Source organism: Enterocloster sp. 210928-DFI.2.20 (genome assembly GCF_020554465.1).
GTDB lineage: Bacteria > Bacillota > Clostridia > Lachnospirales > Lachnospiraceae > Enterocloster > Enterocloster bolteae.
Window position 1 is genome coordinate 1 of sequence record NZ_JAJCHK010000026.1, and the last position, 80761, is coordinate 80761.

Below are 80761 nucleotides of genomic sequence, written 5' to 3' on the forward strand. Positions count from 1 at the left end.
AAAGTTCAATGCCAGAGTTTTGCTGGCATGATCACTCAAGATTCCGAGAGATCATCTGATGCAATCCTTTACCTGAAGACATTCAAGGAGCAGAATTATGTTCCTAAGATGCTGTTGGGACAGCGCGGCGGATTTGTGCAGACAGACTTCCTGGATGCAATGGGCAAGGATACGGAATTTATTTATACCACAGGCGGATGGTCGGCCGACATTGATACAGATACAAGCAAACAGCTGATTGAACTGTATAAGCAGTACACGCCAGACGGCGCGGATTTAAGCGAGGGCCACTGTAAGGACATGATTAACGTACTTCTCATTGCCCTGGGCATCAACCAGGCCGGAACCACAGAGCCTGAGGCGCTGAATGAGGCCCTGAGGAACCTGGAAGTGGATACATCCACACTGCCTATTCCGTGGAATGCAATCACCATGGATGAATACGGCCAGAACACCTCTGCCAATGCATTTGTACTGCAGATGCGGGACGGAAAGTATCAGACCGTGTATCCTTCAGACTATGCTGCCATTGAACCGGTTCTTCCTATGCCTGCTTGGAATGAAAGATAAGGGGTAACAGACTATGCTGAAGACGTTAGACGAAGTATTACCCAAGTATATAAATGCCGATGCAGCGGTAGGCGCCTTTAATCTTGCCCTTTTTCCGGATACAAAGGTCCTGATAGAGGCGGCCGAGGAGATGAATGCCCCCGTCATTCTGCAGATTAGTCCTGTGGTGGCAGAATTCATGGGATATGATTATTGGGGTATGATTGCCGGGGAAATGGCCCGCAGGTCAACGGCAGAGGTGGTCCTGCATCTGGACCATGCCAATATGGTAGAGCCTATCTGGAAAGCCCTGGATGCCGGTTTTTCTTCAGTTATGTTTGACGGATCCCAGCTCCCTTTTGAGGATAATGTGCGTATTACCAATGAAGTGGTAAAGCGGGCAGAGCGTTACGGCGCGTCCGTGGAAGCAGAAATCGGATCCGTAGCCTATCTGGGAAGGGACAGCCATAAGGACCAGCTGACAGACCCCAAAGAAGCCGCTGCTTTCGCAGACGCTTCGGGATGCGGCTGTCTGGCCGTGTCAGTGGGAACCACCCATATGATGCGCACACAGACCGCCAATATACAGTATGACCTTTTGGAGAGCATTCAGAATGAAGTAAAGGTGCCTCTTGTGATTCACGGTTCTACCGGACTTCCGGACAGCCAGCTGGTTAAGATGCGCGGCTACCATGTGTGCAAGGTCAATATTGGAACAGCGCTCAGGGTGGCGTTTGACAAGGGGCTGAGAGCAGAACTGGAAGAACGGCCCAATGATTATATTTATATAGACCTTCTGAAGCGGCCGCTGGAGGACGAAAAACAGGTGGTCAGAAGAAAGATGGAACTTTTAGGATTTTAATATGTATTTATGGTATCCGGCATTCGGGATATCCTGGTACAGCGCTGCAGGAACTCATGCAGCGCTGTACTGGCAGCCGGATATTCATAATGAAAGGTGTGTATGACAATGGTGTTAAAAGACAGGCTGGACCACCTGAGAGGGATTGTCAAGAGTGAGAAAAAGGTAAAGGTGACTGAGCTGAGCCAGAGATTTGACGTGACGGAAGAAACCATACGCCGTGATTTGGAGAGGCTGGAGCTGGAAGGTCTTATTACGCGGACCCATGGAGGGGCGGTGCTGAAGGTGGAGAATATGTTTGACAGATTGGGGTATACACACAGAAGCAGGACAAACGTGGAAGAGAAGAAAAAGATTGCGCAGATTGTGGCATCCATCATCCCCATGCAGGCAACGCTTTTTGCCGATGCCAGCTCCACTGTGATGGAGGCACTTACCCTGATGGCGGACCGGGATGATATTACGGTGCTCACCAATTCCATCCCGGTCTTAAGCTCCCTGAATCAGTCAGGCCTTAACATTATGTCTACCGGAGGCGCCAACAACAGGGTATCCTGCTCCCTGCAGGGAATTATAGCCAGAACCACTATCATGAACTATCATGTGGATTTTGTCCTGACCAGCTGCAAGGGATTGAAGCTGGACGAGGGCGCGTATGACTCCAGGGAAGGGGAGACGGAAATAAAGCAGCTTATGATTTCAAGAGGGCAGAAAACCATTATGATGGCAGACCATACGAAGTTTGACAGGACGTCATTTGTGAAGTATTGCAGTTTCCAGCAGATTGACATACTGGTCACGGACCGGCGGCCGGCGGATGAGTGGATGGAGCTGTTGGAGGAGTACCAAATCCGCATTCTGTATCCTGAGGCCGAGGACGCATATATAAAGGAAACAGGAAACAGCTGATGTCCCCGCTGTCCCTGTTCCGTTTGTTTTTATTTGCTGCGTAGTTTTTCCACGGCAGCCTTAATGCGCGCGCAGGCTTCTGCCAGATTTTCATAGCTGCTTGCATAGGACAGGCGCAGATACCCCTCCCCGGCTGCTCCGAAGGCAGTTCCGGGAACCATGGCCACTTTTGCCTCCTCCAGGAAGTACTCTGCCATTTCCATGGCGCTCTTACCTAACTCTTTGATGTTGATAAAGAGATAAAATGCTCCTTTGGGTTTATTGCAGCTTAACCCGTCAATCTGGTTGATGGCTTCCACCACATAGTCCCGCCGTCTCTGATACTCGGCCAGCATTTTCTGTACGTCAGGCCCGGCCTGCTTAAGGGCAGTGATGCCTGCTTCCTGCACAAAGGAGGACGCACAGGTATTGATGTGCTGGTGAAGCCGGACAGATGCAGAGATGATATCCTTTGGAGCTGCCATATAACCCAGGCGCCATCCTGTCATGGAGTATGCTTTGGAAAAGCCGTTCAGGGTTATGGTACGTTCCTTCATTCCCGGAAGAGATGCAATGCTTATGTGTTTTTCACCGTCAAATATCAGCTTCTCGTATATCTCATCGGATATGACATACAGATCGTGGCGGATGGCGATGTTGGCCAGTTTCTCCAGTGTTTCCCTTTCCAGTACGCCTCCGGTGGGATTATTGGGGGAGATAATCACAACCATTTTTGTCCGGTCTGTGATTTTGCTCTCCAGTTCTTCCATGTCAATCTGATAGTCATTTTCCTGCTTCAGAGTATAGGGAACTGCCTTGGCGCCAAAGTATTCAGGCACATGGATGTAATTTAACCATACAGGGTCAGGAATCAGGACCTCGTCTCCTTCTTCCAGGTAAGCCCCGAAGGCATTAAAGGTTCCCTCGCCTACGCCCACGGTAATCAGGATTTCTGAGGGATCATAATGAATGTTGTTTTCTACCCTGAGCTTTTCGGCAACAGCGGTACGCAGTTCCATGGAGCCGTAATTTGAGGTGTAAAATACATTTCCCTTTTCCAGGCTCTTATAGGCGGCTTCCTTGATTACCTGAGGCGTGTCAAAATCAGGACGTCCCAGTTCCAGATGGATGACATGTTCCCCGCGGGCGTCCATCTGAGTTGCTTTTTCCATCACCACTCTTATTCCGGAAAACGGCATGTGTTCCATACGTTCGGCAGTTGTAAGCATATATAAACCCTCCAATCATCTGTGAATCGTTTGCTGATAATTGGATTATATACGGAAATTAAATATATTTCTAATGAATTATTTAAATGTATAATATAGAAAAAGTTTATATATCAGTGCCCCATATCTCTCCAATGCGGAGAGAGGATTTGACCTGGCATAGGTAGTTTCCCAGGGCCTGCTCAAAGTATGCGACGGCTGTCTGGGTGGCGGAGCTGGGGAAGCGGTGCTTGATTTTGTAACACACCCTGTCCGGAGGCGGATTTTTCAGTTCGCTGACATAGAGGCGTCTGTAATGATACAGTTCGTTAATCACGGATTCCGGGGCGATCATCCAGCTTTTCTTATCCGTCCACACATGATTGAGGAGGGTGATGGTATCTACGATAATCCGCGGCCTGGAGTATCCGGTCAGCCATTGGTCGTGCCAGATCTGGAAGTTGGCATCCCAGTTCAGAAATAATTCCAGGGATGGGTCCAGTTCCTCGGTGTGGATCAGTGATTTGCATATGGCGGGTTCGTCTGACTGCACCAGATACAGGCGTTCCTGATAGATGCGCTCTGAAAGGATGTTCTTATAGTGCAGGTGGTAATATACAAAACCAATGTCGATGTCGTGGCGGTCCAGTATGCTGTAGAGCTCCGAGGACTGGTGGGTATGGATGTCCAGATCAATGGGACAGCCGGAGGCCTCCATCTGCCGGTAGAAGCCTGCAAACAGGGCGATGTTCAGACTGTCCGTGCATCCGATGGACAAAAGAGTGCTGTCTCTGTCCTGGGCCAGTACCTGGGTTTCCTTCCACAGGGATATGTACCGCTCGGCGATGGATACAAACTCGCTGCCTTTGGAGGTGAGCTCAACGTTTTTAAACCCCTTTTTCCGGACAATCAGCGGGAAGCCCAGCTCCTTTTCAAGGGCCTTTAGCCTGTGGCTTACGGTGGGCTGGCTTAGAAACAGGATATCCGCTGTTTTTGTGATGCTTTTTGTATTCACAATGGTGAGGAAGGTTTCGATTTCAGAAAGGTCCATAAGCAGCTCCTTAAATATAAATTTAGTTAATATTATATACTAATATTATTCATTTTTCAATTATTATTATGTGTGCTATCCTATGGTCAGAAACAAGTTTAAGATCTACAAAATGATGGAGAGAAGGAGAATGTATATGGCAAATGTAGGGTGCAGGATCAGAAAAGAATTCGAGAGGCCGGACAGGAAATTGGTTGAGGCCTTTAAGGACATTCCGGTGGCTAATATTGACGACTGCATGAACCGGACAGCAGCTGTGGATTCCCAGCTGAAGCCCATGAATAAAGCCAGGCTTCTGGGCACTGCGTTTACGGTGAAGGCTCCGGCGGGGGATAACCTGATGTTTCATAAGGCACTGGATATGGCAAAGCCGGGAGATGTGCTGGTGATAGCCACATTTGGCAGCCAGAGCAGGTCTCTGTGCGGTGAAATTATGACGCGGTACGCTATGTCCAAGGGGCTGGCAGGTTTTGTGGTGGATGGGTGTATCCGGGACAGCGTGGAAATCGGACAGATAACGGATTTCCCGGTGTATGCAAAAGGCGTGACCCCCAATGGACCCTATAAGAACGGGCCGGGTGAAATCAATTTTCCGGTATCCTGCGGAAACCAGGTCATCTGTCCCGGGGATATTCTGGTAGGCGACGGGGACGGCCTGCTGGTCATAAAGCCTGAGGAAGCTGCCGAGCTGGCGGAAAGAGCAAAGAAAGTGAGCCGGGATGAGACAAAGCAGTTTGCGGGCATTGCAGCCGGAACCGGATTAAACCGCGACTGGGTGGACGCGAAACTTGAAAGCATAGGTGTGGAGTACGTGGACTGATTTGAGGCTGTGCAGGCTAGAACAGCTGCATTGATTTAGAAATAGGAGCAGTGAGGCTATGAGTGGTGCTGTGTTGCGGTTATGCGGTGACTGTGCGGTTACAGTTGAATTTGAGAATGAAATATCTATTGAGACGAACAGAAAAGTCATTGCGCTTAAGTACCGGATTGAGGGGGAACATGTCCCCGGCATAAGAGAACTGGTTCCGTCATACCGTTCCCTGCTGATTCACTACGACCCCTTAAAGATACCATACAATGAGCTGGAGCGCCTTGTGGAGGAATGGACCGGCGATGCGGGGGAAATTGCCCTGCCCAAGCCGGTCATAACAGAAATACCGGTTCTCTATGAAGGGGAGGATATCGGGGAGATAGCCAGGATTGAGAAAAAGACAGTGGATGAAATCATAAAGATTCACAGTCAGAGCGATTACTTTGTGTATATGCTGGGATTTGCTCCGGGTCATCCCTATACAGCCAGGTTTGAGCACCCTTTTTCCTTCAGGCGGAGGGAGAGTCCAAGGGTACGCATAGCAGGGGGAAGCGTGGTGGTACAGCAGGGGCTCAGCGATATTATACCCTTTGACCAGCCCTGCGGCTGGAATATCATAGGCATGACCCCCATAAAGGTGTGCGACTACAGGAAGGAGAATCCTTTCCTGCTCAGAGCAGGGCAATGGATTCGCCATATTCCCGTGAGCAGGGCCCAATATGAGGATATCAAGTCCCAGGCTGACGCCGGAATCTATGTCTGCCGGACCTATGAAAAGGAGGCATAGCTTATGGGTATGGTGATTGTGAATCCGGGTATCTACACAACGGTGCAGGACGAGGGAAGATTTGGATATGAACAGTTTGGAGTATCACCGGCCGGCCCCATGGATAGGAGATCATTTCATATAGCCAATCTCCTGGTTGGCAACGATATAGGCGAGGCAGAACTGGAAATGACGATTATAGGGACGGAAATACGGTTTACCGGGCCGGCTGTCATAGCGCTTACCGGGGCGGACATGTCCCCTCTGCTGAATGAGGCTCCTGTATGTATGTACCGGGCGTTTCCGGTAGGAGCTGGAGATGTGCTCAGGATGCAGTCTGTTTCCGGCGGCTGCCGGACCTACCTGGCGGCAGCCGGGGGACTGGATATTCCTGTGGTGATGGGAAGCAGATCCACCCTTGTGAAGAATGGTATCGGCGGTTACCAGGGCAGACCCCTGAAAAAAGGAGATGCAATCGGACTCCGTCAGAACATGAGTACCATAGAGAACCTGCCCGCAAGATGGATGCTGGCAGAACACAGTGAACCGGGGTGCCGCCAGATTCGGGTGATTGCAGGGCCTCAGGATGACTGTTTCACCGGTAAAGGCCTGGAGGATTTCTTCCATGGGACATATAAGGTAACCGGGGATTCGGACCGCATGGGTTACAGGCTTACAGGTCCCTGTCCGGAGCATGTGGCAGATGGTAATATCATTTCAGACGGTATTGTTATGGGATCCATCCAGGTACCCACATCGGGACAGCCCATTGTGATGATGGCAGACTGCCAGTCTATTGGCGGCTATACAAAGATTGCCACGGTTATAACTGCGGATCTGCCTGCAATCGGGCAGTGCAAAGCCGGCGACGAGATACGGTTCATACCGGTAGACATCATGCAGGCACAGCAGGCTTATGCGGATTATTACCGGGAAATGGAAATGCTTAAGGCAAAGTTTGAGACACCTGTGGCATATCGTCCGCCCAGATTGTTTCAGGTAAAGGTGGGAGGGACTTCCTTTCAGGTGAAGGTGGAGGAACACAGTTAGGCTCCCATGGTCAGTTGGAACGCAGTCAGGGGAAAACCGTCATGGAAAACAGCCCGGAAATACAGTAAGGGCAGAGTCATTGAGGAGGCGGAACATGTATCAGATTGATTTAAACAGTGATATGGGGGAGAGCTTTGGGGCATATTCCATTGGAAATGATGACGAAATCATAAAGTATGTCACAACGGCTAATGTTGCCTGCGGCTGGCATGGAGGGGATCCCATGGTCATGGATAAGGTGGTCAAAAAAGCCGCGGAGAGAAAGGTGGCTGTGGGTGCCCATCCGGGTTATCCGGATCTTATGGGATTCGGCAGACGCAAGATGGTTCTGAAGCCTTCTGAAGTTAAGAACTATATAAAATATCAGGTGGGCGCGCTTATGGCCTTCACTGCCAGCTATGGCATGAAGCTCCAGCATGTGGCTCCCCACGGTGCGCTGGGAAATCTGTGCCAGTATGACAGGGACGTATCCAGGGCCATATGCGAAGCAGTATATGAGATAGACCCGTCCATACGTATTTTTTACTGTGCAGGAGCAGTTTTGGGGGACGAGGCTGAAAAAATGGGGCTGGAAGCACTGTCGGAAATATTTGCGGACCGGGCCTACATGGATGATTTGTCTCTGGTTCCCAGAGGGATGGATGGAGCCATGATTACAGATGAGGATGAGGCCATCAGGCGGTGTGTCAAAATGATAAAAGAGGGAAAGGTCACATCCGTCAGCGGAAAAGAACTGGATATAAAAGGAGATACGCTCTGCGTCCACGGTGACGGGGCAAAGGCATTGGCCTTTGTCAGCAGAATCAGAGACGCGTTTGAAGCAGAAGGTATACAAATAAACAATTTTATGGGAGGCAGGTCATGAATAAGAACAAGTATAATCCATACGAAAATATGCTGGCTGTACTGGATGAGGCGGCATCCAGGCTTGGATTAAAGGAGGCAGATTATATAACCCTGCGCTATCCGGAGCGTGAGATGATTGTATCCATTCCTGTAAGGATGGACAATGGTGAGATGAAGGTATTTGAAGGCTACCGGGTACAGCACAACAGCGCAAGAGGACCTTATAAAGGGGGAATCCGTTTCCATCAGAACTCGGATTTGGACGAGGTAAAGGCGCTGGCGGCCTGGATGTCATTTAAATGTGCTATAGTCAATATCCCCTACGGCGGGGCCAAGGGCGGAATCAAGGTGAACCCTTCCAAGCTGTCCAGGGATGAGCTGATTCGTCTTACCAGGAGATATACCACCAGGATACTGCCTATTATAGGGCCTGACCAGGACATACCTGCTCCGGATGTGAATACCAACGGCGAGGTGATGGGCTGGATTATGGATACATACAGCATGTTCAAAGGCCACAGCGTTCCTGGTGTGGTCACAGGAAAACCCATTGAGATCGGCGGATCCATCGGGAGGACAGAGGCAACAGGAAGAGGTGTGACCATCATTACCCGCCAGTGCCTGGAGCATCTGGGCATGAGCTATGAAAACTCCGCCTATGCCATCCAGGGTATGGGAAATGTAGGAGGTACCGCAGCCCAGATTCTATATGATAAGGGGTGTAAGATTGTGGCGGTCAGCGATTACTCCGGCGGTGTGTATAATGAAAACGGTCTGGATATTCCTGCAATCAGGACATACCTGTCCGACAAGACAAAGGCGCTGATTGATTACGTATCAGATGATGTAAAGCACATATCCAATGATGAGGTCATTACCTGCTGCTGTGACGTGCTGATTCCTGCTGCGCTGGAGAACCAGATTACCGGGGAAAACGCAGCAGGGGTCCAGGCAAAGGTGATTATAGAAGCTGCCAACGGCCCTACTACAGTGGAAGCAGATAAGATACTGGAGGAGAAGGGCATAGTGGTTGTACCGGATATCCTGGCCAATGCAGGGGGAGTGGTTGTATCCTATTTTGAGTGGGTACAGAACATCCAAAGCATGGCCTGGGATTTGGATGAAGTGAACAGGACACTGAAGAAAATCATGAACAAAGCCTATGATGAAGTGGATGCCATGTCCAGGGATAACAAGGTGACCATGCGCATGGGAGCCTATATGGTGGCAATCAACCGCATCTGTACGGCGGGCAAGATGAGAGGCGGGCCTATCTCGATGGCGTAGGCTGCCGCAGAAATAAGAAGGGATACTACACTTGAGTGGTATCCCTTTTTACAATCTATGGATGTGCTAAAGAAGACAGCAACATAAATTAACCTTCATATCAAAAATCAATGTTGTCAGGATCAGGACCAGTCCTTCCTGTTTCTCCAAGTCCTGTTATCCGCAGGCATTCCTCCTGTGTCAGGTTAAAATCGAATATATCTGCGTTCTGGGCCATTCTTTCCGGATTCAGAGACTTGGGAATCGGCAGGATATCCTGCTGGAGCTCCCACCGCAGAGCTGTCTGCGCGGCAGTCTTATGATACCTCAGTCCGATTTCCTTTATAACAGGATTATCCAGGATGGTTCCATGGCCCAGAGGGCTCCATGCCTGAACCTGTATACCTTTTCTGCGGCAGTAGGCAGCGGTTTCTTTCTGCGTGAAGAAAGGATGGATTTCCAGCTGGTCCACACTTGGCTTTATATGGGCTGAAACCTCAATATTGTCTATATGGTGGGGCAGGAAATTACTCAGCCCGATGGAACGGACCAATCCTTCCCCATACAGGCGTTCAAAGGCCCGCCATGTGTCCCTGCTGACCTGTTTCCAGTCATCCTTAAAGACAGCCGGTACAGGCCAGTGGATTAAATATAGATCAAGGTAATCCAATCCCAGGCGCTTCATGCTTCCCTCGAATGCCCTGAGGGTACTGTCGTAGCCCTGGTCCGTATTCTTCAGCTTCGTGGTGACAAACAGCTCGCTTCTGTTAAGACCGGATTCCTTAATACCCTTTCCGACGCTTTCTTCATTTCCATAAAGCTGGGCTGTATCAATATGCCGGTATCCGCAGCCAATTGCTTCCCTGACAGCCTGAACCGTATCAATGCCATCCGGGGTTCTCCATGTGCCGTAGCCCACACAAGGAATCTTAACCCCATTGTTTAAAACAAAACAATCCCTTATATTTTTCATGCAAATACATTCCTTTCTGTTTTAAACCATTTTAATACAACAGGCGAGGCAGAAATAAAACAACATCCGGCAAAAATGCAAGCAACCCAATGGCTAAAAGAATTGCAGCCAGGAATGGAATCATGGATTTAGTATACTCCTGCAGGGAACAATCCAGGATTGTATTAACCGTATACATACTCATACCCACAGGCGGTGTGTTTACTCCCATGGTTACAATGACACACATGAGAAGTCCAAGGTGCACCGGGTCAATTCCCACAGACTGGCACATAGGAAGAAGGATTGGTGTCAGAAGCAGTATCACCACGGAACCTTCCATAAACATCCCCACAAATACCAGAAGGATAATAATAAGGATTAGCACCAGGGAGGGATTGGTGGTGATGCCGGTAATAAATGTGGTCATTTTCTGAGGTATCTTATCAATGGGTATGCCGTAGCCAAACAATGCTGTCAGAGAAACAATCATCATAATAGAACCGATATCCGCGATGCTGTCTCTTAAAGCGGTTATAAAGGATTTGATGGTCAGCTCCTTATAGATAAAGGCGCCTACAAATACAGAATAGAAGCAGGCAAAGGCCCCAACTTCAGATGGGGAAAAGAATCCCATCCTGATACCAACTAAAAGGATGACCGGAAACATGACAGCCCAAACCGTTTCCTTTAGATTGATACCGATTTCCTTCCATGTGGCCCGGTTCTGCCTTACCGGTTTATAACCACGCATCCGGGCAATGACTGCCACAGATACCATAAGAACAATCATCATATATAAGCCCACAAAGATACCTGCTGAAAAAAGTTTTCCGATGGAGACACTGCCTGTAGTGCCGTATATGATAAGACCCACCCCCGGAGGAATCGTGGCAGTAATCAGTGAGGTGAATGTAAGGACATTTGCAGAGAACCCCTTGGAATATCCGCTTTTAATCATGTCAGGCCCCAGAAGCCGGGCTTCCATGGCTGCATCTGCCGTAGCGGAACCAGACACACCGCCCATCAGAGTGCTTAAGACCACGCTGGTCTGAGCAAGCCCGCCCCTCATATGTCCGGTTAAAAGGGTGGCAAGACTGACAAGGCGTTTTGTAACCCCTCCGTTATTCATAAGGTTGCCGGCCAGGATGAACAGGGGGATGGCAAGCATGGAAATGCTCTGGACCTGGGTTAAAGGCAGCTGCGCAATGTGTGTCAGCGGAAAATGGGTGTTTAACAGGAAGAATACCATACCGGACGCACCGATTGCAAATGCAACCGGTACACCCATTACCAGGAAAATAAGGAATACTATAAAAACATATATCATATTGTCGTTCTCCTTACATTTTTGAAATGACGGTTGTATCTGATGACATCATCAGGTCATACAGACGTTTGACAGCCGTTATAAACATCAGGGAGAAACCTACCGGAATAGAGGCGGCAACCCACACGTAACTGAGAAAGGGAATGCCCTCCAGCGTTCTTTTGCCCACATTCACACAAAGCAGGGCACCTTGTTTTACCATCATGAACATCATTACCAATAAAACAGCATATACCATGACGGCAACGGCCTTTTGGAACCTGACCGGCAGTTTGGCAATCAATATATCCACATTCACCATTCTGCCTGCCCGGAAGGCCACGTCACCGCCCAGAAAGGTGGTCCAGGCCAACATGAGCAGTGCCACATCATTACACCAGTTCAGCGGATGTCCCAGCAGGCGTACCGCAGCTCCCAGCATCAGCACGGATGTGAACCCCACAACACAGGTCATGGTAATTGCAAGCTCCGCTTTATTCAGAATCTCAAAAAACTTTTTCATTCCCAGTTCTACCTTTCATTAAGCTGCATTTCAGGATGATTATTTACCAAGTGCACTCATAATTTCATTGTAGGTATCGGTCAGGCCAAGCTGTTCGTAAGACGCCTTGGCAGCCTCGCGGAATGCGTCTGTGTCGATTTCAGAATGGTCAATTACAGTCATACCCTCATCAATACACTTCTGCTTTGCCTCCTCGGTGAATTCGCCCAGCATTTTGTCGGAACAGGAATTGCATGCCTGGTCACATGTCTCAATCAGGGCATCCTGATATTCCTTTGGAAGGCTGTTGAACCAGCCGGCGTCAACTACCACAGGATTTAACAGAAGAATATTATGTGTTTCGGAGATTGTGTTCACATTCTTTATCTCATAATAACTTTCAGAAACAATACATGGATAAACATCCTCATAGCCGTCGATTACCTTATTCACAAGGTTGTTATAGATGTCGCCGCGGCCCATTCCCTGTACACTGCAGCCCAGTGAGCTGACAGCAGCCCGCCAGATTTCCGTGTTGGGGCAGCGTAAGGTGAGTCCTTTTAAGTCGTCGGGTTTCAGGACTGGCTTGCCTGCCACTACATTTCGGTAACCCTGTACCAGGTTAAGGGATACCACCTTTATATCGTTCTCTGTTTCCAGTTTATTAATCCATTCTTTTACCATGTCCAGTTCCTTTACTGCATTAATATCGTCCATGGTCTCAACAAAATAAGGAAGGTTAAACATAGCCAGCTCAGGCACATAGGTACCCAGCCTGGCAAAGTCTGTGTTGTAACCCCAGTTTGTGTCTGAATCCTTAAATGAATTAATAATATCCTCCTCGGATCCAAGGGTATTGCTGGGATAAAGGTCAATCACAAGACCGCCGTTTGTTTTCTCCGCCACCGCATCAGCCCATTCCTGGAAACATGTCTGATATGGATGGGTTTCTGTCTGGGCATGTCCGAACATCAGAGTGTAGGTTTCTTCCGGTGCAGCGGCTGGGTCCTCTTTCTTTTCTTCAGCGGCAGATTGAACGGCCGTGGTCTCTTTATTCTCCGGAGCTGCCGTGGTACTTCCGGTGCCGGAGGAGCAAGCGGTTGATGTCATTACAATTGCCATTCCTATTGTTGCTGCTGCAATACGTTTCATCATTTTTCTCATTTGGAAAGCCTCCCGAATTATATGTTTTGTTGGTTTTTAGAGTAGTCTCTATGGTGTTATTGTAATAAATGCCTATATTTTTATCAATGGTAATTGTGCACAAAAAATGAATCCATTTTTTGTATTCATTTTTTGTATACAAATTTTGTATTCTGCTTTAAACTATAGATAAACTAAAATGAATTATGATTATTTTGTGTGGAAAGGAATCGACTAGGTATGGAACATTCATTATTTCCCTTTCGGACCGGCTTTCAATGTGTCCTGGAATCAAAGGAGCAGCTTCCCCAACTGAGAAGACTATTTGGCCTTTTGCACCGGGAAGGCTTTTATGGGGTTGAGTTAAACTTACCTGATTTGGATTTAATAAAACCAGAGGAACTAAAGTCATTATTAAATGAATATCAGATGAAAATGAACATGCTGGCAACGGGAGTGTATGCGAAAACACATGGTCTGTCACTCAGTTCAGGTATTCCTGAGGAAAGGATGAGGGCTGTTAACGGTTGTAAGAGGAACATTGATTATGCTGCATCCATGGGTTGCGGAATTATAATCGGTTTCTTAAAAGGAGGCCCCGGCAGTGACCGTGAAGTTTCAGAACGGCTTTTTCTGGAATCCATGCTGGAATTAAAGCCATATATAGAAGAAAAGAAAGTGCAGGTCCTTATTGAGGCAACCAATCACAAGGAGGCATCTATTATAAGGACTCTGAAGGAAGGGGCACACGTGATTAATTTTCTGGACTGTCCGTTCATACAGCTTCTGGCAGATACATACCATATGAATATTGAAGAACCATCGCTGGTAGATTCCCTTTCAGAGTATATGAATTATTATCCCCATCTGCATATTTCGGATGATAACCGGGCGTATCCGGGTCTGGGCAGCCTTGATTTTACCGCCATATACAGGAAACTGATGGAGTGCGGATACAAGGGAACCGTGGCTGTGGAGGGGAATATACAGCATGGTCTGCTGGAGGATACACAAATATGCGCGGCATACCTGCATAAAATGTGCAGCGGTTTGCACACCCCCTCCCGTGTTCCTTCCCACGCGGTTTAATAACTTTACTTTTTAAGAAAAATGGATTAGAATGGTTTTAATACGTAGTTGTCACAGGAGGATATGATGGAAAAAGACAACAGCTTGACAAATAAAGCCTATGAAACCATACGGCAGCAGATTTTTGATTTCGATCTGTTTCCGGGGCAAATCGTATCCGACTATCTTCTCAGCAAGGAGCTGAATATGAGCCGTACCCCCATCAGACAGGCACTCATGCGCCTTAAAAATGAGGGACTGCTGGAAGAACAAATCGGTAAGAAGAACTACCGTGTTTCTACCATTACAAAAGAAGATATACAGGATCTCTTTGATTTTCGGGAAGGGATTGAGACTACCGCCTTCATGCTTTCCTGGCGAAATGGGATTACCCCTGAGCAGCTGGAAAACCTTCAGGAAATCACCGATAAGATGAAAGAAACAAAGGATGCCGGACAGGCCAAAGAACATTTTTTTTATGATCAGCAGTTTCATAATGAATTGGTTGCACTGTCCAACAATAAGCGGCTTATAAAAGCCCATGATGAGATACTGCTTCAGCTGACCAGAATGCGGTTTCTCTCTTTTTTGGAAAATTCACTGCAGAGTAAAGCATGTATGAAGCATCAGGCCATCATAGACGCCATTAAGGACCAGGATTATGAGCGCGGGCGCCAGGCCGTCATTGATCATGTGCGTTCATCACGGGATGATTATATTAATCTGTTCGGCAACGGGCTGTCGGCTAATTCCCTTTGTCTGCTGCGTTATTTTACAAGAAGTCCTGAAACGGATTCAAAAGAGGATGAATAAGAAAAGGCCATGAAACTATGAAGGTGGGGCGGAGAATGCCTTCATGGTTTCATGGCTCTTTTTTTATTTCAGACACACGCTAGGACAGCTTCAGCGCCCATTCCTTACAATCCCACACATCGGTTGCCAGTCCCTCATAAAACTCTGGTTCATGGCAGATTAAAAGGATACTGCCTCTATATTCCTTAAGGGCCCGTTTCAGTTCATCCTTTGCATCCACATCCAGGTGGTTGGTTGGCTCGTCAAGCAGAAGCACGTTGGATTCCCGGTTAATCAGTTTACAGAGCCGGACCTTGGCCTGCTCGCCTCCGCTGAGCACCCTGACCTGGCTTTCGATGTGTTCCGTGGTCAGGCCGCATTTTGCCAGGGCGGAGCGGACCTGGTACTGTGTATAGGCGGGAAATTCGGTCCATATTTCCTGAAGGCAGGTGGTTGTATTGCCGGGCGCCATTTCCTGCTCAAAGTAACCGATGGACAGGTAGTCGCCCAGCTCCACACTGCCGCTCAGGGCAGGTGTAAGGCCCAGAATGCTCTTAAGCAGAGTTGTCTTGCCGATGCCGTTGGCGCCTACCAGCACGATTTTCTGGCCCCTCTCCATCACCAGATTGAGAGGACGGGACAGAGGCTCGTCATAACCGATGATTAAATCCTTTGTCTCAAAAATATATTTACCGGGCGTGCGGGCTTCCAGGAAATGGAATTCCGGCTTGGGCTTTTCCCTGGCAAGTTCAATGACATCCATCTTATCCAGCTTTTTCTGGCGGGACATGGCCATGTTCCTGGTGGCCACCCTGGCCTTGTTCCTGGCCACGAAATCCTCCAGCTCCGCAATTTCCTGCTGCTGGCGCTTATAGGCGGCCTCCAGCTGGGACTTCTTTACCGCGTATACTTCCTGGAACTTGTCATAATCGCCCACATAGCGGTCCAGTCGCTGGTTTTCCATATGGTAAATCAGGTTGATGACACTGTTGAGGAAGGGAATGTCATGGGAGATAAGGATGAAGGCATTTTCATACTCCTGCAGGTAGCGTTTCAGCCAGTCAATATGCTGTACATCCAGGTAGTTGGTAGGCTCGTCCAATAGCAGAATGTCCGGCTTCTCTAACAGAAGCTTGCCTAAGAGTACCTTGGTGCGCTGGCCTCCGGAGAGCTCCGTCACATCCTTGTCCAGTCCTATGTCGGCCAGGCCAAGGGCCCGTCCTACCTCCTCCACCTTGGAATCAATGATATAGAAATCATGGGCCATGAGAAGGTCCTGTATGGTTCCCAGCTCATCCATCATGGCGGCCATCTCTTCCTCGCCGGCCTCCCCCATCTTATCGCAAATCTGGTTCATATGCTCTTCCATCTCAAAAAGGAAAGCGAAGGCGTTCTTTAACACATCACGGATGGTCATGCCCTTTTCCAGCACAGCATGCTGGTCCAGATAACCGACCCTCACGTTTTTGGCCCACTCCACCTTGCCCTCGTCAGGCATGAGTTTGCCGGTAATGATGTTCATAAAGGTGGACTTTCCTTCGCCGTTAGCCCCAATCAGGCCGATGTGCTCACCCTTTAACAGGCGGAAGGAGACATCCTGGAAAATAGCACGGTCCCCGAAACCGTGGCTTAAATGCTCTACGTTTAAAATGCTCATATTATTACAAACTCCTTTTGTGAAAACTCCTTTATTTACAGGTGCTGCCATTCTTTTATTTCAGCAGTATTATTCTACATGACATAATCTGTTCTGACAAGCACAAACCTTACTTTTATGGGGGTTTGTTGGGATATGGAGTAAAAACAGAGCAAATGTAAAAAATAATTACAAATAAAATGAACCGTCTGCCCGCCTCCCTCCTCTATATAGCAGGTGCACCGATTAACAACACCTTCTGGCAGTTAAGCCAAAAGGGATATATAATGGTTCCATATATAAGTGGTTCCAAATAAGAGAGACGATGGAAGGAGTGGATGGACATGGAGCAGGAGACGGCAGGTCTGGTACGCCGCATGGCGGAAGGAGACAGCCAGGCATTTGACCGGTTGATGGAATTTTATTATCCCAAAATACTGCGCATGGCATATCTCATATCCGGAAGTCATGCAGACAGTGAGGATATTGTACAGGAAACTTTTGTGCTGTGCTGGATGAACCGAAAGAAAATCAAAGAACCGGAATATTTTGGGAACTGGCTTTATAAGACCCTTACCAGGGAAGCCTGGCGGTATTGCAGGAAGAACAGGAAAGAACAGCCGGTGGAGGAAGTGTTTGGGAAGGAAGAGCCTGAAACAGCCTCAGTGCTGGAGGAAGTCATGATGCGCTCCCAGGAAAAGGAGCTTTATAAGGCAATAAGGAATCTTCCGGTCAAACAGAGGACGGCCGTTGTCCTGTACTATTTTAACCAGATGTCCACCAGGGAGATAGCCGGCATCATGGGCTGTCTGGAAGGAACCGTTAAGTCCAGGCTGTATACGGCCCGGGCGAATCTGAAACAGGAATTGATGGAAGAACGCAAGAGGGTAGGAAGGGAGGTAACCTTATGAACAGACGGAGTAAACCGGTGGCGCAGAAGGAACTGGAAGAGCAGATAGGCCGTGCCCTATGCAGCCGGGCAGAGTCCATACAGGTGACTTCCGCAGATACAGAGAGAATGCGGCGCTCTGTTCACCGGAAAATAGAGGAGGAATCAGGAATGAAGAAATGGAATATGAAGCGTGTATTCGTGGTGGCTGCGGCCATCTGCGTACTGGGTACCATAACAGCGGTTGCAGCAGGGAAGGTTGCTTATACAAGCGCCGGAGGCAGCCATCTGGATGATTTTACCTATGATAAACTGGGAGAAATGGAGACAAAGCTGGGCTATACCACCAATGCCCCCGAAGTATTCAGCAACGGATACCGGTTTGACATGGGAATGCCCACCCATCAGGACGCCATGGATGAGGATGGAAATGTGATAAAGTCCGCGGAAAGCTTTTCTCTGCATTACAAAAAGGACGGAAGCCCGGATATATTCGTTACAGTCCAGGGCACAAGCCTGTTTGAGGAGGAAGGACAGCCGGACCAGGTATTTGAACATAATGGGATTACTCTAAACTACACCAGGGACCAGTACCGTTTTGTTCCCCCGGATTATCAGGCCTCCGAAGAGGAGAAGGCAAAGGAAGCAGCAGGAGAACTCTATATCTCTTATGGAAGCGATACGGTAACGGACCAGGTTGCCCAGAGTATGCTCTGGAAGGATGGGGAGAAGGTTTACATCATAACAGCCATGGATAATCCCATGACAGCCCAGGATATGGCCCAGATGGCTGGTGAATTGATAGATAATAAGCAGTAGGCAGATAAGGACAGAAGATAAGGACAGGAGATAAGTACAGGAGATAAGTGAGACGGCCCTGTATGATTCAGGCATATATTTGCAGCGTGAATCATATAGGGCCTTTCTGCAGCCGTTTTTCTGTAGCCGTTTTTCTGCAGCCGGCCTTTCCAGCTGTCCGCTCTTCCAGCTATCCCCTGCAGGCCTCCACAAAGCTTTTAAATATATTGGCGGACACAGTATCTGTCTTCCACATATACTCCGGATGCCACTGAAGGGCCAGAAGATAGGGATAATCCGGCATCTCCAGGGCCTCGATGATGCCGTCGGGCGCATGGCCGCTGGCAATGAGGCAGGGTGCAATCCTGCGTACGGCCTGATGATGGGAACTGTTTACTTCGATTTGCGTTTTCCCATCAGCAATCCCGCACAGCAGTGTATCCCTTTGTACATCCACATGGTGTGAGGGCAGGCAGCATGAATAGGGCTGCTTATGGGCAATGGGAAAGCCGGTTTCTGCCTGGCTGGTAATATCCTGATAGATGTCGCCTCCCAGGCCTACATTGATGACCTGGGCTCCGCGGCAGATTCCCAGGACCGGTTTTTTGGCTTCCATGGCCAGCTTCAGAAGAGACAGCTCCATGGTATCCCGCGCCACGGACACATTGCCGCAATGCATATGTGTTTCCTCCCTCAGCAGGAACGGATGAATGTCCGGACCGCCGGAGAAGAGAAAACCGTCGCACAGCCCGGAAAGCTGCTTTAAATCTTCCGCTGATACTTCCAGGGGAAGAAGGATGGACAGGCCTCCTGCCGCTTCAATGGCTCTCAGGTAGGTGGGGCGTACGCTTATTTCGTCATTATCTGTATTATGGGAAGGGGTTATGCCGATTACTGGTTTTTTCATGGTATTTGGATTCCTCCATGTATTCTGTGAATAATATATGCTGAATATATGAAAAAGAGCCCCTTCCCTCTGGAAGAGACCCTTATGTAATACTTAATTAGCCTTCGGAAATAGCTCCGGTTGGGCAGGTAGCTGCACAGGTTCCGCAGTCGATGCAGGTATCAGCATCAATAACGTACTGGCTGTCTCCCTCGGAAATTGCACTTACTGGACATTCAGCTGCACAGCTGCCGCAGCTTACACAAGCATCACTGATTACATATGCCATGATAAAATACCTCCTTAAGATTTGTCTACATTGTTATTTTATTTTATACTATAACGTCTAATTATTCAAGAGGAAAATCGTTCCTAAACCAGCGAATATTGTATAAATTTAGGAGCAATGGACCCTTTCATCGCGCATTCCCTGAAGAATAATTTTGCGGGACTCTGCCGCCTTTGCAGGAGGCAAGGGGGCTGTGTCTTCTAACGGGTAGGGGATTCCAAGCTGGCCGTACTTAGCTTTTCCCATGTCATGATATGGCAGAACATCCAGCGCCTTTACGTTTTTAAGGGTGCCCAGATAGCGTCCAAGGCGGTACAGATATTCCTCCCGGTCCGTTATGCCCGGCACCACCACGTGACGGATCCATACGGGTATCTGCTTCTTTTCCAGGTATGCGGCGAAAGCCAGTATATTATCCTGGGGCTGGGCACAGAGTTTCACATGTTCCTTTGGATCAATATGCTTGATATCCAGCAGTATCAGATCTGTGGAAGCCAAAAGCCGGTCAAAATGGGCCATGACCGCCTGGGAGCCCGGGTTAAAGGTGATGCCGGAGGTGTCCAGGCAGGTGTGGATACCGCTTTTTTTTGCCTTCTCAAAGAGCTCTGTCACAAAACCTATCTGCATCAGCGGTTCGCCGCCGCTGACCGTGATGCCGCCTTTTTTGTAAAAAGGGCGGGCCTGCTCATACTGGTCCAGTATTTCCTCCGCTGTCATGGGAGAACCGCCCTTGGGATCCCATGTATCCGGATTATGGCAATAGAGACATCTCATGGGACATCCGCTTAAAAAGATAACCATGCGGATACCGGGGCCATCCACGGTACCAAAGCTTTCTATGGAATGTACGCGTCCTATCATAAGGCTGTGCTCCTTTCTGAGAAACATGGATGCCGCCTGAGGCGGAACATCTTCCTGTCAGGCGGCATCCAAAGCAGTTTGCAGACAGGATTTAAATGGATCCGTGGAAGGTTCTTGAAATGACCTCATCCTGCTGCGCCTTTGTCAGCTTATTAAAATTTACTGCATAGCCGGAAACCCTGACCGTGAGCTGGGGATATTTTTCAGGGTGGGCCTGTGCGTCCAAAAGGGTTTCCTTGCTGAATACATTTACATTCAGATGGTGTCCGCCTTCCTGGGCATAGCCGTCTAACAGAGCCACCAGGTTATCAATCTGTGATTCGCTTGCTTTTACCATAATATGAATCCTCTCTTTCTCAAGTAAATGGTTTATATGCTGCTTATCAGGATTCCTCGATATCGGCCTCGGAATCCAGCCCTTCAAAAAGGGTAGGTGCTTCACAGCCGCCTCCGCAGCCGTTCAGCTCCACTTCCAGGTCTCCCATGAAAATCTGGTCATCCTTGCCCAGAGCGCCCGGTATGATGGAGAAGGTATTGGAGATACCGTCCTGGGCGTCCCTGAACGGAAGCTTTGCCACGGAAGCCAGGGATGCCACTGCGCCTCTGCTGTCTCTGTGGTGCATGGGGTTTGCGCCCGGCGCAAAGGGCTGTCCGGCCTTTCTGCCGTCCGGGGTAGCGCCCGTATTATTTCCGTACACCACGTTGGAGGTGATGGTGAGGATGGAAGTGGTGGGGATACCGCCGCGGTAGGTGTGGTTGCCCTTTATATAGCTCATGAAGGTGTGCACCAGGTCTGCTGCCAGCTGGTCTACCCGGTCGTCGTTATTTCCATATTTAGGGAAGTCGCCTTCCACAATATAATCAGTCACAATGCCCTTATCGTTGCGCACCGCCTTGACCCTGGCATATTTGATGGCGGACAGGGAGTCTGCAACAACGGAGAGGCCTGCAATGCCGGTTGCGAACCAGCGGGTCACCTTTTTGTCGTGGAGCGCCATCTGCAGTCTTTCATAGCTGTATTTGTCGTGATTGTAATGTATGATGTTCAGGGCGTTGACATATACCTTGGCCAGCCATTTCATCATATCCTTGTACTTGTCCATCACGTCGTCAAAATCCAGATACTCGGTGGTCACAGGACGGTATTTAGGACCTACCTGCTTTCCGCTGATTTCATCCACACCGCCGTTGATGGCGTAGAGCAGGCACTTGGCCAGATTCGCCCTGGCGCCAAAGAACTGCATTTCCTTGCCGATGCGCATGCTGGATACGCAGCAGGCAATGGCATAATCATCGCCGTGGGTCACCCTCATTAAATCGTCGTTCTCATACTGGATGGAGGAGGACTCAATGGAGGTCTTGGCACAGAATCTTTTAAAATTCTCAGGAAGCTTTGTGGACCACAGTACGGTCAGGTTTGGCTCAGGGGCAGTGCCCAGGTTCTGAAGGGTGTGCAGATAACGGAAGGACATCTTGGTCACCATGTGGCGGCCGTCAATGCCGATTCCTCCGATGGATTCCGTAACCCATGTGGGGTCTCCGGAGAACAGCTCGTTGTATTCCGGCGTTCTGGCAAACTTTACAAGACGCAGCTTCATGATGAAGTGGTCCACGAATTCCTGAATCTCTTTCTCTGTATAGCGTCCTTCCTTTAAATCGCGCTCAGCATAAATATCCAGGAAGGTGGAGGTGCGTCCCAGCGACATGGCTGCGCCGTTCTGCTCTTTGACAGCGGCCAGGTAGCCCAGGTAGGTCCACTGGATGGCTTCCCTGACATCGCAAGCCGGCTTTGAGATATCAAACCCATAGATATTTCCGAGCTCCTTTAAATCCTCCAGCGCCCGGATCTGCTCAGACAGTTCCTCGCGCTCTCTGATAACATCGGAGTACATAATGGTGCGTGTGGAATCCTTTTCTTCCTTTTTCTCCTGAATCAGGGCATCCACACCGTAAAGGGCGATTCTGCGGTAATCACCGATGATGCGTCCGCGTCCATAGGCATCCGGCAGGCCTGTGATGATATGGCTGGAACGGCATGCCCTCATCTCAGGGGTGTAGGCGTCGAATACACCTGCATTATGGGTTTTTCTGTGCTTGGTAAAGAATTCCACAATTTCAGGATCAACCTCATATCCATTGTCCTGGCAGGCCTTCATAGCCATGCGGATACCACCGTAAGGCTGGAGGGAACGCTTAAATGGTTTGTCGGTCTGAAAGCCTACGATAGTTTCCTTGTCCTTATTTAAATATCCTGGGCCGTGGGACGTGATGGTGGAAATGATTTTGGTATCCATATCCAGGACTCCGCCGGCTTCCTGTTCCTTCTTTGACAGCTCCATGACCTGGTTCCAGAGCTCCGTTGTATTCCGGGTAGGACCTTCCAGAAACTCGTCGCTGCCGTCATAGGGGGTGTAGTTTTTCTGAATGAAGTCGCGGACATTGATTTCCCGCTGCCATACACCGCCTTTAAATGTGTTCCACTCTGTTCTCATAGACTTTTCCTCCTGTGAAATGCGTGAACCTATATATAAAAACTATTGTTAACCAAATGTTTCACAGCCATACCGGTTTTACCGGACATCCATAGTCTACTAAAAAAACCCGATATATGCTGTTGCTTTTGCAACACTTATTATATTATGCACATTGTATACACGTCAAGAGGGCATAGTGATAATATTTTTTAACAAGCCTTGATAATTATGGTTAATATGAAAAATATGTAAGTCCATGTTGGACTTGTAAAATGTCGAAAAACGTATTATGATGGTAGAAGCGTGGTAAACCGAATAATTGGGTATACTGATAGCAGAAATAGAAGGAGGACACGATAATGGAAATTAGTAAAGACATGCTCATCGGACAGTTGATCCAGGTAGATGACAGCATTGCACCAATCCTGATGCGTGCCGGAATGCATTGCCTTGGCTGACCGGCATCCCAAGGAGAGTCTCTGGAAGAGGCCTGTATGGTACACGGTATAGACTGTGATACACTTGTTTCTCAGATTAATGAAATTTTGTCAGCCAAAGCCTGATGATAATCTGAAACAGTGATTGGAGGAACCTGGCTCAGGGGATATATGACTGGGCCGGGTTTTTTTGTGTTTGCCGGTATTGACAGAGTGTTATCGAGAGAGTAATATATTAGTATATTAAAATATTTATTTCCGGAAAACCGGAGAAGCACAAAGTACTGTATATATTTCAAGGAGGAAATTAGTTATGGATATGACATTGCGTTGGTTCGGGGAGGGTGTGGATTCTGTATCTCTGGAGCAAATCAGGCAGATACCGGGCGTGAAAGGCGTGATTACCACCCTGTATGACATTCCGGCCGGGGAGGTCTGGCCTATGGAGCGTATCCTTCAGATGAAGGAACAGGTGGAAGCCAGCGGATTAAAGGTCCTGGGAATTGAGAGTGTGAATATACACGATGCTATTAAGGTGGGAACTCCTGACAGGGAGCAGTATATTGCCAACTACATAACGACTCTGGAGCGTCTGGGTCAGGCCGGAATTACAGTGGTGTGCTATAATTTCATGCCGGTCTTTGACTGGACACGTTCCGATCTGGCTAAGGAGCGTCCGGACGGTTCCACGGTGCTGGCTTACAACCAGAAGGAGATTGATAAGATTAACCCTGAAAATATGTTCCAGTCCATGGGAGAAAAGTCCAACGGGTTTGAACTTCCCGGCTGGGAGCCTGAGCGTATGGCGCGCATAAAAGAGCTGTTTGACATGTATAAGGATGTGGATGAGGACCGCCTCTTTGACAACCTGGTGTATTTCCTTAAGGCAATCCAGCCCGTATGCGAAACGTATGATATTAAGATGGCCATACATCCGGATGACCCGGCCTGGCCCGTATTCGGGTTGGCCCGGATTATCACCGGCAAAGAGCGGCTTCTCAAACTGATGAAAGCCGTGGACTCGCCCTTTAACGGCGTTACCCTGTGCACCGGTTCCCTGGGAAGCAATCCGGAAAATGACATCCCGGATATTATCCGGTCCTTAAAAGGAAGGATTCCCTTTGCACATGTGCGCAATCTGCAGTATAATGCTCCTGGAGATTTCCAGGAAGCTGCCCATCTCTCAGCAGACGGCAGCATGGATATGTATGAGATAATGAAAGCGCTGTACGACATTGGCTTTGACGGAATCATGCGCCCTGACCACGGAAGGGCTGTCTGGGGAGAGGTGTCCATGCCGGGATACGGTCTTTATGACAGAGCCATGGGGGCATGCTACTTAAATGGTCTGTGGGAGGCTATCTGTAAGCAGAACCGATAGGCGCATACAGAAGGAAAGGATGGGTGCCATGAGATTAACCTTTGATGAAATTAAGAGTGAGATTAAGAGGGTGCTGGTTAAATACGGGATGTCTGAGGAAAAGGCGGAGACCTGCGCCCGTATTCACACGGAGACTACCTACGACGGGGTATATTCTCACGGCACCAACCGGGTGGCCAGGTTTGTAAATTACATTCAGAAAGGCTGGGTGGACGTAAATGCTGAGCCTTCCCTGGAGCGGGAGTTTGGCGCCCTTCGGGTTTATAATGGAAACATGGGGCCCGGCGTCCTGAACGCCCTGTACTGCGCGGACCGGGCCATGGAGCTGGCGGATCAGTACGGCATCGGCATGGTGGGAATCAGGAATACCACCCACTGGATGCGGGGCGGCACCTACGGGCTGTACGCTGCAAGAAAGGGGTATGCGGCAATTATGTGGACCAATACAGAGTCCTGTATGCCGCCATGGGGAGGCAGGGAATGCCGTCTGGGCAACAACCCCTTTGTCATGGCTGTGCCGTCTGCGGACGGAGGAGAACCTCTCCAGCTGGACATGGCCATGTCCCAGTATTCCTACGGAAAGCTGCAGGTTACCCGGCTGGCCGGGGAGAAACTGCCCTATCCCGGCGGATTTGATGATGAGGGCAATCTGACGGACGATCCGGGCACCATCGAGCAGTCCCGCCGTGTGCTGCCTGTGGGTTATTGGAAGGGATCGGCCTTTTCGTTTATGTTGGATATCCTGGGGTCCGTGCTCACGGACGGTATAGGGGCAGCCGGCATGGACCAGAAGGGATACGGCAGCTGCGGAGGCTGTTCCCAGGTCATGATTGTGGTGGATCCCGGCAGGACCACCACGGATGCCCATATGAAAGAAATCGTGGATACAGCTGTCCGGTATGTAAAGAGCTCGGCCCCGTCGGAGGAAGGCGTCAGCGTCAGGGCGCCGGGCCAGGGAAGCGCCCGGTTCCATGAGGAGCATGACAGGCTGGGGATTTACATGGATGATGATGTCTGGAAGGAGATACAGTCCCTGTAGGCCCTGGGAACTGGTATTAGGAGGTTTTACCCATGAAGATAGAGGAAAAGAGACATGGAGAGACTGCCAGACAGTATGCGTACCGGACCTTGCGGGAGAACATCATATCTCTGGATTTGGAACCGGGAGCGCCCTTTAACGATGTGGAAATGTCGCAGATGATTGGCATTAGCCGCACACCCGTGCGGGAGGCAGTCATACAGCTCAGCGAGGAATCCAGAATCATTGAGATATTCCCCCAGAGAGGGATGCGCATTGCGTTGATTGATGTGGATCTGGTGGAGGAGGCGCGCTTTCTGCGTCTGGTCCTGGAAAAGGCGGCTGTTGAGCTGGTCTGCGGACAGGCGGATGAAGAGGACCTGCAGTGGCTGGATGAGAATATCAGGCTCCAGGAGTTTTATCTGGAGGGAGGTTCATCCCGGAAGCTTTTGGAGCTGGACAATGAGATGCACCGGAAGCTGTTTTTCATCTGCCGCAAGGAGCTTACCTATGAGATGAGCCAGAGGCTGGCGATTCACTATGACAGGATCCGCAGCCTGTCCGTGGCAGCGGTTAAGGACCATAAGATAATTGAGGACCATAAAAAACTGCTGGAGGCAATACGGAGCCGCGATAAAAAGCTGGCCGCAGAGACAATGGATCTCCATCTGAACAGGTGGATGTTGAACGAGCAGATGTTCAGAGACCAGTACCCGGCATATTTTAAGTAACTGTTCCGGGCTTTCAGGGAATCTAATTCCAATCAGCATGAAATCGTTTAAGGCAAAATAATACCCCTGGGTCGATACGGCCTCAGGGGTGTTTTCAATCGTTCAATATGTTTAGCTCCTAAATCCTGGCAAGATTCTGAAGGGCGTTATCCTGAATGATGACCTCGTAGTGCTCCTTAAAATATGCCTCGCTGGCAGATTCCCCTGACAGCTTGGTGGCATACTCTGCCAATATGTTGCACACGCGGGAGAAATCCAGGTCCCCGCAGTCCAGGCGTTTTACAATGAGATAATACTGTCTGGTTCCGGGCTTCTTATACAGCGTGTTAACGCCGTCATAGATTCCGGATACGGCCCGGGAAGCCTCGCTTATGCGGTCCAGGCTATTGAAGCGGAAAATGCGGCTGCTGGCTACGGAGCCTGTATTCTTCTTGGCAGGAGCTTCAGAGGCACCGTCCGTACCGCTCTCATCCCCAACCTGTTCCACGGAACCTGGCTCCAGGTAGTTCAGGGAATCCGGAGCACCCTCCAGGAACTCGCTGGCCAGCTGCGACACAAGGGAATTCTGGTTGTCGTCCGTGAAAGGTGAGAACTTGGCAAAACGGGTATCCAGTTCTTCCGGATCTTCGATTTTAGTGATGACCAGCATAATGCTCTCGCTGGACAGCGGAATCGCCTCAACCATCAGAGGAATGTCCTCCGCCTCAAAGCCCACTTCATTGGATGCTTTCTGAATCATCTCCCGGAACAGCTTCCTGGCTTTTTCTGTTCCATAAGCCAGCTCTACCAGGTTTATGTTGCGCGCACTTAAATCAAAGCTGGTCAATGTACAGCGAATCTGGTTTTCATTGATACGTTCTATCTTCATTAGGATCACTTCCTGTTCTGTGTCAAATGTGGTGACATCTGCTTAGGGCCAGGACATTTTTGGAAACTTCAGGCCGAAAGTAGACTTCTACACTTTAAATATACTACATTACAGGTGGAAATATCAATCATTTCATAAAAATTTAAAAAATATCGTGCCGCAGGATGTTTTCAGGTTGTATAAATAGCATATGAAAAGCCATGGAAGATATAACGACCATAGACAGGTGACAAAGAAAAGGGTAAAATTGGGATATGAGATGATATTGTAACGAAGGAGGGGTGAATAAGGAATACCATTTTATTTGGCAAATACCGTCTGCTGCACAAATTGGGAACAGGCCGGGCAGGAACCGTATGGCTGGCAGTGCACATTGGCCTGGAGGAATACAGGGCCATAAAGCGCATTTCTAAGAGGGATGCCGACTATGACACTTTCCGAAGGGAAGCATTGGTGCTAAAAGAACTGCGCCATCCTGGGATTCCCATGATCTATGATTTAGAAGAAGATTCTGAATTTTTTTATTTAATCGAGGAATATCTTGAAGGATATTCTCTATATGCCCTGATTGCGAATCAGGGGCCTATTCAAGAGGCAGAGGCAGTCCGTTACGGGATGCAGGTCTGCGGGCTTGTGGCTTACATGCATTCTGCGTGTGAATTACCCATATTACATTTAGATTTACAACCAAATAACCTGATTATCTGCAACGGCACCGTAAAGCTGATTGATTTTGATCATGCCGCAGGCTGCCGGTGGGCAAACATTGCCCCAAAGCGATTCGGTACAGTGGGCTGCGCGGCTCCTGAACAGTATGCTTCTGACCGTATGTTGGATCAAAGGACCGACATTTATGCCATTGGTGCAGTCCTCCGTTTTATGACAGCCGGAACCCTGAGAGAGGAGGCCGGACAGTCTGCCGCCCTGTCGGAGGTCTTTGAGCGGATTATCAGAAAATGCATGGACTCCAATATGGAGAAACGGTACGCTTCCGCCGATGAGGTGGAGGATGCGCTTCAGGCGCTGTGTACCAGGAAGCTGACAGAAGAAAAGGAACAAAAGACAATACCATCTCATATTTTGCTTGTGACCGGAATGAAGGCTGGGACGGGCACTACACATTTGGCCTTTGGACTGGTATGTTTTCTGAACAAAAACGGATACCGGGCGCTGTATGAGGAACATAACGCCTCCCGGGCAGTGGACACCATGGCCCGCAGGGCAGGTATGCGTCCGGACCGTTTTGGAATCTATACCATGAACGGCTGCTGCTTGAAGCCGTGGTATGGGCCTGCCGTAAAGCTGGATGAGGGGACAGGATTTGATATCATAGTAAAAGACTATGGGACAGACTGGCAGCAGGCGGAGCTGGAATTAAAGGCAGGGAAGGCAGATTTATTAGGGACAGGCAGCGCCAGCGCCTGGGACGGCCGGTACATCAGGCAGTACATATCCTGGATGAATCAGGCATGGGCGGGCCGGTGTGATGGGAACCGTGTGCTTGTATTCCGGGGGACACGGACCATATGCCAAAAGGAACTTAAGGCCATGACAAGCTCAGACAAGGCCTTAAAGGGAATAAAGCTGTTTGTTTCGCCGGAGTATGAAAATCCTTTCAGACAGAAAAGAGAAGAAGCCTTTTTTCAGTCGCTGTGGTCTGCCATAGCCGTCAGCGGCAGGAGATGGAACCGAAAAAGAGGCTTATTAAAATCATGGGGTTTTCTAAGAGAAATCATTTTAAACACAGCCGGCAGCCTGCGAAAGGGTGCAGGGTTGTCGGAATCACAGGAACAGGACGGGGAACAGGGGTGACTCATCTCAGCGTCCTGGCGGCCAATTATATGGCCAGTGCCCTGCAGCGCAGGACTGCGGTAATTGAGTGGAACGACCATGGCGCGTGGAAAACCATGAAGGATATATGCCAGGCCGGTTCCGTAAAGCAGGCGGATTCTGCGGATTACAGATACAAAATCTTCGGGGTTACATATTATATGCAGGGGGACCCCAGCATACTGGCGTCCTGTCTGGGTGGAATATATGACGAAATCATAATTGATTTTGGAGAATTGAGACCATCCATCAGGGCGGAGTGGCTCAGGTGTGAAGTGAAGATTGTCATGGCGGCACTGAGCGAATGGAAGCTGGAGGCATTTTTGGAGCTTTTATCAGAGGAGGAAGGACGCAGAGCAGGGTGGATATATACAGCTGCCTTTGGCAGCGAGGACACCAGAAAACAGATAGAGAGGCAGTTTGGGATTTCTCTGGTCAGGGTTCCTCTTTCAGTAGATGCTTTTTCAGTGGATTATAAAACCATGCAGTGGTTTGAGAGGATTTTGTGAAGAAAAAAGAGACAGAAGGGAATGGCGCACAAAAGTATGTCACGGAAACAACTCCTTGGTGCTGCCGTCCGGCTGTCCCGCGGTAATAGGGGAGGGCTTATCGGTATGATAAGAAATGTCGAGTATGGAGACCGGAAGAAACACCAGAGAACCTATCTGGACGGATTGAAGAGATACAAGAACAAAGGGGTCCGGATTACCATTGACGGAGTCGAGTGCCCGGAAAAGGAATGGGAAAAGATATTCGAGATGGGAGAAGACGGAGGCTTTTATATGGGAGACTATGTCGGCGCCGAACAGGGCTGTCTGAAGGAAATCAGATTTGACAAAGTGTATCTCAGCGACCCTCCCAAAGAGAAAAAAGATAAGGATTCATAAACAGGCAATAAAATCAGATAACAAAAGCCCGGATTATGCCGCCGCCATGAGTACCGTCTCAGCCTGTGCAGCCAAAGCAAGGCGGCGCATACCGGGCTTTTGTGCCTGTTGCCTCCATAATGACTGTAAATTGTAAGCAAATAATTGGTACATACACTCTGTTTTGTGGTAGAATAAAAACAATCATTAGGAAACTGGAGGACAGGATGAGCAGAAGAAGACAAGGTCACGGCTGCGGAATCACGGTGCTGGTTCTGCTGTTCATATTTATCCTGGCAGGCAGTGGTCTGGGAGTGTTTTTTGCCAAGAAATACATGCCCAGCAATGAGCTGGCGGATAAGAGCAGGGTATTTGGTATTAAGGGCGGCCAGGTGGCCCTTATTTTGGATAACCAGGTGCAGGAGGAGAAGGGAATCTACGAGGATGGCCAGGTATACCTGCCTGTGGACTGGGTAAATGAACATCTGAACGAGCGCTTTTACTGGGATGAGGGCGAAAAACTGCTTGTGTATGCACTGCCTGAATCCATTGTGTATGCGGACGAAAGTACCCAGGGCGAGAAGGGACCTCTCTTTAAGGTCACACAGGATGGAATGTACCTGTCTCTTGGAGTTGTGGTAAATTATACGGATATCCGCACGCAGGCCTTTGCCACAAGCCAGATTAAGCGGGTGTTTATTGACACATCCTGGCAGCCCTATGACACGGCAGTGCTGAAAAAGACAGGCCAGGTCAGAGTGAAGGGCGGTGTGAAGAGCCAGATTATCACGGAGGCAGCGGCAGGAGAGACTGTGGATGTGCTGGAGACCATGGACAAGTGGTCCAGGGTCAGGACCGCGGACGGTTACATCGGATATGTGGAGAACCGGAAGCTGGAGGCAGGAGAGCAGATTGCACCTGTCAGCACCTTTGAGGCGCCTGTATATACCAGCATTTCCATGGACGGGAAAGTAAGGCTGGGATTTCATCAGGTCACACGGCAGGAGGGAAATAATACTCTTGAGGACTATGCGTCCAATGCCAGGGGGATGAATGTGATAGTGCCCACCTGGTTTAATGTGGTGTCCAGCGATGGAACCTACACATCACTGGCCAGTAAGGATTACGTGGATAAGGCCCATGACATGGGACTGAAGGTGTGGGCCATGGTGGAGAATGTGAGCACCCAGGAAAGTATCAAGAACCTTAATACAAAGACTTTGATGTCCTCCACCAGTACCAGGAAAAAGCTCATTGAAAAACTGATGAATGAGGCGGATACCTATGGCTTTGACGGATTCAACCTGGATTTTGAGAGCCTTAAGGCGGAGGCAGGACCACATTATGTGCAGTTCATCAGGGAAATGTCGGTTGCCTGCCGCAATAAGGGACTTGTGCTGTCCGTGGATAACTATGTACCGTCCTCCTATACTGCGTTTTACAACAGGAAGGAGCAGGGAATTGTGGCTGACTACGTGATTGTTATGGGATATGACGAACACTATGCGGGAGGAGAAGCCGGCTCCGTATCCTCTATTCCCTATGTGAGGGAGGGCATTGAGAATACCCTGAAAGAGGTTCCCAAGGAAAAGGTCATCAATGCGGTCCCCTTCTATACCAGAGTGTGGACTGTAAATGAGGGCAAGACGTCTTCCAAGGCATATGGCATATCAGATGCCAGGCAGTGGGTGGAGGAAAACCAGGTGGAGCTTACCTGGGATAAGCTGCTGGGGCAGTATTACGGCGAGACTGTGAGCGGAAGCGGACAGCAGTATATATGGATGGAAGAGGAGGATTCCATGAAGCTTAAGATTGACCTGATTAAGGAGTTTGACCTGGCAGGAGTTGCCTGCTGGAAGCTGGGATTTGAGCCAGCGGATATATGGGATATTGTGTCAGGGGTTAAATAGACAATATGGGTGACGCCGGAGGAAGGAAATGAGACGAAGAACAAGGGTAACGGGAATCATGACAGCAATCTTAATGGCTGGAGTCATGGCAGGGTGCAGCGTACAGGCTGGAAAGCAGGTGGAGCCCACCACTGGAAAACAGCAGACAAAGGAAACGGTTCAGGAGACAGTTCAGGAAACAGAGCTGCAAAAGCCCACCCATCCTGCGCCTTCGCAGATACAGCCTTTTCCTGATGTAGAAAAGGAGACAAAGGCAGAGCCTCTGATTGGAGGAAAACGCATTATCCTTATGACGGATATACATTATCTGGCAGAATCCCTGACGGACCGGGGGGATATGTTTCAGTCTATGGTAGAGCACGGCGATGGAAAACTGACCAATTATGTATGGGAGATCACAGACGCCGCACTGGAGGAAATTAAGCTGCTGAGTCCGGATGCCCTGATTATCAGCGGAGACTTAAGTCTTCAGGGGGAAAAGAAGAGCCATGAAGAACTGGCGAAAAAGCTGGATGAGGTGGAGAAAGCCGGTATCACGGTTTTGGTTATACCGGGCAACCATGATATTAACAACCCAAGCGCCTCCGTGTATTCCGGGGGAGACCGGTACCCGGCGGAACCTACCGCACCGGAGGATTTTGAGCGCATATATAAGGAATTCGGATACTCGGAGGCCAGCAGCAGGGATGCCAATTCCCTCAGTTACACCTATGACCTGGGACCGTCTATGCGCCTGCTCATGCTGGATACCTGCCAGTATGAACCCCGCAACAAGGTAGGGGGAATGATAAAGACAGAGACCTATGAGTGGATAAAGGAACAGCTTAAGCAGGCGGCCCGTGACAGCGTGATTCTTCTTCCGGTTGCCCATCACAACCTGCTGGAGGAGAGCAAGGTATATGCGGATGATTGTACCATCGAGCACAGTGAGGAGCTTATTCAGATGCTGGAAGGGGAGAATATCCCGCTGTTTCTCAGCGGACACCTGCATGTGCAGCACTTCATGAGAAATAATGACATCGGTATCTATGAGGTGGTCACCAGCTCCCTGTCCACGCCTCCCTGCCAGTACGGCGTGCTGGATTACATGGAAGATGAGACATTTTATTACTATTCACGCAAGGTGGATATGGAGAAATGGGCCAGGAAAAACAAGAGCACGGATGAGAACCTGCTGAACTTCGACACATACAGTCCGCCTGTTTTAAAGAGGATATTCTATAATCAGGCCTATGACGCCATGAAGAACTCTGCGGAGGAGGAGACGGGCAGCGTATTTGTGAAGCTGACAGAATCAGAGAAACAGCAGATGGCAAAGGTATACGGCGACATCAATGCCGCGTGTTACGCAGGCAGGGCATATGAGGTGGTGAAGGAGGCAGTAAAGCAGCCCGGATACGCCATGTGGAAGGAGTACTGCTATCCCGCCATCCTGTATGAATACCTGGAATACATCATAGAAGATGCGGTACGGGATTATAACGTTCTGAGCATGGAGTAAAAACAGGTTCATTTTCATCAGGCGGGTGAATATACTGGAATAAAGGTTATCAGGGAGCGCCCATTGATGAAGCATTCAGCATGGCAGACAGTGATGGGGATTCTGCTGCTTTGTATCGTGGCATTGATATCATGGCAGGCAGGAACATTGGTGGCTGTCCATAATCAGGCAGCGGAGGCAGACAAGGCAAGGCCGGTGGTGGTCATAGACGCCGGACACGGAGGCAGCGATCCGGGTAAGGTAGGGATAAATGGTCAGCTGGAAAAGGATATTAATCTGAAGATAACAGAGCAGCTGAAAGCATATCTTGAGGCCTCCGATGTAGAGGTGATCCTTACCAGGGATTCGGACCAGGGGCTTTACAGCTCCGGAGACAGTCATAAAAAGATGGCAGATATGAGAAAACGGTGCGAAATCATAAATGAGGCAGTGCCGGATTTGGTGGTCAGCATCCACCAGAACAGTTACCATGAGGAGTATGTATCCGGAGGCCAGGTTTTTTATTATAAGACATCAGAGAAGGGAAAGTATCTGGCGGAAATTTTGCAGAAGCGCTTTGATTATGTGCTGGGCGAGGCCAACAAGAGGATGGCCAAGGCCAATGACAACTATTATCTCCTGCTTCATGTGAAGGAGCCTATTGTCATAGTGGAATGCGGATTCCTGAGTAATGGAAAGGAAGCCAAACGCCTGGAAGATGAGGAATATCAGGACAGAATGGCCTGGACCATACACATGGGAATCATGGAATACCTTAATACGGTCAAACAGAAGAGGTAGAAGCCGGGGGCTGGCCCGGCAATCAGAAATAAGATATGAAAATGGGAAGGCTGACCCGCGTGAGGGCGCCTTCCCATTGTTGTATTTAGGCTTTAAATGTGAAGAAAACAAAAGGCCGGAGAACTGGCAGAGCAGTCCTCCGGCTGGAAATAAAAAAAGCGCGAGACGGGATTCGAACCCGCGGCCCCCACCTTGGCAAGGTGGTGCTCCACCCCTGAGCCACTCGCGCATGAGAATATGTTATTACTTTGACGTGGTATAGTCTATCATATTTTCTCTGATAAATCAAGAGGTTTTTTATCTGTTGGATTAAATTTGTTGGTTTAAAATGTTTCTGAAATATTTTTGAGATATTTCCCCAAACCATCCGGAAAAGCACATTGTACAGCCTTTGCTTTTTCGGATGGTTTCCCGGCATAAGTTTTTATTTCTGGGCTGTTTCGATCCTGCTGCAGGTGGCTCCTTCTATGAAGGAGGCTTCAATGATTTTGGATACAGGATTTTCCGGCGGGTTGACCACCAGCTCAAACAATTCAAGGGATATTTCACGCAGATTCTGCTGGACAGTGGTTATCTGGGGCTGATGGAGATTGCTGATCACATTATCAAATCCCACAATGGACATGTCTGCGGGAATCTTTAATCCCAGGGAATATGCGGCGTTCAAAGCTCCTAAGGCAATGATGTCGTTGCAGCAGATGATTGCCGTAGGGGCGGCTGGAAGGGAGAGGAAGTAATTAAGAGCCTGGCTTCCGGCCTGAAGAGTCAGCTGGGGATTTTTGTCGTAAATATATTCCTGGATAATGGGGAGTCCCTTTCCTGTCATTGTTTCTATGTAGCCATTCTGTCTGGAAATAACAGAATCCATGGGTGTTTTACAGCCGACAAAGGCAATTTTTCTGTGCCCAAGGTTGTAGAGGTAGTCCACAATTGGCTGCATCATCTGTCTGTTATTAGAACGTACGCTGGAGAACTTGCCGTGGGTTTTTCGGTCCAGGAATGCAATTGGAATATGAATCTTGCAGGCTTCGAAGATATCGGAATCAACACCCTCTGTCAGGATGATGCCGGCACATCGGTTAGCCAGGCAGAAGTAAAGATACTTCTTTTCAAGCTCCGGGCTGCTTCCTGTATCACAAATAAGGAGCATATAGTTGTGTTCCAGACATATCTGGTTCAGTTCTTTAATCAGGCTGATGAAAAAAGGGTTCTCCATGTCATATATAAACACGGCAATGGTATTGCTTGTCTTGGAAAAGATTTTCTTGACAGGCTGGTTTGGGATATAGTTATATTCCTCAATTACTTTTTGTACTTTCTTTCTGACCTTTTCAGATGTCATTTCTGGATTATTGATAACCCGGGATACAGTTGCAGTAGAGACTCCCGCCAGTTTGGCAATATCCCTGATTCCGATGTATCCGCTATTTTCCGGACGCCCTTCCTTGTTCATACGATTTCTCCTCCTGGTCCTGAAAGGATGAAACTTGTTTCATGAAAAGAAAAAATAAGTTTCATCCGACCATATCATATTATAGTTTAAATAAAATTAAATGTAAATACGTAAAAATGTAACAGTTTTACTTTGCGCATCAAACGATTGTAGTGTGCAGCATGGATGGACAAGGAAAAATCGCTAAAAAAAGAGAAAAAACAATGAATTAATATGAAAAATGCACAAATATATTATTGACAAGAATGAGGTAAAGTGCTATATTGAAAATGTAACAAGTTACATACACGAAGTGAATGTGAGGGGCGGAACATGAATACAAGAACGGAAAGGTTGAGAAAACGGTTATTTGATACAGACCCGCGTATTTGTCCGGAGCGGTGTATCTATTTTACGGAGTCCATGAAGGAGACAGAGGGAAAACCAAATGCTTTGAGGCGGTCCCAGGCATTTTATGATGTGCTGAGCCGTATGACGGTCTATGTGAATGCAGATGAGCTGATTGTGGGAAACCAGGCACAGTGGCCTAAAGCCTCCCCGATCTATCCGGAGTACTCCACAGACTGGCTGGAAGCGGAGTTAAATGGTTCACCTTTTTTCCCGGATAAAAGACCGGGTGATAAATTTTACTATACCCAGGAAGATAAAGACAAAATATTAGAATGTGTGGATTACTGGAAGGGAAAGTCCTTATATGAAAATCTGAGAAAGACCCTTCCCGAGAAAATCAACCAGGCCTGGGATGCCAATGTGATAGATGATACATGGGTGTCTGCAGCGGGCCTGGGCAATGTAATTGTAGATTATAAAGGCGTGGTAGATAAAGGTTTATCCGATGTCATGAGACGGATAGAGAATAAGCTTAAGAGGCTGGACCCCAGAGAGCCGGGCAATACACGAAAAAGATGGTTTCTTGAAGCGGCCCTTCAGGGCAATCAGGCCGTGGTGATGTTTTCGGGCCGTATTGCTGACTGCTGCAAAGAGCAGGCAGAGCAGGAAAAGGATGAGACACGCAGAAGGGAACTTCTTAAGCTGGAGGACATATGCAGGAATGTTCCGCTGAATCCGGCCAGGACCTTCCATGAGGCGGTTCAGTCCATCTACATGATTCTGCTGGCAGTCCATCTGGAATCCAATGGGCATGCCATCTCACTGGGGCGTTTTGACCAGTATGTGTATCCTTATTATAAGAGGGATTTGGAGGAAGGCAGAATCACAAGAGAAGAGGCCCTGGAGATAGTCGAGTGCTTCTTCATCAAATGCAATGAACTTAATAAGCTCAGGAGCTGGCCGGATACAGAATTTTTCCTGGGATACCAGATGTTCATTAATCTTGCCATTGCGGGCCAGACAGTGGATGGGAAGGATGCAACCAATGAAGTTTCCCATCTGTGTGTGGAAGCATGTGAAAATGTCAGACTCTTTACCCCGTCCGTATCCATTAAGTGGTTCGAGGGAACCAGTGATGGGTTCATGATGAAGGCGTTAAAGGCTGCGCAAAGGCATCAGGGCGGGCAGCCGGCATTTTACAATGATAAGGCATTTATCAGGACGCTTAAGAATATGGGAATTGCCGAGGAAGACCGGGTGGACTGGGTACCGGACGGATGTATCGAGGCATCCATTCCTGGAAAATGGGATTTTGCGGCCAAAGGCCCATGGCTGAATGTGGAAAAGGTACTTGAAATCACACTCCACGACGGCACGGATCCTAAGACCGGATACCATTTTGTGGATTTGGAGAAACGTGCAGAGGACTGCGGCAGTGTAAGGGAGCTGATGGAATTATATAAACAGACCCTGGATTATTTTATGGGACTGCAGGTGGAAACGGAACATATCAATGATGAAATTCATATACAGCAGGACATCAACGCATTCCGTTCATCCCTGGTATATGACTGTATAGAGAGGGCCATGGACCTTGTAGAGGGCGGTTCCGTGTACTCAGCAGACGGCGGGCCTACTGCGGGTACCATCAGCGCAGGGGATTCCCTGGCAGCATTGGACGAAATTGTATTTAATCAGAAGCTTCTGACCATGGAGCAGGTGCTTCATGCCATGAGCACCAATTATGAGGATATGGAGACAGTGCCTGCCGGACCGGAAATCAGGGCCATACTGTTAAACAAGGCACCTAAGTTTGGAAATGATGACGAGAGAGCTGACAAGTGGGTAGTTGAACTGGAGGACTATATTGGCTCCAGCTACAGGTATAAATACAGAAGTTCCAAGTATGGAAAAGGGCCGGTGCCCTGCTGTTACTCCTACAGCCAGAGTCCTGTGACAGGTAACATTGCTTTTGGGAAGAGCATTGGAGCCACGCCGGACGGACGCAAGGCCGGACAGCCGGTGAATAATGGAATTTCCCCTGCCAATGGCTCGGAGAAAAAAGGCGCCACGGCCGCCTGCAATTCAGTCATGAAACTGCCCAGCATATGGTTCCAGAAAGGGGCGATATTCAACATGCGCCTGTCCAAAGGAGCGCTGGATACGGATGAGAATAAAGAGAAGGTAATTGCCATGATTAAGGTGCTGTTTGAAAACTACGGACAGCAGATCCAGTTTAATGTGGTGGATAACAAGGTGTTCAAGAAGGCAATGGAGCATCCGGATGAATATAAGGATTTGATGGTCAGAGTTTCGGGTTATAGTGCACTGTTTACATCGCTGTCCCCGGAGTGCCAGATGGATGTAATAAACAGGGCGGAGCTGGAATTATAGCTAAAGTACCGCAATGCGGTGTATGAGCCGGCGGATGACGAACAGGGGGAATCATAGACATGGGGGTTTGCAATGTATTTAATATAGAACGGTTCGCAACAGAGGATGGCCGCGGTATCCGCACCGTTATATTTTTAAAGGGCTGTTCCCTGCGCTGCAGATGGTGTGCAAACCCCGAATCCCAGAGAGCGGGGACCGAGGTTCTGGTTAAGACAAATGTCTGCATCAACTGTGCAAGATGCAGCGCTCTGTGTCCGGAAAAAGCCATAAGCTACATGGAAGGTTATGGCTTTATTACGGACCAGAGCAAGTGCAGGCAATGCGGTGTGTGCATCAGGGAGTGTTATGCGGACGCCAGGGAGATGATGGGGAGAAAATACAACGAGGAAGAGCTTCTGACTGAGATACTGAAGGACCGTCAATATTATGGGATGTCCGGCGGCGGCGTTACGTTCAGCGGAGGAGAACCGCTGTATTACAGTGAAATCATAGGAGCTGTCGGAGAGCAGATGCACCGGAGAGGTTATAATACCCTGGTTGAAACATGCGGGCATGTCCCCCAAAAGGCATTGGAAGACATAAACGGGCATGTTGACTATATATATTATGACTTCAAACAGATCGATCCTGATAAGCATAAGGAGCTTACGGGCGTGGGCAATACCTTGATACTCAGCAATCTGGAATGGCTGTGCGGTCATTACAGCGGGGAACTGTCGGTCAGATATCCTTATATTCCGGGATGCAATGATGATGAGGCGTCCATCAATGGTTTTTTTGAGTACATAAAGAGTTTGGATCATATCTCTGAGATTGTATTTCTACCCTATCACAGGCTGGGGCTGCCGAAGTATCAGGGGTTAGGACGTGCATATGAGATGGGGAATATGCCGTCCCTTAAGAAAGCAGACTTGTTATTCCTGGTACAGCGGGCAGAAAAATACGGTCTGAAAATAAAAATTCAATAAGAGAGGGGCAGGGGTGTTGATGAAGCGGAATATGGTAGCGTTTGACTGCGGTAATTCATCATGCAGGGTTATTCTGGGGGTGTATGACGGAGAACAGATAACCACGGAGGTCATTTCCCAGATACCAAATTACATGGTCAGGGTACATCAGTATTTTTACTGGGATATACTGATGATTTACCAAAAACTGTTAGAGGGATTGAAAGAGGCGGTAAAGCGGGCCGGAACCATCCATTCAATCGGGATCTGTACATGGGGCGTGGATTTTGCGCTGTTTGACAATCAGGGACTTATGATTCAGAATCCATTGTCATACAGGAACAGCATAGGGGCAGAGGTTCTGGAACAGATGTCAGATGAGCAGAGGACATATCTGTTCAGGCAGACGGGTATCCTTTGCGATAAAATTAATTCGGTTAATATGATTAAGGGAATGATGGAAAAAATGCAGTCCATGTTTTCCCATGGACATAAGCTTCTCATGATTCCGGATATCTTAAACTATCTCTTTACAGGCTGTATGGTGAATGAGCCCAGCGAATTGTCAACGACCCAGCTGATGGATGCCAGAAAAAGGGAACTCAGTGAAGAAGCATTGAAAACAATGGAAATACCATCCGGCCTGTTTGCGCCTATTGGGAGACACGGTACTGCCATTGGCATGCTTCACTCCAATGTAAAGGAAATTCTGGGCATATCGTATGATGTACCGGTTATTTGCGTGCCGTCCCATGATACGGCTGCCGCGGTCCTGGCCATTCCGGCAGAGGAGGAAGAATTTTTGTTTGTCAGCACAGGGACCTGGGCGCTTATCGGAATGGAGTTAGAGGAGCCAATCGTGAACGAAGAGGTGAGAAAAAGATGCCTGACCAACGAGATAGGGGCATTTGATAAAATCACCCTGCTGCGCAACAGTGCGGGTATGTTCATTATCCAACGCATTAAGGAGGAATATGAAGGGGAACATGGGGCCATAGGCTGGGAGGAGCTTAACAGCCTTGGAGACTGCCATGAGGGGGCGGCTCCGCTGTTTCCTGTCAACGATTCCAGATTTTTCAATCCCGTACATATGTCTGATGAGATATGGAATTATCTTGTTAAGACCGGTCAGGCTTCCGGAGAAAAAGACTGGGGTACAATCATATGCAGCTTTCAAAACTCCATGGCGCTGAGCTTTGCCTCGGTGATACAGGGTCTGGAGGAAATCAGCGGAAAGAAAAAAGACACTGTCTATATGGTAGGCGGCGGCTCGCGGAATGTGAGGCTGTGTCAGATGACAGCAGATGCAACAGGCAAGAAGGTAGTGACAGGGGGCAAGGAGAGTACGTCCCTGGGAAATCTGGGCGCACAGCTTAAGTACTTTAAGCCTGAGATGACAGTGGGGGAAATCAGGCGCCTATTGGGAACAGGCATTGAGAGTGCGGCTTATTGCTGTGGCAAAGATTCCGGCGAGGCATTGAAACGGTATCAAAAACTAGAAGGGTAAGGGGGCCTGTCCATGGACGGATGTATATTGAGGATGTGCGGGATTAACAAAAGTTTTTTTGGTGTTCCTGTACTGAAAAATGCGCAGCTTGAGGTGCTTCCCGGTGAGGTTCACGTTCTTTTGGGAGAAAATGGAGCGGGTAAATCCACGTTAATTAAAATTCTGTCCGGTGCATACGGACGGGAAGGCGGGGACATACAGCTTGACGGCAGGGAGCTGGCGCCTATGACGCCGAAGGAGGCTTTGGACGCCGGTATCAGCGTGATTTACCAGGAATTTAATCTTGTACCGGATTTGCCTGTATATGAAAATATATTCATTGGAAAGGAATACGGCCAGGGGCTTCTTGTGGACCATAAGCGTGCCATAAAAGAGGCAGAGGGGTACATGAAGCGGGTCGGTCTGGAGGTAAGTCCCAAGACACTGGTCCGTGAGCTGAGTGTGGCCCAGAAACAGCTGGTTGAGATAGCCAAGGCCATATCCAATCATGTAAAGGTCCTGGTTCTGGATGAACCCACAGCGGCCATTACGGATAAAGAGACAAACATGCTTTTTGGAATTATCCGTGAACTTCAAAAAGAAAAAATCGGAATTGTATACATTTCCCACCGCATGAGCGAGTTGTTCGAGATTGGAGACAGGTGCACGGTCATGCGTGACGGTGAGTATATAGGAACCGTAAAATTATCCGAAACCACAGAGGACCAGCTGACAAAGATGATGGTGGGACGCACAGTCAGCTTTGAAAAGATTGCCAATGAAGCAGTTGACATGAATCAGGTTGTATTAAAGGTTGAGAAGCTGAGATACAAGGAGTTTTTAAAGGACATATCATTTGAGCTGCACAAGGGCGAAATACTGGGATTTGCCGGATTAGTGGGAGCGGGCAGGACAGAAGTGGCAAAATGCATGATAGGAGCTTACAGAAAAGATGGGGGAACTGTTACGTATAAGGGTGAAACATTGTCCAACAGCCTGTCCAGGAATATTGAAAAGGGAATCGTCTATCTGAGCGAGGACAGGAAGGATGAGGGACTTGTGCTCATGCACTCTGTCATGGATAATATAGCGTTGCCTAACTTAAAACAGCTTGCCAAACCGTTTATCCGCAAAAAGGAGATGGCGGATCGCGCAAAGGATTACATCAAAAGCCTGCGGATTAAAACCCATACACATCTTACGGAAGCCAAGAACCTGTCCGGAGGAAACCAGCAGAAGGTGGTTATTGCAAAGTGGCTGTATTCCAATGCGGATGTATATATATTTGACGAACCCACAAGGGGAATTGATGTAGGGGCGCGTGACGAAATATACAATATTATGTATGACCTGGTCAATCAGGGGGCCTCTATCATAATGATATCCTCCGACCTTGTGGAAGTACTTAAGATGTGCGACCGGGTTGCGGTTATGAGGGAAGGCGTCCTGGAGGCTATATTGGACAACAGCCCGGATTTGACGCAGGAAACCATATTAAAATATGCGATGCAGGGAGGATTATAGGTATGGAGAGCTACAAAGAGGGTGTTAAGGCAAAACTGCCGGCCTTGACTTTATATCTGGGACTGGTTGTTATTTTTATTGTATTTGCTGTAATCTGCAGCATGATGGGAAAGAATTTTCTGACCCTTAATAACATGTTCAATATCATTACCCAGGCCAGCATTATTTCCATCATTGCAATCGGCGCCTCCCTTGTCATTGTCACAGGCGGTATTGATTTGAGCGTTGGGTCTATTGTGGGATTTGTGGGTATATTTGGAGGACTGATTCTGAAGGCTGGTATGCCCTTGATTGCCATGGGGATTTTGTGTATCGCGGCCGGCGCTGCCTTTGGCCTGGTCAATGGCTGTCTGGTCAGCTACGGAAAGGTACCGCCCTTCATTGTGACGCTGGGAGCCATGCAGATCGCCAGGGGATTGGCGCTTCTGATTAACGGAGGACAGCCCATATCCAGCTTTCCTAAGGGGCTGGGCAGTCTGATGGCTTCAAAGGTGCTGGGGACGGTTCCTGTCTCCGTCATTTATGTATTTGTGTTCTACGCAGTGATTATTTTTGTCATGGCATATACAAAGTTCGGCAGGCACGTCTATGCCGCAGGCGGCAATATCTGCGCCGCCAGGCTTTCAGGAATCAATGTAAACAAAACCGTGCTTATGGTATATGTTTTAAGCGGCATATTTGCAGCCATTGGAGGCATCATGCTTTTGTCACGCCTTACATATGCAGACCCGAATGCCGGATCTGGTTATGAGATGAATGCCATCGCTTCCGCGGTTATCGGAGGAATCTCTTTATCAGGCGGAAAGGGGAAGATCGGAAATACACTGGTGGGAGCCATTATTCTCAGTACTCTGACCTGCGGACTCCAGATCATGAATGTTGCCACTTATTACCAGACCATTGTCACAGGCATTGTCATTATAGCCGCGGTGTTTGCGGATAAGAAGAAAGAACGCCAGAGTGAGTAGGAAAGCTAAATACATTAAGTATTTGCAAATAAAGGAGGAAATTGATTATGAAGCGAAACATGACGGCAGCAGTGATGGCATTGGCAATGAGCACGGTTATGTCGGCGGCGGTACTTAGCGGATGCGGAAGTACCCCGAAGGAGACTGTGCCGGAGACGGCCAAGGAACAGCAGACAGATGCCCAGACCGCGGATACAACTGGGGAAAGCGGGAAGGACGAAGAAAGCAGCGCAGAAGCGGCATCGGGTAACTATGGAGATAAGACCATTGGATTTGTGGGGATGACTTTAAACAACGAATACCATATTACCCTGGCTAACGGCGCTAAAGTAGAAGCAGAGGCAAAGGGGGTCAAGATTGAGGTCCAGGCCGGAGACCAGCATGCCAGCGCTGATGCGCAGCTTGGCATTATTGAGAATATGATTGCCAACAAGGTGGACGGAATCCTGCTGGTTCCCAGTTCTTCCGACGGTTTGGAATCCGCCCTTACAAAATGTAAGGAAGCAGGCATTCCTATCATCAATCTGGATACAAAGCTGACGGATGAGAGCCTTGCCAATGTAGGCCTGGATATTCCGTTTTACGGAACCAACAATTATGAAGGCGCCAAACTGGCAGGCGAATATGTGGCGAAAAACTTTGAGAAGGGAACAAAGACAGCCATACTCAAAGGGATTGAAGGACAGACCAATGCAGCGGACCGTTACAATGGATTCATAGAAGGCGCCGGGGACACGGTAACTGTTGTGGCTGAACAGACGGCAAACTGGGAAGTGGACCAGGGATATACAGCTGCCCAGAACATCATAAGCGCTAATCCGGATGTTGAACTTTTCTTCTGCTGCAACGACAATATGGGTATCGGAGCCTTAAGAGCCATCAAGGAAGCCAATATGCAGGAACAGATTCAGATTATCGGATTTGATGCGGTAAGCGAAGCCCTGAACCTGGTGGAAAACGGAGAGTTTCTGGCAACTGTGGCACAGTATCCGGCTGAAATGGGAAAATTGGGCGTGGACAATATGCTGAAAATATTTGACGGCGGTGAGGCGGAATCCTATATTGACACCGGAACGGAAGTTATTACAAAGGACAATGTAGGAGAGTTCAAGGATTACTTAAAGACTTTTGAGTAGGAACAGGGCTGGAGTTTTGAGACGGATTTTTCATATGGGATTCAAACATACTTCAGGCCATAAAAAATTAGGGCTGCCTGCCGGCAGCAGAATGAGAGGCAGAAATGGACTTTAAAAAATGCATTGTAGAGAGCGGTAAAAAGCTGGAGAATTCAGGTCTTACTGTAGAAACGTGGGGAAATATCAGTATCCGCGATCCTGAGACCGGACTGGTATACTTAACGCCCAGCGCCATGAAATACAGTACCATTGTGGAAGACGATGTAGTGGTCTGCAGGCTGGATGGAACAATCGTGGAGGGTCACAGAAAACCAACTATTGAGACAGGGCTGCACCTGGCTATATATAGAAACAGAGAAGAGGTAAACGCAGTCATCCATACCCATCCTATGTATTCCATGGTATACGCTACGCAGGGAAAGGATATTCCCCTGATAATAGATGAGGCGGCCCAGGCCATGGGAGATACCTGTAAATGTACACAGTATGCACTGCCTGGTTCTGAGGAACTGGCAGACCAATGTGAAAAGGCGTTGGGAAAGGAAGCCAACTCCTGCCTTCTGCATTCCCACGGAGCAGTCTGTGTGGGTGAGAATATGGACGCAGCGTTTAAGGTAGCAACAGTCCTGGAAGCAACAGCCAGAATTCTTTACATGATTGAAGCCACGGGCGGAAAACCGGCAGGGATATCACCTGAAAATGTAGCGGTGATGAAGGATTTTGCCAAAAATCATTATGGTCAGGGGAAATAGCGGGTTATAAGAGAGAATCAGAACATAAAAGGCAGCAGTGTATTGCGCTGCTGCCTTTTGTTTTGCCGTGGATATAAGGTAAACAAAACAAAAAAGCCTCTTCAAGGCTTTTTCTCATTTTACAGAGCAGGTGATGGGAATCGAACCCACGTATCTAGCTTGGAAGGCTAGTGTTCTACCATTGAACTACACCTGCGTAATGACCGCTTCGTCATACGGTCAGTGCCCAAAGTCGGAATCGAACCAACGACACGAGGATTTTCAGTCCTCTGCTCTACCAACTGAGCTATCTGGGCATTTGTCTATGGGAACAATCAGGAATCATCAGTAATTATCCTTACAAGCTCTGTTCCATCAGCGACATCAACAATTTTACAAGATTTCTCCAATATTGTCAAGATGAAATTTGAGTAAAATAACCTTAATTCGCCGTAATTTGTTTTTGTCATACCCACAGATATAAAAATCCGCCTTCATCCCTGCGTATTTGAGTAAACAAAAAGACATGGACAGTCTGCCATGTCTTTAAGAATATCCTGTTACACATACTCCTTACGCCCGCTGGCATCCGCAATGCCTTCCTCTTCCCTGTATTTGGCAACGGTCCGGCGGGAGATGGATATGCCGCGTTCTGCCAGCTTTTCACCCAGAAGGCGGTCGCTGTAAGGCTTCTTTTTGTTTTCTTCCTCTATGATTTCCCGAAGCACACGCTTGATGTCTGCGGCAGTCACGGACTGGGTACCGCTTTCGCTGCTGCTGCTTTCCTGGACAGCCACACTGCGCGAGAAGAAAAAGTTCATGGGGTATACACCCCAGGAGCACTGAAGGTATTTCTTGCTGACAGCTCTGCTGACTGTGGATTCGTGGATGTCCAGTTCCTGGGCGATATCTGCCAGCCTTAAGGGATTCAGGTGGGCAGGTCCGAAGGTGAAGAACTCCTCCTGGTGTTCAAGAATGGCCCGAGATACCTGCATCAGCGTCTTTCCGCGCTGGGTTACACACTGTTTGACCCACTCGGCCTGCCGGATTTTATTGCCCAGATACTCCTTGAGTTCAGAGGATTCAGGATTCTGGTTCATCTGGCGGTAGTAGCTGTTAAGCTCAATGGTGGGATACATGGATTCGTTCAGCAGGATGTCAAAATGGTCCTTGAACTTTACAATGGTCACATCCGGTATGATGTAGCGGAGCTGGTCCCTGCTGCTGAAGGATACACCCGGTTTGGGATTCAGGGATTTGATAATCTGACAGTAACCCGCAGTTTCAGTGGGAGAGAGGCGCAGCTTCCTGGCAATGGCCGGAATCTGGTTTTTGGCAACCATTTCCAGGCAGTTGTCAATGATGGATTCCAGTACCGGGGTCAGTATGTCCCTGCGTTCCAGCTGCAGTTTCAGGCATTCCTCCAGTGTACGTGCGCAGACACCGGATGGGTCCAGGGCCTGGAGATCGGACAGGAGATCTTCCACTATCTCAGTATCGGTCCCAAAGTAGGAGGCAATTGTCTCTGTGCTCTCTTCCAGGTAGCCCTTGTTGTCAAGACATTCCAGCATGAACTTGATGATTTCCGTTTCCTGGTCCGTGAAGTTTTCCGTGATGAGCTGGGACCACAGATAGTCCTGAAGAGTCTCGCCGTCGTCCGTGTTAATGTTCCAGCTGGATTTAAAGTCGTAGTCATCATCATTATTCTGGCGCTGGTACAGATAGTAATTCTCCTCATTGAAAGAATTAAGCCATTCCTGCTGTTCAATGGACTCGCGCTGCTCTTCAGCAGTGGGGGGCTCCACAATGTCGATTACCGGGTTTTCCAATGCCAGTTCATTGATATAAGTATTCAGCTCCTGGGAGGTCATCTGAAGAATCTCAGCTGACTGAATCATCCGCTGTGACAAAGTCTGGGTTTGCTTTACCTGTAATTTTAGGTCCATAACACTTCCTTCTTTCGTGATATCTCATAATGCATCAGAGCGTGTTTAAAAATTGTGTTCCGCCAGATGGCGGGCAGGCGGTTTCAAACAGGCTCCGGAGAGGTGATGATTGCGCCGGGCAGTATGAGGCAGAAACATGTTTCCGGTCTGCCCTGGAAAATTTTAATGAAATAATTATAACACAGATGGCCTTTTGGTACAATGATGCACTTGGACATTTAAAGAGGCGGAAAGAAAGCTTCTGCGTGTAATCAGAAGCTAAGTGCACCCGTGCAGCTGGCTCCGCAAATCAGCCTTTAAAATCCTGTGGAGGCATGTTATAATATCGCCATGGTCCGGACCGCAGGGAAATGGCTGGGATCAGGCAGATGCCGGCGTCCTGTAATGCATTTTCAGGCACCCTGCGGACGGAAGAATGAATTCAGGAAGGAAAATATTTCATGTTATTTAGTTCCATGATATTTTTATGGCTGTTTCTGCCCTTTGTGCTGGTCGTGAATCTGGTGCTGCCCATCTGGCTAAGCAACTTCTTTCTGCTGGCAATGAGTTTTATTTTCTATGCATGGGGAGAGCAGGAGTATATATGGCTTCTCCTTTTGTCCCTGGCTGTGAATTATGCAGGTGCTTTGGGCATAGAGGCTGTGCGGGGCAGCAGGCCGGCGGCTGGGGAAGCTGCTGGAGCGGCAGGGGTTACGGCAGGGACTGCCGTCAGTACAGACAGCCAGACGGCTTCCGGTGCCGGCAAGCACACTCTCTTTACCCCGGATAAGCTGCTCCTTGTGCTGCTGGTGGCTGTGAACCTGGGTTTTTTAGGGTATTTTAAATACTTTGATTTCCTGACCGGCCTGGTCAATAAGCTGGCGGGGGGCACCGTGGCGGAGCCAAAGAACCTGCTGCTGCCGGTGGGCATCTCATTTTACACATTTCAGATGATATCGTATGCGGCGGATGTGTACCGGGGGACCACAGGGGCCGAGAGGAACCTGCTGAACCTGGGACTTTACATGTCCTTTTTTCCTAAGATGATACAGGGACCCATCGAGCGCTATCAGGGTATGGGTGCGCGCATCAGAAACCGCCATGTGACGCCGGAACTGTTTGCATGCGGAGCAAGGCGCTTTATCTACGGACTGGGAAAAAAGGTTATACTTGCCAACCAGTTCGGAAGTGTGGTGGACAAGGTTCTGGCCAATCCCATGGACCAGATCAGCGGAGGTTTGGGATGGTATGTGGGAATCCTGTATACACTGCAGATTTATTTTGATTTTTCTGGTTATTCCGATATGGCGGTGGGCCTTGGAAAAATGCTGGGCTTTGAGCTGACAGAGAATTTCAATTACCCATATCTGGCCAGGTCCGTGGGAGAGTTCTGGCGCAGATGGCATATATCTCTCTCCAGCTGGTTCAAGGACTACCTTTACATTCCTCTTGGCGGAAGCAGGAAGGGGACATTTGTTACCTGCCGCAATCTGATGATCGTATTTATCTGTACCGGATTCTGGCATGGCGCGGGCCTGTCCTTTATTGCGTGGGGAATGTATTACGGCTGCCTGCAGGTGGCGGAACGGCTGTTTTTAAAGCGGCGGCTGGAGTGTCTGCCGGCGGCGGTCAGTTATATTTATATGTTTTTTGTTACCGTGGTGGGATGGACCATGTTCCGGGCGGATTCGCTGACCCGGGGACTTATGCTGCTTAAGCAGATGTTTCTTCTGCGCCCGGGGATTTATGATACGGCCATGTACATGAGCCATAAGACCATAGTGTATATGGTGATAGGGATTGTGCTGTGCGGTCCGTTTCAGGCCCTGGTTCCCTGTTTTAAGAAACATATGCAGGACGGCAGAAGCATTTACCTGTCTGAAAGCCTGGGACTTATACTGCTGTTTGCATACTCGATTGTGATGGCTGTGGGCAGCACTTATAATCCGTTTATCTATTTCCGGTTTTAGAGAGGAGGCAGCAGGTGAGACAACGCATAAAAGCATATATATTTGCAGGCATGTTCCTGGGGATGATGATACTGCCCGGACTCCTGTTCATACCTCTTAAGGATTATGTGGACACGGAGAATTACGAGAACCGGGTTTACCAGGAAAAGCCGGTTCTTAATTTCAGGAATCTTTCTGCAGCGGACCTTAAATCCTATCCGGGGCAGTATGACGCCTACTTTAATGACCATCTGGCCTTTAAGAATCCCATTGTGGCCTTTGGGAAACTGGCGGACATTCATGTGTTTGGGGAAGTCACGTCCGATGCCGTTCTTATGGGAAAGGACGGATGGATGTTCTATAAGCTGAAAGGGGAAATGGAGGACAGCATTGCGGACTACCAGGGAACCAATCATTACAGTGTTGATGAGATGGAACGGTTTGCGGCGCTGCTTAAGCAGGCGGAGGAAAATCTGGCCTCCAGAGGGATAAAGCTGGTTTTCTATATGGTTCCCAATAAGGAGCAGGTATACAGCGAGTTTATGCCCTCATCCGTGAAGGTGGTTCAGGAACAGTCCAAGGCGGATTTGCTGTACGAATATCTGAAAGAGAATACGGACTGTGATGTGTACTACCCCCTGGATGAGTTCAGAAAGGCCAAGGATGACTGGTGCCAGATATACAGGAAGTATGATACCCATTGGAATGATATGGGGGCATTTATGGCATCCCAGATGGTGATACAGGACATAGACGGAGAGCCGTTCGGACCGGAGTCATACCGCTCTTATGATATTGAAAACAGAGGAACCTTCAGCGGGGACCTGGCAACCATGCTGAATCTTCAGAAGTATTATGACGATGACCCATTCCTCAAAGTGTCAGGCTACAGAGAGGATGTGTCCTTTGAAATGGATTACCAGAATGAACATGAGACCATCACCCACTACTCCTCAGACGCAGAGGGGAAAGCAGAAAGAATCCTTATTTGCAGGGACTCCTTCGGGGTACACATGGCTGAGTACTTTGCCAGGAACTACCCGGATGTGACGCTGATGGATTACCGGACAGAGGACTGCGGGGCGGCTGCCCTTGAGATTCAGCCGGACGTAGTGGTGATTGAGGTGGCGGAACGGTATACGGATTACATGTTCGGACTGCTGGAACGTCTGGGTACCATCGGAAGCGGGGATGGGATTCTGAAAGAGGAAACCGCGGACTGAAACAGGCGGAATGAAAAATACGGCAGCGAATCGGATGAGTGTTCACCGGATTTCGCTGCCGCTGTTTTATATTTGATTTTAATTGCTGTATAAGACATGGGAAAAAACGCTGATCCCCAGGAAAATTGTGCCGAAGCCTACCCGGCCAGAAATCCTTTTCCGATGATTTCGCTGGAGTTGGATATCAGCATGAAGGCCGTGGGTTCAATGGTGCGGATGTAGTTTCGCAGCTTTAATGCCTGGCTGCGTTTCATGGTGGTCATGATTACGGTCTTTTCATGATGGGTAAAGGCTCCCTGCGCATGGTATACCGTGGCGCTGCGGTGCAGCGTGTTGATGATATAGTCGCAAATCGGATCCGGGTCGTCACAGATAATATTAAAGCATTTGCACAGATTCAGATTCTCAATCACATCGTCGATGACCAGGGATTTGGCCGCCAGGCCGATGGTGGAGAACAGTCCTGTCTCAGGCCCGAAGATGAAGAATGAGGAGGCCACGGCCGCCACATCCACCAGCATGAGAACGGTTCCTATGTTAAGGCTGGTATATTTCTTAAGTATCATGGCGATGATATCTGTACCGCCGCTGGAAGCGCCCAGATTAAAGAGGATGGCTGTGCCCACTGCCGGCAGGAAGATGGCGAACAGCAGCTCCAGCAAAGGCTCTGTTGTCAGCGGCCTGCTTAAAGGACAGACACGTTCCAGCAGGGACAGGCTGATGGACATGACCATACTTGCATAAACGGTCTTTATTCCAAAACCCTTACCCAGGAAAATGAACCCTAAAACCAGCAGTGAGGTGTTCACAATAAATGTGAAATCACTGGCAGACCAACGGCTGATTTCGCTTACTACAGTGGAAAAGCCTGTGACGCCTCCGAATGCAAAATGATTGGGGAACTTGAAAAAGTAGATTCCAACCACCATAATCCAGATGCTTACTGTAATGATGCCATATTCGGCGGCAGTGCGCCAAAATGGACTTTTGATATCGCTCATAATCCCTGCTTCCCTTACCTGATCCGGATGACGGATATGCGGGAAGTTTACCCCCTTTGCGGCATGAATGCCACGTATTCATTGTTGTTCCAACCATATAATAGGATGAAACCACTACAAGTGCAATCACATTTTTTGTTGAAACAGCCACAAGTATATAACTGTAGCCGGGAAAGTGTTGTGAATAAAGGAGAATACAGTATTTGGGGTATATGTGGTGCAAAAACAGCTTGTAACCACTATATATATGGTTTATAATGGTGAGCGTGACATCTGGAAATGGTATGCTTGGATGTCAGGAATTAGATAAGGACAGGAACCGGCAGGAGAAAAGTAAGAGGAAGCCGGAGAAAATGAGATAAGGTGAGATAAGGAGAGCAAAAGGACATCATGGCGGATACGAAAGTAGAGATAGATTTGGACTATAAAGGGCTGGAACAATGTCTGGAAGAAATCGGAAGGGATTTTCAGGGGGAGGGATATGGACTGGATCGTCTGCTTGAGAGATACCGCTCCTTCCGCAAGCCGGGAATGGGGCCGGCTGAGGGAATGGAAGCCCTGATTCGGTCCGCGGCGGAACTGACTTCCAAGGAAACACCCCTGTGGGAATTTGCAGCGGCCAGGCTGCGGTACTGCGGTTTTGCCTGTGAGGTGGAGGAACAGCTTAAAGGACTGGGAATTAAGGGACTGTATGAAAAGATTTCATATCTGACGGAACAGGGGTTATATGGTGATTATATCCTGAAGCATTACAGCCGGGAGGAGATAGAAGAGGCGGAAGGATTTCTTGATGATGAGAGAAATAAGCTCTTTACCTATGCGGGACTGGATTTGCTGCTTAAGCGGTATGTGATCCAGGACCACAGCCATCATCCGTTAGAGACGCCCCAGGAAATGTATCTGGGCATTTCCCTGCACCTGGCTATGAAGGAAAGTAAGGATTGCAGGATGCAATGGGTGCGCCGGTTTTATGATATGCTCAGCCGTATGCAGGTTACCATGGCCACCCCAACCCTGTCCAATGCCAGGAAACCGTACCATCAGCTTTCCAGTTGTTTTATTGACACTGTGCCGGATAGCCTGGAAGGAATTTACAGAAGCGTGGACAACTTTGCACAGGTCAGTAAATTTGGCGGGGGCATGGGCTTGTATTTCGGAAAGGTCAGGGCAACGGGAAGCAGGATTCGGGGATTTGAGGGGGCTGCCGGAGGCGTGATCCGCTGGATTAAGCTGGTGAACGATACGGCTGTGGCAGTGGACCAGCTGGGGATGCGCCAGGGCGCTGCCGCGGTTTATCTGGACGCCTGGCACAAGGATCTGCCGGAGTTTCTTCAGCTTCGTACTAATAACGGGGATGACCGTATGAAGGCCCACGACATTTTCCCGGCCGTGTGTTTTCCTGATTTATTCTGGAAGATGGCTGAGGAGAATCTGGACCAGGACTGGCATCTGATGTGCCCTCATGAGATCCGGACCATCAAGGGATACTGCCTGGAGGACTGCTATGGGGAGCTGTGGGAGGAACGGTATCTGGACTGCGTGGGAGATGACAGGATATCCAAGCGCACTGTGTTGTTAAAGGATGTGGTACGCCTGATTATCAAGTCCGCGGTGGAGACAGGCACACCATTTATCTTTAACCGGGATACGGTAAACCGGGCCAACCCCAACAGCCACCGGGGCATTATATACTGTTCCAACCTGTGCACCGAGATTGCCCAGAACATGTCTCCCATAGAAAGTGTGTCAACTCAGGTGCTGGAGGTTAATGGGGAGACCGCGGTGGTCCAGACCACACGGCCGGGAGATTTTGTTGTCTGTAATCTGGCCAGCCTCTGTCTGGGGGCGATTGATGTGGATGATCCGGATGAAGTGGAGTATATTGCCGCCAGTGCTGTGAGGGCATTGGATAATGTAATTGACCTGAATTTTTATCCCCTGGCCTACGCCGGAATTACCAATCAGAATTACAGAGGAATCGGTCTGGGAGTCAGCGGTTACCATCATATGCTGGCAAAGCACGGCATACGGTGGGAGAGCGAGGAACATCTGGTCTTTGCGGACCAGGTGTTTGAGCGGATTCATTACGCGGCTGTCAGGGCCAGCGCCAATCTGGCGGCTGAGAAGGGATGCTACCGGTATTTTGAGGGAAGCGAATGGCAGACAGGGGCATACTTTGAGAAGCGGGGGCTTGTGAGCAGGGAATGGAAAGAGCTGGCAGAACAGGTGGCAGAGCACGGAATGCGCAATGCCTATCTCCTGGCTGTGGCGCCTACCAGCAGCACCAGCATACTCTCCGGTACAACGGCAGGCCTGGATCCTGTGATGAAGCGGTTTTATCTGGAAGAGAAAAAGAACGCCATCCTTCCCAGGGTGGCCCCGGATCTGACACCCAGGACCTTCTGGCTGTATAAAAGCGGATACACCATGGACCAGACCTGGACGGTGCGGGCCGCAGGTGTGCGCCAGAGGCATATTGACCAGGCCCAGAGCGTGAATCTGTACATTACCAACGATTATACCATGCGGCAGCTGCTGAACCTCTATATACTGGCCTGGGAGAGCGGCGTAAAGACCCTCTACTATGTGCGCAGCAAGTCTTTGGAGGTGGAGGAGTGCGAGAGCTGTTCCAGTTAAGCTGCTGTTGAAAGGTATAGAAAGGCATGTAAGAAAGGATTTTTGATATGAGTATATTGTCAGCCAAGCCCCTGTTTAACCCTCAGGGCGATACGGATAAGAACAGCCGGAGGATGATAGGCGGAAATACCACCAATCTCAACGACTTTAATAATATGAAATACACCTGGGCCAGCAGCTGGTACCGCCAGGCCATGAATAATTTCTGGATTCCGGAGGAAATCAACCTCAGCGCGGATTTAAAGGATTATAAGAACCTGACGGCTGCGGAGCGGACTGCCTATGATAAGATACTGAGCTTTCTGGTGTTCTTAGATTCCATCCAGACAGCAAACCTGCCCTGTATTGCCCAGTATATCACAGCCAATGAGGTGAATCTGTGCCTTACCATACAGGGATTTCAGGAGGCGGTGCACAGCCAGAGCTACAGCTATATGCTGGATTCCATCTGCAGTCCGGTGGAGCGGGACAGAATATTGTACCAGTGGAAGGAGGATGAACACCTTCTGCGCCGCAATACATTTATAGGAAATCTGTATAATGAATTCCAGGAGAAGAAGGATGATGTGACCCTTCTCAGGGTCATCATGGCCAACTATATCCTGGAGGGCATTTATTTTTACAGCGGGTTCATGTTTTTTTATAACCTGGGAAGGGGCGGCAAGATGCCCGGAAGCGTCCAGGAAATCCGGTATATCAACCGGGATGAGAATACCCATTTGTGGTTATTCCGCAGCATGATTGCCGAACTCAGGAAAGAGGAACCACAGTTATTCACGCCTAAGATGGTAGATATGCTCAGGTCCATGCTGGAGGAGGGCGTGGCCCAGGAAATCCAGTGGGGATGCTATGTGATTGGCGATGATGTTCCGGGTCTGACCAGAGAAATGGTTACGGACTACATACGGTATCTGGGAAACCTGCGCTGGAGCGGGCTGGGCTTCGGCACCTTGTACGAGGGGTATGACGAGGAGCCGCAGTCCATGAAATGGGTGAACCAGTATTCCAATGCAAATATGGTGAAAACAGACTTTTTTGAGGCAAAGAGCACGGCTTATGCAAAAAGCGCTGCCATTGTTGATGATTTATAGATAAGGGGGTATAATGGGGCAGGGATACCGGCATGGGAAGCAGTGTCAGATGCAGTGTCAGATGCAGTGTCAGACGCAGGAACAGATGCAGGAGCAGACGCCTGGTATCCGATTATATGATTGACAGGAGGAGCGATAACGTGACAGCAGAAGAGGGGGACCGCAGGACCTGGGAGCTGACAGGACAGCTGGTACAGATTGACAGTTCTGATCCGGGAGCCTATGAGGGCCAAATTGAACAGTGGATATATGAATGGTTTACAAAAGAGATAGAGGAAAAGGCAGGAGCGCTTAAGAACCAAATTGAACTGGTCCAAAGAGAAGTGATGCCGGGCCGTTTTAATCTTATGGCCCGCATACCGGGAAAAGAACAAGCTCCGGCGCCTGCCCTTGTGTACATATGCCATATGGATACGGTGATGCTGGGGGAGGGATGGGAGGAAGAGACTCCTGCCCTGGGAGCAGTGGTAAAGGAAGGCCGCCTGTACGGAAGAGGTGCCTGTGACATGAAGTCAGGCCTGGCCTGCGCCATGTCTGCATTTTCAGATATGGTGGAATTGACCGGAAGCACAGGGGAGCTTCCGGCGCGTCCCTTTGTATTCATAGGAACCGTGGATGAGGAAGATTTTATGCGGGGAGTGGAAAGCGCTATCCGCGACGGCTGGGTAGGCAGGGAAGACTGGATACTGGATACGGAACCAACGGACGGCCAGATTCAGGTAGCCCATAAGGGCCGGACCTGGTTTGAACTGACTATACAGGGAATCACAGCCCATGCCAGTAATCCATGGAAGGGCGCTGACGCCATTGCCGCCATGGCAGAGGCAGTCAGCCATATCCGGAAGGCCATCGGCAGCTGTCCGCCCCATGAGGATCTGGGCATGTCTACGGTGACCTTTGGGCAGATCACAGGGGGATACCGTCCCTATGTTGTGCCGGATTCCTGTAAGGTATGGATTGACATGCGTCTGGTGCCGCCTACGGATACAGCGGCAGCGAAGAATATAGTAGAGGAAGCTGTAAAGGCGGCAGAAGCTGAGATTGCAGGGGTCAGGGGCAGTTACCTCATTACGGGTGACCGTCCTTATGTGGAAAAGGACAGCAGTTCCCGGCTTCTGGCCAGCCTTAAGTCTGTCTGCGACCGTGTGACGGGAGAGGACACACCTGTCGGTTCTTTTAACGGCTATACGGATACGGCGGTTATCGCAGGAACCCTGGGCAACTGCAACTGCATGTCTTATGGTCCCGGCAGCCTGGAACTGGCCCATAAGCCCAATGAGTATGTGCCCTATGAGGATGTGTGCCGCTGCAGGCGTGTTCTGACTGAGCTGGCACGGCAGGAGACATTCTTTCCCTTTGCCTTTTAAAGTCAAATGTGCTATAGTGTAACCAGTTTAAATTAAAGGAGAAGCTAAGGATGAAAAATACTGCATTGGTAATCATGGCTGCCGGTATCGGAAGCCGCTTTGGAGGCGGCATCAAGCAGCTGGAGCCCGTGGGACCCAACGGCGAGATTATCATGGATTATTCAATCCACGATGCCATGGAAGCGGGATTTAATAAGGTAATATTCATTATCAGGAGAGATCTTGAAAAAGATTTTAAGGAAATCATAGGACACAGAATAGAGAAACTCCTTCCGGTGGAGTACGCATACCAGGAACTGGAGGACCTTCCGGCCGGTTATGAAGTGACGCCCGGGAGGACCAAACCATGGGGTACAGGCCAGGCAGTCCTTTCTGTGAAGGGTATGGTAGACGGACCGTTCCTTGTGATTAATGCAGATGATTATTACGGACGGGAAGGATTTCGCAGGATTCACGATTACATGGCAGAGCATATGGACTCACAGTCTGAGATCTATGATATCTGCATGGGAGGTTTTGTGCTGTCCAACACCCTCAGCGATAACGGTACAGTGACCAGAGGCGTGTGCCAGGTAGATGAGGAAGGTTATCTGACAAACGTGACAGAGACTTATAATATCCAGATGAAGGAAGATGGGCTCCATGCCACGGATGAGAGCGGCGCGCCTGTAACCATCAGCCCGTCCCAGCCGGTTTCCATGAATATGTGGGGGCTTCCGGCCAGCTTTGTCCAGGAGCTGGAGAAAGGATTCCCGGTATTTTTGGACAATCTGAAAGAGGGTGATATTAAATCAGAATACCTTCTTCCTAAAATCATAGACAATCTGGTACAGAATAAGAAGGCGAGAGTGACCGTCCTTGACACCCCGGATAAATGGTTTGGCGTTACCTACAGGGAAGATAAACAGGCCGTGGCGGACGCTATCAGAGGGCTGATCCAATCAGGGGTATATAAGGAGAAGCTGTTTTAATTAAGAGGATACTACAGACTGAAGACATAAGCAGTATATAATAAAAAACTGCCCGGCCGGAACTGCCCCAAAGGTTCTGGCCCGGCCATGATATGGCAGACAGGCAGACAGGGACATGCGGATACTGTCAATCCGTGTGTCCTTTTTTCATGCATAATTTCAAATACCCAAGCCTATACTATAAAAACAGCCCACTTAAGCCGGGCGATGATTATAACATGTTTGGGTGGACAACTTAGCTATGAAATTATGGAAAACATTTAACGTACAAAAACGGGAAGACATATCTTATTATAATACATCAGAAGGTTTTGAAACAGAGGGCTTTGCCATGCACCTGGACCGGCTTATCAGAGAGGAGATGGCAGCCAAGGGAAAGGACGGAATCATGTTCCTGTGTATCGGCACAGACCGGTCTACCGGAGACAGCCTGGGCCCTCTGGTGGGACATATGCTCCGCAGCCGGCGGCTTAAGGGAGCCGCGGTCATCGGAACACTTGACAAGCCGGTCCATGCCATGAATCTGGATTTGTACGCCAGGTATATACGGCTTCACTATCCTGACTATGTGGTGGTTGCCATTGATGCTTCGGTGGGAAGCCTGGACCATGTGGGATACGCGACCCTGGGGCGGGGAGCGCTTCAGCCGGGACTGGGAGTGTCCAAGGAACTGCAGGCCGTGGGCGACATAGCCATAACCGGAATCGTAGGCGGAGTGGGCAGCCGGGATCCGGTCATGCTCCAGAGCGTGCGCCTGTCCATGGTGATGAAAATGGCGGACTGTATTTGCGAAAGCATTTTTCTTGTCGAACGATTATGGGAAAATGCTGCCATAATATGACAAATTCTGCGCCGGGAATCTGCTATGCTTGTTTGGATTAAAAACAGCGGGGTGATTCTATGGGAGAATTATATGAACCCTTCCCTAAGCTGCCGAAGAATTTCCGGCAGATAGGTGAGAGGGACCAGGTTTTAAAATTATATCTGGAAGATTATGTAAATACTTATTTAAAACGCCTCCAGCCGGCAAAGGGGGCTGATTTGCGTGTGGGTCTGCTTTTGGGAAGCAGGGAGACCCATGAGGACATACCCTTTGTTTTTGTGGATGGAGCCCTGGAAATGGATTCAGTCACCGAGGAAGGCGGAAAAGTGGCCTTCACCGAGGATGCCTGGAAAAAGGCCTACCAGGATGTGGAGCAGATGTTTCCCAAACGCACGGTCCAGGGATGGTTTCTCTGCGCAGGACCCGGCTGTACCTTAAGCCCTCTGACTTATTGGAAGCAGCACAGTCAGTATTTTACGGGAAAGAACCAGCTCATGTATCTGAACTGCGGTCTGGAGGGCGAGGAAGCTGTTTACATAACATCCTCTGACGGATTTTACAAGTTGAGAGGATACAGCATATATTATGAGCGCAACCAGATGATGCAGGATTACATGATACTGCGCAAGGATGTGCCAAGGGCAGAAACAGGAGTGGATGATAAGGTCATCCAGAACTTTAAGCAGAAAATGGACGAGCGAAGGGTGGAGGCAGGACGCCACCGGAGCACGGTGGGAGTTTTGTCGGGTCTGTGCAGCGTCCTGGCTGTGACGGTACTGGCAGGCGGCGTGGCCATGTTCAATAATTATCAGAAAATGCACCAGATGGAAAGTGTGATTGCGTCCGTGGTGCCGGAAGGAAATATAAAGGACGGCCTGATGGCGTTTACAGGTAAGGGCGGAACAGAAAATCCTTCCGGAAAGGGCTGGTCCGCTGCGGACGAGCCTGATTATGTGATTGAGGAGGCATCGGGAAAGGTATATCCCACTACGGCCCCGTCACCGGAGAATGGAGATGAGAAGCCCTCCAGGGTGACACCGGAAACACTGGCACCGTCAAATAGCGGCCAGACAGGCGGGACAGGCCAGGGAAGCGGCCAGACGGCGGCAGCGGATCAGGGAAGCGGCCAGTCAGCGGCATCAGGCCAGGGAAGCGGCCAGACGGCGGCATCGGACCGGGGAAGCGGTCAGACAGCGGCACCGGACCAGGGAAGCGGCCAGACGGCGGCATCGGGCCAGGGAAGCGGTCAGACAGCAGCGGCCGGTCAGGGAAGCGGCCAGTCAGCAGCATCAGGTCAGAGCAGCAGCCAGAAGGGCGGGACGGGCCAGGAAAATGGCCAGACATCCGGCAAGGGTGCGTCCCAGACTGATTCAGTCCAGAAGAAAAATGACCAGACGGAGTCTGGCAATAGTCAGTCGGCGGAGCAGACAAAAGCTCCGGCCGATGATTCCACTCTGCCGCCAACCGGAGGAAGAGGGGAAGCTGATGACCAGACTGTGTCTTCTGCCAGCTACAAGGTGTATACCGTGGCGGATGGGGAGACATTGTACGGAATCTGCTTTAAGCTGTATCATAATCTGCAGCATATAGATGAAATCTGCAGGGTTAATTCCCTGACAGATGAAAACAGCATATTTGCAGGTCAAAAGCTTTTGATTCCATAAGTATATGCCTGGAAACTTCTGGCGGAAAAAGATAATGCGTTTTATCCAAAATTGTTGTATACTATTGCATATACGCAAAAGACGAATTTTGGGAGAACGCAGGATGGGCAGTACCAATTCTATGAGCCGTGAAAATAAAAAAAAGCAGCTGAAGCGTCAAATCGTACCTTCCGGCAGTCCCTTCCAGGAAGAGGAGGACAGCCGGGAAATCGTTCACAAGGCGCACCAGCGTGTAGTCAGGAAGCGCCTGATTATTCTGGCTGTGCTTGTTGGCCTGGCAGCCATAGCAGCCCTGGTGCTGTTCCGCTATGAACGTTATCATACCTTTACGGATTACCAGACAGTATGGGAGCGGGACCTGGTGGCTGAGGCCCAGGAAGCCGCGGCCCAGGGTGAAGGGAGCTTCTGCGGGTACAGGGATTTCGGGGACGGAGTCCTCAAATATACCAAGGATGGAGCTACCTATCTGGACGCCAAGGGCAAGGTGGTATGGGTGCAGAGCTATGAGATGAGAACCCCCGTGGTATCGGTCAACGGCGATTTTGTGGCCATTGGGGACCAGCAGGGCAACAGCATCTACATATGCGATAAGAACGGGACCCAGGGCCAGGCCACCACGCTGCTGCCCATATTGAGGGTTACAGTGTCCGCCAAGGGCGTGGTGGCTGCCCTTCAGGAGGATTCCAAGGCCAGCTATATCTATTTATATAAAAGAGATGGAAGCCCTCTGGACATCATGGTAAAGTCTCTGCTGTCAGGGGACGGGTATCCGGTGGACTTAAGTCTTTCTCCAAATGGCACGCAGCTTATCACATCCTATATGTATCTGGATCAGGGTGTGATAAAATGCAAGATTGTATTTTATAATTTTGGACTGGGTAAAAATGATCCCAACCGCGTAGTGGGTATATTCTTTCCCAAGGACCTGGGAGATGCCATGGCGGGCAGGGTCAGGTTTCTGGATGAAAGCCATTCCGTCATATTTACGGATAAGGGAATACAGTTCTTTTCAACCAGAGTGGAGACATCGCCGGAGCTGGTGAGCCAGATTCCCATAGAGGAGAATATAAGGAGCATTACATATGCTCAGGATAAGGTTGGCATTGTTACAGATAATGTGGAAGGCGGCGATCCTTACAAACTGAGAATTTATGACAGGGAAGGAAGCCCTGTTTTTGAAAAGACCTTTAACTACCAGTATACCGGATTTGATATTGACGGTGATTTGGTTCTTTTGTATAATGACAGTTCCTGCAAGGTTTACAACATGACAGGTACGGAGAAATATAACGGAACATTTGATTTTACGGTCAGCAAGGTATCAGCAGGAAGGTTCCCGGGAACGCTTCTTGTCATGGGACCTCAGAAAATGACGGAAATAAAGCTGCAGTGATGCAGGAATAAAAGTGAAAGGAAGTATAGATACCATGGGGATGAAATGTATCGGAGTAGATGTCGGAGGAACTTCGGTAAAAATCGGACTTTTTGAGATTACGGGAGAGCTTTTGGACAAGTGGGAAGTAAAGACCCGTAAGGAGGAAGGCGGAACGCATATCCTTCCTGATGTGGCCCGGTCCATCCGTGCCAGGATGGAGGAAAGAGGGCTGAGTCTCAAGACGGACCTTGTAGGTATCGGGCTGGGAGTCCCCGGACCGGTGATGCCGGATGGATTTGTGGAGGTATGTGTTAACCTGGGATGGCGCCGGATGAATCCCCAGGAAGAACTCAGCCGCCTGCTGGACGGAGTCACTGTAAAGAGCGGAAATGACGCCAACGTGGCTGCCCTGGGAGAGATGTGGCAGGGCGGAGGCAAGGGATATAAGGATTTGGTCATGATTACCCTGGGAACCGGTGTGGGTGGCGGTGTCATCATTGATGAGAAAATCATTGCCGGCCGTCACGGTCTGGGCGGTGAAATTGGCCACATTCACGTAAGAGATGAGGAATGGGAGCACTGCAACTGCGGAGGAGTGGGCTGTGTGGAGCAGATTTGTTCGGCCACAGGCATAGCCAGGGAGGCCAGAAGGAAGATGGAAGCCAGCGATAAGCCATCTGCCCTGCGGGAATATGGCGCGGATGTCACGGCCAAGGATGTGCTGGACGCAGCCAAGGCAGGGGATGAGCTGGCCAACGAAGTGATGGATGTGGTGGGACGCTACCTGGGACTGGCCTTATCCATGGCGGTCATGATTGTTGACCCGGAAATTTTCGTTATAGGCGGAGGCGTATCCAAGGCAGGACAGTTTCTGATCGATGTTATCCAGAAGCATTATGATTATTTTACCCCCATATCCGAGTACAAGGGTAAGCTGGGACTTGCCACCCTGGGAAATGACGCAGGCATATACGGGGCCGCGAGGCTGGTACTGTAGGGCTGGTATTGTAAGGCCGGTATTGTAGGGCCGGTACTGTATGGCTAAAGCTGCAAGGGCTTATCAAGGTATACACACATTTAGCAAATTAATAAGGAGCAGGCACCTTTGTTTCAATGTGCCTGCTCCTTGTTTGTATAATTTGTCTGATAAATGAACTTTTTCCAAGTGGTACGTATCTTTTGCCTGTAAATACCCGGTCAGGTACATTCCGGGAATCCAGCTACATTCCGGGAATCCATACGCCGGACGCATCAACCCAGAAGTTATCAGGTGTACGTGTATTGGCATACATGGCTCCGGTGGAAGGATCCAGGTAATAGCTCTTACCGTCCAGTTCAATCCATCCTGTGGCCATATATCCCTCTGCGTCAAAATAGTACCACTGGCCGTTAATCTGCTGCCAGCTGGAAACCGGATAGGAGCCGTCTGCATTGCTGTACCACCAGCGGCCGTCCGCTGCTGTCTGCCAGGTGCCTGCCGCTGGCTGGGAATTGTCCGAGACAGTATTGCCCAAGGCAGCGATATCTGCTTCGCTTACTGTCCATGAGCCGGATGTGTTCCAGCTGCTCTTGGCGCTGTTGCTGGACTTTACGGAGCGGACCTTGAACTGATAGGTGCCGGGTGCCGTAATCTGCTCCCTGAAATCATAGGAGGTATTATAGATGTCCTTGATTTCGCCTATGGCAGCTCCATTTTTAATCAGCTGGGTCTGATAATATTTGGCGCTTGAAACCTCGTTCCAGGAAACGTTACCATTGTGGGCGGAATCCCACTGAAGGTTGGAGGGGGCAGCAGCTGCGCTGGTATCCGCATCCTTGTCAAATACGAGCTGGACCGTAAGGATAAGAGTGGCGTTGCTGTCCTGACGTTTAGCGTTTACGAATTTAATCTTATCAAAGCGGTATTTGCTGGAGGAGCCTAAGGTCAGCTTGAAGTTGCTGGATGATGTATTGGAAAAATAGTATTCCTCCTCATCCTCCACCCCCAGGATGATGTCTACCTGAGGCGGTTTGGAACTGCTCCAGGTGTCTCCATCATCATTGGTGACCTCCCAGGAGTCTACATAATAAAGACCGGTATTGTCTCCGGTAGCAGTGACCTCCACATCTCCTCCATCACGTCCGGTGCGTATGTCGGAGTCAATGGTGAGGTAAATCTTGCCTACCTTTTTCTTGCTTGCCGCCATGGCTGCAGGAGCCAGGACGGAAGAAATAAGGGAAGCAACTAACAATGCGGTGCCCACTTTTTTCCATGTAATCATGTCTGCCTGTCCTTTCTTTTTAAATCATTTTGGAATGAATTATACATTTCACCATAATATAACTATATCACAATTTCCTGGTAAATATCTTACGATATTATAAAACATTTGTATACTGGGAAACATTCCCATAAGCTCCTGAAATCCGGTGTTACAGACATTTCCTAAAGGTTAGTGGAACGGGGCAGTGAAAAAATAAACTCTGTTCCCACGCCTTCCGTGCTGACCACGTCAATGTTCTCGCCGTGTGCCTGTATGATTTCCTTTACAATGGACAGGCCCAGTCCGGTGCCCTTCTTATCCTTGCCGCGGGACAGGTCCGTCTTGTAAAAACGTTCCCAGATTTTCTTTAAACTGTCCTTGGGTATGCCGATACCTGTATCCTTGACCGACACAAATATTTTTTCATACCGCCCCGATGCCTGGATGTAGATGGTGGAATCGTGATGGCTGAACTTGATGGCATTGTCAATAAGGTTGTACATGACCTGCTGTATTTTTCCAAGGTCGGCAAAGACCATCTGAATGTCGTCTGAGAAGGTAAGATCAAAGCTTACATTTTTGGACTCGCAGGTGCCTTCAAAGGAGGCTGCCGTATCCTTTATGACACGGTTGATATCAAAATTGGTCCTGGAGAGGTAGCCCCTGGCATCCAGGGAGTTAAGGGTAAGCATGCTCTCTGTCAGCTTGTGAAGGCGTTCTGTCTCGGATATGACTCTGGACAGGTACTTTTCATACATTTCAGCCGGTATGGTGCCGTCCAGAATGGCTTCCAGATATCCCTTGATGGAAGTCAGGGGAGAGCGGAAGTCATGGGATACATTGGCAATGAAATTCTTCTGGTATTCCTCCATCTTATTCAGCTCATCGGACATGTAATTCAGGGTGTCGGAGAGGTAACCCATCTCGTCGTGGGTCTTGACATCAATCCGGTAATCCAGATTTCCGGCCGCATATTCATTGGCACCCACTGTAATCTTGCGAAGGGGCAGGTACACGGTCTGGGTAAATACCAGAAGAATAATAAGGGACAGGCCGAACAGGACAGCGGATGTGATGTAAAGGATGCTCAGGATGCCGTTCTGGGACTGGTTGATTTCGCTGATGGGAAGGTGAATCAGCACATAACCGTAGGTGTTGTAATTCCCTGTGATGGGTGCCGACACGCTGAGTACGTTCCCGCTGAACATCCCATAGTAATCCCCTATGGTATAGGACCGGTTTCCGATGGATGCCGGGTCAAAGCCGTTTATGGAGGACTGGACCCTGGAACCGCCCAGGCTGTCCATAACCACGGTGCCCTGTCGGTTGACCACCCATATCTCAGCTCTCAGATAGTGGGACAGCGCCCGTATTTGGGTGGAAACCTCCTCGGAATCCAGCCGTTTCCCCTGATACATGGTGCTGCATGACGAGGCGATGATATTTGCCTCGTCATACAGCGCGTCCGCCTTGCTCTGGACCAGATAGTCACGGGTCATTTTTGATGAAAATGTGGCAATGGCGATAAAACCCAGCAGACCGAAAATCAGATATCCCAGTATAAATTTGGAATAAAGAGAACGGGTCATCGTTTCACCTCGAATTTATAGCCGATTCCCCAGACCGTGGTGATGGCCCAGCTGTTGTGATCCTTTATCTTTTCCCGCAGACGTTTGATATGTACATCCACGGTGCGGGTATCCCCGATGTATTCATAACCCCAGATATGGTCCAGAAGCTGTTCCCTGGTAAATACCTGGTTGGGGGAAGCCGCCAGAAAATACAGAAGCTCCAGCTCCTTTGGCGGCATTTCCACGGAGTGGCCCATATAGATTACGGAATAATTGGTAAGGTTCACAATCAGGTCCGGGTACTCCACGTACTCGCCCTGCTGTTCAGTGGACGATGGAGCCGGGGCCGGTGCTGCCTGGTAACGGCGCAGCACTGCCTTGACGCGGGCCACCAGTTCCTTGGAGTCAAAGGGTTTAATCATATAATCATCTGCCCCCAGCTCCAGCCCCAGTACCTTGTCGAAAATCTCTCCCTTTGCGGACAGCATGATGACCGGTACCTGGGAGGAAGCGCGCAGCTCCCTGCAGACCTGATAACCGTCTATACCGGGGAGCATCAGGTCCAGCAGTACCAGGTTGGGCTTGAATTCCGGAAATACCTTAAGGGCTTCCTCGCCGTCCCCCACAATCATTGTCTCATAACACTCTTTCATCAGGTAGAGGGAGATTAATTCTGCAATATTTGCATCATCATCCACAATCAGAATCCTCTGCTTCTCTGCCATGCTATAGTTCCTCCTTGCTGCTGATTTCTACTTAAATGTCACAACGGTTACGCCTGAATCGCCTTCTCCAAACTGGCCCAGGCGGAATTCCTTTACATATTTGAGCTGGCGCAGGCGCTTGTGCACCGCGTTCTTAAGGGCTCCGGTTCCACGGCCATGGACCACGCGCACTGTCTGGAGATGGGCCAGATAGGCGTCGTCCAGATATTTTTCCATGGCAGGCACTGCCTCGTCCACAGTCATGCCTATGAGGTTGACCTCAGCGGACACAGTGGAGGATTTGGACATCTTAATCTGGCTGCTGCCGCTTCCCTTGCCTCTAGCGGCCTTTCCACCATAGCTTATGGAACTTCCGTCTCCCAGTGTGGCGCTTATGTCCTTTTCATTAAGAAGCTCTAAATCCCGGATATTCACCAGGGAACGGAGAATGCCCATCTGGACATATAAATCGCCTCTGGCATTGGGCAGGGTGCTTACGGTGCCTTTCAGGTTCATGGACAGCACTTTGACACCGTCCCCTATTTTCAGTTTCTTGGGCGAGATGGGCTGGCTGGGTCCCTTTGGTTTCACGGTCAGCTTTTCATCTGTTTTCTTTAACTGGTCCCTGAGCCTGGCGCGTTCTGCTTCCAGTTCCTTGCCCACGCCTGAGCTGGCAGCCAGCTTGTTAATCTGCTTGATGGTCTGGTCCGCGGTTTCTTTGGCCTCCCGCAGGATGCGCTGGGCTTCCTCGGTGGCATTTTTAAGAATCTTGTCCTTGCGCTCGTCCAGGCGCTCTTCCTTCTGGGTCAAACGGTTTTTTAAGGAGGCAATTTCATCCTTATAGGCGTTGATTTCAGCCTGTTCCTTCTCAATGGTCAGCCTGCTGGATTCCAGACTGGTTAACAGATCCTCAAAGGACTCATCCTTGGCCTCCAGATGGGATTTTGCGTCGTCAATGATATATCCGGGCAGCCCCAGCTTCTGGGAAATGGCAAAGGCATTGCTCTTGCCGGGAATACCGATGAGTAACCGGTACGTGGGCTGCAGGGTTTCCACATTGAATTCGCAGCATGCATTTTCCACTCCGGGCGTGCTGAGGGCAAATACCTTCAGTTCGCTGTAATGGGTGGTGGCCATGGTGCGGCACTTCATGTTGTGCAGGAAGGAGAGGATGGCAATGGCCAGGGCCGCTCCCTCTGTAGGATCCGTACCCGCGCCCAGCTCGTCAAAAAGACAGAGGGACCGGGAATCGGCTTCATTTAAAATGCGCACAATATTAGTCATATGGGCGGAAAAGGTACTTAAGCTCTGTTCAATGCTCTGTTCATCCCCGATGTCCGCGAATACCTGGTCAAATACAGCCAGCTCTGATCCCTCCCACGCAGGGATGTGAAGCCCGGACTGCCCCATAAGGGTAAACAGACCCACTGTTTTTAAGGAAACAGTCTTGCCGCCTGTATTTGGGCCGGTGACGATTAGCAGGTCAAACTCCCTGCCCAGCCATACGTTGATAGGTACAACGGCCTGGGGATTCAAAAGGGGATGGCGTCCGTCCTTGATATGGATATAGCCTTTGTCATTGAACACAGGGGCGCTGCACTTGTAATGGCGGGCCAGGCCTGCCTTGGCAAAAATAAAGTCCAGCTGCGCCAAAAGCTCCATGTCCATGCGAAGCTCCTCTGTACAGGGCGCTGCCTGATTGCTCAGGGAGGCTAAAACCGCTTCGATTTCCTTTTGCTCCTGTATCTCCAGTTCCCGCATCTCATTGTTCAGCCGGATAATGGCCATGGGCTCAATGAAAAGGGTGGAACCAGTGGCTGACTGGTCGTGGACCATTCCGGATACCTGGTTTTTGTATTCTGACTTTACCGGAAGGCAGTAACGTCCGTCCCTCATGGTGATAACTGCGTCCTGAAGATAGGAGCGGTTGGAGTTGAGGATGGAGTTTAACTGGGTGTGGATGCGGTCAGCTGTCACCTTCATGGAACGGCGCACATGGGATAATCCCGGACTGGCATCATCCGCAACCTCGTCCTCAGAGAGGATGCAGCGTTTGATTTCATTGTTCAGAGGGGTCAGCGGCTCCAGTCCCGCAAACAGGGGTTCCAGGGAGTCGAAGTCATCCTGGGGTTCGCCGGTTCCCCTTGGGTCATCTTCCCCGTCATGGCGTCCGTAGGCCTTGGCTCTGGCTGCCACGGTCAGGAGGGAGCTTATGGAGAGCAGTTCGGGTATGCTTAAGGAACTGCCGATATCCAGGCGTTTCAGGGAATCTCCGATATCCCTGATACCTGAAAATGACACGGAACCTTTGAGACGGATCCGTGTCACTGCATCCGTAGTCTGTGCCTGCCAGGTGCGCACTTCTTCCAAATCAGAGGAAGGAGAGAGGTTCTGGCAGAGGGCCTTTCCGAGAGGAGAAGCCGCATATTCTGTGAGCTGGTTTATGATTTTATCATATTCTAAAGTTTTTAACGCTTTCTGATTCATTGATTTCACCTGTGATTTCCGTAAAAATGCTGGATTTAAAAGGACTTTTTCCCAAAAGCCGACATTTAAATTATACCATAAAAAACGATATTTACTATCTTTTTTACTATCTTTTCATATATAAAATCTTGCATAATACTGGGAAGAAACGTATAATAGAGGGTAAGAGTCTTCGCAAGGAGGAGTACTATGGCGGATAAACGTGCTGACCAGCATAGAGATTTAGACCGGCAGGACCAGACTCCGGACAAGTCCCATCGCTTTATTAATGAGAAGATTGTCCGGCAGCCAATGACCAGACGGCAGATTGCCCGGAAAATCCTGTTGACCATTTTTTGTGCCGTTCTGTTTGGCGTGTTGTCGGCCATTTGTTTTGTTGTGAGCAGACCTGTGGCTGAAAGGATTTTAGGTCAGGAGACTCCTGAGGAGAGCAGCCAGATTACCATACCAAAGGATGAGCCGGAAACCACGGCTCCTGCGGCGGCAGAGACTGAGCCCACAGAACCGGCCATGACCGAGGCAGTGGATGAGATGGTACGCTCTGAGATGGAGAAGTACCGTTATTCCATTGATGATTTGAATAAACTGTACAGCAATCTTCGCACCATTGCCAGTGACGCGGATGACAGTCTGGTGGTGGTCCATTCCATTCAGCATGAGAAGGACTGGTTTGACAATCCCATCGAGACATCAGGACAGTTCTCCGGAGTGGTCATAGCCAGGACCCGCACTGAGATACTGATTCTCACGCCGGACAAGGCTGTGGAGGCAGCTGATTCCATTGAGGTAGCGTTTCCGGACGGAACCATGATGGCCGGAATCGTGAAGCAGAGCGATACCATTATGGGACTGTCTGTGGTAAGCGTGGACGCGGGCCAGATGGACAGCGAGCAGTTTAAGAAGGTGGAGGCCATCAAACTGGGCAACTCTTACGGGGTAAAGCAGGGCGACATGGTGGTGGCTATCGGCGCGCCGGCGGGTATTGTCCATTCCAGCGATTATGGAAATATATCCTATGTGGTGCGCAATGTCCATACGGTGGACGGCAGCTCCAGGGTGTTCTATACCAGCGCCAGCGGAGACGCGGAGGCGGGAACATTTCTCCTGAATACTTCGGGTGAGCTCATCGGGTGGGTCACGGACAAATACGACGAGGATGGAGTGTGCAGGATGACCACAGTGGTGGCCATATCTGACTATAAAGGTATACTGGAAATGATGAGCAACGGTATCCCGGCCCCGTATTTCGGCATCAAGGGCCAGGAAGTGAGCCAGGCCATGGCGGACAGCGGAATGCCTTCCGGCATTTATGTGATATCGGCAGTGACAGACGGCCCTGCATACAACGCAGGCATACAGCCAGGGGATATCATCACATGGATGAACGGCGAGAAGGTGGGAAGCCTGAAGGATTTCCAGAACCAGGTGGAAAGCCTGCACGCAGGAGATAAGATTAAGGTGGCGGTCCTGAGAAACGGCAAGGATGAATATACGGAAATTGAGTTTTCGGTGACGGTTGGCGCCAGGTAGCGGCTGGGCTTTTGAAAGGAATTGGAGCCGGGCAGAGATGACAGCCGGAGAGTTTGATACCCGGCGGCGGCAGTGGACAGGTGGCAGTTTGCGCCAGGTAATGTAAGAAGTCAGGCAAAGGGGCCAGGCAGTGTTAACCGCCTGGCTGCGTTGCTGTCAGGGAGTGGAATGAATGGAACTGATGGCGGTATGAGGCGGTATGAATTGCCAGGCGTATAGACAGGGTAATCATTGGGTTTTAAAAGTGGGTTTTTCAAGTGGGTTTTAAAAGTGGATTTATAAAATAGGTTTATAAAATAGAAAGAAGAGGAAAATTGAACATGAGATATATCGACACCTTCAGGGAAGGTATGCACATTGCAGATGTGTACCTGTGTAAGAACAAGCAGATTGCCCTCACGAAGAATGGAAAGGAATACGGCAATCTGGTAATGCAGGACAAGACAGGTACCATTGACGCCAAAATATGGGATTTGGGTTCTCCCGGAGTCGGGGAATTTGAGACCATGGATTACGTTCATGTGGAGGCGGATGTGACCCTGTTCCAGAGCTCCTTTCAGCTGAATGTACGCCGGATACGCAGGGCGCAGGAGGGAGAGTATGTGGAGGCAGATTACCTGCCGGTGTCAAAGAAGGATATAAAGAAAATGTACGAGGAGCTGCTGGGATACATAAGAAGTGTGAAGAATCCCTATCTTCAGAAGCTGCTGAGCGGCTATTTTGTGGAGAACGCGGCATTTGCAAAGGCGTTCCAGTTCCATTCCGCGGCTAAAACCGTGCATCACGGATTCGTTGGCGGCCTGCTGGAACACACGCTCAGTGTGACAAAGCTGTGTGATTACTATGCCGGATATTATCCGATGATTAACCGTGATTTGCTGCTGACAGCAGCTATCTTCCACGATGTTGGTAAGACCAGGGAACTTTCACGCTTCCCGGAGAATGATTATACCGACGATGGACAGCTTCTGGGCCATATTATCATTGGTACTGAGATGGTGGGTGAAAGCATCCGCTCTATACCGGGATTCCCGGAGAAGCTGGCTACAGAGCTTAAACACTGTATTCTGGCCCATCACGGGGAATTAGAGTACGGCTCCCCCAAGAAGCCGGCGCTTTTGGAGGCATTGGCCCTCAACTTTGCCGATAATACGGATGCCAAGATGGAGACCATGATAGAGGCGCTGCAGTCCGGCGGGGAGAATAAAGGATGGCTGGGATACAACAGGCTGCTGGAGTCTAATATCAGAAAGACAACGGAATAGGCGTTAAGGTTGGATAATATAGAGAAATAACAGGACCGAATATATAAGGCTGAAAACATTTAGTTTGGGTACGGGATTGCAGGATGTGTCCTTGACCAGTGTGTTTTCGGCCTTTTGTGATAATGGGGGCGGGGATGGGATAGCGGGACGATGGGATGAGATAGCGGGATGGTGGGATGGGATAGCGGGACGATGAGATAAAATAATGGGTTGAAAAAATCGAGAGCAATAATAGAGCATAATAACAGTTTGAATACAGGACAGGTGAAATGGTATGGAAAAGAATCAGGAATTTATTGTTACAATAGAGGATATGAATGAGGACGGAGCAGGTGTGGGAAAAGTGGATGGCTATATCTGGTTTGTCAAGGATGCTGTGATTGGCGACGTGGTGCGGGCAAAGGCCATGAAGATGAAGAAATCTTATGGATTTGCCAGGCTCATGGAAGTTATGGAACCGTCAGCCTCCCGTGTCATTCCATCATGCCCGGTAGCAAGGCAATGCGGAGGCTGTCAGCTTCAGGCCATGAGTTATGAAGAACAGCTGAAATTTAAAGAGCGGAAGGTGATGAATAATCTGATTCGTATAGGCAAATTTGATGAGGATGAGATTCATATGCTTCCTATTATGGGGATGGAGGAGCCCTGGAGATACAGGAACAAGGCCCAGTTCCCTTTTGGAAAAGATAAGGACGGAAATGTAATTGCCGGATTCTATGCAGGGCGGACACATGCCATTGTTGAAGCAGAGGATTGCCTGTTGGGAGTTGAGGAGAATAGGGAGATTCTGGATATTGTAAAGCGGTTTATGAAGGAAATGAAGATAGAGCCCTATGATGAGCTCTCACATAAGGGATTGGTGAGGCATGTTCTGATTCGGAAGGGATTTAAGACAGGCGAAATTATGGTTTGTCTGGTGATAAATGGAAACAAGCTTCCCGGTAAAGAGCGGCTGGTGGAGATGCTGACCGGTGGGGATGGGGTTAAAGGCATGACCAGTATTTCCTATAGCGTGAATCAGGAAAAAACGAATGTAATAATGGGGAAGGAGATTGTGAACCTTTATGGACCTGGATATATTACAGATTACATTGGAAATGTGAAATATCAGATATCGCCGCTTTCATTCTACCAGGTAAATCCTGTACAGACAGAACGGCTTTATGGGACAGCGCTGGAGTATGCCGGGCTTACGGGAAATGAGATTGTTTGGGATTTGTATTGCGGAATCGGCACTATTTCATTATTCCTGGCTCAGAAGGCTAAAAAAGTGTATGGTGTGGAGATTGTGCCCCAGGCCATAGAGGATGCCAGGAGGAATGCAGAAATAAACGGCATTCATAATGCAGAGTTTTTTGTGGGAAAGGCCGAGGAAGTACTGCCGGAGCAGTTTGAAAAGAATCATGTCCATGCGGATGTGATTGTGGTAGACCCGCCTAGAAAAGGGTGTGATGCGGTTTGTCTGGATACTATACTCAAAATGAGGCCGGAACGGGTGGTTTATGTCAGCTGTGACTCTGCTACGCTGGCCAGGGATTTGAGGTACTTGGCGGATGGGGGGTATGTGGTGGAGAGAGGGAAGTGTTGTGATATGTTTCCGGGGACGGTGCATGTCGAAACCGTCGTGGAACTATCACGCAAAATCAAGGATTGACGGACTATCTGACATCTTTATTGGTTGCCCTGCCTACCTCTTGCCTACGCTTTTTTGAGTGGTAGGCAAGGTTGCTATGATATAGCATCTGCCAGGATTACAATGGCATCGTTCTGCATTTTTTCCGTGTTAAACACATAACGGTCCATGGTGGTCTTGATGTCCTTGTGGCCCAGACGCTCCATGACGGTCTTGGGCTGGGCGCCATTCTCCGCCAACAACGTGCCGTGAGTATGACGTAGGCAATGACTGTGGAACAGAGGATTTCCCAATTCTTCATGAATGACCTTGGCACAGTACTTGAAAGAGTATGGCGTCAACAGCTCGCCGTTTTCTTTGGCGCTTATTGGCATTATTTCCTTGCCAACAATTTTGACGTTGGAAGGAGCCTGAAAGATTAAGCCATCGTCCATTTGATACGTCTTTGTAAAGTACTGGCCGTACCGGAGCATGTTCTTTTTGCGGTTATGGATTTCTGTTTTCAGAACTTTTTCATATTCCGGGAGTATTTTTATAGTCCGGACAGAATCATATTTTGGCGGCCGGTAATACCACTTTCCGCCCTCATTGGCAAGCTGGTGCTGGATGGTTATGATGTGGCGCTCGAAATCTACGTCATGCAGCAAGTCAATGCCGTAAGCCTCTCCCAGGCGCGTGCCACAATGGTATCCGGTCATGAGCGGTATGTAAAAATTACTGTCCGGCCCAAAACGCTCAATGATGGCCGCAAAGTCCTCTTTGACACAGATATATTCTGTGTGTGCCTTGGCCTCATCAGACATAACTATCTTCGGTATTCTGGCATAATCACAGGGGTTGTACTTGATGTATTTACAGGGGTATACTGCGTATCCCAGGGCACCGGATAGACAGGATAAGGTATTTTTAACCATGCTTCGTGAATAACCCTGTCGTTTCATTCCATCCACCCATTTCTGGATTACATCGGTTTCCAATGATGACAGCCGGTATTTTCCGAATGCCGGTTTCAAATGAATACGGATTTTCTTTTCATAGTCTATTTGAGTATTGTATGTGAGGTTGACCTTGACATAATTCTCATGCCAGTAGTCAAGATAGTCCGACACACTGATGTCCGAAGGGGTAAACCTGCGGCCAGCAGAGTCATATTCCGCCTTAGCTTGGGTGCCGGCAGTGATGGCCTCGGCCTTGGTGCGGTATCCACCATGGCTGATAGGGTTGCGTTTTCCGTTGATTTTAGCCCCTTCAAAGGACCATTCCCAGGTGGAGCCGCGTTTTCTTGTTCTTAGTTGTCCCATATACCATTCCTCCTTAAAATTGGGTAAAATTAATACGCCCCTTGCCAGGACGCTCCAGGAATGATATAATTTTTTTGGGTAAAAGAATATCTTCCGGGATTCGTTCTGGTAAGAGAAATCTATGTGAAAAGCTCTGGGAGTTGGTAGCTCCTGGGGCTTTTTGCTATTTATGTTATTAATATTGCCAATCCCCATGCCGTGCGTGAAGGAGACCGTTTTTAAAGGTTATTCTAATTTTTGATTCTGCATCTTGAGAGTACCATCTGACCTGCAAATAGTCGTAGGTTTGACTTCCAATCTGGCGGCGTTCGGCATTAGTAATTTCATGCTCTTTGCCAAGTATGGAGATAACTTGGTCATAAGTCATACCTTCTTGGAGCTGGTTATATAGTTCTTCAGTTGCATATTTTCTGCCGTCAATGGTCATGTCTATATATTTTCCGGTTGAATCGTAAAGGCTGCCATCGGTTGCCACACCAGCCCATGAGGGCAGTGTACCACCATCATCAATCCAATACCATGTACCGTCTTCATCCTGAATCCATTCGTTTTCTGCATACTCCCCACTGTCTTTGACGTAAAACCACAGATCATCATAAGTATTGATGCCCCATTCGGTTTCATGGGTGTGCGTCCAGGTTCCGGCCAAGGCAGTGCTGCTCAATAGCATGGATATTGCAAGTGTGGCAATAATTAATTTGGTTTTTCTCATAGCAAACCCTCCTTAGTTTTGGCTATGCCAATATAAAATAATTCTCCTATACAAAAAACTCTGGGAGTTCACTGCTCCAGGGTTTATTGCTTATTTATTCCGCTTTAGTTAATTTCATGGTGGTGGTTGTTCCCATAGCGGAAACATCATAACTGATTACGCCATCTTTGTAAGTAAATTCTTTCGTATCATCGCCGGATGCGAGTAGAGCGGAGCCAGTCTTATCTTTATCGTTTTCCGATGTCCATGAATATTCACTCACTGCGGATTCTGGGGCAACATAAGAACCGGCCCAGTATAATGACTTACTGTCCTTTGACATCCAATTAATTTCAATGTAATTATCAGTGATTATGGCCTCCTGGTAACTATCACCTGATTTTTCGGATGTCCATGTACCTGATAAGTCCGATGTAGCATCTGTCTTTCCGCCACAGGCCATCAATGTAATGGTAGCCAGTGCAATTGCAAAAAAAGTTTTCTTCATATACTCTTCCTCTTTTCTTTTATATATTAGACTATAAGCTCTCAAATTAATAACGTTCTTATTAAGAGCTTTTCTTTTAATCTTTTAATTTTCCAATCACTTTTCCCATGCAAACGACATTGTCATCACTGTGAATCGGTATATTTGGGTATTCATGGTTACGTGATATAAGTTCTTTGGAACCAAGTTCCTTGATAAAGGCACTTCCGTTTATAACGAATATGCCGATGTCCCCTACTTCCATTTCCATGGTCTGGCTCACCAATGCAATATCCCCGTCCATATAATCAGGCTCCATACTGTGACCGCTTACATCCAGGGCGTAGTCTGCGCCTTGGTAATCTGGAATGTTAGGAATTTCTATATCATCTTCGGCTTCGTTTCCTAATATGAAAATTCCAGTTCCGGCAGACACACCGCCGCGGTAGTAAGGAATGACAAACAGGTCGCTGTTGCGGTGAGGCTGAAATTCTATAATGCCAACGTTGCAGATGCTTTCGGCGTCTGTATTTTGATACTCCGGTATTTTAGTTAGTAAGGCTATCTGCTCGAACGCCTTATCTTGTCCCACACTATTTAATGCCCTGAAGCTTTTAAACAACTGTCTTGCTCGTTCGTTATCATATAAATCAGATACGTTACGATGAAGACCGTCGAAAGCGTTGGCGGCTCTTTCCATCAATTTAGGCAATTCTTCTTTGATAGTCTCGCGTTCTTCTTTGGTTAGATTGTAATCATTATTCCGCAATTTAGCTAAGGCAGAATTGAAGGGGCAATCATCAGGCGTAGTAGGAAAGTTTAAAGAGCGCCGTTCCATGGGAACATCATAGCCCATGAGCCATGCTTCATTTACATTAAGTGCAGCACCTAAGACAAATAATTTATTCTGATTGGGCTCTGTTTTTCCAGAGCAGTATTGACTAATATCCGATTTATTCATTTTAACATCATACTTTTCACAGTACGGAATCGCTAAGTTCAGTATATCGACTTGACGAAGACCTCTTGTGTCCATTAGTTTTTTTAATCGAATAGCAGTGTTTTCTTCTTTCATAAATAGTACCGCCTTTCTGTTTTCTACTATAACATAAATTAAACAATAGTTCAACAAAAAAAACTAAAAAGTTAAATAAATCGAACTTCTGTATTGACAATGAAAAAAAGAGATGTTATCATATGGGTAGTTCGAAATATTTAACTTGAGAGGAGGTGATACACATGGCATTTGATTATAGTAAATTGCGGGGAAAAATTATAGAGCTTTTTGGAACGCAAGCTTGTTTTGCGGCTGCAATGGGTTGGTCAGAAAGAACGCTTTCACTAAAAATGAATGGCGTTAGGGCATGGAAACAGCCAGACATTTGCAAAGCAATGACCTTGCTCAATCTATCTGATAAAGATATTCCATCATTTTTTTTTAAACCAAAAGTTCAAAATATTGAACTTTTCGAGGAGAATACATAAAATGAATGATTTATTGAACACGACCATTGATACATCAAAGTTAACCCCAATCGAGATTGTTCTGGGGATTGATAAGAACGGGATGACCACAGCAAAGAAGCTGTATGAGTTTCTGGAGCTGGATAAAAGCCAATACGCAAGATGGTGTCGCTGCAATATCACGGGTAATGAGTTTGCTGAGGAAAATACAGATTATTGGGTTTTCGACTCAGATGTCGAAAACCCCCAAGGTGGAAGACCCACACAAGATTATAAGCTTACCGCTCGTTTTGCAAAAAAGCTCTCCATGACACAGAAGAATGAACGGGGCGAACAGGCCAGGGATTATTTCACTAAGGTAGAGGACAAGGCCAAGGAAATGGTTCTTCGATTGCAAGAGATGTCTCCAGAGCTCCGCCTTCTTATCAACATGGAAATGGAACAGAAGCGACAGGCGGCAGAACTGGCAGAAGTTAAGGAAGCCAGCCAGAAAAATGCTGACCGGATAGAAAGCATCCGGGACGTAGTATCACTGGACACCACATCGTGGCGGGATGATACACGGAATTTAATCAATAAGATAGCCCAGGAGTTGGGTGGCGGGACAGCTTTTCAGCAGGTACGGGCAGAAAGTTACGAGCTCTTGGAAAAGCGGATGGGCGTAAGCCTGAAACAGCGCCTTACCAATAAACGCAGACGAATGGCGGACGAGGGCGTGTGTAAATCCAAGAGGGACAAGTTATCACAGGTGGATATCATAGCGGAGGATAAGAAACTGATTGAGGGTTATACCGCCATCGTAAAAGAAATGGCCATCAAATACGGGGTAGCGTAGGAATGGAGGCGGTACATATCAAAACCACATGCAAGACCTGCCGGCATAGCCAGTGCCCGGAACGGACACGGTGGTATCCGTGCAGGGACTATGAGAGGAAGGAGGATAAAAGCGATGGTGGAACCTTACAAGCCAATCTACACAGTCAAGGAGGCGGCAGGCGTTCTCAGGGTTAATCCAACCAAGGTGTATGAGCTTATCAGTACAAAGAAGCTCCCGTCTTTGCTCCTGGGCCAGCGGAAGATACGAGGGAGTGACCTGGAACGATTTATTATGACGTATCCGGTAGCCGAAATAGAGGAAGGAGGAAGAGCGCAATGACAAAAGTAACTGAGTTAGCCATCCGCGCCAAAGCAGCGGTCCAGTATCCCGGCTGCCGTGTGGATTTTGTGGGACCGGCCACCGCGGTGATGACCAATATCATGGGGCACAGGCGTATGGTGACCTTCCGACAGCGCAGGAGACGCCGGGACGGCCCAATCATGATGGCAGCTAAGTGGATTGTGCCGGCGGTCATCTGGCTGTTGGGGATGTGGATGGCAGCTATCGTGGTCATGGCGCTGGCCATGGGCGTTAGTCTGTGAGAGGAGGATATGACGATGCAGAAAACTTATAAGATATACCTTACAAAGGACTATGGGGTGGCCGGGCTTTTGCAGGATGCTCTGTGGGAGAAATATAAATCAGAAGTAGGATGTTCAAGCGGCTTTGGCTATGTTGATAATGAGGACAGGATTCCTAAATTGTATCACAACTGTGGTTATTTTTACGCGATGGTCGAGTATGAGAGTGAAAGACCAAAGTATGAGCTGATATTTGCATAGAAGGGAGGTGAGGAGAATTGTTTGGAAGCATAAAGAGCATTGCGGAGCTGGCGGTCAGGGATTGGTGCCGTTCCATCGGACTGGACATGCATTATATCAAGCTGGGCATGGATGGCAACGAGGCCATGATAGAGGACGATATCGGCAACACGCTGCGGCTGGTATATGACAACGATACCAAGTCTGTCTATGTCAAAGAGTAGGAGGGTGTTAGGACAATGAAAAAGAAGGATGACTTAGAGGCCATTGTAGACCTGCTACATGAATGGTGTGAGGAATATGGAGAGGAATATGCTTCCGCCTGCATTATTAACGGTATAGGACGCGCAATCAATGACCCCGCTTTACCTGCTGATGCATGGGTTAATGTTTTGAAAGATTATAAAGAGATGGACCCCAGCGGCGGCAACCGCAAGAGGCCCATGGACAAATAGTTTAGCACACCCTTAGTATAAGGGATTTAAAAGGAGATTACAAGTATGAGATTATATGAACTTACAGAACAGTATCAGATTTTGCAGGATATGGCCTATGACCCAGAGGTGGACGAGCAGACGTTGAGGGATACCATGGAAGGCCTGTGGGGAGAAATCGAAGAAAAGGCAGACGGTTATGCCAAAATCATTACAGGCATGAAGGCCGACATCGAGGCACTGAAGGAGGAGGAATCACGGCTCTATATGCGGCGTAAAGGGCTGGAGGACCGCCAGAAGTGGCTGAAGGATAACTTGGAGGCTAACATGCGGGAGATTGGTAAGACCAAGTTTAAGACGGCCTTGTTCAGTTTTAACATCCAGAAGAATGGAGGCCTGCAGCCATTAGTTATAGATGGGGTCATTGATGACATCCCGGGACGCTTCCTTATCCCGCAGGACCCGGTCCCGAACAATGAGGCCATCCGGAGCCTGCTGGCAGAGAAGCAGGTTGACTGGGCCCACCTGGAGCCGCGCGGTGAGAGCCTGAGGATAAGGTAATGGATAGGGGAGAGATTACACCGTTCCGGATGCAGGTACTGATGGATGTGGCGGCCCGGATTGTGAAGGTTATGGTCACAGGGGCCTGGCATCTGTCTTTTGAAGAAATGGATATGGTATTGGCGCTGGTACGGAACGGGATGGACGAGAGCGTCAAACGTAATATGAAAGGAGAGTAGAAGGATGTTTTTGAAAACAGCGGAACTAAAGAAAATGATGAAGTCGGCGCTTAAGAGTGCAGGGCTTTATGTGGGAAACATCGCGGGAAACTATCTGGTATATGGGAGTACGTGGGGATTGAGCACGGATACGGAATACGCTTCCAATAAGTTTAAGGCGGCACTTACTGAACTGATTGGAGATATTCCGGAACCCGGAGAGTGCTACAGGTACTATATACAGGGGAAACAGGTGGCGCAGGATACATGCGTGAATTACCCGGATATCTATGAAGCCTGGAAGGCGGCCAAGGATTACGCAGCAGGGCTTCCAATCAACTATATATCATGGCCCCATGAATTTACGGTGTATCAGATACATAGCAATAAGAGTTACGTGATTGCGCCCAGGTGTCTTACAAAAGATGTAATAAGCCAAAAGGAACTGGACAACAGTGTTGAATCCATGCCGAGTAGGCCCAGCTATATGCCAAATACCCTGTACTGGAAGAATGACACCACCATTTACTGGGTCACGACCGTGGAGCAGGGGGAGCGCGTCAGGGATGTTCTGTTCCCGGCATTGGAAGAGCTTGATTTCTTTAATAATGATTGGCTTCCGAAAAAGGAAGAAAGGGAGATGCAGGCTGCGCTAGAGGAAGAGATTCCGTATGAATAGGAAAGGAGAAGAACCTGATGGGATTACCAGTATTGATTTACGGAAAATCCGGGAGCGGAAAAAGCCGGAGTCTGAAATTTTTTGATGAAGATGAGATTGTACTGCTGAATACAGAGAAGAAGGAACTACCTTTTCGTAAGCGCTTTAAGAAGACCGGATGCAGTGATGATATTAACAAGATTATTGCAACAATCAACAAGAACCCGGAGAAGACGTTTGTGATTGATGATGCGGGGTATATCATGACCCACCTTTTTATGGAAAACCACAGAAATAAAAAAGGGAACGCTTCGTTTGAAATGTATGACGATATCGCAGATGCAATGTATGGCCTTGTAAAGCGGATCAAGGCAGAAGTAAGCGATCCGGAAAAAATCGTATATATCATACTCCATGAAGATACGGATGATTTTGGCGTTTCGCGTCTCAGGACGATTGGAAAGCAGCTTGACCGTAAAGTGTGTCTGGAGGGCATGGTAACAATCTGCATCCGGTGCGCGAGCGAGAATGGAAACCATTTTTTTAGGACGGTCACGGATGGATCCGATATCACAAAGACACCAGAGGACATGTTTGCGGATCCGGAGATTGAGAATAACCTGAAATTTGTTGATGATACGATCCGAGATTTTTATGGATGGTCAAAGTATAATGATCTCTCGGAATCTTGAGTGATCATGCCAGCAAAACTCTGGCATTGAA

Annotated in this window: 77 protein-coding genes and 3 tRNA genes; 53 read left to right on the forward strand and 27 right to left on the reverse strand. The window is 49.0% G+C overall.

Annotation, left to right across the window (positions count from 1 at the left end; translation table 11 throughout):
• From LI015_RS19910 to LI015_RS19920, 3 genes are all read left to right on the forward strand, one after another.
• Positions 1–570: ABC transporter substrate-binding protein (locus tag LI015_RS19910; RefSeq protein WP_227126166.1), on the forward strand; the 570-nt coding region annotated here is incomplete at its 5' end.
• 13 nt (positions 571–583) lie between these two features.
• The gene (locus LI015_RS19915) at positions 584–1411 is read left to right on the forward strand and encodes a class II fructose-bisphosphate aldolase (protein ID WP_195632900.1); all 828 of its coding nucleotides are present in this window, start codon (positions 584–586) and stop codon (positions 1409–1411) included.
• Positions 1412–1519: 108 nt separating this feature from the next.
• Positions 1520–2320 (forward strand): DeoR/GlpR family DNA-binding transcription regulator, encoded by an 801-nt coding sequence (locus LI015_RS19920; RefSeq protein ID WP_227126167.1) that lies wholly within the window; start codon positions 1520–1522, stop codon positions 2318–2320.
• 29 nt (positions 2321–2349) lie between these two features.
• On the opposite strand, the gene LI015_RS19925 is transcribed toward LI015_RS19920, so the two are convergent.
• Both LI015_RS19925 and LI015_RS19930 read right to left on the reverse strand, forming a co-directional pair.
• Positions 2350–3528 carry a pyridoxal phosphate-dependent aminotransferase gene (locus LI015_RS19925; protein ID WP_002566921.1) on the reverse strand — a complete coding sequence of 393 codons (1179 nt, stop codon included), beginning with the start codon at positions 3526–3528 and terminating at the stop codon, positions 2350–2352.
• 106 nt (positions 3529–3634) lie between these two features.
• Positions 3635–4558, reverse strand: coding sequence for a LysR family transcriptional regulator (locus tag LI015_RS19930; protein ID WP_227126169.1), 924 nt, complete (start codon positions 4556–4558; stop codon positions 3635–3637).
• A 136-nt stretch (positions 4559–4694) separates the two neighbouring features.
• Here LI015_RS19930 and LI015_RS19935 point away from each other — a divergent pair, with 136 nt between their 5' ends.
• The 5 genes from LI015_RS19935 to LI015_RS19955 all read left to right on the forward strand — a co-directional run bounded on the left by LI015_RS19935 (position 4695) and on the right by LI015_RS19955 (position 9318).
• Entirely contained in the window at positions 4695–5378 is a 684-nt protein-coding gene (locus LI015_RS19935) for an RraA family protein (protein WP_002572906.1), read from the forward strand.
• 58 nt (positions 5379–5436) lie between these two features.
• The gene (locus tag LI015_RS19940; RefSeq protein ID WP_002566918.1) at positions 5437–6156 is read left to right on the forward strand and encodes a 5-oxoprolinase subunit B family protein; all 720 of its coding nucleotides are present in this window, start codon (positions 5437–5439) and stop codon (positions 6154–6156) included.
• A gap of 3 nt (positions 6157–6159) precedes the next feature.
• On the forward strand, positions 6160–7185 hold the full coding sequence (locus LI015_RS19945; RefSeq protein WP_227126171.1) for a biotin-dependent carboxyltransferase family protein: 1026 nt from the start codon (positions 6160–6162) through the stop codon (positions 7183–7185).
• A 94-nt stretch (positions 7186–7279) separates the two neighbouring features.
• Entirely contained in the window at positions 7280–8050 is a 771-nt protein-coding gene (locus LI015_RS19950) for a LamB/YcsF family protein (RefSeq protein WP_002566916.1), read from the forward strand.
• Positions 8047–9318 carry a Glu/Leu/Phe/Val family dehydrogenase gene (locus LI015_RS19955; protein ID WP_227126180.1) on the forward strand — a complete coding sequence of 424 codons (1272 nt, stop codon included), beginning with the start codon at positions 8047–8049 and terminating at the stop codon, positions 9316–9318. Before LI015_RS19950 ends, LI015_RS19955 begins: the two co-directional genes overlap by 4 nt.
• 100 nt (positions 9319–9418) lie before the next feature.
• On the opposite strand, the gene LI015_RS19960 is transcribed toward LI015_RS19955, so the two are convergent.
• The 4 genes from LI015_RS19960 to dctP are packed head-to-tail and all read right to left on the reverse strand — an operon-like array spanning position 9419 to position 13224.
• On the reverse strand, positions 9419–10270 hold the full coding sequence (locus tag LI015_RS19960; protein WP_054354431.1) for an aldo/keto reductase: 852 nt from the start codon (positions 10268–10270) through the stop codon (positions 9419–9421).
• 31 nt (positions 10271–10301) lie between these two features.
• Positions 10302–11579 (reverse strand): TRAP transporter large permease, encoded by a 1278-nt coding sequence (locus LI015_RS19965; protein WP_002566913.1) that lies wholly within the window; start codon positions 11577–11579, stop codon positions 10302–10304.
• A gap of 13 nt (positions 11580–11592) precedes the next feature.
• The gene (locus tag LI015_RS19970; RefSeq protein WP_002566912.1) at positions 11593–12081 is read right to left on the reverse strand and encodes a TRAP transporter small permease; all 489 of its coding nucleotides are present in this window, start codon (positions 12079–12081) and stop codon (positions 11593–11595) included.
• Between the two features lie 39 nt (positions 12082–12120).
• Positions 12121–13224, reverse strand: a complete 1104-nt coding sequence (gene dctP, locus LI015_RS19975; protein ID WP_227126182.1) for a TRAP transporter substrate-binding protein DctP — start codon at positions 13222–13224, stop codon at positions 12121–12123.
• Positions 13225–13443: 219 nt separating this feature from the next.
• On the opposite strand from dctP, the gene LI015_RS19980 reads away from it, so the two are divergent.
• Positions 13444–14292, forward strand: coding sequence for a sugar phosphate isomerase/epimerase family protein (locus tag LI015_RS19980; RefSeq protein ID WP_002566910.1), 849 nt, complete (start codon positions 13444–13446; stop codon positions 14290–14292).
• 66 nt (positions 14293–14358) lie between these two features.
• Positions 14359–15084 (forward strand): GntR family transcriptional regulator, encoded by a 726-nt coding sequence (locus LI015_RS19985; protein WP_002566909.1) that lies wholly within the window; start codon positions 14359–14361, stop codon positions 15082–15084.
• Between the two features lie 79 nt (positions 15085–15163).
• Here the strand turns inward: LI015_RS19985 and LI015_RS19990 are convergent, their stop codons facing one another.
• A complete protein-coding gene (locus LI015_RS19990; RefSeq protein WP_002566908.1) occupies positions 15164–16720 on the reverse strand; it encodes an ABC-F family ATP-binding cassette domain-containing protein in 1557 nt (518 codons plus the stop codon).
• A 323-nt stretch (positions 16721–17043) separates the two neighbouring features.
• Between LI015_RS19990 and LI015_RS19995 the strand changes: the two genes are divergently transcribed.
• On the forward strand, positions 17044–17610 hold the full coding sequence (locus tag LI015_RS19995; protein WP_002566907.1) for an RNA polymerase sigma factor: 567 nt from the start codon (positions 17044–17046) through the stop codon (positions 17608–17610).
• Positions 17607–18407 carry a hypothetical protein gene (locus LI015_RS20000; protein WP_002566906.1) on the forward strand — a complete coding sequence of 267 codons (801 nt, stop codon included), beginning with the start codon at positions 17607–17609 and terminating at the stop codon, positions 18405–18407. The genes LI015_RS19995 and LI015_RS20000 overlap by 4 nt, the downstream gene beginning before the upstream one ends.
• Before the next feature lie 169 nt (positions 18408–18576).
• Here the strand turns inward: LI015_RS20000 and LI015_RS20005 are convergent, their stop codons facing one another.
• The 5 genes from LI015_RS20005 to pflB all read right to left on the reverse strand — a co-directional run bounded on the left by LI015_RS20005 (position 18577) and on the right by pflB (position 22914).
• Positions 18577–19293 (reverse strand): gamma-glutamyl-gamma-aminobutyrate hydrolase family protein, encoded by a 717-nt coding sequence (locus LI015_RS20005; protein WP_002572900.1) that lies wholly within the window; start codon positions 19291–19293, stop codon positions 18577–18579.
• A gap of 97 nt (positions 19294–19390) precedes the next feature.
• Positions 19391–19561 carry a DUF362 domain-containing protein gene (locus LI015_RS20010; RefSeq protein ID WP_002566904.1) on the reverse strand — a complete coding sequence of 57 codons (171 nt, stop codon included), beginning with the start codon at positions 19559–19561 and terminating at the stop codon, positions 19391–19393.
• 108 nt (positions 19562–19669) lie between these two features.
• Positions 19670–20422, reverse strand: coding sequence for a pyruvate formate-lyase-activating protein (gene pflA, locus LI015_RS20015; RefSeq protein ID WP_002566903.1), 753 nt, complete (start codon positions 20420–20422; stop codon positions 19670–19672).
• 91 nt (positions 20423–20513) lie between these two features.
• Entirely contained in the window at positions 20514–20759 is a 246-nt protein-coding gene (grcA3, locus tag LI015_RS20020; protein ID WP_002566902.1) for an autonomous glycyl radical cofactor GrcA3, read from the reverse strand.
• Between the two features lie 46 nt (positions 20760–20805).
• Positions 20806–22914 (reverse strand): formate C-acetyltransferase, encoded by a 2109-nt coding sequence (gene pflB / locus LI015_RS20025; RefSeq protein ID WP_002566901.1) that lies wholly within the window; start codon positions 22912–22914, stop codon positions 20806–20808.
• 341 nt (positions 22915–23255) lie between these two features.
• Between pflB and LI015_RS28850 the strand changes: the two genes are divergently transcribed.
• The 4 genes from LI015_RS28850 to LI015_RS20045 all read left to right on the forward strand — a co-directional run bounded on the left by LI015_RS28850 (position 23256) and on the right by LI015_RS20045 (position 26463).
• Positions 23256–23459, forward strand: coding sequence for a DUF1858 domain-containing protein (locus LI015_RS28850; RefSeq protein WP_096039150.1), 204 nt, complete (start codon positions 23256–23258; stop codon positions 23457–23459).
• Between the two features lie 187 nt (positions 23460–23646).
• Positions 23647–24714, forward strand: coding sequence for a mannonate dehydratase (uxuA, locus tag LI015_RS20035; RefSeq protein ID WP_117626742.1), 1068 nt, complete (start codon positions 23647–23649; stop codon positions 24712–24714).
• Between the two features lie 19 nt (positions 24715–24733).
• Positions 24734–25753 (forward strand): 3-dehydro-L-gulonate 2-dehydrogenase, encoded by a 1020-nt coding sequence (gene yiaK, locus LI015_RS20040; RefSeq protein ID WP_319638736.1) that lies wholly within the window; start codon positions 24734–24736, stop codon positions 25751–25753.
• Positions 25754–25785: 32 nt separating this feature from the next.
• Positions 25786–26463: a GntR family transcriptional regulator gene (locus LI015_RS20045; protein ID WP_227126186.1), complete on the forward strand. Its 678-nt coding sequence runs from the start codon at positions 25786–25788 to the stop codon at positions 26461–26463.
• A gap of 118 nt (positions 26464–26581) precedes the next feature.
• On the opposite strand, the gene LI015_RS20050 is transcribed toward LI015_RS20045, so the two are convergent.
• On the reverse strand, positions 26582–27331 hold the full coding sequence (locus LI015_RS20050; RefSeq protein WP_002566896.1) for an adaptor protein MecA: 750 nt from the start codon (positions 27329–27331) through the stop codon (positions 26582–26584).
• A gap of 318 nt (positions 27332–27649) precedes the next feature.
• On the opposite strand from LI015_RS20050, the gene LI015_RS20055 reads away from it, so the two are divergent.
• The 6 genes from LI015_RS20055 to LI015_RS20080 all read left to right on the forward strand — a co-directional run bounded on the left by LI015_RS20055 (position 27650) and on the right by LI015_RS20080 (position 34218).
• Positions 27650–29143 (forward strand): serine/threonine protein kinase, encoded by a 1494-nt coding sequence (locus LI015_RS20055; RefSeq protein WP_319638737.1) that lies wholly within the window; start codon positions 27650–27652, stop codon positions 29141–29143.
• Positions 29140–29670, forward strand: a complete 531-nt coding sequence (locus tag LI015_RS20060; RefSeq protein ID WP_002566894.1) for a hypothetical protein — start codon at positions 29140–29142, stop codon at positions 29668–29670. The genes LI015_RS20055 and LI015_RS20060 overlap by 4 nt, the downstream gene beginning before the upstream one ends.
• Before the next feature lie 105 nt (positions 29671–29775).
• Positions 29776–30048, forward strand: coding sequence for a hypothetical protein (locus LI015_RS20065; RefSeq protein ID WP_002566893.1), 273 nt, complete (start codon positions 29776–29778; stop codon positions 30046–30048).
• A 206-nt stretch (positions 30049–30254) separates the two neighbouring features.
• A complete protein-coding gene (locus LI015_RS20070; RefSeq protein ID WP_117626743.1) occupies positions 30255–31937 on the forward strand; it encodes a glycosyl hydrolase family 18 protein in 1683 nt (560 codons plus the stop codon).
• A 28-nt stretch (positions 31938–31965) separates the two neighbouring features.
• Entirely contained in the window at positions 31966–33438 is a 1473-nt protein-coding gene (locus LI015_RS20075) for a metallophosphoesterase (RefSeq protein ID WP_227126188.1), read from the forward strand.
• A 66-nt stretch (positions 33439–33504) separates the two neighbouring features.
• The gene (locus LI015_RS20080; RefSeq protein WP_002566890.1) at positions 33505–34218 is read left to right on the forward strand and encodes an N-acetylmuramoyl-L-alanine amidase; all 714 of its coding nucleotides are present in this window, start codon (positions 33505–33507) and stop codon (positions 34216–34218) included.
• 157 nt (positions 34219–34375) lie between these two features.
• On the opposite strand, the gene LI015_RS20085 is transcribed toward LI015_RS20080, so the two are convergent.
• Both LI015_RS20085 and LI015_RS20090 read right to left on the reverse strand, forming a co-directional pair.
• Positions 34376–34447: transfer RNA gene (locus LI015_RS20085), tRNA-Gly, on the reverse strand.
• A gap of 195 nt (positions 34448–34642) precedes the next feature.
• Positions 34643–35671, reverse strand: coding sequence for a LacI family DNA-binding transcriptional regulator (locus LI015_RS20090; protein WP_002566889.1), 1029 nt, complete (start codon positions 35669–35671; stop codon positions 34643–34645).
• Positions 35672–35983: 312 nt separating this feature from the next.
• Here LI015_RS20090 and LI015_RS20095 point away from each other — a divergent pair, with 312 nt between their 5' ends.
• The 7 genes from LI015_RS20095 to LI015_RS20125 all read left to right on the forward strand — a co-directional run bounded on the left by LI015_RS20095 (position 35984) and on the right by LI015_RS20125 (position 45208).
• Entirely contained in the window at positions 35984–38395 is a 2412-nt protein-coding gene (locus LI015_RS20095) for a glycyl radical protein (RefSeq protein WP_227126190.1), read from the forward strand.
• A gap of 59 nt (positions 38396–38454) precedes the next feature.
• Positions 38455–39363: a glycyl-radical enzyme activating protein gene (locus LI015_RS20100; protein WP_227126199.1), complete on the forward strand. Its 909-nt coding sequence runs from the start codon at positions 38455–38457 to the stop codon at positions 39361–39363.
• Between the two features lie 19 nt (positions 39364–39382).
• Complete coding sequence (locus LI015_RS20105; protein WP_227126201.1) at positions 39383–40849, forward strand: rhamnulokinase; 1467 nt, start codon at positions 39383–39385, stop codon at positions 40847–40849.
• Positions 40850–40861: 12 nt separating this feature from the next.
• Complete coding sequence (locus tag LI015_RS20110) at positions 40862–42352, forward strand: sugar ABC transporter ATP-binding protein (protein ID WP_002566885.1); 1491 nt, start codon at positions 40862–40864, stop codon at positions 42350–42352.
• A gap of 2 nt (positions 42353–42354) precedes the next feature.
• Positions 42355–43320 carry an ABC transporter permease gene (locus LI015_RS20115; protein WP_002572892.1) on the forward strand — a complete coding sequence of 322 codons (966 nt, stop codon included), beginning with the start codon at positions 42355–42357 and terminating at the stop codon, positions 43318–43320.
• Between the two features lie 47 nt (positions 43321–43367).
• The gene (locus tag LI015_RS20120) at positions 43368–44456 is read left to right on the forward strand and encodes a sugar ABC transporter substrate-binding protein (protein WP_002572891.1); all 1089 of its coding nucleotides are present in this window, start codon (positions 43368–43370) and stop codon (positions 44454–44456) included.
• 104 nt (positions 44457–44560) lie between these two features.
• A complete protein-coding gene (locus LI015_RS20125) occupies positions 44561–45208 on the forward strand; it encodes a class II aldolase/adducin family protein (protein ID WP_002566882.1) in 648 nt (215 codons plus the stop codon).
• 125 nt (positions 45209–45333) lie between these two features.
• Here the strand turns inward: LI015_RS20125 and LI015_RS20130 are convergent.
• The 3 genes from LI015_RS20130 to rpoN form a co-directional block, all read right to left on the reverse strand.
• Positions 45334–45404, reverse strand: a tRNA-Gly gene (locus tag LI015_RS20130).
• Between the two features lie 27 nt (positions 45405–45431).
• Positions 45432–45504 (reverse strand) — tRNA-Phe (locus LI015_RS20135).
• 243 nt (positions 45505–45747) lie between these two features.
• Positions 45748–47133, reverse strand: a complete 1386-nt coding sequence (gene rpoN / locus LI015_RS20140; protein WP_002566881.1) for an RNA polymerase factor sigma-54 — start codon at positions 47131–47133, stop codon at positions 45748–45750.
• A 440-nt stretch (positions 47134–47573) separates the two neighbouring features.
• On the opposite strand from rpoN, the gene LI015_RS20145 reads away from it, so the two are divergent.
• Positions 47574–49082, forward strand: coding sequence for an MBOAT family O-acyltransferase (locus tag LI015_RS20145; protein WP_227126203.1), 1509 nt, complete (start codon positions 47574–47576; stop codon positions 49080–49082).
• A gap of 14 nt (positions 49083–49096) precedes the next feature.
• Positions 49097–50284 carry an alginate O-acetyltransferase AlgX-related protein gene (locus LI015_RS20150; protein WP_227126205.1) on the forward strand — a complete coding sequence of 396 codons (1188 nt, stop codon included), beginning with the start codon at positions 49097–49099 and terminating at the stop codon, positions 50282–50284.
• Between the two features lie 137 nt (positions 50285–50421).
• On the opposite strand, the gene LI015_RS20155 is transcribed toward LI015_RS20150, so the two are convergent.
• The gene (locus tag LI015_RS20155) at positions 50422–51285 is read right to left on the reverse strand and encodes a YitT family protein (protein WP_002566878.1); all 864 of its coding nucleotides are present in this window, start codon (positions 51283–51285) and stop codon (positions 50422–50424) included.
• Positions 51286–51675: 390 nt separating this feature from the next.
• On the opposite strand from LI015_RS20155, the gene LI015_RS20160 reads away from it, so the two are divergent.
• From LI015_RS20160 to LI015_RS20195, 8 genes are all read left to right on the forward strand, one after another.
• On the forward strand, positions 51676–53922 hold the full coding sequence (locus LI015_RS20160) for a ribonucleoside-diphosphate reductase subunit alpha (protein WP_227126207.1): 2247 nt from the start codon (positions 51676–51678) through the stop codon (positions 53920–53922).
• A 47-nt stretch (positions 53923–53969) separates the two neighbouring features.
• Complete coding sequence (locus LI015_RS20165; protein WP_002566876.1) at positions 53970–55013, forward strand: ribonucleotide-diphosphate reductase subunit beta; 1044 nt, start codon at positions 53970–53972, stop codon at positions 55011–55013.
• 32 nt (positions 55014–55045) lie between these two features.
• Positions 55046–56380, forward strand: a complete 1335-nt coding sequence (locus tag LI015_RS20170) for a M20 family metallopeptidase (RefSeq protein WP_119205084.1) — start codon at positions 55046–55048, stop codon at positions 56378–56380.
• A 50-nt stretch (positions 56381–56430) separates the two neighbouring features.
• Positions 56431–57351 (forward strand): sugar phosphate nucleotidyltransferase, encoded by a 921-nt coding sequence (locus tag LI015_RS20175; protein ID WP_117626749.1) that lies wholly within the window; start codon positions 56431–56433, stop codon positions 57349–57351.
• A 331-nt stretch (positions 57352–57682) separates the two neighbouring features.
• Complete coding sequence (gene yyaC / locus LI015_RS20180; protein WP_002566873.1) at positions 57683–58192, forward strand: spore protease YyaC; 510 nt, start codon at positions 57683–57685, stop codon at positions 58190–58192.
• Positions 58193–58251: 59 nt separating this feature from the next.
• Positions 58252–59838 (forward strand): LysM peptidoglycan-binding domain-containing protein, encoded by a 1587-nt coding sequence (locus LI015_RS20185; protein ID WP_227126209.1) that lies wholly within the window; start codon positions 58252–58254, stop codon positions 59836–59838.
• 103 nt (positions 59839–59941) lie between these two features.
• On the forward strand, positions 59942–61231 hold the full coding sequence (locus LI015_RS20190; protein WP_002572883.1) for a DUF5711 family protein: 1290 nt from the start codon (positions 59942–59944) through the stop codon (positions 61229–61231).
• 34 nt (positions 61232–61265) lie between these two features.
• Complete coding sequence (locus tag LI015_RS20195) at positions 61266–62210, forward strand: ROK family glucokinase (RefSeq protein ID WP_002566870.1); 945 nt, start codon at positions 61266–61268, stop codon at positions 62208–62210.
• A gap of 223 nt (positions 62211–62433) precedes the next feature.
• Here the strand turns inward: LI015_RS20195 and LI015_RS20200 are convergent, their stop codons facing one another.
• From LI015_RS20200 to LI015_RS20215, 4 genes are all read right to left on the reverse strand, one after another.
• Positions 62434–63474 carry a hypothetical protein gene (locus LI015_RS20200; protein WP_002566869.1) on the reverse strand — a complete coding sequence of 347 codons (1041 nt, stop codon included), beginning with the start codon at positions 63472–63474 and terminating at the stop codon, positions 62434–62436.
• Positions 63475–63638: 164 nt separating this feature from the next.
• Positions 63639–65045 (reverse strand): HAMP domain-containing sensor histidine kinase, encoded by a 1407-nt coding sequence (locus tag LI015_RS20205; protein WP_002566868.1) that lies wholly within the window; start codon positions 65043–65045, stop codon positions 63639–63641.
• Positions 65042–65752, reverse strand: coding sequence for a response regulator transcription factor (locus LI015_RS20210; RefSeq protein WP_002566867.1), 711 nt, complete (start codon positions 65750–65752; stop codon positions 65042–65044). The genes LI015_RS20205 and LI015_RS20210 overlap by 4 nt, the downstream gene beginning before the upstream one ends.
• 27 nt (positions 65753–65779) lie before the next feature.
• The gene (locus tag LI015_RS20215; RefSeq protein ID WP_002572881.1) at positions 65780–68218 is read right to left on the reverse strand and encodes an endonuclease MutS2; all 2439 of its coding nucleotides are present in this window, start codon (positions 68216–68218) and stop codon (positions 65780–65782) included.
• 189 nt (positions 68219–68407) lie between these two features.
• Here LI015_RS20215 and LI015_RS20220 point away from each other — a divergent pair, with 189 nt between their 5' ends.
• The 3 genes from LI015_RS20220 to rlmD all read left to right on the forward strand — a co-directional run bounded on the left by LI015_RS20220 (position 68408) and on the right by rlmD (position 72667).
• Positions 68408–69748 carry a S1C family serine protease gene (locus tag LI015_RS20220; protein WP_002566865.1) on the forward strand — a complete coding sequence of 447 codons (1341 nt, stop codon included), beginning with the start codon at positions 68408–68410 and terminating at the stop codon, positions 69746–69748.
• A gap of 320 nt (positions 69749–70068) precedes the next feature.
• Positions 70069–71013, forward strand: coding sequence for a 3'-5' exoribonuclease YhaM family protein (locus tag LI015_RS20225; RefSeq protein ID WP_002566864.1), 945 nt, complete (start codon positions 70069–70071; stop codon positions 71011–71013).
• 274 nt (positions 71014–71287) lie between these two features.
• Entirely contained in the window at positions 71288–72667 is a 1380-nt protein-coding gene (rlmD, locus tag LI015_RS20230; protein ID WP_227126211.1) for a 23S rRNA (uracil(1939)-C(5))-methyltransferase RlmD, read from the forward strand.
• A gap of 74 nt (positions 72668–72741) precedes the next feature.
• On the opposite strand, the gene LI015_RS20235 is transcribed toward rlmD, so the two are convergent.
• The 4 genes from LI015_RS20235 to LI015_RS20250 all read right to left on the reverse strand — a co-directional run bounded on the left by LI015_RS20235 (position 72742) and on the right by LI015_RS20250 (position 76200).
• Entirely contained in the window at positions 72742–73947 is a 1206-nt protein-coding gene (locus tag LI015_RS20235; RefSeq protein ID WP_227126213.1) for a tyrosine-type recombinase/integrase, read from the reverse strand.
• A 175-nt stretch (positions 73948–74122) separates the two neighbouring features.
• Positions 74123–74659: an outer membrane protein assembly factor BamE gene (locus LI015_RS20240; RefSeq protein ID WP_171332316.1), complete on the reverse strand. Its 537-nt coding sequence runs from the start codon at positions 74657–74659 to the stop codon at positions 74123–74125.
• 94 nt (positions 74660–74753) lie between these two features.
• On the reverse strand, positions 74754–75146 hold the full coding sequence (locus LI015_RS20245; protein WP_173875302.1) for a hypothetical protein: 393 nt from the start codon (positions 75144–75146) through the stop codon (positions 74754–74756).
• 76 nt (positions 75147–75222) lie between these two features.
• Positions 75223–76200, reverse strand: a complete 978-nt coding sequence (locus LI015_RS20250; RefSeq protein WP_227126215.1) for a S24 family peptidase — start codon at positions 76198–76200, stop codon at positions 75223–75225.
• A gap of 164 nt (positions 76201–76364) precedes the next feature.
• Here LI015_RS20250 and LI015_RS20255 point away from each other — a divergent pair, with 164 nt between their 5' ends.
• The 11 genes from LI015_RS20255 to LI015_RS20305 all read left to right on the forward strand — a co-directional run bounded on the left by LI015_RS20255 (position 76365) and on the right by LI015_RS20305 (position 80730).
• On the forward strand, positions 76365–76610 hold the full coding sequence (locus LI015_RS20255) for a DUF739 family protein (RefSeq protein WP_227126217.1): 246 nt from the start codon (positions 76365–76367) through the stop codon (positions 76608–76610).
• 1 nt (position 76611) lies between these two features.
• Positions 76612–77424: an antA/AntB antirepressor family protein gene (locus LI015_RS20260; RefSeq protein ID WP_227126219.1), complete on the forward strand. Its 813-nt coding sequence runs from the start codon at positions 76612–76614 to the stop codon at positions 77422–77424.
• 114 nt (positions 77425–77538) lie between these two features.
• Complete coding sequence (locus LI015_RS20265) at positions 77539–77745, forward strand: helix-turn-helix domain-containing protein (protein WP_227126221.1); 207 nt, start codon at positions 77539–77541, stop codon at positions 77743–77745.
• Entirely contained in the window at positions 77742–78008 is a 267-nt protein-coding gene (locus tag LI015_RS20270; protein WP_227126223.1) for a hypothetical protein, read from the forward strand. Before LI015_RS20265 ends, LI015_RS20270 begins: the two co-directional genes overlap by 4 nt.
• 15 nt (positions 78009–78023) lie before the next feature.
• Entirely contained in the window at positions 78024–78248 is a 225-nt protein-coding gene (locus tag LI015_RS20275) for a hypothetical protein (protein WP_227126225.1), read from the forward strand.
• 17 nt (positions 78249–78265) lie between these two features.
• Positions 78266–78451 carry a hypothetical protein gene (locus tag LI015_RS20280; protein WP_054354978.1) on the forward strand — a complete coding sequence of 62 codons (186 nt, stop codon included), beginning with the start codon at positions 78266–78268 and terminating at the stop codon, positions 78449–78451.
• A 15-nt stretch (positions 78452–78466) separates the two neighbouring features.
• The gene (locus LI015_RS20285; protein WP_227126227.1) at positions 78467–78682 is read left to right on the forward strand and encodes a hypothetical protein; all 216 of its coding nucleotides are present in this window, start codon (positions 78467–78469) and stop codon (positions 78680–78682) included.
• Positions 78683–78727: 45 nt separating this feature from the next.
• A complete protein-coding gene (locus LI015_RS20290; RefSeq protein WP_227126229.1) occupies positions 78728–79222 on the forward strand; it encodes a siphovirus Gp157 family protein in 495 nt (164 codons plus the stop codon).
• Entirely contained in the window at positions 79222–79401 is a 180-nt protein-coding gene (locus LI015_RS20295) for a hypothetical protein (protein ID WP_227126230.1), read from the forward strand. The genes LI015_RS20290 and LI015_RS20295 overlap by 1 nt, the downstream gene beginning before the upstream one ends.
• Before the next feature lie 4 nt (positions 79402–79405).
• Complete coding sequence (locus tag LI015_RS20300; protein ID WP_227126232.1) at positions 79406–80059, forward strand: hypothetical protein; 654 nt, start codon at positions 79406–79408, stop codon at positions 80057–80059.
• A gap of 17 nt (positions 80060–80076) precedes the next feature.
• Entirely contained in the window at positions 80077–80730 is a 654-nt protein-coding gene (locus LI015_RS20305; protein ID WP_227126234.1) for an AAA family ATPase, read from the forward strand.
• Positions 80731–80761 lie beyond the last annotated feature (31 nt).

What these genes read in the sequence shown, in the direction of transcription:
- LI015_RS20070 (WP_117626743.1), top strand. Translation starts at nt 30,255, where the DNA reads ATGAGCAGAAGAAGACAAGGTCACGGCTGCGGAATCACGGTGCTGGTT.
- LI015_RS20155 (WP_002566878.1), bottom strand. Translation starts at nt 51,285, where the DNA reads ATGAGCGATATCAAAAGTCCATTTTGGCGCACTGCCGCCGAATATGGC.
- LI015_RS20005 (WP_002572900.1), bottom strand. Translation starts at nt 19,293, where the DNA reads ATGAAAAAACCAGTAATCGGCATAACCCCTTCCCATAATACAGATAAT.
- LI015_RS19935 (WP_002572906.1), top strand. Translation starts at nt 4,695, where the DNA reads ATGGCAAATGTAGGGTGCAGGATCAGAAAAGAATTCGAGAGGCCGGAC.
- LI015_RS20260 (WP_227126219.1), top strand. Translation starts at nt 76,612, where the DNA reads ATGAATGATTTATTGAACACGACCATTGATACATCAAAGTTAACCCCA.
- LI015_RS20205 (WP_002566868.1), bottom strand. Translation starts at nt 65,045, where the DNA reads ATGACCCGTTCTCTTTATTCCAAATTTATACTGGGATATCTGATTTTC.
- rlmD (WP_227126211.1), top strand. Translation starts at nt 71,288, where the DNA reads ATGGAAAAGAATCAGGAATTTATTGTTACAATAGAGGATATGAATGAG.
- LI015_RS20210 (WP_002566867.1), bottom strand. Translation starts at nt 65,752, where the DNA reads ATGGCAGAGAAGCAGAGGATTCTGATTGTGGATGATGATGCAAATATT.
- LI015_RS20200 (WP_002566869.1), bottom strand. Translation starts at nt 63,474, where the DNA reads ATGATTACATGGAAAAAAGTGGGCACCGCATTGTTAGTTGCTTCCCTT.
- LI015_RS19985 (WP_002566909.1), top strand. Translation starts at nt 14,359, where the DNA reads ATGGAAAAAGACAACAGCTTGACAAATAAAGCCTATGAAACCATACGG.
- pflB (WP_002566901.1), bottom strand. Translation starts at nt 22,914, where the DNA reads ATGAGAACAGAGTGGAACACATTTAAAGGCGGTGTATGGCAGCGGGAA.
- LI015_RS20245 (WP_173875302.1), bottom strand. Translation starts at nt 75,146, where the DNA reads ATGAAGAAAACTTTTTTTGCAATTGCACTGGCTACCATTACATTGATG.
- yiaK (WP_319638736.1), top strand. Translation starts at nt 24,734, where the DNA reads ATGGGTGCCATGAGATTAACCTTTGATGAAATTAAGAGTGAGATTAAG.
- LI015_RS20145 (WP_227126203.1), top strand. Translation starts at nt 47,574, where the DNA reads ATGTTATTTAGTTCCATGATATTTTTATGGCTGTTTCTGCCCTTTGTG.
- LI015_RS20290 (WP_227126229.1), top strand. Translation starts at nt 78,728, where the DNA reads ATGAGATTATATGAACTTACAGAACAGTATCAGATTTTGCAGGATATG.
- LI015_RS20270 (WP_227126223.1), top strand. Translation starts at nt 77,742, where the DNA reads ATGACAAAAGTAACTGAGTTAGCCATCCGCGCCAAAGCAGCGGTCCAG.
- LI015_RS20295 (WP_227126230.1), top strand. Translation starts at nt 79,222, where the DNA reads ATGGATAGGGGAGAGATTACACCGTTCCGGATGCAGGTACTGATGGAT.
- LI015_RS19980 (WP_002566910.1), top strand. Translation starts at nt 13,444, where the DNA reads ATGGAACATTCATTATTTCCCTTTCGGACCGGCTTTCAATGTGTCCTG.
- LI015_RS20175 (WP_117626749.1), top strand. Translation starts at nt 56,431, where the DNA reads ATGAAAAATACTGCATTGGTAATCATGGCTGCCGGTATCGGAAGCCGC.
- LI015_RS20125 (WP_002566882.1), top strand. Translation starts at nt 44,561, where the DNA reads ATGGACTTTAAAAAATGCATTGTAGAGAGCGGTAAAAAGCTGGAGAAT.
- LI015_RS20065 (WP_002566893.1), top strand. Translation starts at nt 29,776, where the DNA reads ATGATAAGAAATGTCGAGTATGGAGACCGGAAGAAACACCAGAGAACC.
- LI015_RS20250 (WP_227126215.1), bottom strand. Translation starts at nt 76,200, where the DNA reads ATGAAAGAAGAAAACACTGCTATTCGATTAAAAAAACTAATGGACACA.
- LI015_RS19955 (WP_227126180.1), top strand. Translation starts at nt 8,047, where the DNA reads ATGAATAAGAACAAGTATAATCCATACGAAAATATGCTGGCTGTACTG.
- LI015_RS19925 (WP_002566921.1), bottom strand. Translation starts at nt 3,528, where the DNA reads ATGCTTACAACTGCCGAACGTATGGAACACATGCCGTTTTCCGGAATA.
- LI015_RS20090 (WP_002566889.1), bottom strand. Translation starts at nt 35,671, where the DNA reads ATGAACAAGGAAGGGCGTCCGGAAAATAGCGGATACATCGGAATCAGG.
- yyaC (WP_002566873.1), top strand. Translation starts at nt 57,683, where the DNA reads ATGCACCTGGACCGGCTTATCAGAGAGGAGATGGCAGCCAAGGGAAAG.
- LI015_RS20100 (WP_227126199.1), top strand. Translation starts at nt 38,455, where the DNA reads ATGGGGGTTTGCAATGTATTTAATATAGAACGGTTCGCAACAGAGGAT.
- pflA (WP_002566903.1), bottom strand. Translation starts at nt 20,422, where the DNA reads ATGATAGGACGCGTACATTCCATAGAAAGCTTTGGTACCGTGGATGGC.
- LI015_RS20045 (WP_227126186.1), top strand. Translation starts at nt 25,786, where the DNA reads ATGAAGATAGAGGAAAAGAGACATGGAGAGACTGCCAGACAGTATGCG.
- LI015_RS19950 (WP_002566916.1), top strand. Translation starts at nt 7,280, where the DNA reads ATGTATCAGATTGATTTAAACAGTGATATGGGGGAGAGCTTTGGGGCA.
- LI015_RS20050 (WP_002566896.1), bottom strand. Translation starts at nt 27,331, where the DNA reads ATGAAGATAGAACGTATCAATGAAAACCAGATTCGCTGTACATTGACC.
- dctP (WP_227126182.1), bottom strand. Translation starts at nt 13,224, where the DNA reads ATGAGAAAAATGATGAAACGTATTGCAGCAGCAACAATAGGAATGGCA.
- LI015_RS20225 (WP_002566864.1), top strand. Translation starts at nt 70,069, where the DNA reads ATGAGATATATCGACACCTTCAGGGAAGGTATGCACATTGCAGATGTG.
- LI015_RS19915 (WP_195632900.1), top strand. Translation starts at nt 584, where the DNA reads ATGCTGAAGACGTTAGACGAAGTATTACCCAAGTATATAAATGCCGAT.
- LI015_RS19930 (WP_227126169.1), bottom strand. Translation starts at nt 4,558, where the DNA reads ATGGACCTTTCTGAAATCGAAACCTTCCTCACCATTGTGAATACAAAA.
- LI015_RS20170 (WP_119205084.1), top strand. Translation starts at nt 55,046, where the DNA reads ATGGGAAGCAGTGTCAGATGCAGTGTCAGATGCAGTGTCAGACGCAGG.
- uxuA (WP_117626742.1), top strand. Translation starts at nt 23,647, where the DNA reads ATGGATATGACATTGCGTTGGTTCGGGGAGGGTGTGGATTCTGTATCT.
- LI015_RS20000 (WP_002566906.1), top strand. Translation starts at nt 17,607, where the DNA reads ATGAACAGACGGAGTAAACCGGTGGCGCAGAAGGAACTGGAAGAGCAG.
- LI015_RS20185 (WP_227126209.1), top strand. Translation starts at nt 58,252, where the DNA reads ATGGGAGAATTATATGAACCCTTCCCTAAGCTGCCGAAGAATTTCCGG.
- LI015_RS20165 (WP_002566876.1), top strand. Translation starts at nt 53,970, where the DNA reads ATGAGTATATTGTCAGCCAAGCCCCTGTTTAACCCTCAGGGCGATACG.
- LI015_RS19960 (WP_054354431.1), bottom strand. Translation starts at nt 10,270, where the DNA reads ATGAAAAATATAAGGGATTGTTTTGTTTTAAACAATGGGGTTAAGATT.
- LI015_RS20115 (WP_002572892.1), top strand. Translation starts at nt 42,355, where the DNA reads ATGGAGAGCTACAAAGAGGGTGTTAAGGCAAAACTGCCGGCCTTGACT.
- LI015_RS20235 (WP_227126213.1), bottom strand. Translation starts at nt 73,947, where the DNA reads ATGGGACAACTAAGAACAAGAAAACGCGGCTCCACCTGGGAATGGTCC.
- LI015_RS19970 (WP_002566912.1), bottom strand. Translation starts at nt 12,081, where the DNA reads ATGAAAAAGTTTTTTGAGATTCTGAATAAAGCGGAGCTTGCAATTACC.
- LI015_RS20285 (WP_227126227.1), top strand. Translation starts at nt 78,467, where the DNA reads ATGAAAAAGAAGGATGACTTAGAGGCCATTGTAGACCTGCTACATGAA.
- LI015_RS19990 (WP_002566908.1), bottom strand. Translation starts at nt 16,720, where the DNA reads ATGAGCATTTTAAACGTAGAGCATTTAAGCCACGGTTTCGGGGACCGT.
- LI015_RS20190 (WP_002572883.1), top strand. Translation starts at nt 59,942, where the DNA reads ATGGGCAGTACCAATTCTATGAGCCGTGAAAATAAAAAAAAGCAGCTG.
- LI015_RS20110 (WP_002566885.1), top strand. Translation starts at nt 40,862, where the DNA reads ATGGACGGATGTATATTGAGGATGTGCGGGATTAACAAAAGTTTTTTT.
- grcA3 (WP_002566902.1), bottom strand. Translation starts at nt 20,759, where the DNA reads ATGGTAAAAGCAAGCGAATCACAGATTGATAACCTGGTGGCTCTGTTA.
- LI015_RS20215 (WP_002572881.1), bottom strand. Translation starts at nt 68,218, where the DNA reads ATGAATCAGAAAGCGTTAAAAACTTTAGAATATGATAAAATCATAAAC.
- LI015_RS20275 (WP_227126225.1), top strand. Translation starts at nt 78,024, where the DNA reads ATGCAGAAAACTTATAAGATATACCTTACAAAGGACTATGGGGTGGCC.
- LI015_RS20220 (WP_002566865.1), top strand. Translation starts at nt 68,408, where the DNA reads ATGGCGGATAAACGTGCTGACCAGCATAGAGATTTAGACCGGCAGGAC.
- LI015_RS20120 (WP_002572891.1), top strand. Translation starts at nt 43,368, where the DNA reads ATGAAGCGAAACATGACGGCAGCAGTGATGGCATTGGCAATGAGCACG.
- LI015_RS20160 (WP_227126207.1), top strand. Translation starts at nt 51,676, where the DNA reads ATGGCGGATACGAAAGTAGAGATAGATTTGGACTATAAAGGGCTGGAA.
- LI015_RS20095 (WP_227126190.1), top strand. Translation starts at nt 35,984, where the DNA reads ATGAATACAAGAACGGAAAGGTTGAGAAAACGGTTATTTGATACAGAC.
- LI015_RS19995 (WP_002566907.1), top strand. Translation starts at nt 17,044, where the DNA reads ATGGAGCAGGAGACGGCAGGTCTGGTACGCCGCATGGCGGAAGGAGAC.
- LI015_RS20075 (WP_227126188.1), top strand. Translation starts at nt 31,966, where the DNA reads ATGAGACGAAGAACAAGGGTAACGGGAATCATGACAGCAATCTTAATG.
- LI015_RS20240 (WP_171332316.1), bottom strand. Translation starts at nt 74,659, where the DNA reads ATGAGAAAAACCAAATTAATTATTGCCACACTTGCAATATCCATGCTA.
- LI015_RS19965 (WP_002566913.1), bottom strand. Translation starts at nt 11,579, where the DNA reads ATGATATATGTTTTTATAGTATTCCTTATTTTCCTGGTAATGGGTGTA.
- LI015_RS20305 (WP_227126234.1), top strand. Translation starts at nt 80,077, where the DNA reads ATGGGATTACCAGTATTGATTTACGGAAAATCCGGGAGCGGAAAAAGC.
- LI015_RS20265 (WP_227126221.1), top strand. Translation starts at nt 77,539, where the DNA reads ATGGTGGAACCTTACAAGCCAATCTACACAGTCAAGGAGGCGGCAGGC.
- LI015_RS19945 (WP_227126171.1), top strand. Translation starts at nt 6,160, where the DNA reads ATGGGTATGGTGATTGTGAATCCGGGTATCTACACAACGGTGCAGGAC.
- LI015_RS20010 (WP_002566904.1), bottom strand. Translation starts at nt 19,561, where the DNA reads ATGGCATATGTAATCAGTGATGCTTGTGTAAGCTGCGGCAGCTGTGCA.
- LI015_RS20195 (WP_002566870.1), top strand. Translation starts at nt 61,266, where the DNA reads ATGGGGATGAAATGTATCGGAGTAGATGTCGGAGGAACTTCGGTAAAA.
- LI015_RS20255 (WP_227126217.1), top strand. Translation starts at nt 76,365, where the DNA reads ATGGCATTTGATTATAGTAAATTGCGGGGAAAAATTATAGAGCTTTTT.
- LI015_RS20300 (WP_227126232.1), top strand. Translation starts at nt 79,406, where the DNA reads ATGTTTTTGAAAACAGCGGAACTAAAGAAAATGATGAAGTCGGCGCTT.
- rpoN (WP_002566881.1), bottom strand. Translation starts at nt 47,133, where the DNA reads ATGGACCTAAAATTACAGGTAAAGCAAACCCAGACTTTGTCACAGCGG.
- LI015_RS20080 (WP_002566890.1), top strand. Translation starts at nt 33,505, where the DNA reads ATGAAGCATTCAGCATGGCAGACAGTGATGGGGATTCTGCTGCTTTGT.
- LI015_RS19920 (WP_227126167.1), top strand. Translation starts at nt 1,520, where the DNA reads ATGGTGTTAAAAGACAGGCTGGACCACCTGAGAGGGATTGTCAAGAGT.
- LI015_RS20105 (WP_227126201.1), top strand. Translation starts at nt 39,383, where the DNA reads ATGAAGCGGAATATGGTAGCGTTTGACTGCGGTAATTCATCATGCAGG.
- LI015_RS19940 (WP_002566918.1), top strand. Translation starts at nt 5,437, where the DNA reads ATGAGTGGTGCTGTGTTGCGGTTATGCGGTGACTGTGCGGTTACAGTT.